The following is a 115,343-nucleotide window of genomic DNA, read 5'->3' as shown; positions in this document are numbered from 1 at the left end:
ATGAGGAAGACCGCCGTACTGACCACACTCGTCCTGGCTTTCACCCTGCTGCTGGCACAGGCCGCCTGCGCCGAGCTCACCAAGCTCGCCGACAACGTCTACTCCTACGTGGGGAGCAACGACGCCTCCCCGGGTCACAGTTTCGCCGCCAATGCCGGCATCGTCATCGGCAAGGAGGGCGTGCTGGTGATCGACACGCTCATCTCCGCCAAGGAAGGACAGCGCTTCCTGGCCGACATCCGCAAGGTCACCGACAAGCCGATCAGGTACGTGGTGAACACCCACACCCACCTCGACCACGCGCTGGGGAACTGCGTCTTCGCGAAGCTGGGCGCGACCGTCATCTCCCATGAGGCCGACCGCACCTACCTCGCCGCCAACGGCGCAGGACTTTTGCAGAGGGCCGCGAATTACGGCCTTAAGCCCGAGGACATGGCGGGGACCGAAATCGCCCTCCCCACCCTCGCCTTCAGCAACGAGATGCTGCTCGATCTGGGGGGCGAGGAGGTGCGCCTGATGCGGGCCGCACCCTCCCACACCGCGGGGAGCCTGGTGGTCTACCTGCCCGCGAAAAAGATCCTCTTTGCCGGCGACATCCTCTTCACCGACTTTCACCCCTTCCTGGCCGACGGCGACTTCACCGGCTGGATCCGGACCATAGACGCGCTGCTGGCCATGGACGTGGACAAGGTCGTTCCCGGTCACGGTCCCCTTTCCGGCAAGAAGGACCTGCGGGATATGAAGGAGTACATCCAGCTCTTCGACAAGAAAGCGACCGAACTGGCGGCGCAGACAAGCGACGCCGACGCCATCAGCGCCGAACTGTTGAAGACCCTCCCCAAGCGCACCATGGCCGAGTGGATGGTGAGCTACAACGTGAAGAGCCGCTACCTCGCCAAGAAGTAGCGACCGAAGGGACTGGCTCCGTTAGGTGCCTGTCCCTCTACGTGCAGAATTGACGCAAAAGGGGCGGCCATAACTGGCCGCCCCTTCTTTTTGCCGGTTAAATCGGCGGGGGTTACGGGGCGAACATATCGGCAAGGATGGCCAGAACCTGATCCTGAGCGTCCTTTGCCAACCGCCCCTGCTTTTCGACCAGTCGGGATTTATCTATGGTTCGGATCTGGTCAAGGACCACTTGGCCATCCTTGCCGCGAAAGGAACACGAAACCCGCGTCGGATAATCCCTCCCCTTAGTTGTCATCGGGGCGACGATCACGGTTCCCAAGTACTTGTTCATTTCGTCAGGGGAGATGATAAGACACGGCCTGGATTTACGAATCTCTCTCCCTACCGTCGGATCCAGGTTGACTAGATAAACCTCGAAGCGCTTGGCTACCATTCCCACTCGTCCTTGTCCCACTCGGTCTGGACACCTTCGTCCACGAGCTTATCATCACCCTGTTCAGCCATAAGCCGGAACTTTTCTGTCCATCCATCCCGCGGACGGGATGCAGATCGTATGACGATCATGCCGTCTTCTACTTCAACATCGACTTCCGTCCCGACACGGCTTTGCTCCAGAAGAACCTTGGGGATGCGGATTCCCTGGGAATTTCCGATACGGATGATATTCGTCCTCATAGCTGCCCTCCACCTTTGTGGCTACATTGTAATTACAACAATTACGTGCGTCAACCATTAATGGAAGACGAGGGGTGGCCGCCCGATTACCTGAACTCCAGCTTGTAGTAGACGTCGACGCCGGATTCGGAGCCGCTCTGGGTCTCGATCTGCATGCGCTTGAAGATGTCGTAGCGCAGCCGGAACAGGTTCTGACCGGTAATCAGGGACCGGCCGTAGCTTAAGTAGAGCTCCGGGGTCAGGTACTTGCCGACCGAGAAGACGGACTCGCCTGCGGTGGGGGTCTTGGCGGAAATGGCGCCGGTCGGGGTGGTGGCGATCTCCTTGTACCCCATGCGGCCGGTGGTCGTGGTGTCGACCTGCTCCAGCCCCAGCGTGCTCAGGCCGAGCCGGTCCTTGATCTGGTCCTGCAGCGACTCGGACTTGCCGAAAGAGAAGAGACCGGCGGCCGCGGTGGCGAGAGCCCCGCCCTGCTCGTTGCTGGTCCCCATGGGATGACCGAGCACCATGTAGGCGAGGATGTCCACCTCGGGCATGGCGGGCTCGGAGTAGAGCTTCACCACCGGCGCGTTCAGGAAGCCCCCCACCGTCACCCCCGCCTTGACGTCCCCCACGGTGCGCAGGGCCAGCACGTCGAGCGTGGGACGGGTCACCGGGTCGTTCACGTAGTAAATCCGCCCGCGCACGATCTCCAGGTTCATGCCGTAGGCGCGGTAGCGCCCCTTGATCACCTTGATCTCCCCGGAGCTCTCGATCTTGTCGATCCCGTTCAGCACCAGGTCCATGCTGCCGCCCAGCTGGGCGTCGATGCCGGACGCCTCCACCCGCACCTTGTCGCCGAGCACCACCTTCACCCTCCCCTCCACGAGCAGCGGGATGGCGGTCTCCTTACCCTTGGGGGGAGCCCCCTCGAAAACCACGTCCTCGCTGGGGGCGACCACGTGCTGCGCCGGTGACCCGGAGATGAGCATCTCGGGGACGCCGATCTCGCCGTTGATGGTGGCCTTTCCGGCGTCACCGGCGATGGTCAGCTGGGGCGAGGTGTACATGGTGAGCTCGGGCAGGTACACGGTCTGGAACCGCTGCCCGCTCAGGGTCCCCTGGTAATCCTGCACCTGCCACCCCTTGAGCCGCATCAGCAGGTTGCCCACCAGTTCGCCGCCGCCGGAGAGTGCCCGGAGCCGTTCGATGCGCATCTGGTCACGTTCCAGGCGCGCCAGGAGCTGTACCCCGGTGAGCGTGATCCCGGCGCTGGGGAGATAGGCGCCGGCATCGGCGATCTCCAGGGTCCCGGTCAGCAGCGGGTCACCCCAGGTCCCGCCGGCCTTGAGGTCGACGCTGAGCGTGCCGCGGGTCTCCTGCACCAGCCCGGGGAAGAAGGTGTTGAGGAAGCCGTGCTCCTGCAGCGTGCCGGACAGGCTCCCCTCGACCGCGCCTGCCGGGTTGGGAGTCACCGGCAGCCGGGCCGGGATGGGGAGGAGGAAATGGCCTTTGGCCTGCCCGTAGTCGGCGAGGGAAAGATCGAGGTTGCCGGTCAGGGTTTCGCCGCGCCAGGCGAAGTTGAGCAGGGCCGAGCGGACGGCGGCGCTGGCCTCGCCGGTACCGCCCTGCCACTGGGCGCTCCCCTGCGAGAAGCCGGCCTCGCCCGCCATCTCCAGCCGCTTGCCGGGGAGGAGCCTCCCCTTGGCGCTGCCGTGCAGTTCCCCCTGGATGTTGACCGTACCCGGGAGCCACGGGCGCAACAGGGCGGGCTTGATGTCGCTCCACTGAACGCTGAAGTCCCCGGTCTCGGGAAGGGCGCTCCCGGCGGGGGAGTCGGAAGCGAGGGCGGCCTGAAGGCTGCCGCCGGTGTCCAGCCAGAGATCGGCGGCGGCGCGGGTCCCGGTGCGGTCGGCGTCGACGCGCAGGGTGAACTGGCTGCCGATCACCTTCTCGCCCTGGGAGCGGTAGGCCCCGGTGGCATCGGCGCTGCCGTGCAGCACCAGCTCGCCCCCCGCCTTGCCGGTGTCGCGCCGCTCGAAGGAGAGCTCGGCGCGGTCGATGGAGGCGTCGAACTCGTCCCCCTTGGCCCGCCACAGTACCCGGCCGCCGGAGAGGGCGGTGTTGCCGGAGAGATCCATGCGCCGCCCCGGCAGCAGCCGCCCCTTCACCTCGCCGGCAAGTCTCCCGTCGAGGGCGAGATCGGGGGAGAGGTAGGGGCGCAAAAGCGCCAGGTCCAGGTCGGACCAGGTGAGGGCGAGGTCGCCGCGCGCGGGGGCGGCGAGGCGGGCGGGCTCCCCGGAACGGAAGGTGAGACGGGCGCTCCCCTCACCCTTTTCCAGCGCGAGATCGACCGCGGCGTCAATCCCCTGCGCCCCTCCCTGCAGGGTGGCCTGGAAACGCTCCAGCCCTACCCGTTTGCCGTCGGCGACCACGGCCCCGCTCGCCTCGGCGCGTGCCGTGACGGTGGCCCGCCCCCCGGGGGCAAGGCGCAGGTCGAAGCTGCCGGAAGAGGCGCCGGAGAGGTCCCCCTTGGGGAGCCAGACGTCGGCGCGGGCCAGGTTGAGCCCGCTCCAGCTGCCGGTAAAGGCGCCCGAGCGGTCGCGCTCCAGGTGCCCGGCCAGTTCCAGCCGCTCGCCGGGGGCGCCGTCGATGATCAGGGGCGTGGTGCTGAAGCGCCCCTGCCCGATGGTGAGCCGCGCCGGTGCGGCGAGTGCGAAGGGCGCCACGCCGTCGGTGCCTGAGAAGCGGGAAAGCTCGCCGCGCCAGACGCCGTCGGCATAGCCGCCCGAGGCGGCGAGATCGACCTCGGCCACACTCGAGGTGAGCTGCGCCGCCAGGGTGTGCCGCCTGGAGGTGCCGCGCAGGGCGAAGGAGGCGGCGTCCACCGCGAGCTGGCCGGCCCGCAGCGCGCTCGCCGTCCCGCGCAGGGACACGGGGAAATCCTTTCCCTCCCCGAGGCTTGCCTGCAGTTCGACCGTGCCGGCGCGGACCCCGCCCACCGCCAGGCCGTGTCCCCTGGCGGCAGCCGCACCGGAAAGCATCCCTTCGCGCCAGCGCAGCCAGCCGTCCGCTGCGACGGCGCCGGCGCTCCCCGGGACCAGCCCGGAGAGGTCGGTCACGTCGGCGGCAAAATCAAAGCGCCGGTCGGGCTCGCCGTGCCCTTGGAACCGGAACCCTTTACCCGCCAGCAGCAGGCGCTTAACCGCCAGCTTGGCGCCGGCAAAACTCCCCTCCACCTCGCCGGTCAGGTCGTGCCCCTTGAGCCTGCTGTCCAGAAGCCGCGCCTGCACGCTGCCGCGTACCGGCCCGCCCTCCTGCTGCCCCACCACCCCGGTGAGGTCAAGGTTCACCACCCCTTGCCAATCAGCGGCCAGCGCTTCCGGGTCCAGCCCCCGCCCGGACAGTTTCCCGCTCACCCGCCAGCCTTTGCTCCAGTCCACGTCCAGCGCGCCGCGCACGCTCCCCTGGAGCCACTTGCCGGAGAGCGGGTCCAGGCGCATGCCGTTCTTGTCGCCGCGGTAACGCGCCGCAAGCCCCATGCTCTCCCACCCGGGCCCCTGGTTGGTGAGATTGAAGGTGCCCAGGTAGCGGGACGGGCTCCCGGAGAAGGTGAGGTCGCCGTTAAGGAGGGCGGGGTGCTTGAGCTCCCGCTCCAGGTCGAGGTGGTCGGCGTGCAGGGCGAGCGCGAAGAGCGGTTCGTCCTTGGTGAGGGTCATGCTGCCGTTGCCGGTGAGGGTCCCCGGACGGTCGGGGCGCAGCAACCGGAAGTGCCGGAAATTGAAGCCGGTCCGGGTGATGCCCAGCTCACTGGTCAGCTCCAGGTGCCGTCTGCCACGGCGGCTGCCGGCAACTGCGATCGGCCCCGCCAGCTGCTCGGGATCCCGTCCCGGCTCGAGGCGCGCCTGCACCGAGACCGCGTCCAGGTCCGCGACCGGCTGCGACGGGGCGAGGCGCAGGTCAAGGCGCAGCGAGGGACGCACCAGCCCGGCGGTCAGTTCGACCGAGGCGGTCCCCCGGGCCTCGGCGAGGCTCCCCCCCGAGACGGTGAGCACGCCGTCACGCAGGGTGAGCCCCGCCGCCAGCTCGCTCAGCAGGAAGGGCTCCCCCTGGAAGTGGCGGTAGCTCATCCCCTTCAGGCTGAAGTGCTCCACCCGCGCCTCCAGGCGGCGCAGCCTTTCGCTCACCTGCGGCCAGCGCAGTTCCGGGGTCTTGGCGACCAGCGGGGTATCGTCCTGGATGCGCAGCGCGGTGAGGGAGAGGTCGTGCACCAGGAGCTTGCCGTGCAACAGACGCACGGGCTCCCAGGAAAGATCCAGGCGCTCGAGCTGCAGCACCACCTTGGGGCGGTCGAGGCGCACGCCCGTCAGCCGCAGCCGGTCCCAGAGCCGCCCCTCGACCTGGCGCACCGAAACCTTGGCGCCGGATAGCCCCACCAGGGTGGTGACGGCGAATCGGGCGCCCGAACTGGTATCCAGCAGCCAGAACAGCCCGGCGGCCGGGACGACCACCAGCCCCAGCAGGGGGAGCCCTATGTAGAGCGCAAGCCGCTTCAAAATTCAAACCCCACGGTGAAATGGATGCGGATCGGCGGCGAGTTGGGCGCGAGCGGATGGGCCAGGTACAGGTTCAGCCCCCCCACGGGGGTGTAGTAGTGGGCGCCGACCCCCACCCCCTGCTTCAGGTCCACGTTGCCGAACTCGTTGAAGGCGTTGCCGATGTCGTCGAAGATGGAGACACCCCAGTTCTTGAACAGGGCCCGCTCCAGCTCCAGGCTCCCCACCAGCAGGTGTTTCCCCCCCACCACCCTGCCGGCCGCGTCCCTGGGGCCGAGGCTCTGGTAGGCGTAGCCGCGCACGCTCTGGTCGCCGCCGGCGAAGAAGCGGATCGAGGGGGGAAGCTCCGCCAGCGGATCGGTCAGGATGCTGTACCCCGTGTTGGCGCGGGCGTGGAAGGTCAGGCGCCCGGGGATGGGGATCAGCACGCTGGCGTTGCCGATGCCCTGGACCAGGCCGGTATCCGAACCGAAGTACTGGTGGGCGCCGCGCAGGTCGAGCGAAACGCGGTAGCCGCTGGTCGGGCGGACCAGGTCGTTGAAGCGGTCCTTGGAAAAGCGGAAACCCGGCAGCACCAGCCGGGACTGCGAGCTCACGTTGGCCACCTTGTAGTTTTCCTGCTGGATCTTCAGGTAGGGGGTGGCGACCTCGCCGCGCCCCAGGCCGAAGTTGCGGTCGAATTCCACGGCGGCCAGCCGGCTTTGATAGGTGGAAACGGTTTCGCGCTGCAGGTTGAGCTGGATCGAGGTCGAGCTCCGGAGGTCGCTGGCGCTGGGCATGGTGTAGCGTCCGGCAAAGCCCTGCAGGCGCTCCGCCATGTACAGGCTCAGGTCGAGATCGTTCCCCTCGTGGGCGAGGTTCAGGTCGCGGTAGTGCACCGAAAACCGGCCGCCGGTATCGGTACCGTAGCCGACGCCCGGCCGCAGCGTGCGGCGGGGCACGGCGGTGAGCCGCACCAGGACCGGCACCTTGTGCTCCTTGGCCTCCTCGCGCTGCGGCGTCACCACCACCTGCCGGAAGCGCTCCGAGTTGGCGAAGTTGAGCTGGGTCTCCCCGAGCTTGGCGTAGGAGAACGGGTCCCCCTCCTTGAAGGCGATGAACCGTTTCAGGTAGACCTCCGGGTAGTCGGAACCGCCCTCGATGTGGGTGCCGTCGAAGTAATAGCGCCCCCCGGTATCGAGGGTGAGGTGGATGCGGGCAGTAGCGAGATCGGGGGAGATGCGGATCTCGTGGCGGGGAAAGCCGGCGTCCAGGTAGCCCAGGGTCTGGGCCTGCGACTGCAGCGCGCTCTTGGCCCGCTCGTAGTCGGGCTGCAACAGCACCTGCCCCTGGGCAAGCGGGAAGGAGGCGGCCAGGCGCCGCAGTTGCTTTAACTGCGCCCCTTCCCCTTCGAGCTTCAGGTCGACCTCGACCACGCGCACCGGTTCCCCGGGATCGACCGCCACCTCCACGAGGGTCTTGCCCCCCGTCCCTTCCCGCACCGTCGCGGTGGCCTTGGCCCGGTAGAAGCCGTAGGGCTGCAGGGCCACCCGCGCCTTTTCCGGCGCCTGCCGTGCGAAGCGCTCCAGCCAGAGCCGGTCCACCTTGCCGTCGCGCACCAGACCGTGCGGCAATTCGAGCGCCCGGCGCACGTTGTCCTGCGCGTCCCCCTCGACGCCGGCGACCACGACCTCCACCGGGTCCGCGGCAAGGGCCGGCGCGGCAACACAGAAGAGCCAGGTAAGACTCAGGGCGAGACGCAGGTATGTAGCAACGATTCGGGACATGCGGCTCCAGGTTCGATGCATCGTTGCTCCGCCCCCAGTCATGGCGGCAGAAGGCAACTGAACATGGGAAGGATCTAACCATGCCAGGATGGAAACCCATGAAGTTTACCATGCCGATACGCGATGTTGTGCTTTTGCAGACAATATCCGGCAGGCAGAGCCCGATGGTGAGTCAAAACCATGACAGCCGGTGTTTTGCCTGTGAGCGTCCCGCCGGCGCCGGAGCTGGATAAGCACCACCACTGTTGAACTTACACAGTCACACACCTCCCGGCACGCTTTTCTGCTAGGGCGAAACCGTTGCCGTTTCCGGTCTCCCCATCCTCCTTGTCACAAGCGCGCACGGCTATCACAGTCTGTCGCCTCGCAACTCTGTTATAATGTCAGCAGCAGTCAAATATGCCGTTCACGAGGTAGGTCATGCCGCACAACGACCCGCACGAGGAGGAGGCCCCCCGCATCCGGCAGATGATCATCGAGGACCTGCCGGAGGTGTTCCACATCGGGGAGGAGGTCTTCACCGCGGAGTACTCGCAAAGCCTCTACCGCACCTGGGACGAGTACGAGATCACCACGCTGTTCAACTCCGACAACGAACTGTGCATCGTGGCCGAGCACGAGGAGCGCATCCTCGGCTTCGCCCTGGGGACCACGGTGAAGAAGCATCACTCGCCCTGGAAGTACGGCTACCTGGTCTGGCTCGGGGTGCGCCGCGAGTTGCAGAAGATGCAGGTCGGCGCCAGGCTCTTCAAGGAACTGAAAAGGCGCTTCAAGGAACAGGGGGTACGCATGATCATCATCGACACCTCGGCCGACAACGAGCCGGCCATCCGGTTCTTCAAGAAGCACGGTTTCGACAACGTGCAGGAGCATCTCTACATGACGCTCAACCTCTCCAAGCGGCACAAGAAAAAGGCGGTGAAAAAGCCATGAGCGGCCGACTGGAAGAGGTCATGGCCGCCATCGATCCGGCGCGGCTCAAGGGGATACTCACCGACCTGATCGACATCTATTCCCCCTCCGGGAAGGAGGAGGACATCCAGCTCTACCTGGAGGACCTCCTCTCCCGCGCCGGCTTTTCGGTCGAGCGCCAGGAGGTCGAGGAGGAGCGCTACAACCTGCGCGTCACCATGGGTGAGGACGAACCGAAGCTGTACCTGGTGGGGCACGTGGACACCGTCCCCGCCTGGGACCTGGAGGAATTCGGGGCGCGGGAGGATGGGGAGATGGTCCGGGGGCTGGGGAGCGCGGACATGAAGGGGGGGTGCGCCGCCATGGTGGAGACCTGGCTCGCCCTGGCCCAGGCGCTCAAACCGGCGCGGCGCCCGAGCGTCGGCCTCCTTTTGGTGGTGGGCGAGGAGGAGAACGGGGACGGCAGCGCCGCCTTCCTGCAGGACAACCGGGCGCCCTGGGCCGTGATCGGCGAGCCCACCGGGCTCTCCGCCTGCTTCGCGCACTACGGCTACCTGGAGGCGGGCTTCGTCACCCGCGGGGTGCGCAGCCACTCTTCCCTGCCGGAGCTTGGGCACAACGCGGTGGAGTCCATGCTGCGCGTGCTTTTGCACCTGGGCAAGGACACCCTGTTCAAGCGGGGAGAGTCCGAAATCGTCTACTCGATCAGGGAGATGCGTTCCTCCCAGAAGGGGTTCGTGGTGCCGGACCGCTGCGAGGCGTGGATCGACCTGCACCTCCCCCCCGAGCGCGACCCGACGTCCGTGGAGCAGGCCATCCGCCGCATCACCGCCGGGGCGGAGCAGTTCGTACCGGGGCTCGACCTCTCGCTGGCCTTCGACTTCGCCTCCCCCGGGTACAACCTGGGCACCGACAACCAGCTGGCCCGCATCCTGGAGCATATCTACCAGAGCCTCGGGCTCACCCTGAAGTTCGAGGCCTTCCGCTCCCATTCCGACGGCAACCTCTTCCACGCGGCGGGGTGCCGGCCGCTCATCCTGGGCCCGGGCGCGCTGGAGATCTCCCACACCCCGGAGGAGCAGGTCAGCTTCCCGGAAGTGCTGGCGGCGGCGAGGATCTACGCGGCGCTGTGCCTGGGGATGGACCAGTACGCCGGGCTCACCCTGGAGCGCAGGGGGGCGCTGAACTGCTTCGACCGGCAGGCGAGCTGGGTGGGGTGCTGACCGGGAAGGGGCCTACATGGCGAAGCTGTTGCTCATCCCCTTGTGGCAGCGCTTGCAGTCGTTCATGGGGAAGGCGACCAGCATGTGGCAGGCGCCGCAGAAGTTGCCGTAGATGTTGGTGTCCATGGTGAAGGCGGTGGTCGACTTCACCTTGATGTTGAAGATGTCGGGGTGGCAGCTGGAGCAGTCCAGCTCGGCGAAATGTTCCTGGTGGGAGAAGCTCACGTCGCTTCTGGGCGAGGCGGTCCCCAGCTTGAGCGGCTGCTTGAGCTTCTCGGGGAAGGGAATGGTGATTTCGGCGCCGATCGAGTTGGTGGGGCGGATGCTCCCGTCGCGGTAGGCGGCGGCCCAGTCGATGCCGTTGCCGAAACTTGACATGGGCAGCCCCTCGGCGAACTCCTCGAAGCGCTTGTCGAGCTCCTTGGTGTTCTCCATGTGACAGCGGTGGCACTGCTTGTCCGCCGTCTGCACGCCGAAGGCGACGGTGCCGTTGTGGCAGACGCCGCAAAATTTCCCCTTGGTGTACTGGGCGCGCGTGATACCGGTGTCGCCGCGCTTCATCCCGAAGTTGAGCTCCAGGTGACAGACCCGGCAGGTGTAGTTCTTGCGGTGCACCCAGTGCGGGAAGACCACCGGCTCCATGCCGGCCTGCTTGGTGCGCATGCGCATGGTGACGTTGCCGAACCTGGCGAAGGGGCCGTTGGGGGGGATGGTCTTCAGCACCTTGGCGAGCTCGCTGCGGTCCATGGCGTCCCCGCCGGAACTCATGGCGAGCACCAGCAGAACCACCGGCACAACACGCAACAGCATTCTCACAGCCTTCCGCACCACCCCCGATTCCATCCTGGCACTCCCCTCTTCCCGGGCAGGTCTACTTGGCCTGGTTGCTCTGCTTGTACTCCAGCATGTACGCGTACAGGTTCCGGCACAGCGAAAGCCGCTTCAGGTACACCTTGCGCACCGACTCTTCCTGGGTCTCGATCACTTTCTGCAGCGCGTCGCACTTGGCCAGGAGGTCGCGCAGTTCCTGCACCGACATGGTCATGGCCTGGTTGCTCTTGGAGCAGGTTTCGTCGAAGGTCGCCTGCCAGGACTCCTCGGCCCACAGCGGCTGGGCCAGGGCCAGCGCCAGCAGCGCGGCAGCGATCACGCCTTTCATCTTTGGCAAAGTCATGGCTCTCCCCTAGACCGGCTTGGAATGGCAGCGCTTGCAGTCGCTCTGCGGGAAGGCGACCTTGTCGTGGCAGACGCCGCAGTACTTGCCGTCGAACAGGTCGATCATGGAGTACTTGGTGGCCCCCTTCTTGATCCCCACGAAGATGTCGGGGTGGCAGACCTCGCAACCGTTCCAGACGGTGTGCTTGGCGTGGGAGAAGATGATGTCCGGCATGCCCTCCACCTTCCCCTTCAGGGCGAAGTCCTTTTGCACCTTCATCGAGCTCTTCTTGAAGGAGACCCCCTCCAGCGAGTCGATCAGCTTGAGCTGGCCGGTTTCCTCGGCCTTCTCCCAGTTGATGCCGTTACCGAAGGTTTCGCGCGGCATCTTCTCCTGGAAACGGTAGAAGGCCTCTTCCTTGGCCGGGTCCTTCTCCAGGGCGTGGCACTTCACGCAGCGCTTGTACTCCTCCCTGTTGTAACTGGTGGCGCAGGAGTCGAAGATCTTGACCTTGTTGATGGTGGAGGTGCCGTTGTGGCAGACGCCGCAGAAGAAGCGCTTGCTGTTGTCGGCGGCGCGGACCTGGGTGGAGTTGGCGGTCATGCCGAAGCCGATGTCGACGTGGCACAGGCGGCAGGTGTAGTTCTTGCGGTGCACCCAGTGGTCGAAGACGACCGGCGGCATGCCGGCCTGCTGGGAGAAGTTGTTGATGGTCACGCTCCCGAAGTCCTGCGGCAGCGGTTTCTTCTTCTTGGTCCCGGCCCCGAAGAGCACGCCGGCGCCGCACAACAGGATCAGACAAGCCAGAAAAAGTCTTTTCATAGCACTCCCTCCCGGTCATCCCTGACAGCTGGGAAGACATGATTATCATCGGCAAATGTGAACAATCTATTTCAAAAGCACCAATAAGACAAGGGTTATTTTTACTGTATGCTCACGAGAACACGCCAATGGAAAGGCGCCGGACTATGCGGCAGTGTGATCCATCTCACCGAAAAGCCGCATGGGGCTTGCCTTCACGGAAACCTGTGGGGTAAGCTCTGCCATCATCTCAACCAGAAGGCGGTTCATCGTGATTCGAGTTGCACCCTCCGTTGTCGCACTAACCCTGATGCTGTTCCTGTTGTTCCCCGGCCTGTGCCGCGCCGAGATCGTCAAGACCGGTGCGGAGGTCCTGAGCGAGCAGGGATTCCTGCCGCTGCAGGGAAAACGCTTCGCCCTGATCACCAACCAGTCCGCCATGGTGGGGGGTACCCACCTCCTGGCGCTGATGGAGCAGAAGGGGGTCAAGCCCGCGCTGATCTTCTCTCCCGAGCACGGCCTCAAGGGGAACGCCGAGGACGGCGTCAAGCTGGCCGACGACGACGCGGCGCCCATTCCGGTCAAGAGCCTCTACGGCGCAGGGAAGAAGCCGCGCCCGGACGACCTGAAGGGGATCGACCTGATGGTGTTCGACATCCAGGACGCGGGGGCGCGCTTTTACACCTACATCTCCACCATGGGGCTGGCCATGCAGGCCGCGGCCGAGGCCGGCATCCCGTTTATGGTGCTGGACCGCCCCAACCCGCTGGGGGGGGAGTACGTCGCCGGGTTCGTGAGGGAGAAGATCCCGGGGAGCTTCACCTCGCTCTACCCGATCCCGCTGGCGCACGGCATGACGGTAGGGGAACTGGCCGGGATGATCAAGGGCGAGGGGATGCTCCCGGACCTGGGCAGGCTGGAGTTGCGCGTGGTGCGCATGCAGGGGTGGCAGCGGGACATGCGCTGGCAGGACACCGGGCTGACCTGGGTGGCGACCAGCCCCAACCTGGCCGCCATCGAATCGGTGCTGCTCTACCCCGGCACCGGGCTCCTCGAGGGTACCGGCGCCTCCGAAGGGCGCGGCAGCACGAGGCCCTTCCAGATCGCAGGGTGGCCCGGGATCGACGCCACAGCCCTCGCCCTGCGCCTGAACGGGGAGCAGCTCCCGGGACTGCGTTTCGACCCGCTGCAGTTCACGCCCATTCGGCTCCCCGGTATCTCCAGCGCGCCCAAGTACCGTGACCGCGCGGTGGCGGGGGTGAGCATCGAGATCACCGACTACCGCAAGGTCGAGCCGGTGCAGACCGGGGTGGCGCTCATGGCCGCGCTGCAGGCGGCGCTGCCGGAGAAGAGCCGCCCCCAGTTCTTCCGCGGCGGCATCGACGACATGGCGGGCTCGCCCGAACTGCGCAAGGGACTGCAGGCCGGTGAGACCGCGGCCGCCATCGAGGCGCGCTGGACACCCGGGGTGAAGCGCTTCCTGGAGCAGCGCAAGCCGTACCTGCTCTACTAAGCCCAAGGGACTGGCTCCGTCAGGTGCCTGTCCCTTTAGCGGGACGCTCTTTTGGACCCAGCCATCTTCTCCAGCCTAAGGGGACAGGCACCTCGCGGAGCCAGTCCCCTCCCCTTTGATCTCGTTCCCAAGGTCCGCCTTGGGAACGCAAAGCCTTTCAGAAGCTCCAGCTTCTCGGATACATAGCTGGAGCTTTGCGCCATATGGGGTTCCCAAGCTGGAGCTTGGAAACCAGGAAACTCCCCTTATTCAGCAACTTTTCAGAATTATGATTAAAAAAGAGGGGTACCCTCGCAGGTACCCCCGGTGCAACTCTCATCGGTATCGGCCGCCAGAAAGCACCGATCACATGGCAGAAGGGAACAGCGTTGCCTGTGGCGCCGTTCTGGCACAGGTCCGGCCCTAGCCCGGCCTGCGCACTTCTGTGCCCCGGCATCCCCTCCATGTCAACGCTGTCACCTATATCGCCACGGTTGCGCGCGACTTGAGTCTTTTTATGCACAGACAGTGAAACTGCGCTGAAAGCTGTCTGGCTGCAGAAATTCCTCAATCTGTCGACGAAAGTGCCGATAGGAATGGCGACGGAAAGAACAAGGCAACGGCGCCTTAGCATGAGGAAACGCACATGATTCAGAAAAACAGATTATCCTTCCAAACCAAGATCCTGCTATTGGTCCTGGTGAGCTGCTGCGTACTGGGAGCCCCCACCGGTCTGACAGTGATGAAGCAGTTCTATGACCTCACCACCAGGTTCAACGAGTCCTACCGCGAATCCCTGTACGCCAACTCGGACCTGCTCGCCAAGGCCGAGGTACAGACCGCGGTCAGCCTGCTGCAGGAGATCAGCGACCGGCAGCAAAAGGGCGAGATGACCTTGGAGGAGGCGAAGAAGCAGGGGGCGAACCTGCTCCGCGGACTCAAGTTCGGCAAGGATGGCTACTTCTGGGCCGACACCTCCGACGGCACCAACGTGGTGTTGCTGGGGAAACCCGCCGAGGGCAAGAACCGCATGAACCTCCAGGACGCCAAGGGTAAATACCTGATCCAGGAGATCATCAAGAACGGGAAGCAGGCGGGGGGCGGCTTCACCGACTACCACTTCCCGCGCCCCGGGAGCGACGTGGCCGTTGCCAAACGCGGCTACTCCCTCTACTTCCCCCCCTTCGACTGGATCATCGGCACCGGCTCCTACGTGGATGACCTGGACCTCCAGGTGCAGAAGGCGGCCGACGCCAACAAGCAGCTGATCCTCAAGGACGTGTACCTGGTGGTAGCGCTTACCGTGGTGATCCTGGCGGTCATCTGCGTTGCCGCCATCCTGGTGGTGCGCAGACTGATCGCGCATATCGGCACCGAGCCGGAGGAGCTGGAGGAGATCGCCCAGCAGGTGGCCGCGGGCGACCTGACCGTGCGGCTGGAGGCCGGCAGGACCGGCATCTACGAGGCGATGCGGCGCATGGTCGAAGGGCTGCGCGAGGTGATGGAGAAGGTGAACCGCAGCGCCCTGGACGTCTCCGCCGCCGCCGCGGAGCTCAACGCCAACGCCCGCTGCATGGCGGACGACGCGGGCGCGGTGGTGAGCCAGGCCGAGACGGTGGCCGTTGCCAGCGAAGAGATGTCCTGCACCAGCAACGACATCTCCCGCAACTGCCACCTGGCCGCGGGCAGCTCCGGCCAAGCCAGCAACTCGGCGCAAAGCGGCGCCGCCATCGTCAGGGAAACGGTTCAGGGGATGAACAGAATCGCCGACCACGTGCGCAGTTCCGCCGGTGTTGTCGAGCAGTTGGGGACCCGCAGCGACCAGATCGGGGAGATCGTGGCCACCATCGAGGACATCGCGGACCAGACCAACCTGTTGGCGTTGAACGCGGCCATCGAGGCGGCGCGTGCCGGCGAGCAGGGGCGCGGTTTCGCCGTCGTTGCCGACGAGGTCCGTGCCTTGGCCGAGCGCACCACCAAGGCCACCCGCGAGATCGGCACCATGATCAAGAACATCCAGCAGGAGACCAAGCTGGCCGTGCGCGCCATGGAAGAGGGTGTCGAGGAAGTGACCCGCGGCACCGGCGAGGCGGCCCGCTCCGGGGAGGCATTGGAAGACATCCTGGCCCAGATCAACGAGGTGACCAGCCAGATCAACCAGATCGTCACCGCGGCCGAGGAGCAGACCGCCACCACCCAGGAGATCACCAACAACATCCACCAGATTTCCGGCACCGTGCAGCAAAGCGCCAGTGGCGCCCGGGAGATTTCCGCAGCCTCCGACCGGCTCTCCATGCTCTCCGGCGAGATGCAGGAGATGGTGCAGCGCTTCAGGCTGTAACTGAAAAAAGGGGACTGGCTCCGCCAGGTGCCTGTCCCCTTTGCGCCTCTCACCTCCCCTCCCATCACAGACTGGTCCGACTGGTCAGCATCCTCACCACCTATTTGGCATTCCAAGTAACTCGTGTATCATATCCGCTATGCCAAATGCCAACAGCCACACAGAGTCCCCCCTCGACATCGCAGAGAACGTGCCGCTGGCGCCGTTTACCTCTTTCCGCATCGGCGGCCCGGCCCGCTTCCTCATCGGCGCCCACACCCAGCGCGAACTCCAGCAAGCCCTGCGCTTCGCCCGGGAGATGCACCTCCCCTTCTGCATCCTGGGCGGGGGGAGCAACCTGCTGATCAGCGACGACGGCTTTCCGGGCGTCGCCATCCGGCTGCTGATGAACCGGGTCACCCGCTCCGGCGGCATGGTCCAGGTGCAGGCGGGTTACGACCTGACCGCCCTGGTGCACCGCACGGTGGCATGGGGCCTTTCCGGCCTGGAGTCGCTGGCGGGCATCCCGGGCACCGTGGGAGGCGCGGTCCGGGGCAACGCCGGCGCCTACGGGGGCGCCATCGGCGACGTCCTGGCGACGGTCTCCGCGCTCGACGCCGCGACGCTGAAGGTGGTGACGCTGCGCCGCGACCAGTGCGCCTTCGGCTACCGGGACAGCCGCTTCAAGCGGGACCCCGGCCTGATCGTGGTAGGCGCGCTGCTGGCGCTCGCCCCGGGGGACCCGGAGGAGGTCTCCGCCAAGGTGACGCAGACGCTGGCGAAGCGGGAAGCGAAACAGCTCTCCTGCGACCAGAGCGCCGGCTCCTTCTTCATGAACCCGGTGGTGGACGACGCGGCACTGATCAGGAAGTTCGAGGACGAACAGGGGGTGCGCTGCCGGGAATGCCGCATCCCCGCCGGCTGGCTCATCGACCAGGCCGGGCTGCGCAACCTGAAGGTCGGGGGAGCGGCGGTGAGCCACAGACATGCCAACTACCTGGTCAACACGGGATCGGCCACCGCAACGGAAATGGTGCAACTGGCGAGGCTGGTGCGGAAAGAAGTGCAGGTTAAGCTGGGGGTGGTGCTCAAGGAGGAGGTGAGCCCCCTCGGTGTGGTCATTTAGAGCGGCGCGGCGACCCGCCTGAAATCCGTCAAAGCCTGCTCCAGCGCCCCGAACAGTTCCGTCAGGCCGGAACGCTCCGGTTCCAGTTGCGCCGACTGCTCCATCCTGAAGGCCACGGCGCGCATCACCTCGGCCCCGATGCTGGCGGCCGCTCCCTTGATGCTATGGGCCTGCAGGCGCACCTCCGCATAATCCTCCGCCTCGACCGCCTGCCGCAAAAGCTTCATCAGCCTGTCGGTGCTTTCCAGGTATTTCTCCACGAACATCTCCACGAACTCTTCATCTCCCACCCGCTGCACCAGCCCGTCCCGGTCGAACACGGGAAGGTCCCCCTCCGGCGCATCCCCCTGCACTGGCGCTCCGTGCGGCGACGACTGCTCCTGTTCCGGCTCCGCCTCTTCAGCACCCTGCCCGGCGGCGGCAGCGGGTTGGGACGGGTTGCCGCTGTCGGGGCAGCTCTTGGCCCGCTCCGGGATCCAGCGCAACAGCACCTCGGCCAGTTGCCGACAGTCGAAGGGTTTGCTCAGGTAGTCGTCCATGCCGGCGGCGAGACAGAGCTCGCGGTCGCCGGTGAGCGCATTGGCGGTGAGGGCCACTATCGGCAGGCGTCCCCTCCCTTCGCTCTCCTCCCGGTCCCGGATGGCGCGGGTGGCTGCGAAACCGTCCATGTGCGGCATCTGGCAATCCATGAAGACCAGGTGATACCTCCCCTCTGCCGAGGCGGCGACCGCCAGCTCTCCGTTGGCCACGATTTCCACGTCGCAGGACAGTTGCCCCAGCATGTGCCGCACCACGTCCTGGTTGACCGGGTTGTCCTCCGCCACCAGCACCAGTGCGTCGAAGCAGGGCTTTGCTCCCCCCTCCTGCGGGGCCGACTGCTGCGCCAGGCATTCCGGTACTTCCGTGAGCACTTGCAGCCTGACGCTGAACCAGAAGGTGGAGCCGACGCCGTACTCGCTGGCAAGGCCCAGCTCCCCTTCCATCAACTGGGCCAGTTGCCGTGAGATGGCCAGGCCGAGGCCGGTGCCGCCGAACGTCCTCGTGGTCGAGTAGTCGGCCTGGGAGAAGCTCTCGAAGATGTGCGCCTGCGCCTCGGGGCGGATGCCGATCCCGGTGTCCGCCACCTCGACCTTCAACCACCCTTCCCCCTGCTCCGCCAGCGGTAGCGCGGTCAGACGCACCTCGCCGCGGCTGGTGAACTTGACCGCGTTGCCCAAAAGGTTCACCAGGACCTGGCGCAGGCGAACCGGGTCCCCCACCACGTAGCGCGGCAGGTCCGGGTCGAGGTGCAACGAGATATCGACCCCCTTGCGTTGCGCCACCGCGGCAAACATCTCCAGCACCCCGCCCAGGATGTCGTGCAGGTCGAAGGGCGCCGGCTCGAGCTCCATGCGCCCCGCCTCGATCTTGGAGAAGTCCAGGATGTCGTTGATGATGGACAACAGGGACTCGCCGGAATTCCAGACCGCCTCGGCGAAGCGGCGCTGCTCGCCGGCCAGCCCGCTTTCCAGGAGCACCCTGGTCATCCCCAGCACGCCGTTCATCGGGGTCCGGATCTCGTGGCTCATGTTGGCCAGGAACTGGGACTTGGCAAGGCTCGCGGCCTCGGCCGCCTCCTTGGAGAGCAGCAGCTCGGCCACGGTCTGGTTCAGCTCGCGGTTGGCGGCAGACAGCTGCGCCGTGCGGCGCTGCACCTCCCCCTCGAGCTCCTGTCGCTGCGCCTCCAGCTGCTGGTCGCGCCGCTGGATCTGGACCAGCATCTCGTTGAACCCCTCGATCAGCGTCCCCAGTTCGTCGTTGCCCTGCTTTTCCGCGCGCATGAAGTAGTTCTTCTCCGCCGACACCGCCTTGATCACCTGCGCCAGGTGGGTGATGGGAGCCGAGATGAGCCGCTGCAGCCGTGTCGCGAGGAAGTACACCAGGAGCAGGGCGCTCAGCATCACCCCGGTCACCAGGAGGAAGAAGCGCGCCAGCCGGTCGGTGAACTCGCGGGGGTCGGACTGCAATACCACGGTGCCGATCTGCTGGCTGTCCAGCAGGATGCGGTGCACGCCGTAGATGTCTTCGCCTACGGCCAGTGGGGAGCGGGAACGCTGCAAGGCCTCGCGGAAGCGGAACGGGTCGATGCTGACCCGGTCCCCCGCGACGACGGCAAAGGGAAGCGGATGAGCAGGACTCCCCGGCGCCAGGTAGCGGACCAGGACCGTGTCGTCCTGCATCACGATGAGGGCGGTGCGAATGTAGGGCTTGGCGCGCAGGGCGGCCAGGGTTTCCCCGGCGGCCTGACGGTCGTTGAAGGCCACCGCGGCGGAACTGTTGTTGCCGATGATCTCCGCGAGCGCCGTGAGCTCGGTCTGCATTTCGCTACGGAAGCGGTTCGCCTCGTTCACCACGAACGCCGCCGAGACCAGCGCCAGCACCACCGCGTTGGTGAAAAGCAGCATTGCTATCAGTTTTCGTCGAATGGAGAGGTCGCGCAGCCGGTTGATCATCGAGTTTCCCGTGGTGCCGGGGGCGCAGCGTGGCAGTGCTGCATCCCGGGAGCTAGCTAATCCTTAGCTCATTAGTCGGCATCAGCAGCGGATTCTTTAGCGGCAAATGCCCGCCACCAAAAGCCCCCTTCCCTCGCGGGCGGGGGAGAGCTGGAAGGAGTTGGACAACGCTGCGGCAGCACGGGTTCAGTTGGGGGCGACCTGCTTGAGCCACTCGACCTGGCGCGGGGACAGTCCCTGGTCGAACATGACGCCGATGCCCGGGATGCTGCGGCACCCGCCCCAGGGAATGCTCCAGCAGACGCCGGCCTCGATGGCCGGTTCGCCGGTGAGCTCCGGGAAGCTGAGCCAGACGCGGTCGGCCTTGGCGAAGGGGTGGGTGGTATGCACGAAGGCGCCGCCCTGGGAGATGTTGACGGTGAAGGTCTTGACCGTGACGGCGCCGGGGAGGCCGTCGCGGGCGGACAGCAGCAGGCTCAGGTAGCTGTCCTTCCTGGCGAAGCGCCTGAGGCAACGGGCGGAGAAGGTGCCGCAGCGGTCCTGGACGAAGCGGGCGAGTGCGGCGTCGGTGTCGGCCGCGGCGGGGGAGTTTTCCTGCGGGCCCAGGGTGATGCTCTGCAGCCTGGCGTCCCACTTGATGCGTAACGTCGGGTAGAAGTTGATGCAATCGTAGGCGATGCTCTTTTCTTCCTTGGAGCAGCGCACCAGGGTCAGGATGTCGACCAGCAGCCCGTTGTAGGCCGACTGCACGGTCATGCGCAGCACCTCGTTGAAGTCGCCGGCGGTGTGGTAGCTGACCCCGATCCGGTCCAGGATCTGCTCGTAGGCCGACCTCGCCTCCGGCTCGCGCACCACCATCAGTATCCTGGTATCTTCCATGACGTCAGCCCGCCCTCTTTACCAGGCCGGTGCCCGGGAAGGAGCCCCGGACACCGGCGTTCACGTCTGCCTGTGGTCCTCTCTAGTGCTCGGTCTGGGGCACGCCCTGGTGATAGGACGTCATGGCACGGTCTTTGGCTACCACGTGCCCGACTACCGCGATCCCGGCCACGATGACTGCAATGCAGCAATACCTCGTCCTCCTGGTGATTTTCATGAAAGCGCCTCCCGTTAGATTAAATTTGACCAATAATGGATATCATAGGGGGAGAGGTTGTCAACGGACGGCACCAGTGCCAGCGCGGCGGGACGGGGGGACAGCGGTCGGGAAGGAGGCAAAAAAAAAGCCCCGGATTGCTCCGGGACTTCTCATTACAGCGTTGGGGAAACCTTTTTAGACGCGGGAGACGTTGGCCGCCTGCAGCCCTTTGGGGCCCTTTACTACTTCGAAGGTGACGCTATCGCCTTCAGCCAGGGATTTGAACCCGTCGCCGGTGATGGCGGAGAAGTGAACGAACACGTCGTCGCCATTCTCCTGCTCGATGAAACCAAACCCCTTGCTGTCGTTGAACCACTTTACAGTACCGTTAACCATTTACTTTTACCTTCTCCATGCTTTCTGCTTGTTTTATTGTCCGGTTCATTCCGGACCTTGGCCACATTAGCAGCTTGGCTGTGACAATGCAAGCTATTTAAATTTTCGGCTTTTGACCGTGCCCCCTCTGTTACGGGGTCAGCTTCACCACGAAATCGGCGCCGTCGATGGTCAGCGTGGTAACGGCGCCTGCATCAACGATATCGGACCTGTTGCGGATAAAGATCCTCCGGTTATTCAGGAACGGAATCGTTTGGGTGACGGTGGCGAAGTTGGTCGGAATTACGTCGTTATCACTGATCCCGTACTGGGCCAAGCCGGAGTTGACGGAGTCCTTGATGCTGATCACGTGCGTGCCGATGGCCCCGTCGACACTGGTGATGGTCGCCATGGCCTGACGGAACGGCGCCGGCTGCAGCACGGTCAAAGAAAAGCTCGGAGTATCGACGAAACGCGTGGTGCTGATGAAGTCGGCGCTCTGGTCCCCGATGGTCAGCGTACTCTTGGTCGAGGTCCCCAGGGTGGCCGCAGCCTTGTGGGTCACCGTGACCTTGTCTCCGTTTTTCACCGTCCCTGCGCTACTGGTCGGGGTGCTGCCATTGATGGTGTACTTGCTATCGGTTGTGCCGCTGATGCTGATGGGACTGCTGGCCGCGGTCAGACCGGCGACCGTGATTTCCGCGGAGGTAACGTCCGCACCCTTGTCAGTGCCGGTGACGGCCGCAAAGGAGAAGGGGTCCGGAGAGGTCGGCTGTCTCACGTACTGCGGGAACCAGTCGACCTCGCCGCAGCCGGCGACGGCAAGCAGCAGCAACAAGGGGAGCATCCGCAAAAGGGATCGGAAGAAAGAAAGCTTCATGACATGCCTCGCTCGGTAGTTTATGGCAAAGCCCGGATACTACTCAAAGAAAGACGCGTTGACAAGAGGATTAACGGAGCTTGCGGGAGCTCTCCCAGTTCAGCGAGGAGAGAACCTCGCGCAACGCCGAGAGCTTGTATGGTTTCTGGACGAAGCCCGAGATTCCTTTGCCCAGGAACTTGCGGGAGACCTCGTGCTCGCTGAACCCGCTGGACATGACCACCCTGACCCGCGGGTCCATGCGCCGCAGTTCCGCCAGGCACTGTTCCCCGTCCATCTGCGGCATGGTCAGGTCGAGCAGCACCAGGTCGATGTCGTTGCGGCGGCGAAAGATCTCCATCCCCTCCCGCCCGTCGGCGGCCGTCACCACGTCAAAGCCCAGTTCGCCCAGCATGTCCCTGCCGAGGGCCCGGATGGTGTCCTCGTCGTCGATCAACAGGACGGTCCCGCTGCCGCGCCAGCTTTCCCCGGGTGCGCCCTCCGCGTGCAGGAACTGCACCGGCGCGTCCCCTGCGGGAAGCACCACCGTGAAGGTGCTCCCCCGCCCCGGCTCGCTCTCGATGCGGATCGCGCCCAGGTGGCCGCGCACGATGCCCAGTACCGCCGCCATCCCCAGCCCCCTCCCGGTGAACTTGGTGGTGAAGAAGGGCTCGAAGATCTTGGCCATGGTGTCGCGGTCCATGCCGCAACCGGTGTCGGACACCTTGACGTAGGCGTAGAGCCCGGGTTGGAGCGCGTCGGAGAGCCACCCGCCGCCGGGGTGGGGCGCGGTGCACTCCACGCTGCCGGTCGAGATGGTGATGGTCCCGCTCTCATCGCCGATCGCCTCGGAGGCGTTGATGACCAGGTTCATCAGCACCTGACGGATTTGGGTGGCATCGGCGGTTACCGCCGGCAGGGGGCGACCCAGGTCGTAGACCAGTTGCGCCTTCTTGGAAATGGAGACGCTCAGCATGTGCCCCATCTCCTCCACCAGGCGGTTCAGGTCCAGTTCCTCGGTGATGAAATGCCCTTTGCCGGAGTAGGCGAGCATCTGGTGCGCCAGGTCGGAGGCCCGCGCCGCCGCCATCTCGATGCGGCGCAGGTTCTCGGTCACGGGGGAGTCGGGGGTGAGCCGCATCAGGGCAAGGTCGGTGTTGCCGACGATGACGGTGAGTATGTTGTTGAAGTCGTGAGCGATGCCGCCGGCCAGCACCCCCAGGCTCTCCAGCTTCTGGGCGTGCAGCATCTGCTTCTCCAGCTTCAGCCGCTCCTCTTCGGCCCTCTTGCGCTCGGTGATGTCGTGGGCGGACCAGATCACCCGCCCGCCGGGCATGGGGGTGACGTTGCCGGTGAACCAGACGTCGTCCCCCTCTATGTTGAGGGCGTAGTCGACGGTGACGGTCCTCCCGGCGGCGAGCGCCTTCTGGATGGTGTCGATGAAGAAGTCCGCCTGTTCCTTGGGGAAAACGTCGGGAATCTTCTTGCCGACCAACTCCTCGGGGGGGAGGTACAGCCTCTTGGTGCTGGTCGGTGCGATCTCCAGGTAGCGCCCCTCGGCGTCCAGCACCAGGATCACCTCGGTGAGCGAGGCGAAGATGGAGCGCAGCTTCAGCTCCGAGGCCTGCAGCGCCTCCTCGGCGTGCCTGCGCTCGACCACCTCGGTCTTGAGCCTGTCATTGATATCGCAAAGCTCGCGGGTCCTGTCCTCCACCATGCGGCGCAGCACGATGGGCTGGTGCGTAAGCCAGTAGGCGGTCAGCGCGGCCAGGGTGCTCAGCACCAGCACCAGTCCCCCTTCCCCAAGGAGCACCCGCCACTGGTACCATCCCCCCACCGGTTCCACCGAGAGGGTCCATTCGCCGTTGGGGAGCACGATCTTCTGGCTCACCGGCCGGGACAGGTCACCGCCGTGTTTCCAGAACATGTCGCGGGTCCCGGTATCGGGCTTGATCCTGGAGATGCGGTAGTTGAATTCGCCGCCCAGCGCTCTTTGCAGTTGCACCGTGTCGAAGAAGCTCTCCAGCCTGATCATGGCCGCGGTGAAGCCCCAGAAGCGCTTTTGACCTTCGGCCCCCTTCACGTACACCGGGAGTCGCCCCATGAGCGCCAGCCCCCCCTGGATCAGTTCGAAGGGCCCCGCCAGGGTGAGGGAACCGTGGCGCAACGCCTCCAGGGCCTCCTTGTTGGCGTTGGCCTTGTCCAGAAGGTTCAGCCCGATGGCCTTCTCATTGCCCTGCAGGGGATAGATCTCGGCGATGACGCCGCCGGGGACCAGCTGCAGGGCGGAGAGGCCCGGATAGAGCTCGAGCATCTCCCGGGCCAGTTCCTGGAAGTTGTCGATCCTGCCGTTGCCCTGCCGGATCACGGCCGCCAGGGCGTAGGTCGAGGAAATGGAGCGGTTCAGTTGTTCCTGGATGTCGTGGGCGGCCTTGACGGTGAGGCCGGTGACCTGCTGGCGCCGGGCGTCCTGGCGCTTGGTCTCATACAAGAGGATGACGGAGCCGGACAGGAACAGGCCCAGCAAAAAGGCGAGGAGTGTGACGCTCCAGACCCGGACGTTATCCGGGCGGGAGGAATGGGGCGTGGGGGGTGATGCAATCGGCGCATGGCTCATGTGCGCATCGTTCATGGCGACTCGCTGCAACGGGTACGGAACTGCGAAAGAAGCGGCAACTTCCTGAATAACCGAAAACAGCGCAGGAGTGCAAGCCTTTTCAGAGCCGGCCGTTTCAGCCCATGCGGTTTAGCAGGCGCAACAGTCCGTCGAGGATGGTCACCGGGTGGGGCGGGCACCCCGGGATGTAGAGATCGACCGGCAGCAGGCCGTCCACCCCGTCGTGAGCCGCGGGTGAACCGATGAAGGGGCCGCCGTTGATGGCGCAGGCGCCGCAGGCAACCACCAGCTTGGGGGCCGGAATGGCCTGGTAGGTCTGCAAAAGCGCCTCGCGCATGTTCTCGGTGACCGGGCCGGTGACCCAGAGGGCGTCGGCATGGCGCGGGCTGGCCACGAACTGCAGCCCGAAGCGCCCCATGTCCCAGCCGATGGTGGAGAGGACGTTGCTGTCCGCCTCGCAGGCGTTGCAGCCGCCGGCGACCACGGAGCGGAACTTGAGCGAGCGGCCGAACAGGGCCAGCATCTTTTGGTCCAGCGCCTGCGCCAGTCTGCGCTCCTCCCCTTCCCGCACTACCAGGTCCTCGCGCCGGTTCACCGCCAGGCGGGCGTCGTTGCCGTAGGTGATGGCCCCTTTCGGGCAGGCCTCGGCGCACTCCGCGCAGAACAGGCACTTGCCGAGGTCGACCGAGAGCCCCTGGCCGCACGCCACCGCCCCCACCGGACAGGCGTCGGCGCAGAGACGGCAATCGGGGGGGCAGAGCGAGCGTTTCAGCTCCGGGTAGCCGCGGAAGCGCTCCGGCAGCGGCAGCGGCTCTTTCGGGTACGCCATGGTGCGGTGCCCCTGCTTGATGCGGGCGAGGATGGCCTTGATCATGATGCGACTCCTGTTTTCAAATGACGAACACCAGCCGGTCCATCCCCCTCTCCCCTGGTCCGTCCCTTTCACTCCCTGGTCCATCCCCCTCTCCCCCTGGGAGAGGGTCGGGGTGAGGGCTTTGCCATAGGGCGGACGGGCGGCACTCCGCAGCAACACCCTCACCCGCCCTTCGGGCACCCTCTCCCGGAGGGAGAGGGAATGGGTGTTGCCCCTTCCGAGACGCCCGTAGAGGCTAGAGGTCGAACCCGCAGTAGGAAAGGTTGAAGCTCTTGTTGCACAGCGGGAAGTCGGAAATTTGCCCTCCGCGCAGCGCCAGGGCGAGACCGGTCCAGTTGTGGAAGGAGGGATCGGTCACCTTGTAGCGCTGGAAGTTGCCCCGCTGGTCGGTAAGCGCCACGTGGCAGATCTCGCCGCGCCACCCTTCGGTGAGCGCCACCGCCAGCTGGTCCCCCGCCACCTCGCGCACCGGGTTGGCCACGTTGACGCCGGGCAACTGGGAGAGCTGCTCCTCGATGAAGTCGAGTGACTTCTCGATCTCCAGCCAGCGCACCAGGGTCCTCGCGTAGACGTCGCCGCTCTTGGCGGTCTCCACCGGGATCTGGCTCATGCTGTAGATGCCGAAGGGGTGGTCGCGCCGGATGTCCCGGTTGAGGCCGCTGGCACGCGCCGCCGGCCCCACCAGCCCCAGTTCGATGGCGGTCTGCTCGCTCACCACGCCGGTCCCCTCCAGCCTCGCCATTACCGAGGGGGTATCCCAAAGGAGATCGACCGCGTTATGCACCTCATCTCGGGCCACCTTGATCCGGTCGGCAAGCCGGCGCGCCTCCGCGCCATCGAGGTCGAAGCGGACGCCCCCCGGCAGTACCAGGTCGCGGCCGAAACGGCTGCCGCAGATCCCCGCGGTCATGTTGAGGAAGTCGCCGCGTATCCTGCCGCAAAACGACGCGGTGGGGAGGTAGCCCACGTCCCCGGCGATGGCGCCCAGGTCGCCGGTGTGGTTGGCCAGCCGCTCCAGTTCCAGGGCGATGCCGCGCACCGCCTGGGCCCGGGCCGGCACCCGCGTCTCGGAAAGCGCCTCGACGATCATGGCGTAGGCGGTGCCGTGGCCGATAGTCGTGTCCCCCGCCACGGTCTCCATCAGCTTGCGCATCCGCTCGCCCGGGCGCCCCTGCATCATGCGCTCGACGCCGCGGTGCTGGTAGCCGAGCGAGATCTCGAGGTGCATCACCTCCTCGCCGAAGCACTGGAAGCGGAAATGTCCCGGCTCGATGATGCCGGCGTGCACCGGCCCCACCGCCACCTCGTGCACCTCCTCCCCCTCCACCCGGTAGAAGTCCATGACGCCGACGGTGGGGGGGGACGCGGGGGTTTCCCCGGGGAGGGAGCCGAGCGCCGGGGCGAAGCGGACCGGCTTGGGCCAGGGGTGCCCCTCCAGGTTCAGGTAGAACTGCTCGGCGATCTCGCGCTCGAAGAGGTGCAGTTGGGGCGCCTCGGAGACCAGCGAGTAGAAGCTCTTGCCGGTGACCTGCGTGCTCATGACGCCTATGGAGGCGTGGCTCTTGAAGGAAAGGAGGCAGTACAGGCAGATGCCGTCCTCCTCCTGCATGCCGAAGTAGGATACCACCCGCCAGCCGCCGGCAAGGGCGGAGAGGAGCGCCTGGGCGAAGCGCTCGGGCGCGTGGCGCGGAATCTCGCGGCGCGGCAGCACGCCGCCGTTCTGGGTGAAGACCAGGGCCGGGCTCATGCCTCACCTCCCAAAAGCCGCGCCGCCTCGTGCAGGAGGTCCTGCAAAGGCGTCGGGATCCACACCCCCAGCACCAGCACGAGCCCCATCAGCGCCAGGGGGGGCAAGACGGTGGGCGCGGCATCCCGGTAGCGGGTCCGCTCCAGGTCCGGCGGTACCTCGCCCAGGACCACCGGAAGCACGGTGGAGGCCATGCCGATGAAGATGAGCGCCAGGAAGAGGAGGAACAGAGCGCCGGTCCAGTGGTTCCCCTGCCCGAAGGCGGAGGAGACGATCAGGAACTCGCTGACGAAGGGGGCGAAGGGGGGCGACCCGGTGATGGCCAGGAAAGCGGCCAGGAAGAGCGCCGCCGACCAGGGGGTGCGCCGCAGGGCGCCGCGCACGAACTGGGTGCTCTTGGAATTGAAGGCGCGGTGGATGTTGCCGCAGGAGAGAAAGAGCACCCCCTTGGTGAGGGAGTTGTTGATCATGTGCAAAAGGCCCGCGAAGAGCGCCCCCTTGCCCAGCCCGAGCGCCACGGCGATGATGCCGACGTGCTCGACGCTGGAATAGGCGAGCATCCTCTTGAAGTCGCTCTGGCGCGCCATGAAGACGGCGGCGAAGGCCATGGAGACCAGTCCCATGGCGAGGAGCACCTGCTGGAAGAGCGCCCCTTCGCTCGAGGCCGCCGCCACCTGGTACACCCGCAGCAGCGCCAGGAGGGCGCAGTTGACCAGCCCGCCGGCAAGGAGCGCCCCCACCAGCCCCGGGGCCTCGCCGTAGGCGTCGGGCTTCCAGGTGTGCAGGGGGGCAAGCCCCATCTTGGAGCCGAAGCCGACCAGCAGGAAGATGAAGGCGGCATGGCGCCACCCCGGATGGAGTGCGGCGGCGTCGCGGATCAGGGAGGGGAGCAAGAGGCTCACCTCCTGCTTGGCCACGATGGTGGAGTAAGCCAGGAAGAAGAGCCCCAAAAGGGCAATGGCGATACCGACCGAGCAGATCAGCAGGTACTTCCAGGTGGCCTCGATGGAGCGGGCGTTGTGGTTGAAGTAGATGAGCGGCGCCATGGTCAGCGTGGTGGCCTCCAGCGCGATCCACAAAAGCCCCAGGTGCTGCGAGATCACCACCAGGGAGGTCGCGGCGAGGCAGACCAGCAGCGAGGCGCACAGCACCCGGTTCGGGCGCTTCAGGCGGTAGCTCAGGTAGCCGACCGCGTACAGCGAGCAGACGGTGAAGAGCACGCTGTTGGCCATGAGCACGAGCTTGCCCAGGGGATCGAGCCAGATCCATCCCGCCGGGGAGGGGGGCGGCGTGTTGACCAGGAGCGCGGCGCTCACCCCGAGCTGCGCCAGGGAGAAGACGGGGAGCACCCAGACGCGCCGGCGGTTGTCCGGGACGAGCCAGGAAAGCGCGGCGCCAAGAAGCGGAAGCAGGACCAGGGCCCACATCATGTCGCTATTCCTCCCTCAGCGCGGAGAGTCTCGAGGTGTCGATGCTCGAGAACTCGCGGCTGATGTGGTTGATGACGATCCCCATGACGAAGATGCCGACCAGGAGGTCGAGGAGCGCCCCCGCCTCCACCATGACCGGCATGGCGTCGGCCAGGAGCAGGCCGAACAGGAAGATGCCGTTCTCCATGAGCAGGTAGCCCAGCACCTGCGAGATCGCCTTGCGCCTCCCCATGAGCACCAGGAAGCCGCTCATGAGGGTCGCGGCGGCAGCCGGCACGATCAGGAGCCCCTCGTGCTCGGGCGCGAGCGGGAGCTTGGCGGCGAAGATGAAGGCGAGCGAGGTGAAGAGCGCCCCCAGCACCAGCGAGGGGATGTAGCCGATGAAAGGCGAGAATTCACGCTCGATCTCCGCCTTCTTGATGGCCCGGATGATCAGGGCCGGGATCAGCGCCCCCTTCACCAGGATGATGCTCACCACGATGAAGCTGACGTGCCAGGAGAAGGGATGCACCAGCGCCGGCAGCGTCCCGAGCAGCACCCCCTGCACCGCGACGCAGCGCACCGAGAAGGCGAGCCGGCTGGTGCCCAGGACGGCGAAGTTGATCAAGAGACAGAGAACCAGCAGCTGGTCGGCCAGCGAATTCATAGGGTCACCTCACAACCAGGACCAGGGAGAATGCGGTCAGGATCAACGCCGCCACCAGCAACTGCGGCACGCGGATCAGCCTCAGGCGCGCCATCACCGACTCCACCACCCCGATGGCCACGGCCAGGAGCAGCATGCCGGCCGCGAAGACCACCCAGTCAACGTAGGCGTTGCCCGAGGCGAAGGGGAGCGCGATGTTCACGAAGAGCGCGCCCAGGAGGTAGAGCTTCAGCGCGGCGCCGTAGAGGACGCAGCAGAAGTAGGGACCGCTGTGGTCCAGCACCATCACCTCGTGGATCATGGTGAGCTCCAGGTGGGTGTTGGGGTCGTCGAAGGGGATGCGGCAGTTCTCCGCCAAAAGCACCACGAACAGTCCGGCCAGCAGCAGGATGAGCGAGGCGCCGGTCCCCATCCAGACCGGGAGCGTCACGTGCTGCAGCATGGGGGTGAGGCTCATGGTCCCGGAGAGCCTGGTCAGGGTGATCAGGGCGAAGAAGAGCGTCGGCTCGGCCAGGCAGGAGAAGCTCACCTCGCGGGCCGCCCCCATCCCCTCGAAGCTGGAGGCGGTATCCAGCGCCGCCGTGGTGGTGAAGAAGCGCCCCAGGGCGAAGAGGTAGGCGAACAGGATCATGTCCCCCTCGAAGGAGATCGGGGCGGGGTGTTTCCCCAGCGGCACCAGGAGCGCGGCGAACAGGGTGGCGGCGAGGGTCACCACCGGCCCGGCGCTGAAGATCCAGGTGGTGCTGTCGGAGAGGACGATCCCTTTCTTCATGAGCCGCCCCATGTCGTAGTAGGGCTGCAGGAAGGGAGCGCCCACCCGCCCGGCGAAGGCCGCCTTGGTCTTGCCGATCACCCCCAGCAACAGCGGCGGCATGGCCAGCACCAGCACCACGTGGAAGATTGTGTCGATCATGTCCGACTCCTGTGCTCAAATCCCGGGTAGATCATGTCCAACCTGTAGGGGCGAATAATCATTCGCCCTGTCCTTTCCCGGCATCGTTCTCGCTGCCCTCTGTCCCAATCTCCCTCTCCCCCCGGGAGAGGGTCGGGGTGAGGGCGCTGCTATCGGCGAGGTCTTCCCTCCTGGCGTCTCCCTCACCCGCCTTCGCGGACCGAAGCGCTACGGCGCGCAGGCCCGGCCTTCGGCCACCCTCTCCCGGAGGGCGAGGGGGAACCGCGTCTAATGCACCCACAACAGCAATAGCATCAGCGTCACGAAGATATAGAGAATATAGATCTGCACCTCACCGTGCTGCAGGCGCCTGACGAAGGCGCAGACGGTCCCGGCGACGCTCAGGACCGGCAGCACCACCCGGTGCAGCAGGGTCTCCTCGGGATGGTAGCTCAACCGCACCGCCGCCGGGGTAAGGCCGGCCACCTGCCCCACGCTGATGCGGGTCCGGATCAAGGGGCCCGAAAGCGAGGAGAAGAAGGCGCCGAACGAGCTGCCGGTGTACTGGATGCGCGGCGACGGGCAAAGATAACCGCAGCCCCAAGTGGGGGCGGATGCAGCGCCGCCGCTGGTCTTGGCGCGCAGGAACAGGAACAGGATGGCCGCCATGCAGATGACGCTCCCACCCGCCACGGCGAACCAGACCGGCGCGATGGGGAGGACGGCCGCGGGGGCCAGGTCAGGGGCGAGCCCGCGGATGGCGGGTTGCACCAGGGCCAGGAAGAGCTGGGGGAAAAGCCCGCCGGTGAGGGCGAGGCAGGCCAGGAGGGCGATGGGGGCCAGCATGGTCCCGGCCGCCTCGTGGGCGCCGGCAGCCTCGGCGGTGCGCGGCTCCCCCAGAAAGGCGATGCCGTAGAGCTTCACGAAGGAGATCACCGCGACGCCCCCCACCAGGGCCAGCACCGGGGCGCCCAGGGCGACGAAGGGCTGGCCCGCGCGGGCCTCGCCGAAGAAGCCGAGGTAGAGGAGCATCTCGCTGGCGAAGCCGTTGAAGGGGGGGAGGCCGCAGATGGCGACCGCGCCGCACAGGGTGAAGAAGGCGGTGAACGGAAGCCGGCGCGCCAGCCCGCCCATGCGGTCCAGGTCGCGGGTGCCGGCGGCGTGCATGACGCTCCCGGCGCAGAAGAAGAGCAGCGGCTTGAAGACGACGTGGTTCAGCACGTGGAAGAGCGCTCCGGCCAGCCCCAGGAAGGCGAGGCGGTCGTTGCCGCTCCCCTGCCCCAGCAGGAACATGCCGATACCGGCGCAGATGATGCCCAGGTTCTCGATGCTGCTGTAGGCCAAGAGACGCTTGATGTCCTTTTGCGCGGAGGCGACGCAGATCCCCAACACCGCCGAGGCGAGCCCCGCGCCGGTGAGCACGCCGCCCCACCAGAGCGGGCGCTCCGGGAAGAACGAGATCACGCGCAGGATGCCGTAGACCCCGATCTTCAGCATGACGCCGGAGAGGAGCGCGGAGACGTGGCTCGGGGCGTTGGCGTGAGCAGACGGGAGCCACAGGTGCAGCGGCATGAGTCCGGCCTTGGAGCCGAAGCCGGCCAGGGCGAGCCAGAACAGCGTCGCCGCAAGGCCCGCGCCGACGGCAAGCGAGCCGGCCGCGGGGAAGCCGAAGCCGCCGGTGATCATGAACAGCGAGGCGAACAGGACCAGCAGCGCCGCCCCTCCCAGGTGGCTCGCCACCAGATAGACCGTCCCGGCGCCGCGCACCTCACCCTCGCGGTGCTCCGCAACCAACAGGAAATAGCCCGACAGCGCCATCGTTTCCCACGCCATCATGAACAGGGCGCCGTTGCGCGAAACCACCACCAGCGCCATGGCGCAGGCGAGCAAACCGTAGAAAAAGGTGACGCTTCTTTGGGAGCTGTGCGAGGCGGCGGGCCAGTAACCGAGGGCGTAAAGGGAGCCAGCGGGGAACACCAAAAAGATGGGGATCAGGAAGAATAGAGAGAGAGGGTCGAGGGCGACTTGGCAGGGGCCGAAGGGGAGGTTCCAGTTCAGGAGGAAGCTTGCTTCTCCTCCCCCGAGCAGCAGGTAGAGAAGAGACGGTAGCGCGAGGAGAGAGCTTGCGAGCGCGGCCACCGAGGCCAGCCGTTGTCCGAGCGTGCCGTCTCGCAACACGAGACCGGGAAGCCCGGAACAGCCGGCTAGAGCTATAGCGCAAAGGACCAGGGAAGCCGGGTCCCGCATCATGTCAAAAAACAACATAACCCACCCTTTCGAACCAGGAACGGATCGTCATCTGCCCATCGAGTTTCAACCTCCAGCGCAACCGGGGATGCCGGCGGTGCGGAAGGGGAGCAAGGCTGCCACAGCTGCCGCTTTTCCCTTCAACTGTAGCGACTACGTGTCGATACTGTTTACGGGGGGCGACAGGGAACCAACCATACTCCCTGAAAATAGATTTGTCAAAAAAAGATTTTTAATGTCACTAGCGGGGCGGATAAAACAACAATACCGCCTAGGCACCTTGTTTTCAAGCGGGGTGCCGTTATCATTAAACTCGTGCTCCTTTTTGTTTCGAACATCGTTATAGGAAATCCTGATTAGCTACAATCTTCCGCTAATGCCCTCTCCCTCTGGGAGAGGGTGCCCGAAGGGCGGGTGAGGGAGATGCCACGAAGCGGGATCATTGCCTATTGCAGCGCCCTCACCCCAGCCCTCTCCCGGGGGGAGAGGGAGATGGGCATCGTGGCGGAAGGTCATAGCTAGTCAGGTAGGAAATGGGACAGTTGCCGCAGTTTTCCCGGCGCTGTCGAAAATCGTTACTGCAGGTCGAAAGGAGGGAGGCTGTGAAGAGTCATGTTTGGCGGCCGCTATTGGTGGTGCTGGTGGTGATCGCCCTGGTGCTGGTGGCGCGCAAGGTCCTGGTCCCCGCCGATTTCGGGATCGGCGCCAGGGGGTACATGTACGGCTGGCACCGCGCCGGCAACGAGCAGCAGTGGAAGGATATGCCGGTGAAGTACAAGACGGCGGCGCACTGCAAGGATTGCCACCCCGACAAGTACGAGGAGATGAAGGAATCGCCGCACCGCAACATCAACTGCGAGAACTGCCACGGCCCCGCCCTGGATCACCCCAAGGATCCGCACTCCCTGACCGTCGATCGCAGCCGCGAACTCTGCGCCCGCTGCCACACCCGCCTCCCCTACCCCAACAGCGGCCGAGGCATCATGAAGGGGATCGACCCCAAAACCCACAACGCCGGCCTGGACTGCGTTACCTGCCACTGGCCGCACGATCCCAGGAAGGAGGGGCACAAGAGATGATTTCGAGACGATCCTTCTGCAAGAAATCCCTGCTCATCGCGGGTGGGCTTGCGATCCCGCTCTCCTGCCTGGAGCTTTTCGATCCCAAGCGGTTGCTGGCCGAGAAGGACCAGAAGGGGCCGCGCTGGGTCTTCCTGGTCGATACCCGCAAATGCGTGGGGTGCGGCTTCTGCGTCAAGGGGTGCAAGGTGGAGAACGAGGTCCCCTACGACGCCAACGTCACCCGCACCTGGGTGGAGCGCTACGTGGTGACCACGGACGGCAAGACCCACATCGACTCCCCCAAGGGAGCGCGCGACGGCTTCCCCAACAAGGGGATCGACATCGGGCACGGCAAACTCGAAGAGATCAAGGACGAGGACATCGACAAGGCCTTCTTCGTTCCCAAGCTCTGCAACCAGTGCGACAACCCGCCCTGCGTCCAGGTCTGTCCGGTGGGGGCCACCTACCAGACGGCGGACGGCGTGGTGCTGGTGGACCGGAAGTGGTGCATCGGCTGCGGCTACTGCATCATGGGGTGCCCCTACGGGGTGCGCTTCTTCCATCCCGTGTTCCACGTCGCCGAGAAGTGCAACTTCTGCTACCACCGCATCACCAAGGGGATGCAGACCGCCTGCGTCGACAGTTGCGCCTTCGGTGCGCGCCGGGTGGGTAACCTGAGGGACCCCGACGACCCGGTGACCAGGATCATCATGACCGAGCGCGTCAACGTGCTCAAGGAAGAGTACGGCACCAAGCCGCAGGTCTTCTACCTCGGCCTTTCCAAGGAGGTGAAATAGCCATGGTGCACGGAGAAGCCTGGACCATAAAGGAGTTTTTCACCTACCCCAACGAGTACATCTACTGGACCATCCAGATCGTCATGTACCCGTTCATGACCGGCCTCGTGGCCGGCGCCTTCGTACTCTCCTCGCTGTACCACGTCTTCGGGGTGAAGCAGTTGAAGGAGATCGCGCGTTTCTCGCTGGTGTTTTCCTTCGCGCTGCTGCCGGTCGCCATGCTGCCGCTAATGATGCACCTGCAGCAGCCGCTGCGCGGCATCGAGGTGATGCTGACGCCGCATTTCACCTCCGCCATCGCGGCCTTCGGCATCGTGTTCAGCACCTACGGCATGATCGTCGCTTCCGAGCTCTGGTTCGTGTTCCGCAAGCACTTCGTGGAGACCGCGCTCGCGCTGAAGAGCATCGAGGGACGGAACGCCCTGCAGCAGGGACAGTACCTCCTGTTCAGCGTGCTGACGCTGGGGGCCTGGGACATCTCGCACGAGGCGCTCGAGGCCGACGAGCGGGCGGTCAAGAAGCTTGCCGCCGCCGGCATCCCGGTCGCCTGCTTCCTGCACGGTTACGCGGGTTTCATCTTCGGTTCGGTCAAGGCCAACGCCCTGTGGATGACCCCGCTCATGCCGGTCATCTTCATCTGTTCCGCGGTCGTTTCCGGCATCGCCCTGTGCATCCTGACCTACATCCTCACCATGGAGATACGGAAGCAACTGTCGCGTCGGCGCAGGCTCGCCCACCCCGAGCTCCCCTCCATGGAGGAGTTGAAGAGCGCCGAGGCCCACGTGGTGGCCATGACCTCGCGCTACCTGCTCATGTTCATGGTGGCGGCCATCACGCTGGAGCTTTTGGACCTGATATTCAGGGGTTATACGGCGGTGAAGTCGTGGGACATCCTGAGGAGCGTCATCTACGAGCGGGACTTCGTGAACATCTTCGTGGTGCAGTACGGGTTGGGGAACCTGGTCCCCTTCGTGCTGTTCCTGATCCCCGGGCTGACCATCCGGAGGGCCATGGTGGGGACCGTGCTGGTGCTATTGGGCGTGTTCATGATGCGCTGGAACGTCGTCATCGGCGGGCAGGCCTTCTCCTCGTCCTTCTCCGGGTTCATGCACTACGTGCTGCCGCTGTGGCCGGACAACATGGAAACGCTGAAGGAAGGCCTCGTCGGCGCCCTCATCGTCGCCGGGGTCCCCTTCTGCCTCTTTTACCTGCTGAACAAGGTGATGCCGGTGTTCAAGGAGACGCATTAGAAAGGCGAAGGACGTTCTACGTTCTACGTTGCCCCCCTCGCCCTCCGGGCATGTCCACCGTAGCCTTGGCGCAGGTGGAAGAGGGGCTGGGGGTGAGGGGAACAGGCGCTACGAAAAACAAAGGCGGGCGAATGATCATTCGCCCCTACAGGTCCCCGGCCTTGCACGACGGCGACATCTGTAGGGGCGAATAACTATTCGCCCGCCTTTCTTTGCATCACGCTACTGCCCGCTGGTAATGGCCAGCAGCAGCACCAGCGTCACGAAGGTGTAGAAGATGTAGATGTTCAGCTTGCCGTGCTGCAGGCGCCGCACCGGCTGGGCCTTCTCGAACAGGTACTCCAGAAACGGGAGATAGCCTTTCTCCAGCACCGTCTCGGGAAGGTGACTCTCGTGACTGGCGCGCCCCGGGAAAAGCCCCCTCACCTCTTCCCGGTGCCGCTCGGGACGGAGCAGCAGCGCGAACCACCCGACCAGGATGGCCCCGAACGAAGAGGCGGTGTACTGCATGCGCGGCGTGGGCCTCAGGTAGCCGCAGCCCCAGGTCGGCGCGACCGGCACCGGCAGACGGGTGGCTCCCCTGGCGAAGAAGACCCAGAGCAGCGCCAACAGCAGTATCAATCCCGCCCCAATGATCGAGATCCAGCCGAAGGGGACCAGGCTCGCGATCCCCTGCTGCAGCTCGGGCGTAGCGCCGTACCCGCGCAGGGCGCCGTTCAGGACCGGGACCAGCCCCCCCGGCGCCAGTCCGATCAGGGCGCAGCACGCGGCCAGTACCCCCATCGGGACCAGCATCCCGGCACCCGCCTCATGCCCGGCTTCGTGTTCCGCAGCGCGCGGCGCCCCCAGGAAGACCACCCCGTACACCTTCACGAAGCAGGCGACGGCAAGCCCCCCCACCAGCGCCAGCACCGGCGCCGCCAGCGCGGGGAGCGACGGCCCCAGGCCGACGGCCGCCTCGATGGAGTTGAAGGCACCCAGGTAAATCATCAGTTCGCTGACGAAGCCGTTCAAGGGGGGAAGGCCGCAGATGGCGACGGCACCTACCAGGAAAAACAGCGCCGTCCTGGGCAACCGGCGCGCCACGCCGCCGAGCAGGTCGATTTCCCTGGTGCCGGTGGCATGGATGACGGAACCGGCGGAAAGAAAGAGCAGCGCCTTGAACAGGGCGTGGTTGACGACGTGCAAGAGCGCCCCCGCCACCCCGAGCGCGACCAGCGCCTCCCACCCCTGGTTGGCGCCGATGAGCGCCATGCCGATACCCATGAGGATGATGCCGATGTTCTCGATGCTGTGGTAGGCCAGAAGCCGCTTCAGGTCGTGCTGCCCGATGGCGTAGGCGACCCCGAGCACGGCGGAGATGCATCCCAGCACCAGCACCAGGGCGCCCCACCAAAGCGGCGGGTCGGCAAAGGCGCAGAAGACGCGCATCATCCCGTAGATCCCGGTCTTCAGCACCACGCCGGAGAGAATCGCGGAGACGTGGCTGGGGGCGTTGGCGTGCGCCGAGGGGAGCCAGATGTGCAGCGGCATGACGCCGGCCTTCATCCCGAAGCCGAACAGGGCGGTCAGGAAAATGGCCGTGGCCATGGGGCCCGCGGCAGAGAGGGAGCCGGGGGCGGGGAAAAGGTAGGCGCCGGTGGCGGCGTTGAGAAGCGAGAAGGTGGCAAAGAGCGCCAGGGCGCCCAGGTGGGCCGTGATCAGGTAGAGCACCCCCGCCTCGCGCACCTCGTGCTTTTCGTCCTCGGTGGTGAGGGCGAAGTAGGCGGCCAGGGCCATCACCTCCCACCCCATCAAAAAGAGCATGGTGCTCCTGGCCACCAGCACCACGGTGAGGGCCGCGGACAAGAGGCCGAGGAAGAAGGCGAGCTTGCCGCCGTGTTCCGGGTGCCGCGCCACCGGCCAGTAGCCGGCGCCGTAGACGGCGCAGCAGCCGGTGACGATGAAGATGGGGAGCAGGAAGAGCGCGGAGAGCGCGTCGACGCCCATCTCCAGTCCGCCGAACGGCAGCCCGGCGGGAAGGAGCCAGGTACCGGTGACGGGAAAGAAGACGGCGCCGAGGGCGCCGGCACAGCCGGCCACGGATGCCGTGACCATGAGGGCGACACCGGCGCGTTGGGCAAGGCTCGAGCCCCGGGAGAGCAGCAGCGGCAGCCCGGACGCAGCCTGGCAGCAAACGGCGAGCAACAACAGTCCAAGAGAAGTCGCAGGCTCGCCGGAGAAGGTCATAAATCAGCTCCTCTTGCCGCGCTCGCAGCGCCGGGCGGCATCCATGATGGCCGCGGGGTCACAGGCATTGTTGAGGATGCCCCGGAATCCACTGTCGTGCAGGGCATAGGCGAGCCGGGACAGGAGGTGCAGGTGCACCTTGACGGTGGGGCTGGTGATCAGGAACAGGATGCGCACCGGGATGCCGTCCAGGGCCCCGAAGTCGATGGGGTGGTCCAGGAAGCACAGTGAGACCGCAGGCTTCGGCTTGGTCTGCAGCAGGATGGGATTGCGGACGTGGGGGATGGCGATACCGTCGCCGACGGCGGTGGTGCCCAGCGCCTCGCGGGCCAGGAGCACCTGGAGCAGGAACTCCGGGTCCACCTGCGGCGGAAGTTGCAGCAGGTTGACCACGTTGCGCAGCACGGAGAGCTTGTCGTCTCCGGGCACTCCGCAGTGGATCCCGCCGGCTTCCAGCGCCTGGGCCAGGGAGGGAAGGTCCAGGTCCGCCTGCACCGCCTCGAAGAGTTCGGGGGGCACCTTGATGCCATGCTCCGTAGCCCATTCCAGGAGGTCGACCCGGTTGATCTGGTAGGTGCCGTGCACCAGGGTGGCGGGGAGCTTTTCCTTCTTGATCCACTTGAGGACCGTGCTCTCGTCCTGGTGCAGCAGCGCGGCCACTTCTGAAGCCTTCATCAACATCGACTGTTACCCCCATGGCTGAACAGGGAAAGGTATAGCACCGTTAAGATGAAGATGCAACGCCGTTAATGTGCAAAAAGCGAATGGTACCGACCGCTTGGGGGACTAGGGGGCGGCAGAAGGGACTGGCTCCGTTAGGTGCCTGGCCCTCTAGCGGAACGCTTATTTCAGCTCAGCCAGCTTCTCCCAGTACCAAGGGGACAGGCACCTGGCGGAGCCAGTCCCCTTGACATACCCTGCAGGTCCCAGTGAAGATAAAAAAAGCCCCCGGATTGCTCCGGGGGCTTTTCGTTGCCGCTTTACTTCTTGGCGTGCTTCTCGCCGCCGGGGACGTCCTGCCCGCCTGCCGCATGGCAGTCGCTGCAGTTCGCCTTGTAAAGCTCGTCGCCGATGTCGACCGGGTGGACGAACTGTTTCACCGGCGCGCTGCCGGCCGGGATGTTCTCCTGCTTCTGGCCAAGGACGGTGTGGCACATGTTGCAGTCCTTGGAGATCACCTTGCCGGACGCGGTCTTATGCTTGCCGTCGTGGCAGCGGAAGCATCCCGGGCTGTAGAAGTGCCCGATGTGGTTGGGATAGGTGTTCCAGGTGATCTTCATCGCCGGGAAGAAGTTCCTGTTGTAGATGTCCTGCACCACGGTCACGGCGTGGGCGAGTTCCTTCGCCTTGTCCTTGGCAACCTGCGGGTAGTTCTTGTTGTAGTACTCGGGGAGTTCCTTGGCGATGGTCGCCTTGGCCTCTTCCTTGTTCTTGTACGGCCTGGTCAGCATCTCCACGGCGGTCTTTTTCAGGTACGGCAGCCCCTGGTCGATCCGCCTGGCAGCGAAGGCCTCGTCCATCTCCACACCCGGGGAACGGTAGACGTGCGCCGGACGGTTGTGGCAGTCGAGGCAGTCCATGACCCTCTTCTGAGCCTTGGCCACGTCTTCCTTGGAGAGCGGCTTCTCGGTATCCATGTACTCGGTGACGGTGCCGTCCTTCTCCTTAACCGCAATGTACGGGATGTTGGAGCGCTGTCTGTCCAGGGCGATGTACGAGACCTCCTGGCCGATGTGCCAGTGGATGCCCCTGTGGTGCTCGCTCTTCGGGGTCCCGCCGATGTTGATCAGCATGTTGATCTCGCGCGGGGTGTTCTCCTCGTTGGGAGCGTAGTGGTAGAACACCTTCTGGCGCCCGGCGTAAAACTTCTCGGGCCAGTGGCAGTGCTCACAGGTATCACGCGCCGGGCGGAGGTTGTCGATCGGGGTTTCGATGGTTTCCGGGTAGGTGTGGAACGCCACCGCGTAGAGCTGCCTCATGCCGGAGATCTTTGCCTTGACGTACCAGGCGGCGCCGGGGCCGACGTGGCACTCGACGCATTTCACCTTGGCGTGCGGAGAGTTGGCCCAGGCGACGTGCTCGGGCTCCATGACCACGTGGCAGAGCTCACCGCAGAAGGTGGTCGACTCGGTGAACTCGTAACCTTTCAGGGAAGCAACGGAGACGACCAGCACGAAGCCGATGCTGGCAATAACGAAGAAGAGGAACAGATGGCGCTTGTGCGCGTCGTTGAAGTCCACCCGCGGGAACGGGGGGATGTCCTCGTCGGGATGCCTGCGCCTCTTTTCCCGTACGATGTAAGCGCCCAGCGGGACCAGGATGAGGCCCACGATGAGCATGCCCGGGAAGAGGAAGTAGGTCATCAGGCCGAGGTAGGGCTTCTCGACGCCGGTGATCCCCTCGTAGGAGAGGAAGCCGATGATCAGGCCCGTCGCGGTGACGGCCAGGATCATGCCGACCAGACTGATCAGGTTCCAGGCGTAGCCGGCATACTTTCTTAATGCCATAGAGTCGTCTCCTTGCGTGTTTACGTATGGTTCCAGAAAAATAGTGCAGAACCTTACTATCCGACATGACGTATGTCAAAAAAAACTATGTTAATGTATACGTTATTTTTTAAAACATCAATATACTGAAAACCCGCAGAAATTACGCGAGAAAAGAAGACACCGCTGACACTTGTGTCAAAAAAATAGAAAACGATGTTATAGTATCAAACATTCTTATGCTATGCAAGCAATTCCTCATGAGGAGGGCTGGGGCCGGTGCCACCGCGTTACGAATCGTAGCCGAACTCTTTCAACATGCGGCTGTTGTCGCTCCACTCGCCGCTCACCCGCACGAACAGTTCCAGGAACACCTTGGTGTCCAGCAGCCGCTCGATCTCCTGGCGCGCCTGCGAGCCGATCTTCTTGAGCATTTCTCCCTTGCGGCCGATGATGATCCCTTTCTGCGAGTCGCGCTCGACGTTGATGGTCGCCTGGATCGCCACCACCCCGGTTTCGCGCTCCTTGAAGCTGTCCACCACCACCGCCGTCGAGTAGGGGACCTCGTCGCGGGTCAGGCGGAAGATCTTCTCGCGGATGATCTCGGCCACGATGAAGCGCTCCGGCACGTCGGTCAGGATGTCGTCCGGGAAGTAGCAGGGGCCTTCGGGCAGCAGTCCGTGCACCAGTTGCACCAGCTGCTCGACGCCGTCGCCGGAAGCGGCCGACACCGGGATGATCTCCTTGAAGGGGTAGGTTTCTCCGTAGGCCGCCATCCGCCCCAGCAGATCCCCCTTGGGGATGAGGTCGATCTTGTTCAGCACCAGGATGACAGGCGCCTCGACGCCGGAGAGGACCTCCTTGATCATGCCCGCCTCTTTCTCGGGATCGAACGCGCCGTCGACGAGGAACAGGATCAGGTCCACCCCCTGCACCGAGGAGAGCGCCTCCTCGACCATGAACTTGTTCAGGCGGGTCTTGGCGCGGTGAATTCCGGGGGTGTCCAGGAAGACGATCTGCCCGTCGGGCACGTTGTGGATCCCCTTGATCTGGTTGCGGGTGGTCTGCGGCTTGTCCGAGGTGATCATCAGCTTCTCACCCAGGATGCGGTTCAACAGCGTGGATTTACCGACGTTCGGCCGTCCGACTATGGAGACGAAACCGGAACGGAATATCTTTTCAGACATCTTGTTAATGCCCTCCTGGCTCTTGTTGCGGTAATGGAAGCGTTACAACATACGGGAATTGATACGGCAAGGAAAGCGTTCTTTGCATCCGCACCGGTGTAAGGCGCACCGACACAGTATACCTCGAACCGGCGTTGTGCCTAGTGGCGGGGATGCGACTCGAACAGGCGGGCGTGCCGGCTGGGCCCGTCCCACTGCAGGGAGATCACTCCGGGGGGGAGCGCGGCGTCCTCGCGGACGGTTGCCGTCACGCCGTAGCGCGCCGCCAGCCGCTGCAGGTTCACCCTTCTCTGCCCCACCAGGTCGGAAAGGCGCCCCGCCGGAGCACCGAAGGTGACCACGCTTCCGGGCGGGACACCGGTGAGCAGCGCGCACATGCGGTCGAAGCAGAGCTCGGACTCGACCAGCTGCCCGAAGGCGGGGTGGTAGGGACCGGCCAGCACGACCCCGGGGGAGTCGAGCTCGGAGGTGGGCTGCAGACCGAAGCGGATCACCGGGATGCCGGCCTGCCCGGCAGCCGCCAGCATCTCCTTGCACAGGGCCACCGCCTCGCCAAGGGAAAGGGGGCGGTAGCTTCCGTCGCGGTAGCGCCGCGCCAGTTCGGTCCCGTCGATGACCAGGGTGGGGTAGATGCGCAGAAAGGCGGGGGCCAGGTCGAGGGCCCGGTGCAGCGAATCCAGCGCGCGCTGCGGTGTGTCGCCGGGGAGTCCCGGCATGAGCTGGATGCCGACTTCGATGCCGGCCTCCTTGAGGGTCGCCACCGACCGCTCCACCTCGTCAGCCCCATGGCCGCGCCCGGAGAGTTCGAGCACTTCCGCGTGCAGCGACTGCACGCCCAGTTCCACGGTGGCCACGCCGTGCTGTTTCAGAAAACGCGCCGTCTCCGGATCGACCGCATCGGGGCGGGTGGAGAGCCGCACCGACTGCAGGACGCCGGCGCGCAGAAGCGGTTGCAGGGGGAGGAGCAGCCCCTCCTGGTCCCGTCGCGGCATGGCGGTGAAGCTGCCGCCGTAAAAAGCGACTTCCAGCTGCCGCGCCGGAGCCCCCAGGCGGTACTCCTCGATGCGACGCAGCAGTTGGGCCGCAGTGGGGAGGCTTCCTGCCGCCCCCGCGACCCGGACCTGGTTGCAGAACACGCAGCGGTGCGGGCACCCCTGGTGGGAAATGAAAAAGGGGACCAGCAGCGGCCTCACTGCTCCCCCTTGAGCAGCACGGTAGCGGCGCGGGCGGCGTCCTGTTCGGCTTCCTTCTTGGTCCTGCCCACCCCCTCCCCCATCAGTTCATCGCCCAGGTACACCTCGACGGTGAAGCGGCGGTCGTGGTCGGGACCGGTGGCGTCTTTGAGCTGGTAGCGCGGCAGCTCCCGGCGCAGGGTCCTGGCCCGCTCCTGCAGGTCGGTCTTGGCGTCCCGCCCGCACAGCAGTTCCTGGGATTCGAGCAGGGGCTCGAACAGCTCGTGCACCACGCGCCTCGCCGCTTCGATGCCGCCGTCGAGGTAGAGTGCGGCGAGCAGGGCCTCGAAGGCATCGGCCAGAAGCGACCGTTTCTGCCGCCCTCCCCCTTTCTCCTCGCCGCGCCCAAGGCGCAGGGAGGCCCCCAGTTCCAGTTCCGCCGCGATGCGCGCCAGACTCACCTCGTCCACCAGCGCCGCCCGCATCTTGGTCAGCTCCCCCTCGCGGCTCTCCGGGAAGCGCTTGAGCAAAAGGTCGGAGAGCAGAAAATCGAGCACGGCGTCGCCGAAGAACTCCAGGCGCTGGTTGTCCTTCCCCCCCGCCTCGTTGACGTAGGTGCGATGGGTCAGCGCCTCTTGCAGCAACTCGGCATTGCCGAAACGGTACCTGATGCGCGCCTCGATGCCCGCCAGGGTATCGTCCTGCTTTTCGTTCATGATGAATACCCGTACCTGTCCTTAATTTGAGCCAAATATAGACAAAGGGTGCCGGCATGGCAATAGGGTTCTCCGCGGCAGCGGCCAGACACCTTAAGCAAGCTGCTCCGGCGGCGTCCCGTAAACCGCCGCCAGTGGCGGCCAGCCCTTGCGCGACAGGGCTTCGCGGGGGCATTTAAATCTTGCATAATAATCACCCCTCCCCTATAATTCAGTGATTTTATAGAGGATCATGAGACCGGAGACATGGGCTTTTTCATTACATTTGAAGGCGTTGAAGGGTGCGGTAAAACGACCCAGTTGAGGCTCCTCAAGGAGCGCCTGGAAGCCGACGGAGAGAAGGTGGTCGCCACCCGCGAGCCGGGGGGATGCCCCATCGCGGACCAGATGCGCGCCATCCTGCTCGACGCCGGCAACAGCGCCATCACGCCGCTTGCCGAACTGCTGCTCTACGCGGCGGCACGCGCCCAGCATGTTCAGGAGGTGATCGTCCCGGCGCTTGAGCGGGGCGAAACGGTGCTCTGCGACCGGTTCACCGACGCCACCGTTGCCTACCAGGGGCACGGCCGCGAGCTCGACCTGGACGTGATCGGCCAGCTGAACGCGCTGGCCACCGGCGGGGTGCAGCCGGACCTCACCGTGCTCATCGACTGCCCGGTCCAGGTCGGCCTGTCCCGGGCCCTGTCCCGCATCGAGGCGACCAGCGGCGCCCGCGAGGAGCGTTTCGAGCTGGAATCGGTACGTTTCCACGAGCGGGTGCGCGAGGGGTACCTGGCGCTGGCCCGGGCCTATCCCGAGCGCTTCGTGGTGGTGGACGGCTCCGGCGACGTGGCCCGCACCGAGGTGCTGGTGACCGCCGCCCTGAGCGGCCGGCTGCAGGGTGGCCGCTAGATGCCCTTTTCCGACGTCATCGGACAGGATCGCGCCATTGCCGTCCTGAAGCGCTCCATCGCGCTGGAGCGGGTGGCGCATGCCTACCTCTTCTCCGGCATCGAGGGGTGCGGCAAGAAAAAGACCGCCCTGGCCATGGTGCAGGCTGTTTTCTGCGGCAAGGAAGAGGCCTGCGGCGTCTGCTCCTCATGCAGAAAGATCGCCAGCGGACAGCACCCGGACCTGCATATCCTGGAACCCGACGGTGCCTTCATCAAGATCGATCAGGTCCGGGAACTGCAGAAGGAGCTTGCTTACCGCCCCTTCGAGGCGCCCAAGAAAGCGTGCATCATCGACGGCGCGGAGAAACTGAACCTCGCCTCAGGGAACGCCCTGCTGAAGACCCTGGAGGAGCCGCCGGGCAACGCGCTGATGATCCTGATCACCTCCGAGCGCTCCGCGGTGCTGCAGACCATCCTCTCCCGCTGCCAGACGCTGGAGTTCCAGCCGCTGCCGGCGGAAACGATCGAGGAGCGGCTGGTGCGGGACCAGTTCCCGGCCGAGGCGGCACGGGTGGCGGCCACCCTTTCCGGCGGGAGCCTGAGCCGGGCCTTCGAGATCGCCGGGGACGGCGTCCTGGAAGGACGGGTGACTTTCCTGGAGCGGGTGCTGACGCTGAACCTGAAGAACATCAACACCCTGTTCTCAGCGGCGGAGGAGCTCGCCGCGGACAAGGAAGGTCTCCCGGGGTTCCTGGAGCTGCTCCTTTCCTTTCTCCGGGATGTGCTCATCTACCGCTCCACGCCGGACGCCCTGGCCAACGCGGACCTGGCGCACCTGGTGGCCCGGGAGGCGGAGCGCTGCCCGGAGACGGTGACCATGGAACTGATCGAGCAACTGGTGGCGCTACGCCGCCTGCTCGTTCGCAACGTGAACGCGAGGATGGCCCTGGAGGTCTTCTTCATGCGCCTGGCGGCGCGGTAGCTCGCTTCGCGAGCAGATTAAGGCTAAGACTGAGATTTAGATTTAGATTAAGGTCTGACCTGCCAGAGATCGAAGCATTCGCAGGGATGATACGGCAACCACAGGAAGAACGAGATTGAACGCTTAATCTTAGTCTTAATCTCAATCTCGTTTTACCCTGTTTCTTGGAGGCATTTTTGGCAAAGATCGTAAGGATTCAATTCACCACCGCGGGCAAGCTCTACGACTTCACCGCCGGCAAGGCCAACGTCAAGGCCGGTGACCGGGTCATCGTGGAGACCGAGCGGGGTAAAAGCATAGGGCAGGTCGTAGCAGGCCCCATCGAAGTGGACGACGCGCTGGTCCCGGAGGGGACCAAGCCGGTGCAGCGTCTGGCGGAGCTCGCCGACCTGGCGACGCTGGCCGCCAACACCGCGAAGGAGAAGGAGGCGCACAAGTTCTGCCTGGCCCGGATCAAGGAACGGGGCATGGACATGAAGCTGGTCAAGGTCGAGTACCTGTTCGACGGCTCCAAGGCCATCTTCTACTTCACCGCCGACGGTCGCGTCGACTTCCGCGAGCTGGTCAAGGACCTGGCCCACGCCTTCCACACCCGCATCGAGATGCGCCAGATCGGCGTCAGGGACGAGTCCAAGATGGTGGGCGGCATCGGCATCTGCGGCCGCGAGCTCTGCTGCTCCTCGTACCTGCGCGAGTTCGAGCCGGTCTCGGTGAAGATGGCCAAGGAACAGAACCTCGCCCTCAACCCGAGCAAGATCTCGGGGCAGTGCGGCAGGCTGCTCTGCTGCCTCTCCTACGAGTTCGACACCTACTGCTCGCTGAGAAAGGGGCTCCCCAAGTGCGGCAAGCGGGTGCAGTGCGGCTGCCACGACGGCGAGGTGGTCAAGGTGAACGTACTGGAACAGACGGTGACGCTGAAGACGGCGGACGACTCGCTGGTGACGCTCAAGGGGGAGGACATCGCACCCGAGAACATCAGCGACCGCATCAAGAAGCCGCCGCAGGGCAAAGGTGAACAGCAGGGGGGCGACAAGGGCAAGTCCCAGGGCCCCGGCAAGCAGCGCCGCAACAGGCCCGTCGACGTCAAGGAGAGAAAAAAGGAGAAACCACAATGAAACCGGCTTTTTACGTCACCACCCCCATCTACTACGTAAATGACGTCCCGCACATAGGGCACGCGTACACGACCCTGGCCGCGGACGTGCTGGCCCGCTACAAGCGGCTCAAGGGGTTCGACGTCTTCTTCCTGACCGGCACCGACGAGCACGGCCAGAAGGTCGAGAAGGCCGCCACCGCCGCCGGCGAGACCCCGCTGGAGCTGGCGGACCGCGTCATGAAGCGCTTCCAGTCGCTCTGGGAGAAGCTGGAGATTTCCCACACCGACTTCATCCGCACGACGCAAGAGCGCCACAAGAAGGGGGTTTCCGTCCTCTTCGAGCGGGTCATGGAGAAAGGGGACATCTATCTGGGCGAGTACGAGGACTGGTACTGCACCCCGTGCGAGACCTTCTGGACCGAGACCCAGCTGATCGACTACAAGTGCCCGGACTGCAACCGTCCCACCGAGAAGCTCAAGGAGGAGTCCTACTTCTTCAGGATGAGCAAGTACCAGGACCAGTTGCTGGCGCACATCGAGGCCAACCCGGATTTCATCCAGCCCAAGAGCCGCAGGAACGAGATCATCTCCTTCGTGAAAGAGGGCTTGCGTGACCTCTCCGTGTCCCGCACCACCTTCCAGTGGGGCATCCCGGTCCCGGGCAACGACAAGCACGTGGTCTACGTCTGGTTCGACGCGCTCACCAACTACATCACCGCGCTCGGCTACCCCGAAGAAGGCGGCGACTTCGGCAAGTACTGGCCCTGCGACGTGCACCTGATCGGCAAGGACATCCTGAGGTTCCACACCGTGTACTGGCCCACCTTCCTGATGGCGGCCGGCCTCCCCATCCCGAAGAAGGTGTTCGCCCACGGCTGGTGGACCGTAGAGGGGCAGAAGATGAGCAAGAGCCTGCAGAACGTGGTCGAGCCGAACATGCTGGTCGACAAGTACGGCGTGGACGCGGTGCGCTACTTCCTCTTGCGCGAGGTCCCCTTCGGGCTGGACGGCGACTTCTCGCACCAGGCGCTCATCCACCGCATCAACTCCGACCTGGCCAACGACTTGGGGAACCTTCTGAACCGCTCCACCGCCATGCTGGGCAAGTACTTCGGCGGCGTGCTGCAGGCGCCGGGCGAGGAGACCGAACTGGACAAGACGTACCGGGAAAAGACGGTGGCCATGATCGGGCAGGTGGACAACTTCATCGAGGACATGGCCTTCAGCCGCGCGCTGCAGGCGATCTGGGAAGTCATTTCCGCCGGCAACAAGTACATCGACGAGACCGCCCCGTGGACCCTGGCCAAGGATCCCGAGCAGCGCGAGCGTCTCTCCACCGTCATGTACTACATGCTGGAGAGCCAGAGGGTGGTCTACACGCTGCTCTCCGCCTTCATGCCCAAGACCGCGCAGAAGGGTCTGTGCTGCCTGGGTTGGCCGGAAGAAGCCAGCGCCGAAGGGCTCGCCTGGGGCGGCCTGAAGCCGGGCACGACCATCGCCAAAGCCGAGGCGCTCTTCCCGAGGATCGAGGAAAAGGCGGAGTAAAACCGCGAAGAAAAGCAAGGCTTCAAACGTTTAACAGGGATAAAAGGGATAAAGGGGATAAAACCAAAGAACAGTTTGGTTTATCCCTTTGATCCCTTTTATCCCTGTTTGTTTATGCCTTTAGTTGTTCCCTGGAATGGGCCGCAGCTCGCCGGGCGCGAACATGAAGAAGAAACGCAGGATGCAGTACTTGTAGAACTCCGAGAAGAGCAGCTTGAAGCTCCCGGAATGGTTCCACCACTCCTCTTTGAGGTTACTGGAGTCGACCGGGTGCGGGTAGATGGCCACGTCCTTGGGGAGCGCGTTGCGGAACAGGATGGTGGAGCGCTTCATGTGGTAGCGCGAGGTGATCAGCTTGATGGACCCCACCTTGTGCTTCATGATCAGGTCGCGCGCGTAGATGGCGTTCTCCAGGGTGTTGCGGGAATTCTGCTCCAGGTAGACGTTCCCCGCCCCTTCCCCCTGGTACAGCTCGCGCTTCTTCACGGAAGGATCGACGCCGATCAGGAACAGCTTCTTCCCCTGCCCGGCCCGGTACAGCCGCACCCCTTCCTCCACCCGGCCGCGACCGCCGGTCAACACCACGATGGCGTCACTCTTCACCTCGCGCGGCGTCAGGGAGAAGGTCTTGTAGACGAAGTCCACGAAAAGAACACTCAGTACGATCAGTATCAGCAACAACAGGGAGAACAGCCCCTTCAATAAAGCCATGATTTAGCACCTGAAAAAACAAGAACACCGCCACTTTTTGCTTGCAACCGTGACGACTTTCTGCTATTAATTGCGACTTCAGTAATCACCGGAGGGTACAAAGAAATGTCCAGAATATGCGAGATTTGCGGTAAAGGCCCTAGCTTCGGGAACAACGTTAGCCACGCCAACAACAAGACCAGCAAAATTTGGCGCCCGAACCTGCAGAAGATCAAGGCCGTGAAAAACGGTACCGTCAGGAGCATCAAGGTCTGCACCCGCTGCATCCGCTCCGGTCACGTCACCAAGGCTCTCTAAGAAGATCTTCCGCACAGTCCCTAAAGCCGCGGCGCAGTCATCGCCCGCGGCTTTAGTTTTGTCTGCCCCTTCCCCTAACGGCAAAGAGCGGTGACCTCTATCTCCACCAGGACGCCGCGCGGCAGCCCTTTCACCTCGACGGTGCTGCGGGCCGGCGGGTTCTCCTGGAAGTAGCCGCCGTAGATGCCGTTCACCGTAGCGAAATCCCCCATGTTGGCCAGGTAGATGGTGGTCTTGACCACGTCCTGGAAGCCCAGGCCGGCTGCCGCCAAAAGCGCGCCGATATTCTTCATGACCTGCTCGGTTTCCGCCACGATGCCCCCCTGCACCACTTCGCCGGTGGCCGGGTCGAGCGCGATGGCGCCGGAGAGGAAGAGAAAGCCCCCGGCCTTGACGCCCTGGGAATAGGGGCCGATCGCCTTGGGTGCGTTGTCGGTGCTGATGATTTCCTTCATGCCTTCCTCCTTCTATTTTTTTTCCAACTAGCTCTTCAGACGTTCCACCTTGATGACGCCCTTCACCTTCATGATGGCGGCGAACACCTTTTTCAGGTGGTCGAGGTCGGTGACGTCCACCTCGAAGAGGTTTTCACCCCGCTTGTCCAGCGTGCTCTGGATGGAGGCGCTGGAGATGTTGGCCTCGCAGTTGGTGATGGCGGTGGCGATGTTGGCCAGGATCCCCTTCTCGTCGTTGCACACGACGCGGATCTTGACCGGCAGGGCGCTCTTTTTCCCCTTGTTCCAGGCCACCTCGATGCGCCGCTCCGGCTCCAGGGCCATGGCGAAGGGGCAGTCGGCGGTGTGCACGGTGACGCCGCGCCCGCGGGTGATGAAGCCGGTGATCTCGTCGCCGGGAAGGGGATTGCAGCACTTACCGAAGCGCACCAGCACGTCCTCCACGCCGTTGATCTCGATGGCGGAGGAGGATTTCCCCTTGAGCGCACCGATCACCTTGCCGATGCGGGTTTCCTTCTGGTCCTTGGCCGCCTCGATCTTGTCGGCGGGGACCAGCTTGCCCACCACCTGGTTCGCGGAGAGCTTGCCGTACCCGACCGACGCCATCAGGTCGTCCTCGGTCTGGAAGCCGAACTCCTGGGCCACCTTCTTCAGCTCGCCCGTTTTCTGCAGCTTGCTGAAATTAAGCGAGTAGCGGCGGAAGTCCTTCTCGCAGATCTCGCGGCCGAGGGTGATGCTGCGCAGGCGCTCCTCGGTCTTCACCCAGGCCCGGATCTTGTTGCGCGCCCGCGAGCTCTTGACGATCTTCAGCCAGTCCTTGCTCGGGGTGTGGTGCGGCGAGGTGATCACCTCGACGATGTCGCCCGTCTTCAGCTCGTACTTAAGCGGCACCAGCTTGCCGTTCACTTTGGCGCCGACGCAGCGGTGGCCGACGTCGGTGTGCACCGAGTAGGCGAAGTCGATGGGCGTGGACCCTTTCGGGAACCCCTTCACGTCCCCCTTCGGGGTGAAGATGAAGACGTCCTCCGGGAAGAGCTCGACCTTGACCGTGTCCATGAACTCCTTGGAGTCGTCCAGCTCCTGCTGCCACTCCAGAAGCTGCCGGATCCAGGTGAAGCGCCGGACCTCCTTCTCGTCGTACCCCTTCCCTTCCTTATACTTCCAGTGTGCCGCGATGCCGCTCTCGGCGACCCGGTGCATCTCGGCGGTCCGGATCTGCACCTCCATCCTTTCGCCGTAGGGACCGATCACCGTGGTGTGCAGCGACTGGTACATGTTCCCCTTGGGCATGGCGATGTAGTCCTTGAAGCGCCCGGGGATCGGTTTCCAAGTGGAATGGATGATCCCCAGCACCTCGTAGCACTCGCGGATGTCGTCCACGGAGATGCGGATCGCGATCAGGTCGTAGATCTCGTCGATGTCGACGTTGCGGCTCTGCATCTTCTTGTAGATGGAGTAGAGGTGCTTGGAGCGGCCGGAGACGTCACCCTTGATGCCGTGCTCCTCGAGCTGCTTCTTGATGATGTCCTTGACCGTGGCGACGTAGGACTCGCGCTCCTGCTTCTTCTTGGCCACCTTGCCGGCCAGGTCGTAGTAGAGCTGCGGCTCCAGGTAGCGGAAGGAGAGGTCCTCGAGTTCCCCCTTGACCCAGGAGATACCGAGCCGGTTGGCGATGGGGGCGTAGATGTCCAGCGTCTCCTTGGCGATGGTGCGCTGCTTGGGCTCGGGCTGGTACTGCAGGGTGCGCATGTTGTGCAGGCGGTCGGCGAGCTTCACCAGGATAACCCGGATGTCGTTGGCCATGGCAAGCAGCATCTTGCGGAAGTTCTCGGCCTGGCTCTCTTCCTTGGTCTTGAAGTGGATCTTGCCGATCTTGGTGACCCCGTCCACCAGGCGCGCCACCTCGGCGCCAAAGAGCGATTCCAGCTCCTCGTGCGTGGTCAGGGTGTCCTCGACGGTGTCGTGCAGCAGGCCGGTCACCACGGCGGGGAGGTCCAGCTTCAGGTCGGCCAGGATCCCCGCCACCTCCATCGGGTGGATCAGGTAGGGCTCCCCCGAGAGCCGGGTCTGTCCCTGGTGCACCTTGGCGCAGAAGACGTAGGCCTTGCGCACAAGGTCCAGATCCGCACCCGGGTTGTAGGAGGAGACCTTGTCGAGTATGTCGTTGAGTCGTATCATCGCGTCCGTTTCTTGCGGAAAAAGAAGGGGCTAACAGCACCGGGGCAGATACCCCGTCAGCCGATAGCCCCAGCCGGTTTGAAAAAAAGGGAGACCGTTCATGCGTCTCCCTTTCGTCTGTTAACGACCTTTCTTGCCGATCTCGCAGCCGATCTTGCCGGCGGCGATTTCCCTGAGGGAGACGACCACGTTCTTGTTCGCTGCCCTGTTGTCGATGAGCGGCTTCGCGCCCTTGAACAGCTGCTTCACCCTCTTGGAGGCGAGCATGACCAGGAGGAAGCGGTTGTCCACCTTCTCGAGGCAATCTTCTACGGTAACCCTTGCCATAAGTGAATCCCCTTTGTGATGTTAAACGTCTAAATCGTGAAGACCCTGGAAAGGCCGTGCAAAAGGCGGGTGGTGCGGCACTGCTCGGCGATCAGCACGCTTTTCAGCTGGTCCAGGGCCTCGGAAAACTTGTCGTTGACGATGATGTAATCGTACCAGCGCGCTTCCTTGATCTCGCCGGAGGCGTTATGGATGCGGCGCTCGATGACTTCCTGCGAGTCGGAGGAGCGGTTGTCCAGGCGGCGCCTGAGCTCCTCGATGCTGGGCGGGAGTACGAAGATGTAGACCCCTCCTTCGAAACGCCCTTTCAGCTGCCGCGCACCCTGGCAGTCGATGTCAAGGATAAGGTCGATGCCCTCGGTGCGGGATTCCTTGAGGGTGGCGAGCGACGTGCCGTAGAAGTTGCCGTGCACCTCGGCCCACTCTGCGAATTCCCCGGCCTCGACCATCCGGTCGAACTCGTCCTTACCCACAAAAAAATAATCACGCCCGTGCACCTCTCCGTTCCGGGGAGGGCGCGTCGTGTAGCTGACAGAATGCCGCAAGTTCGGAAAGATGTCAATTATTTCCTTACACAGCGAGGTCTTGCCCGCCCCCGAAGGGGCCGAAATCACGTACAATACACCTTCTCGTTTCATAGTTCACCCGTTGCCGTTGTCGGGATCCGCTACAAAAAGAGGCAGGCGGAACCCAAAACTGTAAAGTTCACCTACTCTATGTTCTGCACCTGCTCGCGGATCTTCTCCAGCTCGGCCTTCAACTCCACCACCAGCGCGGCCATCTGGGCATCGTTCCCCTTGGAGCCGATGGTGTTCACCTCGCGGTTGATCTCCTGGAGCAGGAAGTCGAGCTTTCTCCCCACCGGCTCGCTCTTGGCCAGCGTCTCGTCGAACTGGCGCAGGTGGCTCTCCAGGCGCACCAGCTCCTCGGTGACGTCGCACTTGTCGGCCATGACCGCGATCTCCTGGACCAGGCGCTCCTCGGGAAGGGACGCATCGCCCAGCAACTGCGCGATGCGCTCCTTCAGGCGCTGGCCGTACTCGGCCACCACCTGCGGGGCGCGTGCGGCGACCTGGGCGATCAGCTGGGTCAGGGTCTCGCGGCGTCTCTGGAAGTCGGCGTAGAGCGACTCCCCCTCGAAAAGGCGCATCTCGTCCACCCGGCGCAGGGCGTCCTCCAGCGCGGAGGTGAGTTCCTGCGGCATCTCCTCGAGGGTCGCCTCGGCCTCGGCCGCCACGGTGACCACGTCACGCTGCGCGGCCACCAGCGCGAGGTCCACCTCGCCGTGCAGCCCCAGCGCCTCGCCGATGCTCTGGAAGGCCTTCAGGTAACCGCGGGCCAGCGGCAGGTTGGCGGTCGGCACGCCGAGCGCCACCGCGTTCTCCACCTGGATGAAGACGTCGATCTTGCCGCGCACGAGCCGCTCGCCCACCCGCTTCTTGATCTCGTTCTCGAACTGCAGCAGCACGCGCGGGAGCTTGACGGTCACCTCGCCGTAGCGGTGGTTCACGCAGCGCACCTCGACGACGAAGCGCCCCCCCTCGTGGGCGGCCTCGCCCTTGCCATAGCCGGTCATGCTTTTTATCATGCCTTCTCCTTGTCCCCGCTCTTTGCGGCTAGCGGGATTGCCAAAGCTTCTGTTCCCAGCGCCACGCGTCGGCGACGATGGTGTGCAGGTCGTTGTAGGACGGGGTCCAGCCAAGAACGGTGCAGATCTTGTCCGCCACTGCGATCAGGCTGTCCGGGTCGCCGGGACGCCGGGGCGCCTCGTTGACCTTGAAGTCGACGCCGCTTACGTCCTTCACCACCTTGATCACCTCGCGCACGCTGCTCCCCTTGCCGTACCCCACGTTGATGACGTCGGAGGCGCCGCCGCGCTCCAGGTAGCTCAGGGCCGCCAGGTGCGCCGAGGCCAGGTCCTCGATGTGGATGTAGTCGCGGATGCCGGTGCCGTCGGGGGTGTCGTAGTCGGTGCCGAAGATGGAGACGCCGTCGCGGGCGCCCAGCGCCGCCTGGCACGCCACCTTGATCAGGTGGGTCGCCTCCGGCGTCCGTTGCCCCATGCGCGCCTGCGGGTCGGCGCCGGCCACGTTGAAGTAGCGCAGCGCCACGTAGGAGAAGCCGTGGGCGAAGGCCGCGTCCCTGAGCATCCACTCGCTCATCAGCTTCGAGGTGCCGTAGGGGTTGATGGGGGCGGTGCGACTCTCCTCGGAGGCGGCTCCTCCCTCAGGGATGCCGTAGACCGCGGCGGTGCTGGAGAAGATGAAGCGCTCGACACCGTGCTCCACGCAGGCCTGCAAAAGGTTCAGCGTGTTGCGGGTGTTGTTGCTGTAGTACTTGAGCGGCAGGGTCACCGACTCCGGGGCGATGATGGCCGCGGCGAAATGGAGCACCGACTTGGCCCCGGTCTCCTTGAGGACCGCGCGGATGTTGTCCTGGTCCGCCAGGTCGCCCACCACCAGCCGCTCCCCGTGCACCAGGGCGTCGGCCGAACCGGTGGAGAGGTTGTCGTAAACCACCACCTCGTGTCCCGCCTCGGAGAGCTGCCTGACCACGTGGCTTCCAATGTAACCGGCGCCGCCGGTAACGAGTATGACGCTCATAACAGTTACCTCCATGACATGAGATAATGAAAGAGGGTCTAGCCATTGGACTAAACCCTCGGTACGCGGCAACGGGACGGGACGGATTCTGCCAGGCTCCCCCCGCCCCAGGCCCAAGCGCAGCGCCGATCCTTGTGCGAGCGATCGCGTAAGTTATAGCACCTACCCAGACACAGCGCAACGCCTAAATCGCCGGTTTGCCTGAGCCATCACGACAACGCACTACTGGCATTGCGACTTGCACTCCCGTAATTGTCCCACTTTTCTGACCGTGCTGTGCCAGAAGTCTTTCTGCTAAATGAACCTTCTCCGGGGAAACTTCAGCTAGTTCCCCTCTCCCCCCGGGAGAGGGTGCCCGAAGGGCGGGTGAGGGGCCTGCCGGCTGCCGACCTTTTGCCCGTGGCAACGCCCTCACCATGGCCCTCTCCCGGGGGGAGAGGGGATGTGGACGTTTGTGGCGGAAGATGGGCCCTGATCAGGAAAAGAACGGGGGGGGGCGGCCGATATAGCGCGCGGCCTCAGCGCTCGGGGCGTAGCCCGGGTTCCTCCAGCCGGTGCACCTTCATCAGGTTGGTGGTGCCCGGGCTCGACAGCGGGCTCCCCATGGTGATCACCACGAGGTCCCCCTTCTTGAGCCACCCCATGGCCAAGACCGCGGCCTCGACAGAGATGATCTGGGACTCGGTGTCACCCTCGATGTCTACCCTGAGCGCGTGCACCCCGGCGTAGAGCGCCAAGCTGCGGCGCACCATCGGCGACGGCGTCACCGCGATGATGGGCTGGGCCGGGCGGTACTTGGAGACCAGCGCCGCGGTGCTGCCGGTCTGGGTGAAGGCGAGGATGGCCGAGGCCTTGACGCTCTCCGCCGCGCGGCAGGCCGCCATGCCGATCACCTCGGAGATGTTGGGGAGGCTGCTCTGGCCGTTGGGGGTCTTGCAGCACTGGGCCATCAGTTGCGGGTCGGTCTCGATGTCGCGGGCCACCTGCACCATCATGGAGACCGCCTCGACCGGATACTTGCCGGAAGCGGTCTCGGCGGAGAGCATGATGGCGTCGGTGCCGTCGAGGATGGCGTTGGCCACGTCCGAGGTCTCGGCGCGGGTCGGGCGCGGGTTGTTCACCATGCTCTCCAGCATCTGGGTCGCGGTGATGACCGGCTTGCCGGCGTCGTTGCAGCTTCTGATGATGCGTTTCTGGATCAGGGGGACCTTCTCCGGGTTCAGTTCCACACCGAGATCGCCGCGCGCCACCATGATGCCGTCCGAGACCCGCAGGATGGCGGCGAAATTCAGTACCGCCTCGGGCTTCTCGATCTTGGCGATGATACGCAAGGGCGATCCGGCCCGGTCGATGATCTCCTTCAACTCGGTCACATCGGAGGCTTCGCGCACGAAGGAAAGGGCCACGTAGTCCAGTTGCTGCTCCATGCAGAACTGCAGGTCCTCCTTGTCCTTCTCGGTGAGCGCGGGTGCGGAGACCTTGGCGCCGGGAAGGTTGATCCCCTTTCTGTCCTTCAGGAGTCCGCCGGTGACCACCTGGCAGCGCACATCGTCACCCTCCACGCCGAGCACCTTCAGTTCCATCAGGCCGTCGTCGAGGAGGATGCGATCCTCGGGCTTCACGTCGCGCGGCAGCCCCTGGTAGATGGTCGGGATCAGGTTGTCCTGCCCCAGCACCTCCCGCGTGGTCACGACCACCTCGCTGCCGGCCTCCAACTGCATGGACCCGCCGGCCATGAGGCCGGTGCGGATCTTGGGTCCCTGCAGGTCCCCGAGGATGGCCACGGCATGCTCGTGCTCCTGGGAAAGCTTGCGGATGTGGCCGATGACGGCGGCCTTGGAGGCGTAATCGCCGTGGGAGAAGTTGAGGCGGAAGACGTCGACGCCGGCGTGGATCAGGGTGTCGAGCATCTGCTCGGAATCGGAAGCGGGGCCGACGGTGGCTACGATCTTGGTGCGACGGAACATGGGTTCTCCTGGGTCGAGCCGGGCGCCGCGAGGGGACGGTGCAGAGTAACCGTCTCCGCCGCAAGCTGCCGGCTCGTGAAAGGGGGATGTGCTGCTTGAGGAACGACCCTAAATAATTACCCGAAATCGGGGCGGGGCGCAATGCGTATCGGCAGGTTTTTGCTGGGGGTTTTCCGCTCAGCCTTTTTGCAGCTCGCGCCAGCGGAAGCAGTCGACGGTATGGTCGTTCACCATGCCCACCGCCTGCATCATGGCGTAACAGATGGTGCTCCCCACGAAACGGAAGCCGCGCCGCTTGAGGTCGCGGCTCAGCCGGTCCGAGATCTCCGTCCTGGCGGGAACCTCGGCGAGGCTGCGCCAGGCGTTCTGGATGGGGACGCCGTCCACGAAGCGCCAGAGGTAGGCGGCGAAGGAGCCGAACTCCTGCTGCACGGCGAGAAAGGCGCGCGCGTTGTCGATGGTCGACCCGATCTTCAGGCGGTTGCGCACGATGGCGGGGTCGGCCATGAGCCGGGCCTGGTCGGCTTCCGAGAAGCGGGCCACGAGCTCCGGGTCGAAGGATGCGAAGGCGCGGCGGTATCCGTCGCGCTTTCTCAGGATGGTGATCCAGGAAAGCCCCGCCTGCGCCCCCTCCAGGGTGAGGAACTCGAAGAGGAGGCGGTCGTCGTGCACCGGCACTCCCCATTCGAGGTCATGGTAGGCACAGTAAAGGGGATCGCTCCCGGCCCAGCCGCAGCGGTTGGGGCTAGTCGCGGCCGTGACGGTCACGGTCCTCCCTCTCTTCCCTGCGCTGCTCGTGTTCGTGGCGTTTGTGCTCCTTTCTCTGCTCCTTCTCGTAGCGCTTCTCTTCCTTTCTCTGTTCCTTCTCGAAGCGCTTCTCTTCCTTTCTCTGCTCCTTGGCGTAGCGCTTCTCGTCCTTTTGCTGCTCGTGGCGCGCCTTCCAGTAGCCGCGGTCGCTTCTGTGCCTGCCGTGATAGTGGTCCCGGTCGCGCTGGTAGACGGCGTACTCGCGGGCGCGGTACTCGCGGATGCGCTCGATGCGGTAACGGCGCAGCGGCGAGGGGAGCTCACGGTAGCCGACCGGCACCCAGCGGCCGCGGTTGTCGGGAGAGCGGTACCAGCGCCCGTCCCGGAAGACGAAGTAGACGTTGTTGAGGTAGAAAAGGTCATAGGGCACCCCGACCGCCACGTAGAACCCCAGCGGCTGCGGGTAGATGAACTGGACCTCCTCCTCGGGCTCGTCGTAGTAGGGATCCGGCTGGTACACCGGCGCCGGGGCGGGCGCCACCACGACCGGACGGGGGGCGGGGGCCGGGGCCACCACCACGGGGCGCGGCTCGTTGCCCAGGTGGATGTTGACGTCGACCCCGACGTTCCCCGCCTGGGCCTGGGACAGCAGGAGCGGCAGGGCCACGGCCTGCAACACCAGTGCGCGTGTTATCTGTTGCATCGTTTTCATGGGTGTTCCTCCTTGGATGAAAAAGGGCCCCCTCCCGCCTTCGCGGGACGTAGCGCTTCGGCGCGCAGGCCCGTCAAGGGAGGGGGAGAGCTGGAAGTGTGGAGATGCTGTCAGCCTGCGACACTCAACGGTTTTGATGCATCGTCCGGCGCCGCAAAACGTTTGACGTAGCCGGTAAAGTCTTCCCCGGGCATGGGGGGGGCGAAGTAGAACCCCTGCGCCTCGTCGCAGCAGCGCTCCACCAGGAAGTCGAGCTGGGCGTCGCTCTCCACCCCCTCGGCGATCACCTTGAGTTTGAGGCTGTGGGCCATGGAGATGATGGCCTCGGCGATGGCGGCGTCGTCGCTGTCGGTGACCAGTTCGGCGATGAAGGAGCGATCGATCTTGATGGCGTCGATGGGGAAGTGTTTCAGGTAGTTGAGCGAGGAATAGCCGGTGCCGAAATCGTCGATGCTCAGCCGCACCCCCATGTTCTTGAGCGCCTGCAGCGCGTGGATGTTCTTCTCGGCGCGCTCCATGATGACGCTCTCGGTGAACTCCAGTTCCAGGGAACTGGGGCGGACCCCGGTCTCCTCGATGACGCAGGCCACCGTCTCCAGGAAATCGGGCTGCCGGAACTGCCGCCCGGAGATGTTGACGGCTACCTTCAGCCCCGGGAAGAAGGCGTCCCACTGCACCGCGTGCAGGCAGGCCTCCCTCAGCACCAGGTCCCCCAGGTCGAAGATGAAGCCGCAGGACTCGGCGATGGGGATGAACTCGTCGGGCCCGACCAGGCCGAACTCGGCGCTGTGCCAGCGCAAGAGCGCCTCCGCGCCGGTCAGCCGCAGGCTCTTCAGGTCCCACTGGGGCTGGAAGTAGAGGTAGAACTCCCCCCGCGCCAGCCCCTGGCGCATCCCGTTCTCCAGCGCCACGCGGCGCATGTTGACCTGGTTCATCTCCTGGGAGAAGAACTGGTAACCCGCCTTCCCCCCGCTCTTGGCCTGGTACAGTGCCGCGTCGGCGCTACGCAACAGGCTCTCCACGTCACGGCCGTCCTCCGGGAACAGGGCGATGCCGATACTGGTGCTGCCGTAGATCTCCTCGCCGTCGATGAGGAAGGGCTCGGCGAACAGGGCCTGCAGTCTGGCGGCGGTTGCCGCCACCCCCTCTTCCCCGCGGACCGGGTTGATGACGATGACGAACTCGTCCCCGCCAAGCCGCGCCAGGGTGTTCGATTCGCACAGGCAACCGGCCAGGCGGGTCGCCACTTGCTGCAGGAACTTGTCCCCCACCTCGTGCCCGCGGGAGCTGTTCAGGTCCTTGAAGTTGTCCAGGTCGAGAAAGAGCAGGGCCAACTCGCGCCGCTCGCGCTGGGCGAGGGCGAGGGCCTGGTGCAGACGGTCCATGAGCAGCGCCCGGTTGGGGAGCTTGGTGACGCTGTCGTAGTAGGCGAGGGTTTCCAACTGCTGCTCGCACAGCTTTTTCTGGGTCATGTCCTCGCAGGCGGTCAGCATGCCCAGGTAGTCGCCGCCGGCGTTTCTGATCGGGAGTGAGGTGAGCTGGACCGGGAAGATCTTGCCGTCCTTGCGCGCGTTCAGCCCCTCGCGTTTCCACAGTCCCGCGGTCCGCTGGTTGATGCGCCGCCCGGGACCGTTCCCCTCGGGCGCCAGGACGCGGGCCGGCCTGCCGACCAGCTCGCCGCAGGCGTAGCCGTGCATCTCCGCCTCGGCCTGGTTCACGTAGACGATTTTGCCGTCCCTGTCGCTGATGGTGATCCCCGCGGCGATGGGAAGCAGGTCGATGGCTTCCTTCAGCATCGCCAGGCGCTCCTCGTCCTGCTGCAGCTGGTTGAGCAACTGCAGCGGTCCGGAACCCAACTGCAAACAGCGTGGTGGATCGTTAGCCGCATCGTGCATGGGGGTCTCTCCTGCCGCCGCCGTGACGGGCGAGGCATTACGGTCTGGCTTGACAAAAAGGCGATGGGAAGGGAGCAGGCGTGGCCGGTCCCGCCGGCACGCCGGCAGGGCTCAAGCTTGGGGAAGTATCATTAGAAGCGGGCATAAAAAAACGGGTTGCCGGTATCTTAGCTGAGGTCTGCTAGATATTTCGGCAACCCGGCTGTCTCAGGGAGACCCTTGGGCTTTCCGTCCCATCCTCGCGGATGGTTTAGTATTATCGTCTATCTTTTTCCGGTGCTGTCCGTTCTGCGCGCTTCGGGCCAGGCAGAGCGCCCCTTCCCGATTGTCTCCGGCAGCCGTTCGCTGCCCTTGTCACCGCGTAGAAGGTTTAACCAGATGGGAAGGGAAATGTCAAATGAAATCAACCTCAGGTTGGGCGGCCAGGACAGGCGCCGCCCCTGCCGGGGTCAGGAAGCCTGGTTGGTTGCCCCTTTATGCTGCCGCACCGGAACGGTGACCGTCACCTCGGTCCCTTTGCCCACGGTGGAGCGCACGTCGATGTCCCCGCCGTGACGCTTGACGATGCCGTAGCAGACGGTAAGGCCCAGCCCGGGTCCCTTCCCCGCCGGCTTGGTGGTGAAGAAGGGATCGAAGATCTTGGCCAGGTTCTGGAGCGGGATGCCGCAGCCGTTGTCCCGGATCACCACCGAGACCTGCAGCGGCTCCCCGTACTTCTTCACCAGGCCGGTGCTGATGTCGATCCTGCCGCCGTTGGGGAGGGCGCTTTTCGCGTTTTGCAGCAGGTTCACGTAGACCTCCAGCAACTTGACGAAGTCCCCCTCGATGCGGGGCACCTCCGGGTCCAGTTGCAGCTTTACCTTGACCTTCTGCTCCTCGAAGGGGCCGGACATGATCTCCAGGGTGTCCCTGAGCACCTCGTTGATGTCCATGTCGCTGAAATTGCAACGCGCCTGGGTGGTGAAGCGGACCAGGTCCTCGACGATCTTCTGGCAGCGCACCGCGGCGCTCTCGATACTCTCCAGGACGTCGATCCCCTCCATCAGCTCGGGGTCGATGGGGTGGGCCAGCGCGGAGCTGCGCAGCATCTGGATGGCACCCAGGATCCCCGCCAGCGGGTTGTTGAGCTCGTGGGCCGCGCCCGCAATGACCTCGCCCAGGGTCGCCATCTTCTCGGACTGGATCAGCTTGGCCTGGGCCTCCTTCAGGTGCCGGGTCTTCTCCTCCACCATCTTCTCGAGGCGGCTGTTCAGCTCCCGGCGCTGTTCCTCCACCTGCTTTCTCTCGGTGATGTCCCGGATGATGACCTGGATGGCGTCCTGCCCCTGAAAGACTATGCCGGTGGACACCGCCTCCACGTCGATGACGGCGCCGTCTTTCCGCACGATCTTTTGTTCACGCAGCGGCGACGGCTCTCCCGTGTCCTGAATGCGCTGGATGCGCTCGAGCACCATGGCGTGGTAGTCGGGATGGACGAACGAAAAGATAGACTGCCCCACCACTTCCTCGGGGCGCTCCACGCCGAGCAACTGGCAGGCCTGCTTGTTGGCGCAGAGGTAGCGGCCGCCGCTTTGCACCAGGATCGCTTCGGGCGCGTTCTCGAACAGCTTGCGGTAACGGTCCTCGCTCTGCGTCAGTTCGGCTTCCATCTGCTTGCGTTCGGTGATGTCGCGGAAGACCCCCCTGGTGCTGATCTGCCCGTCGCTGGTGTTGCAGTTTATGCTCCCCTCGAGGATGATGCTGCGCCCGTCCTTGGCGAGGAACTCCACCTCGACCCGGGGGATCCTGGCGCCGCTCTTCAACTGGTCGAACATGGTGGCGCAGTGGCTCTGGCAGCAGGGCTTGATCACGTCGAAGATGTTCATCGAGGCGAGGTCCTGGTCGGAGTAGCCCAAGGTCCTCTTCCAGGCGTTGTTCACGTAGATGAAGTTCCCCTTGGCATCCACGCTCTGGATCAGGTCGTTGGCGTTTTCCAGGATGTCGCGGTAGCGCTCCTCGCTGTGCCGCAGTTCCTCCTCGGCGCGTTTCCTGTCGCTGATGTCCAAAAAGCTCTCGATCAGGTGGTCGCGCCCGTACAGCTTCACCCGCGCCACCGTTTTCACGATGGTGATGGAGTCGCCGCCGGGCCTAAGCAGCTGCCGTTCCGCGTTGTCGATGCGCTGTCCGTGGTCGGTGATGGGGCAGTGCCCGCTCTGCTCGGGACAGATGAAGCAGTGACAGACCGAGCCGACCACCGCTTCCTTGCCGTCGCCGATCATCTCCAACGCCTTGGGGTTGGCGTCGACGATGGTGTGGGTCTCGGCGTCGATGATGACGATGCCGACCTGGACGGTATCGAAGACGGCGCTCAGCCTCTTGCGGCTCTCCTCGAGTTCACCGGCGACGTGGCTGAAATCGAAGCAGGCGCGGGAGAGTTCCGTCGGCGCATTTTGAGGTTCGAATATGTTGGGCATGGTGACTCCTGGAAACGTTTTCTTCTCGGGACCGGCCGCTGGGGTCACTGGTTCGCTGCCAGTTCCCTCAGCATCTTCTTGGCCTCCCGGTTCCCCTGGGCGGCCGCCCGGCGGAACCAGACCTCCGCCTTCTCCTGGTCGGGGGCCGGCACGGCGAGCCCCTGCAGGTACATCATGCCCAGGTCGTACTGCGCGCTGTCATAGCCGGCATCGGCCGCATGCTGCAGCAGTTCGAAGGCCCTTTTGAAATCCTGGGGCACCACCTCGCCCCTGATATAGATGAAGGCAAGGTTCCACTCCCCCGGCGCATACCCCTGCTGCGCCGACTTCTGGTACCACTTGACCCCCTCCTGCTTGTCCAGCGGGACCCCGACCCCGGAAGAGTACATCACCCCGAGTTTCATCTGGGCTTCGGGGTTGCCCTGCTCCGCCAGTTTTTTTATCTCCTTCAGATCGGTACCGTCGTACCCGTACCCCCGCCCGACGCCGACGGCGACCACCATGGAGACCCATAACAACAGCTGCCGCAATTTCATGACAACTTCCTTTCATGTTAAATTCGTTTTTCCTTATGCATATTACTTGCCAGATGGTGCAATGCTGGTGGCAGCGCGCCACGGAGCGGGGGGGGACGGCGGGACCGGAGGGGAGCGGGCGTCAGCGCGCCTGAGGCTCGGCACGCATCCTGCTAGCTTCATTTGCCCTGATGGCGCATTGGCCGGTGGGAAAAAGGGAAACAAACCGCCTCCCCCCCTTGAAGCCGCACCGGCAGCGCGCTAAGACGCCGGAAGTTGGTCATTTGCCCCATGCACTCCCGGCCAGCCCCCCCGATGCCGGAAAGGCACAGGTCGGGGGCTGGGTCGCGTCCTGAGTGGGCAAAGTGTTGGAAAAGCCCCATTGGCCTGCGTCAAATCACGCAAGCGGGAGAAAAAAGTGACGAGGCCCCGCAAAATGCGCGGATTCTGCCGCGGCAGCCCAACCGGTGGGGGAAATGCCTCAAAACTGGGTGAAATAACCCAGCAAAAGTGGGTGAGGGGCCCCGGGGTGTGCTGCAGTGATAATAGCCCGGGCTGCCGTGGCCGGGCGATATATTCCAAAAAAACAATACACAAATTATTAAATACATGATAAAGTTCAGCCGCCTGCTGACCGGCACGGGGAGCCTCCCCGGGTCTTGGCCGACACCGGTCTCAGCCTACCGAGAAAGTGCGGACTCTCCCGCAGCAGGTCCAGGAAGGAACGTTCACCATGAGTAAAAACAGGATCTTGGTCGTCGACGACGAAAAGCTGATCTCCTGGTCCCTCGCCGCCAGTCTTAAAAAGGACGGTTACGAGGTGGACACGGCGGCGTCCGGTGCAGAGGCCATGCAGAAATTCGAGAGCTTCAAGCCGGACCTGGTCATGCTGGACATCTGCCTTCCCGACACCAGCGGCCTGGAACTCTTGAAGCGCTTCAAGGCCGCCAACGACGACCTGTACGTCATCATGATCACCGCTTACGCCAACGCGGACTCCGCGGTGCAGGCGCTGCAGGACGGCGCGGAGGACTACTTCGGCAAACCGTTCAACCTGGAGGCGGTCAAGCACGTGGTGGAGCGGGCCTTCGAGAAGCGACGGCTCAAGAAGGAGGTCGACTACTTCAGAAACGAGCTGCGCAGGAAGTCGGACCACGAGAAGATGGTGGGCAACAGCCACAAGATGATCGAGGTCTTCAAGATGATCAAGATCTGCGCCGATGCCGACGCCAAGACGGTTCTGATCACCGGCGAGAGCGGAACCGGGAAAGAGCTGGTCGCCAAGGCCATCCACTACCACAGCGCCCGGGCCGACGCCCCCTTCATCGAGGTCAACTGCGCCTCGATCCCTGAGAACCTGCTGGAAAACGAGCTCTTCGGCCACGAAAAAGGGGCCTACACCGACGCTTCCCGGCGCCAGAAGGGGGTCTTCGAGCTGGCAGAGGGGGGGTCGGTGTTCCTGGACGAGATCGGGGACATGCCCTACCAGATGCAGGCCAAGATCCTCAAGGCGACCGAGACCAAGCGCTTCAGGAGGCTTGGCGGGCAGGAAGACGTGGAAGCCAACGTGCGCATCATCACCGCTACCCACCAGGACCTTCCCAAGATGGTCAAGGAAGGGAAGTTCCGCGGCGACCTCTTTTTCCGGCTCAACGTGATGAACATCTGCCTGCCCAGGCTCAGGGACCGCAAGGAGGACATCGAGTCGCTGGTGCAGTACTTCATCGAGACCCTGAACGAGGAGTACGGCAGAACCGTGACCCATGCGGCGCCGGAGACCCTGGAATACCTGACCAGGTACGACTGGCCCGGCAACGTTCGCGAGCTGCGCAATTGCGTGGAACGCCTCATGATGCTGGAACAGGGCAAGGTACTGACCCCGGAATTCCTGAGCCCGGAGATCAAGCAGAGCAAGGTGACGCCGCTCGACCCCGAGGCCTCGGGCGTGATCAGCACCGACTTCGCCGGCGAGCACATCGTGCTCCCTTCCACCGGCATCTCGCTGGAAGAACTGGAAAAGATGCTGATCCAGCTGGCGTTGAAGAAATCCGGGGGGAACCAGTCCAAGGCCGCCAAGTTCCTGAAGACGAGCCGGGATACCCTGCGCTACCGGATGAAGAAGTTCGGCCTTTCCGACTCGGGGAAGGAAGGGGAGCCCGACGGGTGCGAGGCGCCGGTAAGCGGCAGCAGCGCACCCCTGGCTTCCGCCGACAGCCTTAGGTGGGCCTGAGAGCCTGGAACATTTCCCCGGAATTCCCGGTTGAACAAAATAAAACGGCCCGGAGGGAACTTCCCCCCGGGCCGTGCTGCGTCTGCAGACCTGCGCTTACACCTTCTCGATCTTCGCCTTGTGGCGCAGTTCGGTCAGGAAAGCGGCCACGGCCTTGCGCGTCTGCTCCATCTTCAGGTACTGCACGATCTGGAACTTGACGTCCTCGAAGCGGTCGGTGGAGGGAGCGATGCGCTCCTGCAGCTTGATGATGTGGTAACCGAACTCCGTCTCCACCACCTTGCTGATCTGGCCCGGCTTGAGGGCGAAGGCCGCCTGCTCGAAGGGAGGGGTCATCTGCCCCTTGCCGAAGATGCCCAACTCTCCCCCCTTGACGCGGCTGGGACAGGTCGACTCCGCCTTGGCCACCGCGGCGAAGTCCTCTCCCTTTTGCACCCTTTTCAGCAGCGCTTCCGCCTTGGCACGGGCCTTGTTCTTCTCCTCGGCGCTCCCCTTCTGGTCCACGCTCACCAGGATGTGGCTCGCCTGCAGGCGCTCCCCCTTCTGGAACAGCTTGGCCTTGTTGTCGTCGTAGAACTTCCTGGCCTCCTGGTCCGAGCAGGTGGCCTTGGCCGAGAACTGCTTGTCCACGAAGTAGTTGACCACGATCTCCTTGCGCATCGACTCCCGCACCTCTGCCTCGGTCATTCCGGTAGCCTTCAGCGCTTTTTCATACTCCTCCTTGCTGGGGAAAGCGGCGCGGTTTTTCTGGTACTGCTGGTCGACCATCTGGTCCAGGTTCTTTATCTCCAGCTTCTTCCCCTCCTGGTACAGGAGTTCCGCCGATGTCAGCTGCTCGAGGGCGGCGTCGGCTGCCTTCTTCATCTGCTCCGGCGGCAGGGTCTGGCTGACCCGGTTTTGCGCCAGCAGGGTCTTCACGGCGCGGTCCAGTTCCGGCTTGGTGATGGTGGTTCCGTTCACTTTGACGACGGGGGCGCCGGTCGGCCCCTTCTCCGAGCACCCCGGGAGCGCGCACAGGGTCAGGGCGGCCACCGCGGCCGGGATCCAATTCTTCAACGCAGACATGGAAATCTCCTTTTATGAAATGTGATGCAATGCATGAATGGGCAGCGTTGTCACAGCAAGAGCCATACCCGCAGGCGACGAAACCGAAGACCCGACGTGTCACCCGCTACCGCAGTGGGGCCTGGTGCAGGTAATTAGTGAGAGTTGCATGCGTTTCACTGCTATGGTGACTGCGGCGACGGTGCTGGGCCAGGTGGACCTTCACCCAAGGCGAAAAGCAAGTGGGGCATTTGCCCCACCCACCTTCGAAATGCGGTGCGACTGCTCCTGGTCGCACCCCTGGGGACGTGTGGCGCAAGAAAAAGGCCGCACCTTTCGGTGCGGCCCTGAGCTTCACTGCTGCCAAATAATTAATATCCGCCGCCGCCGGTCCCGCCGCCAGTGCCCGAACCGCCGGTACCGCCACCAGTGCCGCCGCCGGTACCGCCCATGCCACCGGTGCCGCTAGGGCCTCCCAGGGCCGGGGTGCCGTAGTTAGGCTGGGTGCCGGTGACACCGGTGCCCGTGCTTTTCCTGGTGTGCTTCCTGGTCTTCCTGCTGCTTTTCTTTCTTTTCTTCTTGGTCTTGGTCTTGGGCTTGGCCGTTTCCGCACTCCCCTGGTCGCTCTGGGCGCCGGTCGGCATGCCGGTCCCCTGCCCCCCCGAGGAACCCGAACCGGTTCCGGTCGTGTCTGCCGCCCAGACCATTCCAGCGAAAGATACGGCAACTAGCGCGGTTACGATGGTGGTCAATACTCTTTTCATGACGAGCCTCCCGAGTTTGATAAACAACCGACACACTATAGCACATCATTAATTTTTACCAATTTCAGATGGATTTTTTTCCACTGTCGCTATACCCGGTTTTTTTCGCCTCCATCGCTTGACAGATTAATTCGTTATAGTTATAAACGTCTAATCTAAAATTCGCACAAAGGAGAGCGGTACGTTGAAAAAGATGAAACCTTTTGACCTGGCCCACGAGCAATACCAACTACTGATGGCAAAGTTCCAGACCACGAAGGACCTGCGGGAAAAGAACATCCTGTTCAGAAGACTCACCAACCTCCTCGCAGTAATGGAATTCCTCATCTCCATCCACAAGCCTCACTGACGGCGTTAGATCCAGGGGGCGTAGCCTGCGCTCCCTGGCATCGAAGTATGCGCGCGCGTTTACTGCCTTGCCTGAATACCAGCAGTGATATCCTTCATTGAGTTCATGCTATAATGCTGTCAGTCCTGGTGAAGGCTATGAGTACACCCGCCGAACGCACTTCTTCCCCGCAACTCCGCCCGGCACGCCTGTGGTTTGCCGCTTCGCACCTCCTTGCCATGTTGCAGCAGGAATTCTTCGCCCACTGGCGCGCCACACTGCGCGGGTTCGACCTGGACGAGGTGCACGACCTGCGCGTCGCCTCGCGCCGCCTGCGCGAGGGGCTGGCGCTCTTTGCCCCCCTGTTGCCGGAGAAAAAGGTGGCGAGGCTGTCACGCAGGGTGAAAAGGCTCACCATCCTGCTGGGAGAATTGCGCAACGTCGACGAGGCGTTGGTGTTTTTCTCCGGCCTCACTGAAGCGGAACCCGGTGCTGCCCCGGCTGCGACCGATGATCTGCTGCGCACACTGTCCAAGGAGCGGGAAGCAACCCAAAAAGCAGTGACCCGGTCGCTGGCCCGCTTCGGAGCGGGGAAACTCGAAGTGGAATTGGCGGGATTGGCGGAACAGCTAAACCCCTTCAAGCCGCATGAGGTCGATCCCTTCATGGGAATAGGCCCCTATGCTGCAGGGGCGCTGGAGGAGCGGGTCAAGCTGGTCGAGGAACTCTTCCCGGCCGCGCTACACGAAGAGGACGCGGTGGCGCAGCACCGGCTCCGCATCGCCTTCAAGAAACTGCGCTACCGGCTGGAGATCCTGGCCCCGCTGCTGGAGGGGACCGGCTCCGCCGGGTGCCTGTCCCCTTCCGACCAGCTGCGTCGGGTCCTCAAGCGCTATCAGGACCTGCTGGGCAAACTGCATGATTTGGACGTTTTCGCGGAGATGGTGCAGGAACGCGTGGCGCCGGGAACGGGACGGGAGGAGTTGCTGCAGGTACTGGCACAGCGCCGCACAGAGCTCTACGCCAGTTTTGAGCAAGCGCGCCACGAGCAGCCTATCGCGCCCCTGGCGAGCCAGGTCAGCGTGGAGCTTCGCCTTCCCAACCGGTGAGGCCGAGTAGAAATGCAGCAGTAGCCTGGCAGACGCGGAGTGCAAAGGAGAGGTTGAGGGTGTCGACGGTGTCGCTGGGGTGGTGATAGTGGGGGTTGCGGAAGTTGGTGGTGTCGGTGAGCATGATGGCGGGGTAGCCGGCATCCCAGAAGGGTGCATGGTCGGACCTGCGGGTATCGGGGAGGAGCTCGCCGTTGCCCGGCACCACCAGGGGGACCACCGGGAGGGCGATCTGGAAGCTCTCGACGGCCAGCGCAAAGCGCGTCACCAGCCCCTGCGACACCTCGTTCCCGATCACGGCCAGAAAGTCCCCGTGCGGGGGTACCTGCAGCGGCACCCCTGCGGGAGCGCCTTGCGGCACGGAAGTGCCGGCGAAGGCCACCGATTCCAGGACCACCACGGCTTCGATCTCCCACCCCTGTGCCGCTGCCAATGCGGCTAGCGCACTGCTTCCCCTGAGACCGGCCCCGCTCTCCTCCAGGCCCGGGTTCTCCTCCAGGTTCACCCCGACGAACTGCAGCGTCAGTTCCGGCCGCCACTCCTTGAAAATGGTGGCCAGCTCCAGGAGCAGCGCGACACCGCTTGCGTTGTCGTCCGCCCCCGGTGAACCGGCCACGGTGTCGAAATGTGCCAGCACCAGGACCCGTTTTTCCGGCCGGCGCGTCCCCAGCCTGGTGGCGACCACGTTGTGGTAGTGCTCCCCGCCATCCGCAAATCCGTGCAGGTCCACGGCGTAGCCCAAGGCGCGCAGGGTGTCTTCCAGGTAGGTGCAGGCACGCTGCAGCGCGGCGGGAGCCGCCACCGGATGTCGGACCCCCTCCAGGAACTTCAGGTGCTGCTCGATGCGGTCCCTGGAGACCGCAGGGAGTGCCCCACCCTTCCCCGCTGCGGAGACGGATTTCACTTAAGTGCCTCGAGTTCCCGCTCCAGCTGCTGCACCCGCGCCTCGTCCTCGCGCACTTCCGCCAGCTTCTTGGCATAGGCGACACGTGCGGCCCCGGCCGTAGAAAAGACGCGGTTCTTGCTGACGTAAGGATTGTTCGCGTCGGTGGTCTTCCCCTCGGCGAGCTCTTTCTGGAACTTCTTGGCCTCTTCCACGGACGGCGTCCGCCCCTTGAGCACCATCCACCGGTGATGCAGCCGCTGCAGCTCCTGTTTCTTCCCCTGCAGTCCCCCCCGGAGTTGGGCCAGTTCGGCGCCAAGCCGCTCCCGCTGCACGCTCTTTTGGTCTACGGGAACTATCGCGCCCCCCTTCACTGTCGACGCTGTCGGGGACGCCTCCTGCTTCGGCGCGTTTGCCGCGGGCTTCGCAGCAGGCGTGCCATCCACCTCCTTGGCACGCTTCAGGTACTTGTCCGGGATCCGGTCCGAATCGTCGGTGAAGTGAACGGTGCCGGCGTCGTCGCGCCACTGGTAGGTGCCGCCCAAAACAAGTGCGGGTGCGGCAAGGAGAAAAACCGTGGCAACCATCGTCGTGCGTCGCATGTGCCCTCCGGAATGGCAAGATCTGCAGTTCAAGGCTGAAGATAATATGCATGTGGCGGCATTTGTCAATTTTCTTTTGCCGCGCCTCATCTTCTCATAAACCCGGTGCCTCCCCTTCCGACTACGGGGCGCAGGCGCCCGGGCACGAGAAAGGGCCGGGGAAGTATCCCCGGCCCTTATTGGTTGTCTCGTCCTGCAGTTGTGAAGCATTGCCCATAATCCCCCCTCCCGCCTTCGCGGGACGAAGCGCTTCGGCGCGCAGGCCCGTCAAGGGAGGGGGGGGGGACGTCACTTGCCGCTACTGCTTCCCTTCCTCGCCGAAGCTGAGCGCGGCGAGCTTGGTGTAATAGTCGAAGCGGTCCGCGGCCCAGGCGCTCGCCTTCTGCATCAACTGCTCGGCCGCCTCCGGGTTCATCTTCCTGAGCACCTTGTAGCGGTTCTCGCCCCCTGCGTACTCCTCGAAGGTGGTGGTGGGCGCCTTGCTGTCCAGCTGCAGCGGGTTTTTGCCCTGTGCCGCCAGGGCCGGATTGTAGCGGTACAGCGGCCAGTAGCCGGAGGAGACCGCCTTTTTCTGCTCGTCCACCCCGCGGGTCATGTCGATGCCGTGCGCGATGCAGTGCGCATAGGCGATGATCAGGGACGGGCCGTCGTGGGCCTCGGCCTCGATGAAGGCCTTGACCACCTGCCCCGGGTTGGCCAGGGAAACGGCCGCCACGTAGACGTGGCCGTAGGCCATCGCCATCATGCCCAGGTCCTTCTTGGCCATGGACTTGCCGCCGGCGGCGAACTGCGCCACCGCGCCGATCGGGGTCGACTTGGATGCCTGGCCGCCGGTATTGGAATAGACCTCGGTGTCGAGCACCAGGATGTTGACGTTCTTGCCCGAGGCGATGACGTGGTCCAGGCCGCCGTAGCCGATGTCGTAGGCCCAGCCGTCGCCACCGACGCACCAGACCGACTTCTGCACCAGGTAGTCTGCGATGGGAAGAAGCTGGGCCGCGGCCTCCTCGTCGCACCCGGCAAGCGCCTCCTTCAGCTTTTCCACCCGGAGGCGCTGGGCTTCGATGGCGGCCTGCCCCGACTGGTCTGCATCCAGGATCTCCCGCATCAGCGGCGCGATGGCGGTGCAGCTGCTGCAACCGCAGCCGACGAGCTGCTCCAGGAGTTCCCGCGCGGCCTGGTTGAACTTGTCCACCGCGAGCCGCATGCCGTAGCCGAACTCGGCGTTGTCCTCGAAGAGCGAGTTGGACCAGGCCGGGCCGCGCCCGTCGGCACGCTTCGCCCACGGCGTGGTGGGGAGGTTGCCGCCGTAGATCGAGGTGCAGCCGGTGGCGTTGGCGATGAGGGCCCGGTCGCCGAAGAGCTGCGAGAGAAGCTTCAGGTACGGCGTCTCGCCGCAGCCGGCGCAGGCGCCGGAGTACTCGAACAGGGGGCGCACCAGCTGGCTGCCGCGCAGGGTATCCAGTTTCACCAGCGCCGGGTCGAGGTCGGGAAGCCCCAGGAAGAAGTGGTAGTTGGCTGCCTCGGCGGCGCGCAGCGGCGGCTGGAACTGCATGTCCAGCGCCTTGTGGGCCGGGTTCTCCTTGTCCTTGGCCGGGCAGTTGTGGGCGCAGGCGCCGCAGCCGGTGCAGTCCTCGGGGGCGACCTGGAAGGTCACCTTGTGCTCCTTCAACTCCGCGATCTTGGAGTCGGCGCACTTGAAGCCAGCCGGTGCGCCGGCCAGTGCCTCGGCCGGGTAGGCCTTGACGCGGATGGCGGCGTGCGGGCAGACAAAGGAGCAGATGGCGCACTGGATGCAGAGCTTCTCGTCCCAGACCGGGATCTCCACCGCGATGTTGCGCTTCTCGTACTGCGAGGTCGCGGTCGGGAAGGTGCCGTCGATAGGCATGGCCGAGACCGGGAGGTCGTCACCGAAGCCGGCGATGATGCGGCCGGTGACCTCCTGCACGAAGTGCGGCGCGCCCGCCCCGACCGGCGGAGGCATGGTGATGCCGCTTGACGGGGCTGCGGGGACGGCCACCTCGTGGATGTTCAACAGCGCCTGGTCCACGGCGGCGTTGTTCATGGCCACCACCTTCTCGCCCGCCTTGCCGTAGCTCTTCTTGATGGCCCCCTTGATCTCGGCGATGGCGCTCTCGAGCGGGATGATGCCGGAGATCTTGAAGAAGGCGGTCTGCATGATCACGTTGATGCGGGCGCCCAGGCCCAGTTCCTCGGCGAGCTTGATGGCGTTGATGGTGTAGACCTTGAGCTTCTTGTCGATGATCTGCTTCTGCACCTCCACCGGCATCTTGTCCCAGACCTCGGCGTGGTCGAACGGGGAGCATAAGAGGAAGGTGGCGCCGGGTTTCGCCTTGCCCAGCATGTCGTACTTCTCCAGGAAGGTGAAGTTGTGGCAGGCGACGAAGTCGGCGTTGTCGATCAGGTACGGCGCGTTGATGGGCTGTTTGCCGAAGCGCAGGTGCGAGGTGGTGATGGTCCCCGCCTTCTTGGAGTCGTAGACGAAGTAGGCCTGGGCGTAGTTGTCGGTCGCCTCGCCGATGATCTTGATGGAGTTCTTGTTGGCCCCCACGGTGCCGTCCGAGCCCAAGCCGAAGAACATGGCCTCGTAGGTCCCTTCCATCGCGGTCCTGAAGGAGCTGTCGTAAGCGAGGCTCGCGCCGGTCACGTCGTCGTTGATGCCGACCACGAAGTTGCTCTTGGGCTGGTTCTCCTTCAGGTTGTCGAACACCGCCTTGGCCATGGCCGGGGTGAATTCCTTGGAGCCCAGGCCGTAGCGGCCGCCGACGATGACCGGGTAGCCGACGAAATTGCTCATGCCGGCCGCCATCCCCTCGCCGATGGCGGTGCGCACGTCCAGGTAGAGCGGCTCGCCCAGGGCGCCCGGCTCCTTGGTGCGGTCCAGCACCGCGATGCGGCGCACGGTGGCCGGGAGCGCCTTGATGAAGGCCTCCAGCGGGAAGGGACGGTACAGGTGGATTTTCACGACACCCACCTTCTCCCCCTGCGCGTTCAGGGTCGCCACGGTCTCCTGCACCGTGTCGGCGCCCGAACCCATGATGACGACAACCCGCTCGGCGTCCGGTGCGCCGGCGTACTCGACCACGCTGTACCTGCGCCCGGTGAGAGCGGCGAACTTCTCCATCTCCTGCTCCACGATGCCGATGGTGGCCGGGTAGAAGCGGTTCACCGTCTCGCGCCCCTGGAAGTAGACGTCCGGGTTCTGTGCGCTGCCGCGCAAGACCGGCCGGTCCGGGGTGAGGCAGCGGGCGCGGTGCGCGTTGACCAGCTCGTTGTCGATCATGGCGCGCATGTCGTCGCGGGAGAGCGCCTCCACCTTCTGCACCTCGTGGGAGGTGCGGAAGCCGTCGAAGAAGTGCAGGAACGGGATGCGGGAGCGCAGCGTGGCCGCCTGGGCGATCAGGGCGAAGTCCATCACCTCCTGCACGTTGTTGGAACAGAGCATGGCCCAGCCGGTGGCGCGGCAGGACATGACGTCGGAATGGTCGCCGAAGATGGACAGCGCCTGGGTGGCGATGGCCCGGGCCGAGACGTGGAACACCGTGGAGGTCAACTCGCCGGCGATCTTGTACATGTTGGGGATCATCAGCAAAAGCCCCTGGCTCGCCGTGAAGGTGGTGGTGAGCGCCCCCGCCTGCAGCGCGCCGTGCACCGCACCGGCCGCGCCCCCCTCGGACTGCAGTTCGGAGACCAGCGGCACCGTGCCCCAGATGTTCTTCTCCCCCGCCGCGCTCTTCGCGTCGGAGATCTCCCCCATCACCGAGGAAGGGGTGATCGGGTAAATGGCGATCACCTCGTTGGTGGCGTGGGCCACGTGGGCAGCCGCGGTGTTGCCGTCTATGGTTACCATTTTTCTGCTCATGCTCTCGCTCCTCTTTACTTGAATCGGTGAATGCTGTTGCGGCGGCCTGCCTACGACGCGCTCTGCCAGGGGACCACGTCCTGCAGGGCCTCCCGCATCAGGTCGGACACCTTCATGTTGACCTCTTTGGATATCTTCTCGATGGTCTCGCGCTCCTCGCGGCTGACCCGCACCGAGAGTACGTGATAGCGTGCATTGTCTTTCTTTTTCATCGGGACCTCCGCCGCCACACCCCGTGGCTCCTTATCTTGTTATTTCGGCTGGTAGACCTTGAGCAGCGCCTGGGCCATCTCGGCCGGGGTCGCCGCCACGCTGATGCCGCACTCCTTCAGCACCGCCACCTTCTCTGTCGCGGTCCCCTTGCCGCCGGAGATGATGGCGCCGGCATGCCCCATCCTCTTGCCCGGGGGAGCGGTGACACCGGCGATGTAGGCCGCCACCGGCTTGGTCATGTTCTCCTTGACGAAGCGTGCCGCCTCCTCCTCGGCGCTGCCGCCGATCTCGCCGATCATGATCACCGCCTCGGTGTCCGGGTCCTCCTCGAACAGGCGCAGGCAGTCGATGTGGCTGGTGCCGTTGACCGGGTCGCCGCCGATGCCGACGCAGGTCGACTGGCCGAGGCCGATGCAGGTCAGCTGCCAGACCGCCTCGTAGGTGAGCGTGCCGGAGCGGGAAACGACGCCGATCTTCCCGGGCTTGTGGATGTAGCCGGGCATGATGCCGATCTTGCACTCGCCGGGGGTGATCACGCCGGGGCAGTTGGGACCGACCAGCCGGGTCTTCTTCCCCACCAGGTACTGCTTCACCTTGACCATGTCCAGCACCGGGATCCCCTCGGTGATGCAGCAGACCAGTTCCACCCCCGCGTCCACCGCCTCCATGATGGAGTCGGCGGCAAACGGCGGCGGTACGTAGATGACGCTCGCGGTGGCGCCGGTCGCCTGCACCGCCTCGGCGACGGTGTCCCAGACCGGGAAGCCGTCGATCACCGTCCCCCCCTTGCCGGGGGTCACCCCGCCCACCATCTGCGTGCCGTACTCGCGGGCGCCCTGCGCGTGGAACAGACCGGTCGCGCCGGTGATCCCCTGCGTGATGACCTTGGTCTCCTTGCCGATCAATATGCTCATGGCGTCCCCCCTAGGCGGCAGCCGCGACGGCGGCCACTATTTTCTGCGCCCCGTCGGCCATGCCGTCGGCAGCTACGATGTTGAGGCCGCTTTCGGCCAGAAGCTTCTTGCCCAGTTCCACGTTGGTCCCCTCCAGGCGCACCACCAGCGGCACCTGGATGCCGACCTGGCGCGCCGCCTCGATGACGCCGGTGGCGATCACGTCGCACTTCATGATGCCGCCGAAGATGTTGACCAGGATCCCCTTCACGTTCTTGTCGGAGAGGATGATCTTGAAGGCCTCGGTGACGCGCTCGATGGTGGCCCCGCCGCCGACGTCCAGGAAGTTGGCCGGGTCGCCGCCGTAGTGCTTGATGATGTCCATGGTGGCCATGGCAAGCCCGGCGCCGTTCACCAGGCAGCCGATGTTGCCGTTGAGCGAAATGTAGGAGAGGTCGTGCTGGCTGGCCTCGATCTCGTTGGGATCCTCCTCGTCGAAGTCGCGCATGTCGCCGATCTGCAGGTGCCGGAACAGGGCGTTGTCGTCGAAGCCGAACTTGGCGTCAAGGGCGATCAGCTCGCCCTCGGCGGTAACCACCAGCGGGTTGATCTCGAGCAGGGAGCAGTCGCAGGCAATGAAGGTGGCGTAGAGATTGGTAAGCACCTTGACCGCCTTGTTGGTCAGCTTTCCCTTGAGTCCCAGGCTGAAGGCGATCTTGCGGCACTGGAACGGGGTGAGCCCCACCAGGGGATCGACCGCCTCGGTGATGATCTTCTCGGGGGTGTTGGCCGCCACTTCCTCGATGTCCATGCCCCCTTCGGTGGAGGCCATCACGGTGACGCGGGAGGTGCCGCGGTCCACCAGGAGGCTCACGTAGAGTTCGTTGGCGATGTTGCAGCCGTTCTCCACCAGCACCCGGTGCACGACTTTGCCTTCCGGCCCGGTCTGGTGCGTCCTCAGGGTCATGCCCAGCATGTCGCGTGCGATCATCTGCACCTCGCTGGAACTGCGGGCCAGCTTGACGCCGCCCCCCTTGCCGCGCCCGCCGGCGTGGATCTGGGCCTTCACCACCCAGGGCCCCTCGCCCAGGCGCTTGGCCCATTCCCTGGCGCTGGCGCCGTTGTAGCAGACGTGGCCGTCCGGGACCGGCACGCCGAATTTTCTCAGGATCGCTTTGGCCTGGTACTCGTGGACGTTCATTTTCCCTCCTTAAAGCCTTTGTTTTAGTAAGCCCGCCAGGTGCACAACATTAACCGTTTCTTGTTTTATTTTGGCTGTTTTTCGGGGGTCAACGTCGCACAACACTCATATACTCCCATGATAGAAATATGGCAAACACTTTTATAATTTTTTGGCAAAAAAATTGGTAAGACCAGGTAAGGCGCTTAAAAATGAGTGAAATAATCGCCGGCGGCAGCCTGGTAGATGATCGAACGAATGTTTGAAATATCGGTATTTAAAGGAGATTGAGAAGAGATGCACGGAGGGGCCTGGAGCAGGGTCGCTGCAGTAGAACGTGATCGGCAACGTTATTTGGTTACATTGTAATACAGCCATATCTGGAAGTGCAGAGGCAAAAAAACGACGAAAGTCGAAAATAAAACACGCTGTAGACGAACCGCTCCTCCGGTACAAAAAAATCCCCCGTTCCACCTCGACAGAGGGGAACGGGGGACCCGTTCAGGCCAAGCGGCAGCTACGGGTTTTGGGCGTCGACTACGGCGATGGCAGCCATGTTGACGATGTCGTTCACGTCGTCGCCGCGCTGCAGCACGTGCACCGGCTTGTTCATCCCCATCAGGATGGGACCGATGGACTCGGCACCCCCCAGGCGGCGCAACAGCTTGTAGCAGATGTTGCCCGAGTTGAGGTCCGGGAAGATGAGCACGTTGGCCGGGGTCTTCAGCTTGGAGAAGGTGAAGCCGTCCAAAAGCTCAGGGACCACGGCGGTGTCCGCCTGCATCTCGCCCTCGACGACCAGGTGCGGGGCTCGCTCCTTGACCAGCTCCACCGCACGCCTCACCTTGCTGGCCTGCGGGTGCTCCACCGAGCCGAAGTTGGAGAAGGAGAGCATGGCGATCCTGGGTTCCACGTCGAGCATGGCCACCTTCTCGGCGGCGAGGATGGCGGTCTCGGCCAACTCTTCCGCGGTCGGGTCGATGGTCACCGTGGTGTCGGCGAGGAAGTAGACCCCCTTCTTGAAGACCATCATGTACAGGCCGTGCACGCTGGAAAGCCCCGCCTGCTTGCCGAGCACCTCCAGCGCCGGGCGGATCGTTTCCGGGTAGTGGGTGTCGATGCCCCCCAGAAGCGCGTCCGCGTGCCCCTTGTGCACCATCATGGTCCCGAAGTGGGTCCTGGACTTGCGGCGCATGATGCGGCTGCTCTCGGAGCTGGTGATCCCCTTTCTCTGGCGCAACCGGTACAGCTCTTCGGCGTACTCCTCGGTGTGCTCGCTCTCGGTCGGGTCGACGATGGGGACGTCGAGGTCGAGGTTCAGGTCGTCCATCTTCTGCTGGATCTTCTTGCGGTCCCCCACCAGGATGGGCTGGGCGATACCCTCTTCCACCAGGGTCTGGGCCGCGCGCAGGATCTTCTCGTTGTCACCTTCCGGGAAGACCACCTTCTTGGGGTCGCTCTTCGCCTTGTTGATGATGCTGCGCATGATCTCCTTGGAGCGCCCCTGCGAGCATTCCAGCTGTTCGATGTACTTGGCCATGTCCTCGATGGGCTGGCGCGCCACCCCGGTGTCCATGGCCGCCTGGGCGATGGCCGGCGCCACGTGCAGGAGGACGCGCGGATCGAAGGGCTTCGGGATGATGTAGTTGGGGCCGAAGGTGAACTTCTCGTTGCCGTAGGCCTTGGAGACCGAATCGGGCACCTCCTCGCGGGCGAGCTTCGCCAGCGCATGCACCGCGGCGAGTTTCATCTCCTCGTTTATGGCGGTAGCGCGCACATCCAGCGCACCGCGGAAGATGAAGGGGAAGCCGAGCACGTTGTTGACCTGGTTGGGGTAGTCGGAACGGCCGGTGGCCATGATGACGTCCCCGCGCACCGCGTGCGCCTCCTCCGGGGTGATTTCGGGGTCGGGGTTGGCCATGGCGAAGATGATCGGGTTAGGCGCCATGGAGCGCACCATCTCGGGGGTGAAGGCCCCCTTGACCGAAAGGCCGAAGAGGATGTCGGCGCCGTTGGCCGCCTCTTCCAAGGTGCGCAACGGGGTGTCGGCGGCGAAGAGTTCCTTGTACTTGTTCATCCCTTCGGTGCGCCCCTTGTAGATGACCCCCTTGGTGTCGCACATGATCATGTTGTTGGGCTTGACGCCGAGGGCTATGGCGAGTTTGGCGCAGGAGTTGGCCGAGGCACCGGCTCCGTTCACCACGATGCGAATGTCCTCGATCTTCTTACCGGTAAGCTGCAGCGCGTTCAAAAGGGCGGCCGAGCAGATGATGGCGGTGCCGTGCTGGTCGTCGTGGAAGACCGGGATGTTCATGGTCTTTTTCAGCTCTTCCTCGATGTAGAAGCACTCCGGCGCCTTGATGTCCTCCAGGTTGATGCCGCCGAAGGTCGGTTCCAGCAGCTGGCACGCCTTGATGATCTCGTCCGGGTTCTCGGTGTTCAACTCGATGTCGAAAACATCGATGTCGGCGAAACGCTTGAAGAGGACACCCTTCCCTTCCATGACCGGCTTGCCGGCCAGCGCGCCCAGGTTGCCCAGGCCCAGCACCGCGGTGCCGTTGGACACGACGGCGACCAGGTTCCCCTTGGCGGTGTACTTGTAGGCGTCGTCGGGGTTTTGCTGGATGGCGAGGCAAGGTTCGGCGACCCCCGGAGAGTAGGCAAGCGACAGGTCTGCCGCGGTCTGGCACGGTTTGGTGGCGATGACTTCGATCTTCCCTTTTCTACCGTTGCAGTGGTAGTCGAGTGCTCCCAGTTTCTTGCTCATCTATGCAATCCTCCTCTTTACAGCCAATTTTTGGTTCAAAAAAAGAGGGCAGCAGCAACGATGTGCTAGCCCTCTCTCGGAAAGCCCCTTGCGGGGCGGAAATATGGATACAGCGATGTTTTATCGCTGAGAAAGCGCCCCTCCCCCTCAGGGGGGCGGGGACGTTTCAGCAACTTTCTCAGAAGCGATCATCTTGCGCAATGCCCTCTCCCTCCGGGAGAGGGTGCCCGAAGGGCGGGTGAGGGAGGTGCCACGAAGCGGAATTATTGCCTATTGCAGCGCCCTCACCCCAGCCCTCTCCCGGAGGGAGAGGGGGATGGGCATCTTGGCGTAAAATCATCGCTACTCAGATAAACGTGTGCCTTACGCCTCCTCCGGCTCCGGCTCCAGCAGCCCCATCTCGGGCTCCTCGTCCTCGATCTCCTGGTTGTTGAGCACGCGGTGCATGCGCTCCATGTCGAGCTCGTTCTCCCAGCGCGAGACCACCACGGTGGCGACGCCGTTGCCGACCAGGTTGGTGAGGGCGCGCGCCTCGGACATGAAGCGGTCGATGCCGAGGATCAGGGCCAGGCCCGCCACCGGGATGGTGGGGATGGCGGCGAAGGTCGCGGCCAGCGTCACGAAGCCGCTGCCGGTGACGCCGGCGGCCCCCTTGGAGGTGAGCATCAGCACGCCCAGGATGGTCAGGGTCTGGGTCATGGTGAGCGGGGTGTTGGTGGCCTGCGCCACGAAGATGGCGGCCATGGTCAGGTAGATGGAGGTGCCGTCCAGGTTGAAGGAGTAGCCGGTCGGGATGACCATGCCGACCACGGACTTGGTGCAGCCGAGGTTCTCCAGTTTCGCCATCATGCGCGGCAGGGCGGATTCGGAGGAGGAGGTCCCCAGCACGATCAGGAGCTCTTCCTTGATGTAGGCGATGAACTTGAAGATGTTGAAACCGCAGACCTTGCCGATGGCGCCCAGCACCACGAAGATGAAGAGGAGGCAGGTGAGGTAGAAGCTCCCCATCAGCATGCCCAGCTTGGCGAGGGAACCCAGGCCGAACTTGCCGATGGTGAAGGCCATGGCGCCGAAGGCGCCGATGGGAGCGAACTTCATGATCAGGTTGACCACCCCGAACAGGGCGTGGGAGACGTCATCGATGAACTTGTAGATCGGCTTTCCCTTCTCGCCGAGGGCGGCGAGGGCCAGGCCGAAGAAGATGGCGAAAAAGAGCACCTGGAGGATCTCCCCCTTGGCGAAGGCGTCGACGACGCTGCTGGGGATGATGCTCAGGGCGAAGTCGGCGAAGCTGTGCGACTTGGCCGCGGTGGCGGTGTAGGTGGCGAGCCCCTTGGTGTCCAGCTTGGTGACGTCGGCGTTCATGCCCACACCCGGCTGGATCACGTTGATGACCAGCAGGCCGATGCCCAGGGCCAGGGTGGAGACCACTTCGAAGTAGAGCAGCGCCTTGCCGCCCACGCGGCCGACCTTCTTCATGTCATCCATGCCGGCGATGCCGGTGACCACGGTACAGAAGATAACCGGGGTAATGATCATCTTGATCATCTTGATGAAGCCGTCGCCCAAGGGCTTCATGGCCGCTCCGGTGTCGGGGAGGTAGTAGCCCAGCGCGACACCGATGGATATCGCCAACAGCACCTGGAAGTACAGAACCTGGTAAAACTTCTTCGTTTTCATGGTCTCTCCTTTTGGGTGGCCCCGGTGGGCCGCGATTATAAGATCCAACAAAGGCATAAGCCGATAACACCGTTTGACACTTCATATCAGCAAGACGAATACCAAAGGGTTGTATACGGATACAAGTTACTGTTTACACGATGAAAAATAATGTTTTACGTTTGAGACAAGGCAGCAAAGGTATTAACCAAAGGAAAGACCTTTGTTGTTGCAATGAGGAAAAGGGCTTGGTTTCGGCATGATGGAGGACTTAACCACGGTTAAGCAATTAACCTAGGTTAAGCCCATTGCCGCTCGCAGGAGCGGCATGGGCGGCCGGGATGACCTTTAAGGGAAGTATGAGGCGAAAAAAATGTGGGTGGGGTGGGACGGGGAGAGGGGTTTTCCCCGTCACCGGGACTACTTGCGCGACATCTTGAGACGCTTGTTGAGTGCAGGCGCGGAGATGCCCAAAAGCCGCGCCGCAATGGCCTGGACACCGTTGGCGCGGGTTATCGCCTCCTCCACCAGCAGTTCCGCGGCCTCGACGAAGGTGGGGAGGCGCTCGAAAGTAGCAAACGGGTTTTCATTTTTGGCAGGGACGGGCGCCGCGTCGCGGCTTTGCCCGATCGCCTTCAGGAAACTGTCCATGGAAAGGATGCGTTCCTTGTGCAGGCTGACCGCGTTGTAGACCATGCCGCGCAGTTCGCGCACGTTGCCGGGGAAGCTGTAGGTGGCCAGCACCTGGGCCAGTTCCTTGGGCGGGGTCGGCTTCTTCTTCCCCAGCGACTTGGCCGCCTCGGCCAGGAAGTAGTCCAGCAGCATGGGGATGTCCCCGGGCCTCTCCCTGAGCGGCGGGATGTTGATGCGGTGGGTGCAGAGACGGTAGTAGAGGTCGCGCCGGAAGTCGCCGGCCGCCTCCCGTGCCGCCAGGTCGCGGTGGGTGGCCACCACGATGCGCGCGTTCATCCTCTTGGGACGGTCCCCCCCCAGCGGGAAGTACTCGCCTTCCTGGAGCAGGCGCAAGAGTTTCACCTGCGAAGCGATGCTCAGGTCGCCGATCTCGTCCAGAAACAGCGTACCGTTGCCGGCCTGCTCGATCATGCCGGGGCGGGCCTGGTCCGCGCCGGTGTAGGCACCGCGCACGTGTCCGAAGAGGGTGTCGGCAAACACGGTGTCGTCCAGCCCCGCCACGTTGACGGCGACCAGCGGGCCCGAGCAGCCGCTCAGGGTGTGCACGGCGCGGGCTACCAGTTCCTTGCCCACGCCGCTCTCGCCGGTGATCAACAGCGGCTGGTGGCTCGGGGAGACCGCCTCCACGTAGTTGAACAGGTCGTGCATGCGCGGATCGGCGGTGACGATGTCCACGAAGGCCTCGGGATGCTTCAGCTCGCGCGACAGCATCCGGTCCGACATGGTGCGGAACTCCTGCTGCAGTTCCAGGATGCGCACCGCGCGCAACACGCCCCCCACCAGGCGGTCCTCCTCGTCGGTCTTGACGATGTAGTCGAAGGCGCCCAGCTTCATGCAGCGCACCGCGGTCTCCAGTTGGTTCATGCCGCTCACGATGATGGTCATGATGCCGGGGTGGCTCTCCCCGATCTGCTGCAACAGCGTCTCGCCGCACGGTTGCGGCATGGTGAGGTCCAAAAGCACCAGGCCGATGCCCCCCTGGTCCAGCAGTCCCATCACCTCGCGGCTTTCCTGGCAGGTGACGATGTTGTTGATCCCGGCGCAGCTCTTCAGCGTGAGCGCGAACGACTTGAGCCAGGCGGGCTCGTCGTCGACCAGCAGGATGCCGAAAGCGGGGTAGAGGGTCTTTTTCATGATGCCGAACTCCTGTCGGGGACGGGGAAGGAAAGGGTCACCGTGGTGCCCGCCCCCGGGGTGGACTGAAACTGCAGCGAGCCGCCGTGGTCCTCGACGATTCCCGCGGAAACGGAGAGGCCGAGGCCGGTGCCGCCGCTGTCGCGCTTGGTGGTGAAGAAGGGATCGAGCAGGTGGGGCAGGTGCTCCTGCGCCACCCCCACCCCCTGGTCGGTGACCTGGAGCTGCACCTGCCCCCGGGCCGGGTCGTAGCTGGTGCCCACGAACACCCCGCACTCCCGGTCGGGAAGCGCCTGGCAGGCGTTGAGGACCAGGTTGACGATGACCTGCTCGATGCGCTGGCCGTTACCCAGGATCTGCGGCAGCGCCCCGTGCAGGGCGGCCTGGAAGTGGTTGGTGGAGGAGCGGATGGTCGGGTCGACCAGCCTGAGGGCCGTCCTCGCCACCGCGTCCAGGTCGACCAGCGACTTCTGACCCATGTCCTTGCGGGCGAAGTCCTTGAGGTCGTTGACGATGCGCTTGATGCGCTGGGCGCCGTCCTGCATCTCGTCCAGGATGCGCGGGATCTCGTCGCGCATCTCCGAGTAGGGCACCCCGCCCAGCATGAAGTCGCCGTGCTCGCGGTAGTGTTCCTCCAGGATCTCCTCCGCGTCGTCGTGCACCCGCTTCAGCACCGGGATGTCCAGAAGGAGCAGGCCGTTGGGGTTGTTGATCTCGTGCGCCACGCCGGAGACCAGGGTCCCCAGCGAGGTCATCTTGTCAGCCTGGATCAGCTTGTCCTGGTGGCGTTTCAACTCCTCCAGGGCCTTGTTGCGCTCGGCGACCTCCTGGGCCAGGGCCGTGGTCCGCTCCGCCACCCGCTTGTGCAGGGTCTTGGACCAGAGGGCGATGGCCGCCAGCACGATCAGCAGGGGGACCAGGATCATGGCGCCGTACTTGAGGGCGAGCTCCCTGGTCACCCGGGGGGGATCGTTGACCCCCAGCCAGCGGTTGTAGATCTGGGCGTACTGGCCGGTCTTGATGACGATGGCAAGCCCCTCGTTGAAGCGGGCCAGGAGCTCCTTGTCGCCGCGCTGCACCGCGTAGCAGTACTGCTCGCTCACCACTGCCTTGGCGACCGGGACCAGGTTGGTGAGACGCAGCTCGCGGATCAGGTAGATGCCGGGGAGCTGGGCCACCACCGCGTAATCCCCCTGCCCGGAGGCAAGGAGCCGGAGCGCCTCGGCCGGCGTCGGGGTGAGCACCAGGTCCTTTTCAAACCCCATCTGCTTCAGGCGCTCATGCATGATGCCGGCCTGGAAGACCAGCACCTTCCTGCCGCGCAGCTCTTCCAGGCTCTTGACCGGCTTGGTGTCGCGCCGGGCGAAGATGGCGTGGTGCACGATGGTGTGCGGCGGCGAGAACTCGACCGTGTTCAGGCGCTGGGCCGAATAGGAGAGCCCCTGCAGAATGTCGATGCTGCCGTTTTGCAGCCCGGCGCGCACCTCGGACCAGTTGCCGAAGACGAAGCGGACCTTGAGCCCCATCACCTCGGCGATGGCGCGGGTCAGGTCGACGTTGTAGCCGGCGGGGTTGCCGTCCTTGTCGATGAATTCGTAGGGGGGATAGGCGCGGTCGCCGCCGACCACGACGGTGGTCGGGGTTTCCTGGTGCGTGGGTTCCGGTATGAAATCGGCCGGCGCAGGGAGGCACAGCGGGACCAGCAGCAGGAAAAAGACCAGGAGGATGGTGCCGGAGAAGGCGTGGGTGAGGCGGAGAAAGCTTGTGCCGGAGGATTGCGTTTTGCCTGTCAGGGCGCGGTGGGCCACTGCTTCGTCCTTAAAGCTGGGATACGGGCCTCCCGCCGCCGGTAGGCAGGGGGAAGGCCCATCTCACTATCGCACGCATGAAGCACACAAGTCAATGAAGCTCATGAGAAAGGTGGGCAAAGGGGCAAAGGGGACAGGCACCTTACGGAGCCAGTCCCCTTTACAGGCGCGCCGCCACCAGCTCGGCCAGGTCGCGCGCCGCCATGCTCCCTTCCAACCCGCCGGTCTTGATGCCGTCCTCGAACATGGTCAGGCAGAAGGGGCAGTTGGAGACCAGCATGGGGGCGCGGGTCTCGCCGGCCATCTGCACCCGGGCGGCGCTGATGCGGGTCCCCACCTTCTCCTCGGCGAGGATGCGCCCCCCTCCCCCGCCGCAGCAGAAGCTCTCCATGCGGTTTCTGTCCATCTCGGTGATGGTGCCCCCCAGGCGCTGCAGCATCTCGCGCGGCGGCTCGAAGATGTCGGCGTAGCGGCCGATGTAGCAGGAGTCGTGGTAGGTGCAGTCGAAGCTGTCGCCTGGTTGCAGCTTCAGCCGCCCCTGTTGCACCAGTTCGGCGAGGAAGGTGGTGTAGTGGCGCACCGGGATCTCCAGGCCGAACTCGCGGTAGTCGCGCACCAGGGTGTTGAAACAGTGGGGACAGGTGGTGACGATCTCCTTCACGCCGTACCCCTTGATCCTTTCGATGTTCTCCTGGGCCATGGTCTGGTACAGGTACTCGTTGCCCAGCTTGCGCGGCGGCTCGCCGCAGCACTTCTCCTCCTTGCCGAGGATGCCGATTCTCACGCCCGCCGCGGAGCAGATCTTCGCAAAGGCCTTGGCCACTTCCTTGTTACGTCGGTCGAAGGAGGCATAGCACCCGACAAAATACATGACGTCGTAGGGCTCGCCGCTCTCAAGGGTGACCACGTCCAGCCCCTCGGCCCAGGCGCCGCGCTCGGCCCAGGCCAGCCCGAAGGGGTTGCCGTTCACCTCGTAGTTGCCCATGGCGGTGCGCACCTCGTCGCCGGGGAACTTCCCCTCCATGAGGGCCAGGTTCCGGCGCATCTCGATGATCTTGTTGACGTGCTCGATGTCGACCGGGCAGATCTCCTGGCAGGCGCGGCAGGTGGTGCAGTCCCAGAGCACCTCCTCGGTGACGTAGCGGCACAGGTCCCCCTGCGGCTCGTTGAGCGCCATCTCCCCCACCTGCTGCACCACCCGCATCGGGGAGAGCGGCTTCTCGGTGTACCAGGCGGGGCAGCGGTCCTGGCAGCGTTTGCACAGCGTACAGGCGTCGGCATCGTAGATGTCCTTCCAGGCGAGATCGGTGGCCTTGGCGGCGCCGAACTGCTCGGCGGTCTCATCTTCGAGATTGATGGTCGCGATGGCTCCCTTGGGGCGCAAATCGGTGCAGAGGTAGTTGGCGGGATCGGTGAAGAGATGCCGCAGCTTGGTCCAGGGGATGGCGACGATGAAGGCCATGGCCAGGAAGAAATGTCCCCACCAAAGCGCCTTGTGGGTGACGGAGATGGCGGCGGGGGTCATCCCGGCGAACAGGGGGGTGAGCAGCAGCCCCCCCGGGGAGAGCCGGGCCAGTTCCGGGTTCTGGTGCACCTCGGTGGCGGCCATCCGGAGCGCCTCCACCACGAAACCGGTGATGAGGATGGTGAAGAGGAGCGCGTGGGCCAGGTAGTCGTCCCTTTTGGTCGGAAGCGCTGGGGGGCGGACCAGGAAGCGGCGCACGAAGAGTCCGCCCAGCATGAAGATGGCGATGATGCCGGCCAGGTCGAGGACGAGGGAATAGCCTTTGTAGAAGGTCCCCTTCAGGAAGGTCCATCCCGCCAACGGCGCGGTGAAGTCGGCCTGCAGCATGATGAGCAGGGTGCCGATGAACAGCAGCAGGAAGCCCCAGAAGAAGAAGGCATGCAGCGTCCCCGGCACCTGGACCCGGAGCACCTTGGCCTGGGTCAGTGCGCCGCGCGCCATGAGCTTAAGGCGCAAGGGGAGCCGGTCCAGCCGGTCCAGGGGCTTGCCCTGCCGGTACAGCGGCAGCCGCGACCAAAAGCCCCAGGCGCACCCGCCCAGGGCGAGGAAGGCGAACAGGTACATGACCCAGATCAGGGCATGGTTGACGTTCCAGTAGATCTCGCGTGTCGCTTCCATACGGCACCTCTGCAGTTGCGGAATTGGCAAACTATAGCCGAAGAGGGCGCTTCGGGATAGAGAAAATCTAATAGGCGGGGTTCGGGATGATCGGCCGGAGACGGGCTAGACGTGGTTGCGCAGCATGAGCTCGGCAGGGTGGGGGGCCAGGTAGACCTGCTGCTGCAGGTACTCCTGCCGGTACTTGGCGACGTAATGCTTGAGCAGGGTGAGCGGCACCACCAGCGGCACCAGCCCGTCGTGATACTGCTCGATGAGCTGCAAGAGCTCCTGCTTCTCATAGGGGGTGAGGTTCTTCTTGAAGTAGCCCATGATGTGCATCAGCACGTTGGTCTGTTTCTTCACCGTCGCGTGCAGCTCCAGGGCCTTCATGTAGAGCTCCTGGTAGCGATCCAGCAGCTCGGCAAGAGGAAGCTCCTTGCCCCCGGCCACCAGCGCGCCCAGCTCGCGGTAGAGCTGCGTGCTGTGCGACATGACCAGCAGCTTCTGGCGGGTGTGAAACTGCACCAGCATGCCCAGGTCCGGCCCCTGGGCGAGGAAATCCTTCCAGCGCCGGAAGGCGAACACCCGCTCGATGAAGTTTTCCCGGAGCACCGGGTCGTGGAGCCTCCCCTCTTCCTCCATGGGGAGCTGCGGAAAGCGGCGCGCCACCGCCGCGGCGAAGAGGCCGCTGCCGCTGGCCGGCGGCAGTCCCTCCCGGTACACCTTGACCCGGAACAGACCCGAGGACGGGGATCCCTTCTTGAAGATGAAGCCGCACAGGTCCTCGTGCGCCAACTGCTCCACCTTATTGCGGCAGAACTCGAGCATCTGCCCGGTCTTGTCGACCCGGCTCCGATGGGTCATCAGCCGCGGCTGTGCCGGGTCGCCCTCCAGGCGCATCGCCTCGCGCGGCGTGGTCATGCCGCATTCCACCTCGGGGCAGACCGGCACGAAGCCGAAGAACCGCCCCAGCACCCCGGTGAGGTAGGGGTCGTGCTTGTGGCCGCCGTCGTAGCGTACCTTCTCCCCCAAAAGGCAGGAGCTGACGCCGATCTTTATGGGTGCGCCCGATCCGGACATGAAGAACCTCCCCTGTCCCCCTTTACACCGGGGGCGGGAGACATTGTGGCAGAAAAACAGCCCCTGCGCCAGCGGAAGGGCGTTCAGAACAGCGGCGCCTCCTGGCAGAAGAGACCTTCGCCCATGCAAAGCCGCACCTGTCGGGGAGGCAGCGGCATCCTCAGGTCGTGCCTGGCAACGTGGTTGGTGTTACGGTCCAGCAGAGGCTGCTGCTTGGGATGGCGATTCTCCCTGCGGTCGGGGGACGGTTTGAGCATCAAGAACACGGGGTTGCTCCTTTTTAGACAGTATAGGCAGGCCCACATGTGTATGCAATAATCCAACCAAAGCCATAACACAACGATTTACCGTCATTCACACTGGCAGATGGGTGCAACAAAAGCGACAGCAGGACAAAAAACCGTTGCGTGGCGCCGAGTCTTTGACAGCAGGCACTGTCATAGTCACGCAGCGATGTAGTCATCGCGGTTGCCAGTTGTTTCCTTGGTACATCGGCCCACAATTGAACATTCAACACTTTCTGATATAAACCTAACTGTTGTCTTTCCACCACACGCCGGCAACACCAACAAGCGGAGAGATGCCGATGTTCGACTCGCTGGAGCAATGCCGCGCCCTGTTCGATGAGCTGCCCCTGGGAATGTTCATCCAGGGCCCGGACGGCGCGCCGCTGTACGTCAATGCCGCCGCCCTCGAGATCTTCGGGATGGAGCGCGACCAGTTCCTGCGCCACCACAGCGCGTCCCCCCAATGGCACCTCTGTAGCGCCCAGGGAACTCCTCTGCCGCCCGACCAGCATCCCGCCATGTCCGCCCTCCAGGGCACTCCCGCCCGCGAAGTCAGCCTCGCCATCCACAACCGCCGCAGGGGGCGCCTGGTGCCGGTCAGCATGGACGCCATGCCGCTCAAGTCGAAGGAAGGGACCGCTCCGTCCCGGGTCTGCGTGCTCTTCAGAGAAATCGCCGAGGCGGAAAGGGCCCTGCACGAGAGCGAATCCCGCTACCGCGCCATGGCACAGACCCAGGCCGAGTTCGTGGTCCGCTACCGGCGCGGTGGCACGCTCACCTTCGTCAACGACACCTACTGCCGCTATCTCCAGAAGGAACGGGAGGTACTGCTGGGCCAGAATTTCTACCCATTCCTTTTCCTGCAGGACCGCGAAGCCTTGATCCGCTGCGTCGAGAGCATGACCGGGGAGACCGAGAGCCAGTCGCTGGAGGTACGGGCATGGCTCCCGGACGGACGCCTGGTATGGCAGAAGTGGAACAACACCGTCATCGTGGACGAGGCCGGGCAGGTGGTGGAATTTCAGGCCAGCGGCATGGACATCACGCGCAGCAAGCAGGCCGAGGAAAGCCTCAAGAAGAGCGAAGAGCGCTACCGCTCCCTGTTCGACAACATGTTGAACGGCTTCGCCTACTGCAGGATGATCCTGGATTCCGCCCTCCCCCTCGATTTCGTGTTCCTGGAGGTGAACCAGAGCTTCGAACGGCTCACCGGACTGCGCGCGGCGGGGGGGAAGCGGATGAGCGAAGTGCTGCCGGGGCTGTGGGATTCGGACCCCGAGCTGCTTGCCGCCTTCCGGCGCGTTGCCCTGTGCGGGAAACCGGAGCAGATGGAGTGTTACGTCAACGCCATCAGCGAGTGGCTCTCGGTATCGGTCTACAGCCCGGAGCCGGGGTGCTTCGTCATCGTCTTCGACGTGATCACCAAGAGAAAGCGCACCGAGGAATGCCTCGCCTTCCTGGCCCAGTCCCACACCTCGGCAACGCCCGACGAGCAGTTCTTCCACCGCCTGGCCCGCTACCTGGCCGGCACCCTGGACATGGATTTCATCTGCATCGATCAGCTTGAGGAAGGAAACCTCTGGGCCAGCACGCTGGCCGTCTACTACAACGGCAACTTCGAGGAGAACGTCCGCTACACCCTCAAGGACACCCCCTGCGGCGAGGTGGTGGGGCACAACATCTGCTGCTACCGCGAGGGGGTGCGCCAGCTGTTCCCCAACGACCAGGTGCTGCAGGACCTGAAGGCCGAGAGCTACCTGGGCGTGGTGCTGTGGGGCTCCACCGGGGTCCCCATTGGGCTGATCGCGACCATCGGCCGCAAGTCTTTGTCGAACCGGGACCTGGCGGAAGAGATCCTGCAGATGGTGAGCGGCCGGGCCGCCGCGGAGCTGGAGCGCCGCATCCACGAGGAGGAGCGCCTGAGGCTGGAGCAGCAGCTCTTGCATGCCCAGAAGCTGGAGAGCCTCGGGATCCTCGCCGGCGGCATCGCCCACGACTTCAACAACATCCTGACCGGGATCCTCGGCAACTCCAGCCTGGGGCTGATGCGCATCGATCCCGCCTCGCCTGCGGTGGAGAACCTGCAGAACATCGAGAAGGGGGCCATCAGGGCGGCCGACCTGGCCCGGCAGATGCTCGCCTACTCCGGCAAGGGGATGTTCGTGGTCGAGCCCGTCAGCCTGAACGGCCTGCTGACCGAGATGGTCCACCTGCTGGAGGTCTCCATCTCCAAGAATTCGCAGCTGGTGCTGGAACTGGCCCAGGAGCTGCCGCCGGTGCAGGCGGATTCCACCCAGTTGCGCCAGATCGTGATGAACCTGGTGATCAACGCTTCCGAGGCCATCGGCGACCGGGGGGGGACCATCACCGTCCGCAGCGGCCTGCGCCACTTCAACGAGCAGTACCTGAAAGGGGCCTGGTCCGAGAAGGAGATCAAGGAAGGGGAATACCTGTTCCTGCAGGTGGAGGATGACGGCTGCGGCATGGACGAAACCACGCTGTCGCGCATCTTCGACCCCTTCTTCACTACCAAGTTCACCGGCCGTGGCCTGGGGATGTCGGCGGTGTTGGGGATCATCAGGGGCCACCGGGGCGCCATCAAGGTGGAGAGCAAACCCGGCCGCGGGACCACCTTCACCGTCATCCTCCCCGCCAGTGAGCTTCCGGTCCAGGACCAGGCAGGGGAGCCGCAGCCCGCGCCGGAGGAAACGTGGCAGGGAAGCGGGACGGTGCTGTTGGTGGACGACGAGGAATTCATCTGCACCGTCGGGGCTTCCATGCTGGAGCAGTTGGGCTACCAGGTGGTGACGGCGCTGAGCGGCAGCAGGGCGGTGGAACTGTATCGGGACCGGGGAGACGTGCGCTTCGTCATTCTCGACCTGACCATGCCGCACATGGACGGGGAGCAGACCTACCACGAACTGAGGAAGATCGACGCGGAGGTGAAGGTGATCATTTCCAGCGGCTACAGCGAGCAGGAGGTGACCCGGAAACTCTCCGGGACCGGCTACCTCGCCTTCATCCAGAAACCCTACACCATGCAGGCGCTCACCGATGTGATGAAGCGCTGCGACACCCGGCGCCGGGGCCCCAGGAGCTGACGGAGGGGGACAGGGGCAGCAAAGGGTCCCCCCTCCCCCCCGCGGGAGGGGGCTAGGGGGTGGGGGCAATTGCGGGCATTGGTACTGCTGGCACGTTCACCGATAACGCTGCGGCAGAGGGGGACAGGCACCTTGCGGAGCCAGTCCCCTTCTCGCTATGCGAGCCCGAAGCGCTGCTGCACCTCGGCCGGCGCCTCTTCGAACCCCTGGAACTCCATGGTGTAGCTGCCGCGCCCCTTGCTCGCGCTGCGCAGCTCGGTCATGTAGCCGAACATCTCCGCCAGGGGCACGGTCGCCTTGACCAGCTCCAGCTCTCCGCGCCGGTCCAGCCCCTCCACCCGTCCCCGTTTCTGCTGCAGTCCCCCGAGCACCTTGCCCAGGTGCTCCGTCGGCGCCTCCAGCTCCAGCTTCATGATCGGCTCCAGCAGCATGGGAGCCCCCTCGCGCGCCGCCAGCACCACGCCGCGCTGGGCCGCACCGCGCAGGGCGAGCTCCGACGGAGCCGGCGCACCCGGCTCCACCGGGACCTCCAGCACCCGCACCTCCAGGTCGGTCAGGGCGTAACCGGTGAGGCTGCCGCCGCTGCAGGCGTCCAGCAGGCTCTGCTGCACCGCGGCCAGCAGTTCGGCCGTGACCGGCGGGGCCGGGTCCGGCAGCACGGTCCTGACGCCGGCGCCGCGCGGGAGCGGGGTCAGGCGCAGCAACAGTTCGGCAGGCTCCGGGCGCTTGTCGGCCAGGGCCTGGAAGAACTCGCGCCGGGTCACCTCGCGCCTGAGCGTCTCGCGATAGACCACCCGCGGCCGCCCCGTCTTCACCTGCACCCCGTACTCGCGCCGGAGCCGGTCGATGACGATCTCCAGGTGCAACTCCCCCATCCCGGTCAGGATGGTCTGCCCGGTCTCCTTGTCCTCGTGCACGCGGAAGGTCGGATCCTCCCACTGGAAAAACTCGAGCGTCCCCAACAGGTGGGCCCGGTCTTCCACCCCTTTCGCCTCCACGGCCAGTGACACCACCGGCTCGGGCACGCTTACCCCTTCCAGGAGCAGGGGATGGGCCGGGTCGCAGAGGGTATCGCCGGTCAGGGTCGACTGGCAACCGGTCACCGCCACGATGTCCCCCGCCAGCGCCTCGGCGACCTCCTCCCGCCGGTGCGCGTGCATCCGGAACAGGTGCCTGACCCGCTCGTTGCCGCCGCGGCTAGCGTTCAACAGGGCAGCGCCGGTTTTCACCCTGCCGGAGTAGATGCGCAGGTAGGTGAGACGCCTCCCCTCCTCCGCCATCACCTTGAAGGCCAGCGCGCGCAGGGGCTGGTCCGGGTCGCAGGTAAAACGCTCTGCCTCGCCGCTGCCGGGACGCCTCCCCACCATGGCCGGGAGGTCGAGGGGGGACGGCAGGTACAGGCAGACCGCGTCGAGGACCGGCTGCACCCCCTTGTTGCGCAGCGCCGAACCCAGCAGCACCGGAAAGATCTGGCAGGTAAGCGTTCCCTTGCGCAGGGCCCGGTGCAGATCTGCCGCAGCCACCTTGCGCCCCTCCAGGAAGTCCGCCATTACCTGGTCGTCGAAGTCCGCGGCCACCTCCGTCAACTCCAGGCGCGCCTGTTGTAGCGCTTCCCGGTATTCGGCGGGGACCGGCGCCCGCAGCACCGTCCTGCCCAGGTCCTGCTCCGAGAAGGTGAGCAACTCTTCGCCGATCAGGTCGATCACCCCCGAGAAGGCGGCCTCCGTCCCCAGCGGCAGTTGCAGCAGGGCCGCCCGCGCCCCCAGGCGCTGTGCCATGTGCGCCAGCACGTGGCCGTGCTCCGCCCCCATCCGGTCCATCTTGTTAATCAGGCAGACCCTGGGCACCCGGTAGCGATCGGCCTGGCGCCAGACCAGCTCGCTCTGGGGCTGCACCCCCTCGACGGCGCTGAAAATGGCCACCGCTCCGTCCAGGACCCGTACGCTGCGCTCCACCTCGATGGTGAAGTCGATGTGGCCGGGGGTGTCGATCAGGTTGAGCCGGTTGTCGCCCCAGCGGCAGGAGGTCGCGCTGGCGGTGATGGTGATGCCGCGCTCCTGTTCCTGCGGCATCCAGTCCATGACCGCCTGGCCGTCGTGCACCTCGCCCATCTTGTGCGTCTCGCCGCTGTAGAAGAGTATCCGCTCAGTGACCGTAGTCTTACCTGCATCGATATGGGAGATGATGCCTATGTTTCGGATGTGGGAAACGTCAAGGGCAGAAATTGTCGTTCTCCTTTGGGCGGTGGTCGTAGAACAGTGGCCCGAAAATCTCAATGATATCCGACCTCCTGCAGAAGTCAAAAAGGGTATGCCAGGTACTGCCGGCAGCTTTCTGTTGCTTTGTGTGGGTTGCGCATTGACATCCGGCATGCTATGCATTAGTTTTTACTAATTCAAAACACGAGATCTGCCTCAATAACACAATCAAGGAGGAAGCTACCACGATGAAAACGATCAATCTTCTGCTCGCCGCCACACTGTCTGCCGCCGTCGCCCTAGGCACACCGCCCCTGCTGCATGCCACCCAGGACAAGGCCGAAACCACCAAGGCCGACAACACCAGGAAGAACAAGGAAGAGAACAAGGGCGCCACCGCCGAACAGCAGAAGGAGAACAAGACCGACCGGGAGATCACCCGGGAGATCCGGCGCACGGTGGTGAAAGACAAGTCCCTGTCCATCACGGCCCACAACGTGAAGATCATCACCAAGGACGGGCACGTCACCCTGAAAGGGCCGGTCAAGAGCGAAGACGAGAAGAAGACGGTGGAAAAGGCTGCAGTCGCCGTGGTCGGCAAGGCGAAGGTGAGCAACGAACTGGAAGTCGCGCCGCCCAAGGAGAAGAAAGACAAGAAAGAGAAGAAGGAGAATATGGACCAGAAGGAGCAGAAATAACCGCGGCCAAGGCGGATTACGCCGGCTCACGTCAAAGGCCAGACTGCGCTTGCAGCCTGGCCTTTATCGTTGCCGGATGGGCACCGCCTAGCGGTTGCGGCGCTCCTGCTTGCGGGCCAGGAGCAGCTCCCACTGCCGCTGCACCTCCTCAGGCGCGTAGCGCTTGAAAAAGCGGGGGAAAAACCTGGCGATGAGCCTGTCTTCCCAGGTGAAGGTGGCCACCCAGCGTTCCGCGGGATCCGTTTCACGTTCTTCTTTCATGGTCCCCACCCCGAAATTACCAGCGTCCGGTCAGTTGCACCTGGCGCGCGGAAGCCTTCACCCACAGTTTTCCGTTGATGAGCTCACCGGCCACCATGCCGGTCGCCGCCCCCAGACCGTCGGCAAGTAGATCATACCAACCGAAGTGGGTTCCCGTAAACTCGTCCGCCACTTCGATGGCGAAACCGGGAATCATGGCGAGCGCCGTGGCAGCGACCATCCGCTTGGGCCGTTCCAGGTCCGTGGCGTGATACAGGACGGTATCCGAGACGAGGCCAAGGACGGCGCCGCCGCTGAAATGGGAAATCTTGTCCTTGTCGATGGCGTGAGCCGGCAGGGCAAACAGTAATGCAAGGAGAGCGATGGCTGTTTTCATTGCTGTAACCTCCTGTACCGCTGTGCTGCGATCGATTGCACCATGTGCCTACAGGAAAGCCGCTACAGGCCACCATTTTACCGAATTGCCGCGTCCTGACTACCGCCCGTGAAATATTTTGTTGGCAAACGTTAATCGTCTACAAAAAGCGATGCTCTTGCAGCAATGAGGTTTGTTGTATAATATCCGATGTCGAAATGACCAGCGAACACCACCGGGCAGCGAAGGAGCGACTATATGAACAAGCAAGAGATCCTGGACTTTCTCAATTCCAATCCCATATTCCACATGGCGACAGCCGACGGCGACACGCCGCACGTGCGCGGCATGCTGTTATACAGGGCCGATGAGAACGGCATCGTCTTCAATACCGGCAAGATCAAGGATCTTTACCACCAGTTGAGCAAGAACCCGAAGGTCGAGCTCTGTTTCAGCAACGGCATCTTCGAGAACCTGATCCAGGTCAGGATCGCCGGCACCGTGGAAGCGTTGGAAGATCTGGACCTGAAAATGGAGATCGTGGCCAAGCGCGACTTCCTGAAGCCATGGATCGACCGGGTCGGCTACGAGCAGTTGGCCGTGTACGTGCTGAAGAAGGGAACGGCCACCGTGTGGACCATGGCGACCAACACCGACCCCAAGGAGTTCATTCAGCTCTAGCGGTCGGACTCTCACCTGACCATGACGAAAGGCGTCTCCCCGTAAAGGAAGACGCCTTTTTTGTTGTCCCTATTTCCCCCAACTCACACTATTTCGGTCATGCGGTTGACGGTCTTGTCGGTGATCATGTCGCCGACGGCGGCAACGTAGGCCTTGAAATGGGCCGACTCCATGTGCTGCTCGAAAGCGGTCTGGTCCTTCCAGTTCTCGTAGAACACGAAGACGGCCGGGTCGGCATTGTCCTGGTGCAGGCGGTACTCGATGCATCCCTGCTCCTCCCGGGTCGGGGCGAGCATCTTGATGACTTCCGCTTTTACCGCCTCGATGCAGCCACTTTTTGCCGTCAGTTTTGCCACGATGGTTACTTTTGACATGTTGTCCCCTTTGTTCTGGATGTAGATCCCGCGCAGCTTGCGGGGTGGTCACGGCTTGGCGCGCTCGATGATCTCCTCCAACGGCAGGCCCCGGTTGGCCCAGAGGGGGAGTTGGTCGACCGCGTCGAAGAAGGCGATCTCGTCGGCGAACGCCTGTTGCCAGGGGTTGCCGTCGGGGGCGAACGTGCCGCACGGCACGAAGGTCACATAGCCGGGGTACGACTCGTCCACGTAATCCGGATCAGGCTCGCCCGGCAGCGGGGGCGGCGCCAGTTCCCCTTCCTTTATGGTCAGGGGAAAGAGCCAGCAGGCGGTCGGTTTGAAGGTCCACTTGTGCACGCCCAGGTGCACCGCGAGCCCCTGCAAGAGGCACATGTGGTCGCTGGTGGCGAACACGCACCTGGTGTGGTTGAAGTGGGGCGGGAAGGCGTCCGTGGTGAAGGCAAAGGGCCTGGTCGCGGTCTTTACTCCCCGGGTGCCATCGGGCCACGAGCCTGCCACGATATATTCGCCGGGAAGGCCCGCGAAGTGCTCCGGGTAGCGCCCCACCACGGCCCGGATCAGCTCGTCTTCTCCCGGCAGCAGGTAGACGCCGTCATAGCAGCAAAGCCCTTGGCATCCGGCCGGGTCACATCCCTTCACCAGCATCGTCACGTCATTATCCATAGCTGCTCGTGCATCCTACCAATGGTGGAGGGGACTGGCTCCGCCAGGTGCCTGTCCCCTTAGCTTCCAGAAGGTGGCTGAGCGGACAGGAGCGTTCCGCCAGAGGGACAGGCACCTAACGGAGCCAGTCCCTTCTTCTCTTTAAAGAAAAAAGGGCTATGCGGTCAGCATAGCCCTTCTTGTTGGTTTACCGTGGTGCCCGGAGCCGGGGTCGAACCGGCACGGCTGTGAGGCCGACGGATTTTAAGTCCGTTGCGTCTACCAATTCCGCCATCCGGGCCGATCCGGTCGGTTGCTGCTGCTAGATGTTGTTCACGCGCTCCCGCAGGTCTTTACCGGTCTTGAAGAACGGGGTCTTCTTGCTCGGGATGCTGACGATTTCACCGCTCTTCGGGTTCCTCGCCTCGCGCGGTTCGCGGTCACGGATGGTGAAGCTGCCAAAGCCGCGGATCTCGACCTTGTCGCCGTTGGTGAGAGCCTCGCTCATGGCGTCGAACACCATGGAGACTACCGCCTCGGAATCTTTGCGGGTCAGAGCACCGCGTACTTCAACCAGTTTGTCGATCAGTTCGCTCTTAGTCATTTAAACACCTCAATATGAACTCTATAAGATTACTCAGTCGGCGAAGTGACTGGTTTATTCTTCAGTGCTCTTCTTCAGCTTCTCCTTGAGGAGGTCGCCGAAGCTGGAGGTTGCCTCGCCCTGGCTACCCATGTAGGAAGCCATCTCGGCTTTCTCCATTGCGGTCTGCAGCGCCTTGATGGAGAGGGCAATCTTCTTGTCGACCATGTCCACGTTCAGGACCACCGCCTCGAGCTCGTCGCCCACGTTGGCGAAGTCCTTCGGGGAAGCGACCTTCTCGTAGGAAATCTCGGAGACGTGGATCAGACCTTCGATCCCTTCCTCGATCTCGACGAAGATGCCGAAGTCGGTCACGGAGGTCACCTTGCCGTTGACCTTGGAGCCGGGCTTGTACTTCCTGGGGATCTCTTCCCACGGATCCGGAACCAGCTGCTTGATGCCCAGGGAGAGACGCTCGTTCTCGACGTCGATGTTGAGAACAACGGCCTGCACGGTCTGGCCCTTGCTGAACAGCTCGCCCGGGTGCTTCACGCGGCGGGTCCAGGAGATGTCGGAGACGTGGACCAGGCCGTCGATGCCGTCCTCGATGCCGATGAAGACGCCGAAGTCGGTGATGTTCTTGATCTGTCCTTCGATCTTGGTGCCGACCGGATAACGCTCGCCGATCACGGTCCAGGGGTTGACCTCGGTCTGCTTGAGGCCCAGGGAGATCCTGCGGTTGCCCGGATCCACGCCCAGGATCACCGCCTCGACTTCCTCACCAACCTTGAGGATTTCGGACGGGTGACGCACGCGACGGGTCCAGGACATCTCGGAGACATGCACCAGGCCTTCGATGCCGTCCTCGAGGGAGATGAATGCGCCGTAATCGGTGAGGCTGACCACCTTGCCGCTCACGCGCTCGCCTTCCTGGTAACGGTCGGCAACGTTGAGCCACGGATCGGGCACGGTCTGCTTGAGGCCCAGGGAGATCTTCCCTTTCTCGCGGTCGTACTTGAGCACCATGACCTTCAGGGTGTCGCCCACCTTGACCATTTCGGACGGGTGGCCGAGGCGGCCCCAGGACATGTCGGTGACGTGCAGCAGGCCGTCCACGCCGCCCAGGTCGACGAACGCGCCGTACTCGGCGATGTTCTTCACCACGCCGTTGACGACGTCGCCTTCCTTCAGGGTGGACAGGGTCTCGGTCCTTGCCTTGTCACGCTCTTCCTCGAGCAGCACGCGGCGGGACAGCACCAGGTTGCCACGCTTTCTGTTCAGCTTGAGGATGCGGAACTGGTAGGTCTGGCCGACGAAGCGGTCCATGTTGCCGCCGGGGCGCAGGTCGACCTGCGAAGCCGGGAGGAACGCTTCCACGCCGACGTCGACGGTCATGCCGCCCTTCACCTTGCCGGTGATCTTGCCTTCGATGACGCCGCCTTCGCCGGCTGCGGCGATGGCTTCCCAGGCGACCTGGGAATCGGCCTTCTTCTTGGAAAGGACCATGTGGCCGCGGATGTTCTCACCGCGCTCGAAGTAGACGTTGACTTCGTCACCGACCTTGACGGTCAGTTCGCCGTTCTCGTCGATGAACTCGGCGATGCGGATGGCGCCTTCGGACTTGTAGCCGACGTCAACCAGCACCACGTCCTGCTCGATCTGAACCACGACCGCCTTGACGACTTCGCCGCTCTGCGGCTGCCTCAGACTGTCCTGGAAAAGGTCAGCAAACTCGCCACCCATTTCTGCCTGGTCCAGCTCCTCGTCATTATCGTGTAACCGCCTAATCGGCATATCTTTTTTCTTGAACGTACGTTTTTCTTCACCCATTGAAACCGTTACCCCCTCGTGTAATCTCCATATAAAATCGAGCTAATTTAGCACATCGGACAAAAATATCAACCTATTTTATCCTTGTCGATGGCCGAAATTCTTTCCGTCACTTCGTCGATCAACCACTTCGGCGTCGATGCCCCAGCCGTCACCCCGACCCGCTGCACCCCTTCGAACCAGGCCGGGTCGATCTGGCCGGCGGTCTCGATGTGGTGCGTGCGCGGCAAAAGCTCGCGGCAGATCTGGGCCAGTCGCTTGGTGTTGGCGCTGTTGAAGCCGCCGATGACGATCATGCAGTCGACCTCGCCGGCCAGCTTCTTGGTTTCTTCCTGACGCACCGCGGTGGCGTCGCAGATGGTGTTGTAGACCCGGGTCTCGCCGCCGCGGGCCAGGCAGGCCGCCACCACCTCGTTCAGGTGTTCGAAGGACTGCGTGGTCTGCGCCACCACCCCCATCTTGGCCATGCGCGGCAGCCTCTCGACGTCCTTGCCGGAGCTGACCACGTAGACCCGGCCGGTGGCGTAGGAAACGATCCCCTGCACCTCGGGATGGACCGCGTCCCCGACCACGACCACGTCGTACCCTTCCTTGGAGAGCGTGGCCACGTGCTCCTGGGCCTTCTTGACGAACGGGCAGGTGGCGTCGACGATCTCGAGATTGGCGCGCACGGCGGCTTCCAGTTCCTCGGCGGCGACGCCGTGGGAGCGGATGATCACGGTACTGCCGTTTTTGATCTCGGCCACGTCCTCGACCGATTTCACCCCCATCTCCTCGAGGCGCTGCACCACCTGCGGCGAATGGATGATCGGCCCCAGGGTGTAGGTGTCGCCGCCCTTGTCGGCGGCGTCGAAGGCGAGATGGGTGGCCCTTTTCACCCCGAAGCAAAAGCCCGCGTGTTTGGCCAGTATCACTTCCATGGTTACCTCTTGTCGTCCTGCGCCAGGCGCTCACGTACGGCGTTTTCCATGACGGTCAGCACTTCCTCGATGGAGAGGCTGGTGGAGTCGATGGGGAGCGCATCGTCGGCCTGCTTGAGCGGCGCGTGCTCGCGCCCCTCGTCCTGCTGGTCGCGCTGGATCACCTTGGCGATGGTCTCCTCGAGCGTCGCCTTGTCGCCGCGCGCGGCCAGTTCCAGGTAGCGGCGGCGGCCGCGTTCCTCGGCGCTGGCGGAGAGGAAGAACTTCACCTCGGCGTCCGGGAAGACCACGGTGCCGATGTCGCGTCCCTCCAGGATGACGCCCCCCTTGGCCCCCATGGCGCGCTGCATGGTCAGAAGCGCCTCGCGCACCGGCTTGCGGGCCGAGATGGCGGAGGTCAACAGGCCGATCTCCTCGGTGCGAATCTCGGTGGAGACGTCCTCGCCGTTGGCAAGCACGCGGCAGTTCTCGCCGTCCCTGACGAAGGTGACTTCCAGCCCGCGGCACAGTTCGGCAAGCCGGGCGTCGTCATCGGTGGCGATGCCGGCGCGCTTGGACATGAGGGCGACGGCGCGGAACATGGCGCCGGTGTCGATATGAATGTAACCGAGGCGCTGGGCCAGAAGCTTGGTGAGGCTGCTCTTGCCCGCCCCGGAGGGTCCGTCTATGGCTACGATTACGCCGTTTTCTCTAACTGCACTCAACGCTGTACTACCCCCTCGAGAAGTTCACGGAAGCCGGGGAACGAGGTGGCGATGCAGTCGACGTCGGAGATGGTGGTTTCTCCCTGTGCGACCAGCCCTGCCACCATCATGGACATGGCGATCCTGTGATCGCCGAAGCTGTCGGCGGCGCACGCCTTGAGGGCGGATACGCCGGTAATTTCCATGCCGTCCGGCGTCTCCACCACGGTGACCCCGGCTCGTCTTAAATTGTCCGCCATGGCGGTGATGCGGTCGGTTTCCTTGACCCGCAGTTCCTCAGCGCCGCTCACCACGGTGGTCCCTTCGGCGAGGGCCGCCGCGACGCAGATGGCAGGAAACTCGTCGATGGCGCGCGGCACCACCTCGCCGGAGATCGCCATGGCCTTCAACGGCGCGTAGCGCACCCGGATGTCGGCCACCGGCTCGCCGGTCTCGTCGCGTTCGTGCAGAAGTTCGAGGTCCGCCCCCATCCCCATCAGGATGTCGATGATGCCGGTGCGGGTCGGGTTGATTCCGACTCCCTTGATGACCAGTTCCGCTCCCGGAACGATCGATCCCGCGACCATGAAGAAGGCGGCCGAGGAGATGTCGCCGGGGACAACGATGTCGCGTCCGGTCAGTTCGGCGCCGCCGCGGACCTTGACCCCGCCCGGGAAGGTTTCCACGTGAGCGCCGAAGGCGCGCAGCATCCGCTCCGAGTGATCGCGGGAGAGATGCGGCTCGCGCACCACGGTCTCACCTTCGGCGTAAAGTCCCGCCAGCATGATGGCCGACTTCACCTGGGCGCTCGAGACCGGGGAGTCGTACTCGATCCCCTTGAGCTTGGAGCCCTGGATGGCGAGCGGCGCCTTTTCCCCGCCGGCGCGGCCGCCGATGTGGGCGCCCATCTTGGAGAGCGGGCCCACCACGCGTTTCATGGGGCGGGCGCGCAGGTACTTGTCGCCGGAGAGGACCGAGAAGAAGCTCTGGCCCGCCAGAAGCCCGGTGAGAAGCCTCATCGAGGTGCCGGAGTTGCCGCAGTCCAGCACGTCGGTCGGCTCCTCGAGGCCGTGCAGCCCCTTGCCCACGATGGTCACCGTCTCGCCGTCGTCGTCGATCTGCACACCCATGGCGCGGAACGCCTCCAGGGTGGCCAGCGCGTCCTCGCCGCGCAGGAAGCCCGAGACCTTGGTCACGCCGTTGGCGATGGAGCCGAACATGATGGAGCGGTGCGATATCGACTTGTCGCCCGGGACGCGGATCTCGCCGCGCACGCTCTTGGCGGGTTGAACGGTGTAGCTTTGCATGAAGCACCTCGCTGCCGCTTTCAATTTTTTCTGCCGAACCTGGTCGGACTGGTCGGACTGGTCGGACTGGTCGGACTGGTCAGACTAGTCGGACCGGATTCGCCGCCTGCGGACCGCTGTTAGAGAATCGCGTCCCGCTTCTGCTTGGAGTTCAGGAAAAAGGCCTGCAGGCCGTCGGCATCGCCCTGGTCCACCAGGGTGCGCAGTTTCTCCAGGTACATGGAGAAAAAGTCCATCATCTCCAGGATCGCCTCGCGGTTGGTAAGCGCGATGTCGCGCCACATGACCGGGTCGGACGATGCAATCCGGGTGAAGTCCCTGAAGCCTCCCGCGGAAAAGGAGAGCAGATCGCCGCCGAAACGGTCGTAGCCGTCCACGGCGTTCACCAGCGAGTAGGCCACCATGTGCGGCAGGTGCGAAATGGCGGCGACCACCAGGTCGTGCTGCACGGGGTCCATGAGCGGTACGGTGGAACCGGCCACCTTCCAGAGCTCGACCACCTTCTCCAGCGCCACTCGATCGGTGTTGGCGGTGGGGGTGACGATGCAGCGCCTGCCCACGTAAAGTGTGGAAAAGGAGGCCTCGACGCCCGAGTGTTCGGTTCCGGCGATGGGATGCCCGCCAACAAAAAAGGTCCCTTCCGGCATGAGCGGCTCGCACGCCGTCACCACGGTTTCCTTGACGGAACCGCCGTCGGTGACGATGCAGCCGGGAGCGAGGTAGGGCGCGATTTCGGCGACCACCTTGGGTATGGTGCAGACCGGGGTCGCCACGAAGACCAGATCGGCTCCGGCCACCGCTTCCCTGGCATCGGTGCTGTAACTGTCCAGAACGCCCAGTTCGACGCCGCGCTTCAGGTTGGCTTCGCCGCGGCCGACGCCAACCACCTCGTTGACAGACCCTTTCTCGCGCAGCACGCGGGCCAGGGATCCGCCGATCAGCCCGACGCCGATCACGACCATCTTCTTGAACTGGACCATGCTAGTTCCCCCTCACTGACGTGCCCGGGGGTACGAGCCCAGCACCTTCACGAACTGGCAGCAGGTGCCAAGTTCCTGCACCGCCTCGCCGACGGTGGGATCGGAGATGTGCCCGGAGAGGTCGAGATAGAAGATGTATTCCCACGCCTTCTTCTTGAGCGGGCGGGACTCGATCTTGGAGAGGTTGATGCCGCGCTTGGCGAACGGCTCCAGCATCCGGTGCAGGATGCCCGGCTGGTCGCGCACCGAGAACATGAGCGAGGTCTTGTCGTCGCCACTGGCCTCGGCCATCTTCCGGCCGATGACCAGGAACCTGGTGAAGTTGTTCACCTGGTCCTCGATGCGGGCCTTGACGATCTTAAGGTTGTAGATGGAAGAGGCGTACTCGCTGGCGATCGCCGCCGCGGTGTAGTCCTCGGCCACGATCTGGGCGGCGAGCGTCGTGGAGGCGACGTCGACCAGGGGCACGTTGGGAAGGTTCTCGGCGAGCCACTTGCGGCACTGGGCCAGGGGCTGCGGGTGCGAGTAGACCTTCTTGATATCTTCGAAGCGCCCGGTCCTGGAAAGCAGGAAGTGGGACACCTCCAAAAGGACCTCGGCGTTGATCTTCAGCTCGCTCTCCATGAACATGTCGAGCGTGTGCGAGATCATCCCTTCGGTGGTGTTCTCCACCGGGACCACGCCGTAGTACGCCTCGCCCTTCTCCACCGCCTCGAACACCGCGGGGATGGAGCGCTCCGGCGACAGCGACGCCGAGAGGCCGAAGTGCTGCATGGCCGCCAGGTGGCTGAAGGTGGCGTTGGGTCCCAGGAAGGCGACTTTCAACGGCTTTTCCAGCGCCAGCGACGCGGAAATGATCTCGCGGAAGACGCCGCGCACCGCCTCGGCCGGGAAGGGGCCGGGGTTCGCCGCGGTGAGACGGTCATAGATCTCTCTCTCGCGGCTGGGCACGTGGAAGTCGCTGCGGTTTTCGGTCTTCACCGCGCCGACCTGCATCACGAGCTTGGCCCGCTCGTTGAGAAGTTCCAGGATGCGATCGTCCACCGCATCTATTTCCTGACGGAGTTTTGCCAGAGTCTGCTTTTCTTTCAAAGCTTTCGGTCACCTTTCAGGAGGGATAGTGGCTTTTTGCGGAGCAGATACTTATAAGGCACCCGTCGCAAATATGCAACTTTTTTTCTCTTTCTCAGGTCACCTCGGGGTGCGCCTCGGGGTTCATCGGGTTCATGCGGACCGCGAGCGAGAACAGGTAGGGGTAGTCCTTCTGCAGGTGCGCCATGTAGGAGAGCCACTCCATGAGGAGGTAGGTGTGCGCCCGTTTTATGTCGCCGCTTAAGTGATCCATGTCGCTGGCCGGGAGCCCGGTGAGGGAGCGGCGCGCCTGGAGTTCCTCGATCAGGTGGAACACCGCCCAGAGGAGATCGGTGAACGAGTCGTGCTCCAAAAGGTTCGGGTTCTCCATGAGCGACAGCATCACCCCCTTCCTCTCGGAGAGAAAGGTCCTCAGGGCGACCAGGTCGCCGGAGCGGGAATCGGGACGGATTTCATGGTCCTTCAGAAACGCCCTGGCAGCCTGGTAATCCTCCTCGTGCCAGCGCACCGTGACCCTGAGCTTCCTGGAGAGTTCCTCGCCGTCCGGGTAGAAGTCGTGCAGGTCACGAAGCAGCGGGGAGCCGACCTCGCTGAAGAAGATGCCGATGACCATGTTGAGCTTCTTGATCATGGCCTCGCGTTCGCGCTCCTTGAGCACGCGTTCGATCATCAGCGTCACGAAGAGCACGTAGACCGGGAGGAAGGCCACGTTGGACATGAAGCCGAAGCCGATTTCCTCGGCACGCGGGAACAGGAGGTAATCGGCCAGGTACAGGATCAACGAAACCAGGAGCAGCAGCCAGACGATGCGGTCCTTGGGCAGACGCAGAAATCTCAACGGGGACCTCCTGAAATCAAAAACACAAAGGCTAAAAGCTCTAACGCAAAGGCGCAAAGCCACTAAGGCGCTGAGAAAAAACTAAGAGCATTGCACAACAGAGGCAAAGCCGCCGGGGGAAAGTTCAAGAGTACGGCTGGAAAGCGGAACACAGGCGGGTTCTTATACTGGGTTTTGCTTTAAAACACAAGATATTGGTTTCTCTTCGCGCCTTTGCGGCTTGGCGCCTTTGCGTTGAGGTTTTAGGCGCCTACCCTATTCGCTTCAGCCCGTCGGCGATGCGGATGGTGGCGCCGCGCCAGGTGGGGAAGATCCCGGAAACCACCCCCACCGACAAGGCGGCCAGCAACTCCAGCAGGATGGTTTCAGTGGAAACGCTGAAGTAGGGAAAGAACTGGGCAAGTTCGACCTCGATCCAGTGCGCGGCCGGGAAGGTGGCCGCGACGCCGACGACACCGCCGGACAGGGAGATCAGCACCGACTCCCCGAAGATGAGCCCTCCCAGGTGCCCCCCCTTGAAACCCAGGGTTTTCAGGGTGGCATACTCACTGATGCGCTCGCGCGCGGTCATGGCCATGGTGTTGGCGGCCACCACCATGATGATGGCGATCACCATGTAGGAGACGATCTGGATGGCGACCATGATCGCCTCGGTCATGGAAACGAAGCTCATGTGGAAAGCCTTCTCCGTCTCGGTCAAGGTCTCCGCCAGCGAGTTCTTGAACAGCGAGTCGATGGCCATGGACACCTCGGGAGCGAGTTCGGGCTTTTTCACCCCCACCACGAAATAGCCCACCTGGTCGGCACGGCGGGGTACGGTCTGGCGCAGGGCTTCGTTGAGGTAGCTCCAGTGAAAAAGGAGGATGCGCTCCTCGGTCGCCTTCTCCTTGCCGTGGTAGATGCCGCGCAGCACGAACTCCCACTGCCCCGGGAAGATGGTCCCTTTCAGGGTGATCAGGTCGCCGACCTTCCAGCCGTAGGTCTTGGCCAGGCGTTCCCCCACGATGCATCCCTTGCGGTCCAGGAAGAAATCGTTCTTCTCCTTGGGTGAGAGCATGAGCTCAGGGTAGAGCTCCAGGTAGCCGCGCGGCTCGATGGCGTAGTTGGCGAAGAAGTTCTTCTGGTCCTTGTAGTAGGCGCCGAACCAGTTGCCGTAGGAGACCGAAGTGACCCCCGGGACGCCGCGGATGCGGTCCAGGTACGAGATGGGAAGGGGAAAGACCAGCGAGATGGAGTTGCGGGTGACCAGGCGCGTGTCCGAGGCGTGCTCGGCGCCGGCGTACCAAAGCCCGACCAGCGTGCGCAAGAGGCCGAAGGCGAGCACCGCCACCGCCACCCCCACGATGGTGAGCACCGAGCGGAGCTTGTGCCGGAAGAGATTCCTGAGGATGTATTTGAGGAAAAACATCAAAACCTCGAAACCAAAACCATTGGCCACGGAGAAAATCTGAGAACTTCTGAGAGAACCAAAATCTTTGGGTTTACCCTCAAAGTCTTTTGCTTCTGTCTTTGCCTTTCTCAGATTTCCTCAGATTTTCTCCGTGGCTAATGGTTTTAAGTGGCCCGCAGGGCCTCGACTATGTTCATCCGCGAGGCGCGCAGGGCGGGGAGCGCGCCGCCGACAAAACCCATCACGGCGGAAAAGAGCAGCGACTTCCACACGATGCTGAAGTTGAGCGTGAAGGAAAAGGCCAACTCGGAGAAGGAGGCCCAGTTCATGGTGGAAATGGTGATGAGCTGCATGAACGAAGCGGCAAAGATCCCCAGGATCCCGCCGCACAGCCCCAGTAACAGCGCCTCGATGATGAAGGAGGCCAGGATGCTCTTTCTCTGGAACCCAAGCGCCCGCAGGGTCCCGATCTCGGTGACGCGGTTGGCGACGGCGGCGTACATGGTGATGGTCGCCCCGATCACGGCGCCGATGGAGAAGATGACGGTGAGCACCAGCCCCAGGATGCGCAAAAACTTGGCCATGGCCTCGGACTGGTCCAGGTAGTACTGGGTCTCCCGCTTGGCCTCGACGGTGAGCCTCGGATCGGCCTCCACGCGCGCCTTGTAGGCGTCGAACGCGCCGGTGTCGCGCAGCCGGAAGATCATCGACGAGTAGACGGGCCTCCGGAAGGCCTGCATCATCTGGTCGCGGTCGCCCCAGATCTCGGAGGAGAAACCGGTGGCCCCGGCATCGAAGACGCCCACCACGCGCCAGTCGCGCATACCGAAGCGCAACGTCTCGCCCAGCCCGCACCCTTTGAAGCGCTGCGCCACGCTCTCGCCGGCGACAACCTCGGCGGAGCCGGGGCGCGGCATGCGCCCCTCCTTGAGCCGCACCGCCGGGCGCAACTTGAGCGAAGCGGCGTCGATGCCGCGGATGATGACGTTGGCGGGCTTGTCCCCCACCCGTTTCTTCAGGTTGATCAGGACCACCAGTTCCTTGGCCAGAAGGGGCCTGCCATCGGCTCCGATGGCAATCTCGGGCTGACTCTCCAGCAGCGAAGCCTGGTCGCGCTCCACGCCGCTTTGCACCTCCGAGTTGGCCGACTTCCTGAGCAGCACCACGTTGTCGGACGAGCCGGTCTCAACCAGCGTCTTTTCCAGCCCCTCGGTCAGCATCAGGGTGGCGGCAAAGACGAAGACCACCAGCCCCATGCCGCTTGCGGTGAGGACGGTGGTGAGGCGTCTGGTCCAGAGGTTGCGGAAACTGTAGGAATAGGGAATGCCCATCTAGGTCACGCTCAGTTCACCCTTCTCCAGGTGCCGGATCAGGTGGGCCTTTTCCGCGGCGCGCGGGTCGTGGGTCACCATGATCACCGTCTTGCCGAACTCCCGCACCAGGCGGTCCATGAGCTGCAGGATCTCCTCGGCGGAGGCGCGGTCCAGGTCACCGGTGGGCTCGTCGGCCACCAGGATCTCGGGATCGGTGACGATGGCGCGGGCGATGGCGACCCGCTGCTGCTGGCCGCCGGAGAGCTGGGAGGGGTAGTGGTCCATACGGTCGGCGAGACCGACCACGTTCAGCACCGCCTCGACGTGCTCGCTCCGCTCGCGCCGGCTGAGGTGGGTCAACAATAGCGGGAGTTCCACGTTCTCGTACGCGGTCAGCACCGGGATCAGGTTGTAGAACTGGAAGATGAAGCCGACGCTGCCGGCGCGCCAGCGGGCCAGGTCGCTTTCGCCCAGGGTGGTGATCTCGACGTCTCCCACCTGGATCGACCCCTGGTCGGCGCTGTCGATGCCGGCGATGAGGTTCAAGAGCGTACTCTTGCCGGAGCCGGAAGGCCCCATGAGGGCGACGAATTCGCCCCGGGCGATATCGAAGTTGATGTCGGTGAGGACGGGGATCACCTGGGTGCCCCGGCGGTAGGCCTTGGAGAGGTTCCTGATCCGGACGATCGGCGCGCTGGCTTCGGGCATGGCTACTTTTCCGCCGTCTTCACGTGGCTGCCGTCGCGCACCTGGTCCAGGGGCTTGGTGACGATGCGCTCGCCGGCGTTGACGCCGGAGCTGACCTGCACCAGGTCGCCGAGCTTTCCGCCCAGCACCACCGGGGTCAGCACCGCCCGGTCCTTGACCACCTTGAAGACGTAGTCCTTGCCGTCGCGGTGCACCACCGCGGCCGGAGGGAGGCCGACGCGCGGAGTCGCCTCACCCTGCCTGAGCTCGCGCTCCAGGAAGGCGACCTTGGCGCTCATCTCCGGGAGAATGCGCCGGTCCTTGTCCAGGAAGCGGACCTTGACCATGACGCTCCCCTTGCTGCGGTCGGCGGTGGGGACGATGGTGTAGAGCGCGCCGCGGAAACGGACGTCGGGAAGGGCGTCGAGGACGATCTCGCACGGCTGTCCCACCTTGACCTTGCCCAGGTTGGACTCAGACACGTCCGCCTCCACCTGCAGCGACCCCATGTCGGCCATGGTGACCACGGCGGCCTTGGCGTTGGCGGCTGCGGCCAGCGGCGAGACGATGTCCCCCACGTCCGCGTTCTTGGTCAAAACGACGCCGTCGAAGGGGGCGCGGATCAGGGTGTAGTCGAGGGAGGCCTCGGCTCCGCGCAGGGCGCTTTGCGCGCCGCCGATGTTGGCCTGGGCTGCCGCCACCGCGGCGGCCGCGCGCTGGTAGCGGGCCTCGGCCGTATCGTAGTCGGCCTGGGCGATGATCCCCTGGCCGATCAACTCCTTGGCCCGGGACAGGGCCCGGGCGGCATCGGTGCGTTCCACCTTGGCCTGCTCCAGGGTGTCGCGCGCCACCGAAAGCGTCGCCGCCGCCTGCCCCTTCTGGGCGGCCACGTCGCGGTTCTCCAGACGGGCCAGCAGCTGCCCCTCGCGCACCACGCTCCCCTCTTCCACGCCGAGCCATTCCAGCCTGCCGGTCGCCTTGGAGGCGACTGCCGCCTTTCTCTGGGCGACCACGTAGCCGCTGGCGTTGAGCGACGAGATGGTCTGCGAGGGATAGACCAGGGAGACGGTAGCGACTTCTACTTCGATGCTGCGCCTGGTCGCCATGGTATAGATCCCCAGCACCAGGGCCAAGAGCACCAGCGCCGCAATGATCCGGGTACGCCGCTTTCTGGGGGCGCCACCGGCGGGGGTGTAGCGTTGCTTGTCGATGGTCAATCTGTTCAGGTCATCTTGTGCCATGCACGGTCACCCCGATTAGCGGATTCATAGAAGCGGAAGCTAACACATTTTCCAATGGGTGGGAAGCGACAATGCGGCTACAGGTCTTCGACCTGCAGATCGATGATCTGTACGTCGGGGCGCTCAGACACCAGCCAGTACTCCAGCTCCTGTAAAAGCTGCCTGGCGCGGGTGGCACTGTTGGCAACGGTGACGAAGCAGAGTTCGGCGTCGGCGGGTTGATCGTTGAGGGCGCTTTCGGAACAGGCAACGTTGAACCTGTTGCGCGCCCGCGCCAGTACGCTCTTCACAATGGCCCTCTTCTCTTTGAGCGTGCGGCTGGGCAGTAAGAGCCTCATCTGCAGCAATGCCACGTGCATGGCGTCCCTCCTTTGACAAAAACAAACCGATTAGTGACCATCTTCCGCCATGATCCCCATCCCCCTCTCCCTCCGGGAGAGGGCTGGGGTGAGGGCGCTGCAATAGGCAATGATCCCGCTTGGTGGCACCTCCCTCACCCGCCCTTCGGGCACCCTCTCCCGGAGGGAGAGGGAACTAGCGGAACATTCTAGCTATCAGGCAAAACAATGCATCGATTCTACCATATCGAGTGAACACGGGAACTGTCATCCGGTATACGGCGGACAAGGTGACACACACCTGTTGCGTGTTGTTTTGGCGCGGCAAATTGAGTACACTGGCGCCCGCTCAACGGAGGTGACATGAAGAACCTGGTGCTGACTCTCTTTACCGTCCTTATCCTCGGCTCACTTGCCGGTTGTGCCGCCACGCTGCCGGCCCAACTCCCAACAGGGTTGCAGGTAAAACCGATTGCCCGCTCCGATGCGGACACCCCTTTCGATGCCGCCCTAAACGGCACCTTCGCCACCGTGGCCAAGGGGAACGTGACGCTCACCGACCGTCAGGGTAAGAGCGTGAAGGTTGTCGACGGCGCCGCCAGCGCGCTCAGCTTCTCTTCCGGCGGCGACAGACTCGCCGTAGCCCTCCCCGCCGAAGACGGCACCTGGCTGCGCATCCTGGATGGCAGCGGCAAGACGCTCGGGGAAACCAAGATCGGGGGTAGGATCACCTCCGTCGCCTGGCGCTCCGAGAAAGAGGTGCTGGCCGGGGTGCTCAACGTCAGGAAATTCAGCTTCGGCTCCCAGATGACCTCGCGTCTGTTCCAGTGGGACGGCAGCGGCGTGCCGGTCGCCACGACCTTGAACGACGTCACGCTCCGTCCGCAGGTGGCGAGCCTCCCGGACCAATTGTTGTACAACCAGCTTTTCATCGCCGTCTCCCCGTACCGCGACGAAATCGCCTATACCACGCTCAAGGACCCGCCCCTTTTCACCCCCTACCTGAAGGTGTTGATCCGCAACCTCGAGACCGGCAGCGGTGCCGAGGTGGGGCAGGTACAGCTCGGGGGAGGAAAGGTAATCTACGCCCCCGATGGCGGGTCGCTGCTGATCGGCGACGCGGAGAACGCCGCGCGCAGGGTGTCGCTGCCTGACGGCAAAGAACTTGAGACTTGGCCCAGCGCCGCCATCAACCCCGCCCTTTCCCCTGCCGGGACCTACCTGCTCCTGGACGGCCACCTGTACCGCAAGGGGAAGGAAATCGCCACCTTCCCCGCCGGCTCCCGTGGGGTCTTCCTCCCCGACGGCTCCGCCATGGCGGTGAGCTACCAGGGGGAACTGTTCCTGGTGTCGGGGCTCGAGGACGGACTCGTCCCGGCGCTTCCCGCCGACCTGGAGCGCGTCCTCAAACTGCGCCGGCTGCGGAGCCAGAAGCTGATCACCGACCAGGAATACCGCAAGGAGCTGGAGCGGAAGGAGCCCGTCCAATGATGAAGTCTTTCATCGCGGCGGTCCTGCTACTATCGACGGCAGTAGCCGCCGGCGCCGCGGCCCCCTGCCTCCCCTGTCACGCAGAGAAGACGCCCGCGGCGGTGGCCCAATGGCAGGGGAGCGCGCACGCAAGGGCCGGAGTCGGCTGCGAGAAGTGCCACGGCAGCGACCATGACAAGATCGTCAGGGGCGAGGCCAAGGTGGGGATGAAGGTATGCGCCCCGTGCCACCAGAAGGCATACCAGGAGCACCGCGCCAGCCGCCACGGCATGGGGCTGCACTCCGGCTGGGGCTGCACCAGGAACCTCACCAACCGCAAACCCGGCGAATGCCGGTTCTGCCACGAAGAGGGAGACGAGGTGCCGCGCTCGGACGTGCAGTGCGCCCGGTTCCTGAAGCAATCCCCCGAGATGGGGGAGATCGGCTGCAACTACTGTCACAGCGTCGAGGACGCCTGCGACTCCTGCCATTCCAAGCACATGACCGACCTGAAGATCGTGCGTGACCCGAACTCATGCGCCAAGTGCCACATGGGGCCGGACCATCCGCAGTGGGAGATGTGGCAGACGTCGCTGCATGGAACGCTCAACGCGACCACCGGCAGCAAGACCGGGCCCGACTGCCAGACCTGCCACATGCCCAAGGGGACCCACAACGTCTCCATCGGCATCACCATGAGTTCCGGCGGCGTCCCCTACCCTGCCGTGAAGGCGCAGCCCGCCCGGGCCGACATGGTCAACATCTGCAGCGCCTGCCACGCCCCCTCCTTCGCCAAGCGGGAGTTGGAGCGCGGCGACCAGGTGCGCAGCCAGAGCCTCGCCATCCTCAAGGAAGCCGAGCAGGTAATATGGGACCTCAACGACCGGGGGCTCCTCGACCCGATGCCGGAAAACCGTCCGCCGCACCCGTTGAGCGGGCAGCGCCTGGTCACCGACAGCCAAATGCTCTACGAGGACACCTCGCACATCGAGCGGCTCTTCTTCAAGATGAAGAAGTACGATTATGCCCGGACCGTGAAAGGGGCCTACCACCAGAACCCGGCCTACACCCACTGGTACGGCAACGCCGAGTTAAAGATGGACCTGGTGGACATCAAGAGCGAGGCGAGCCGCCAGAAGGAGCGGGGTGGTAAAAAGGGGGAGGGCAAGGCGGCCGCCCCCGGCGCCGAGGACGAGTTGAAGGCCCTCAAGAACAAGTTCGAACGAGGCGCGCTGAGCCAAGAGGAGTACGCGAAGGAGAAGGGAAAAGTCCTGGAGAAGATGAGATAAAAAACAAAGGCAAAGACCAAACCATTGGCCACGGAGAAAATCTGAGGACTTCTGAGAGAGGCAAAGTCAAAATCAAAAGATTTTTGGGTTTAACCTCTTAAAGCCTTAAAGGTTTTCTCAGATTTTCTCAGATTTTCTCCGTGGCCAATGGTTTTGCTTTTAGCCTTTTTAACTTGCCCCTCACGGGCAAAAGGTGTATCCATGCTGTCCCGCTCGCGCGGGACAAGAAATGCAAACTGAAGGAGAAACATCGATGGGCATCCTCGCCAACACAGTAAGCGTCTGCCACTTCAAGGTCCAGGGGGATCTCCCGCCGCAGGAAGAACTTCACGCCTGGGTCACCAAGCAGCTGGCAGGCAACAAGTTCAACCCGATCGACCAGGGAACCGAGGAACTCTCGGTCGGCTGGGTGCACCTGGACGATCCCAGAATCGCCGAATTTGACTCCCCCGCGGCCTGCTGCCGCGAGCATTACTTCATGTTCACCCTGCGCCGCGACAAGCGCGCCGTCCCCTCCGCGGTACTGAAGGCACACCTGGAGAAGGCAAAGGAGGAGTTCCTGGCCGAAAACCCGGGCTTCGCCAAGGTCCCCAAACAGAAAAGGGAGGACCTCAAGGAGGCGGTGCACGCCATGCTGCTGTCGCAGACGCTGCCCACCCCGGCCACCTACGACGCGGTCTGGGACACCAAGACCGGCATCCTCACCTTCAGCTCGCTCTCGCCCAAGGTCATCGAGCTCTTCGAGGACATGTTCAAGAAGACCTTCGAGGGGCTCCGCGTCTCCGCGTTCCATCCCTACGCCCGCGCCGAGAGCGTCCTCGACGACGGCAACAAGGTGCTGCTGGCGCAGGCCAACAAGGCCGGCGGCGACAACTACCTGGAGTTGATCAAGGAAAACCAGTGGCTGGGCACGGACTTCATGCTCTGGCTCATGTACCAGACCATGAACGAGTCCTCCGAGTACACCGTGAACCAGCCGGGCGTGCTGCTGGCCAAGGAGCCGTTTGTGGCCTACCTCGACGATCGCGTGGTGCTGCTTGGCTCCGGCGAGAACGGTGCGCAGAAGATCACCGTGGCCGGCCCGCAGGATCACTTCAACGAGGTGAGGAGCGCCCTCTTGAACAAGAAGCAGATCACCGAGGCGACCCTGCACATGGAGGCGGGGGACGACCACTACAAGCTGACGCTGAAGGGGGAGCTGTTCCACTTCGCCTCCTTCAAGTCCCCGGCGGTCCAGCTGGAGAAGGACAGCACGGTGGACGAGGCGATGGAGCGGGAGGCGGTGTTCTTCGAGAGGATGCTGCTGCTTGAGAAAGGGACCCAGCTCTTCGACTCGGTGTTCGCCACCTTCCTGAAGCTGAGGCTGGGCAACCAGTGGGAAGAGCAGGCGACGGCGATCCAGAAATGGCTCAACGTCTGCAGCTACTGCAACGGTCAGCTGGCTTAAGCTTTCCGAACGGAAGCGGCCACTGAAGCAACTAAGAAGGGCGCAGGGATTAATCCCTGCGCCCTTCGTGCGTCTGGTGCTGTGGCCAATGTTCAAGATCTGCGGGACGGCGGCTGGGCGAATGATTATTCGCCCCTACAGTCCCCACATGGACTTACCTGCCAAGAGGTCGGCTACTCCCCTCCGCGCAGGGCTTTGACGATGCGGCCGCCGCCGACCAGCTCGTCTCCCTGGTAAAACACCACCGACTGTCCCGCGGTCACCGACTTCTGCGGCTCGGCAAAGAAGACCTCGCCCAGCCCTTCCCCAAGGATCTTCACCCGGCACTCGATGGGCTGCTGGCGGTAGCGGATCTTGCAGGTCGTCTCCACTGTGTCACCCGCGACGGGCACCACCCAGTTCAGATCACAGGCCACCAAACCGGGAGCGAACAGTCCCCCGACCTCGCCGACCACGACCCTGGCTTCGGCCGCATCGATGGCGACCACGTACAGCGGTTCCGTCCACGCGATCCCCAATCCCCGGCGCTGCCCGATGGTGTAGCGATGGGTGCCGTTGTGGCGCCCGAGCACGGTGCCGTCCACGTGGACGATCTCGCCGCTTCTCCCGTCCAGCGCGCCCCCCTTTTCCAGGAAGGCGACGTAATCGTCACCGGGTACGAAGCAGATCTCCTGGCTGTCGCTTTTCTGGGCCACGGGAATCCCGAAGCCGGCGGCCAGCCTTCTTACCTCGTCCTTGCTGGGCATGTCACCAAGGGGGAAGATCACCCGGGCCAGTTGCCGCTGGGTCAGGGTGTAGAGGAAATAGGACTGGTCCTTGGCGAGGTAGGCGGCTTTCAGGAGGTGCCAGGTACCGCTTTCGTCCCTGCTGGTCCTCACGTAGTGCCCCGTGGCGAGGTAGTCGGCGCCGAGTTCGAGCGCCTTGTCCAACAGCAGCCCGAACTTGACGTACTTGTTGCACCGCACGCACGGGTTGGGGGTCTCCCCGGCCATGTACTGGGCGCGGAAGTCCTCCATGATGAGACGTCCGAACTCTTCCTCCAGGTGCACCTGGTGAAACTCTATGCCGAGGTACTCGGCCACGATCTGGGCGTCCCCCTTGGCCTGCGGGTCCTCGCCCTCCCGCTTGAACAGCTTCATGTTGATGCCGATCACTTCCGCCCCCTGCTCTTTCAGAAGCGCCGCGACCGTAGATGAATCCACGCCGCCGCTCATGGCGACGGCGACCTTCTTGCCTTTATATTCTGCTGACATGTCCGCTCCGTTATGCTGCTGTTTGCCGCCCGACCATAGTTGACCGAATCGCCGCTGCAAGGCAACCTTTTTCTCCTGAACGCGGCCTCATCACCCGCCGGGCACCGGGGCTCAAGTTCCGGCCCCATCAGCCGATTTGTATTGTTATGGCTCGGCTGCGTGGATTAAACTGTCTTCTGGCCTGAGCCCTGTACAAGGAGAATCGTCATGCCCCTGTCGCTCACCATCCGGCGTCTGCTGACCAACCAGCCCATCGACCTTCCGGTCTTCCATCCCATTGCGGTGCACATCCTGCACCTGTTGCAGACTCCCGACTTCACCATGACCCAGGTCACCGATCTCGCCAACGAGGACCAGTCCCTGGCGGGACAGATCCTGAAGATGGCCAACTCCCCTTTGTACATCGGCCGGGTCCGGACCGAGACCATCAAGGAGGCGGTGGTGAGGCTCGGGGGGCAGGAGATCGCCAACCTCGCCATGGCGGCGTCGCAGGCGAGCATCCACACCTCGGAAAACAGGACCATCAACGGCTTCATGCAGTCGCTGTGGCTGCACAGCCACGCCTGCGCCCTGGGGAGCCGGTGGCTGGCGCGCCGCGCCGGATACCCGCAGCACGGCGAACAGGCCTACATGGCCGGGCTGCTGCACGACATCGGCAAACTGTACCTGTTGAAGGCGCTGGAGCGGCTGAACCAGATGGGAGTGGCGCACGCGGCGCTCGAGGAGGACCTGCTGCTGGAGATTTTCGCGGAACTGCACGTCGAGCAGGGGTGCCGGCTCATGGAACACTGGAACATGCCCAAGGTCTACTACAACGTGGTCGCCAATCACCACGATGACAACTTCGACACCCAGGACGTAGTGCTGACGGTGGTGCGGCTGGTGAACACGGCCTGCAGGATGAAGGGGATCGGGCTGCTGCATGACCCGACGATCGATCTCGCCGAGCAGACCGAGGCGGCCCTGTTGCAGCTTTCCGACGAGGAGATGGACGACCTGCTGGACGTATTGGACGACTCGCAGGAGCTTGTGCTGTAGGACAGGTGGCTAACGGCCTGAAAAGACAGCAAGAAAGGGGGACTGGCACCTGACGGAGCCAGTCCCCTTTTAGTTGCTACCTGTTGAGTGCCACGACATCGTGGACAGATTTTGATGCCAGGACATCGTGGACACTCGTTCCCTCAACGTAATTTGTAGTCGAATTCCTCGACCTGGATTCGGTCTTGGAAAACTTTCAGTTTCTGCTCTTTGACATCGATTGT

97 protein-coding genes, 1 tRNA gene and 1 riboswitch are annotated in these 115,343 nt (G+C 64.1%); of the genes, 24 read left to right on the top strand and 74 right to left on the bottom strand.

The features are described 5' to 3' along the window. Entirely contained in the window at positions 1 to 906 is a 906-nt protein-coding gene (locus H7687_RS12530) for an MBL fold metallo-hydrolase (protein ID WP_183347837.1), read from the top strand. Between the two features lie 112 nt (positions 907 to 1,018). Here H7687_RS12530 and H7687_RS12525 read toward each other — a convergent pair whose 3' ends face one another. The 4 genes from H7687_RS12525 to H7687_RS12510 all read right to left on the bottom strand — a co-directional run bounded on the left by H7687_RS12525 (position 1,019) and on the right by H7687_RS12510 (position 7,885). Beyond that, positions 1,019 to 1,342, bottom strand: a complete 324-nt coding sequence (locus H7687_RS12525) for a type II toxin-antitoxin system PemK/MazF family toxin (protein ID WP_183347835.1) — start codon at positions 1,340 to 1,342, stop codon at positions 1,019 to 1,021. After that, on the bottom strand, positions 1,336 to 1,584 hold the full coding sequence (locus H7687_RS12520) for an AbrB/MazE/SpoVT family DNA-binding domain-containing protein (RefSeq protein ID WP_183347833.1): 249 nt from the start codon (positions 1,582 to 1,584) through the stop codon (positions 1,336 to 1,338). The genes H7687_RS12525 and H7687_RS12520 overlap by 7 nt, the downstream gene beginning before the upstream one ends. An 86-nt stretch (positions 1,585 to 1,670) precedes the next feature. Next, positions 1,671 to 6,119, bottom strand: a complete 4,449-nt coding sequence (locus H7687_RS12515) for a translocation/assembly module TamB domain-containing protein (RefSeq protein ID WP_183347831.1) — start codon at positions 6,117 to 6,119, stop codon at positions 1,671 to 1,673. Beyond that, positions 6,116 to 7,885, bottom strand: a complete 1,770-nt coding sequence (locus H7687_RS12510) for an autotransporter assembly complex protein TamA (protein WP_246404842.1) — start codon at positions 7,883 to 7,885, stop codon at positions 6,116 to 6,118. The genes H7687_RS12515 and H7687_RS12510 overlap by 4 nt, the downstream gene beginning before the upstream one ends. 420 nt (positions 7,886 to 8,305) lie before the next feature. Here H7687_RS12510 and H7687_RS12505 point away from each other — a divergent pair, with 420 nt between their 5' ends. After that, the gene (locus tag H7687_RS12505; protein ID WP_183347822.1) at positions 8,306 to 8,818 is read left to right on the top strand and encodes a GNAT family N-acetyltransferase; all 513 of its coding nucleotides are present in this window, start codon (positions 8,306 to 8,308) and stop codon (positions 8,816 to 8,818) included. Continuing rightward, complete coding sequence (locus H7687_RS12500) at positions 8,815 to 10,020, top strand: M20 family metallopeptidase (protein WP_183347820.1); 1,206 nt, start codon at positions 8,815 to 8,817, stop codon at positions 10,018 to 10,020. Before H7687_RS12505 ends, H7687_RS12500 begins: the two co-directional genes overlap by 4 nt. Before the next feature lie 12 nt (positions 10,021 to 10,032). Here the strand turns inward: H7687_RS12500 and H7687_RS12495 are convergent, their stop codons facing one another. The 3 genes from H7687_RS12495 to H7687_RS12485 all read right to left on the bottom strand — a co-directional run bounded on the left by H7687_RS12495 (position 10,033) and on the right by H7687_RS12485 (position 11,998). Continuing rightward, the gene (locus tag H7687_RS12495) at positions 10,033 to 10,830 is read right to left on the bottom strand and encodes a c(7)-type cytochrome triheme domain-containing protein (RefSeq protein WP_246404839.1); all 798 of its coding nucleotides are present in this window, start codon (positions 10,828 to 10,830) and stop codon (positions 10,033 to 10,035) included. Between the two features lie 61 nt (positions 10,831 to 10,891). After that, on the bottom strand, positions 10,892 to 11,194 hold the full coding sequence (locus tag H7687_RS12490) for a hypothetical protein (RefSeq protein WP_183347816.1): 303 nt from the start codon (positions 11,192 to 11,194) through the stop codon (positions 10,892 to 10,894). A gap of 9 nt (positions 11,195 to 11,203) precedes the next feature. Continuing rightward, entirely contained in the window at positions 11,204 to 11,998 is a 795-nt protein-coding gene (locus tag H7687_RS12485; protein WP_183347814.1) for a c(7)-type cytochrome triheme domain-containing protein, read from the bottom strand. A 250-nt stretch (positions 11,999 to 12,248) separates the two neighbouring features. Between H7687_RS12485 and H7687_RS12480 the strand changes: the two genes are divergently transcribed. From H7687_RS12480 to murB, 3 genes are all read left to right on the top strand, one after another. Next, positions 12,249 to 13,490 carry an exo-beta-N-acetylmuramidase NamZ family protein gene (locus H7687_RS12480; protein WP_246404835.1) on the top strand — a complete coding sequence of 414 codons (1,242 nt, stop codon included), beginning with the start codon at positions 12,249 to 12,251 and terminating at the stop codon, positions 13,488 to 13,490. Between the two features lie 625 nt (positions 13,491 to 14,115). Beyond that, the gene (locus H7687_RS12475) at positions 14,116 to 15,810 is read left to right on the top strand and encodes a methyl-accepting chemotaxis protein (protein WP_183347810.1); all 1,695 of its coding nucleotides are present in this window, start codon (positions 14,116 to 14,118) and stop codon (positions 15,808 to 15,810) included. Positions 15,811 to 15,949: 139 nt separating this feature from the next. Then, positions 15,950 to 16,915: a UDP-N-acetylmuramate dehydrogenase gene (gene murB / locus H7687_RS12470; protein ID WP_183347808.1), complete on the top strand. Its 966-nt coding sequence runs from the start codon at positions 15,950 to 15,952 to the stop codon at positions 16,913 to 16,915. Here the strand turns inward: murB and H7687_RS12465 are convergent. From H7687_RS12465 to H7687_RS12415, 12 genes are all read right to left on the bottom strand, one after another. Next, complete coding sequence (locus tag H7687_RS12465) at positions 16,912 to 19,407, bottom strand: ATP-binding protein (protein WP_183347807.1); 2,496 nt, start codon at positions 19,405 to 19,407, stop codon at positions 16,912 to 16,914. The two genes, murB and H7687_RS12465, sit on opposite strands and share 4 nt — an antisense overlap. Before the next feature lie 186 nt (positions 19,408 to 19,593). Beyond that, positions 19,594 to 20,286: a PilZ domain-containing protein gene (locus tag H7687_RS12460; protein ID WP_183347805.1), complete on the bottom strand. Its 693-nt coding sequence runs from the start codon at positions 20,284 to 20,286 to the stop codon at positions 19,594 to 19,596. 82 nt (positions 20,287 to 20,368) lie between these two features. After that, entirely contained in the window at positions 20,369 to 20,503 is a 135-nt protein-coding gene (locus H7687_RS22110) for a hypothetical protein (RefSeq protein ID WP_281376703.1), read from the bottom strand. 177 nt (positions 20,504 to 20,680) lie between these two features. After that, the gene (locus tag H7687_RS12455; RefSeq protein ID WP_183347803.1) at positions 20,681 to 20,881 is read right to left on the bottom strand and encodes a cold-shock protein; all 201 of its coding nucleotides are present in this window, start codon (positions 20,879 to 20,881) and stop codon (positions 20,681 to 20,683) included. Between the two features lie 130 nt (positions 20,882 to 21,011). Beyond that, positions 21,012 to 21,740 (bottom strand): hypothetical protein, encoded by a 729-nt coding sequence (locus tag H7687_RS12450; RefSeq protein ID WP_183347801.1) that lies wholly within the window; start codon positions 21,738 to 21,740, stop codon positions 21,012 to 21,014. A 70-nt stretch (positions 21,741 to 21,810) separates the two neighbouring features. Continuing rightward, positions 21,811 to 24,351, bottom strand: coding sequence for a response regulator (locus tag H7687_RS12445; protein ID WP_183347799.1), 2,541 nt, complete (start codon positions 24,349 to 24,351; stop codon positions 21,811 to 21,813). 100 nt (positions 24,352 to 24,451) lie between these two features. Further along, entirely contained in the window at positions 24,452 to 25,210 is a 759-nt protein-coding gene (locus tag H7687_RS12440) for an NADH-quinone oxidoreductase subunit B family protein (protein ID WP_183347797.1), read from the bottom strand. Positions 25,211 to 25,445: 235 nt separating this feature from the next. Then, the gene (locus tag H7687_RS12435) at positions 25,446 to 26,957 is read right to left on the bottom strand and encodes a hydrogenase large subunit (RefSeq protein WP_183347795.1); all 1,512 of its coding nucleotides are present in this window, start codon (positions 26,955 to 26,957) and stop codon (positions 25,446 to 25,448) included. Continuing rightward, positions 26,954 to 28,387 (bottom strand): proton-conducting transporter transmembrane domain-containing protein, encoded by a 1,434-nt coding sequence (locus tag H7687_RS12430; protein WP_183347793.1) that lies wholly within the window; start codon positions 28,385 to 28,387, stop codon positions 26,954 to 26,956. Before H7687_RS12430 ends, H7687_RS12435 begins: the two co-directional genes overlap by 4 nt. A 4-nt stretch (positions 28,388 to 28,391) precedes the next feature. After that, on the bottom strand, positions 28,392 to 29,033 hold the full coding sequence (locus tag H7687_RS12425; protein ID WP_183347791.1) for a hydrogenase: 642 nt from the start codon (positions 29,031 to 29,033) through the stop codon (positions 28,392 to 28,394). A 4-nt stretch (positions 29,034 to 29,037) separates the two neighbouring features. After that, positions 29,038 to 29,946 (bottom strand): respiratory chain complex I subunit 1 family protein, encoded by a 909-nt coding sequence (locus H7687_RS12420; protein ID WP_183347789.1) that lies wholly within the window; start codon positions 29,944 to 29,946, stop codon positions 29,038 to 29,040. Positions 29,947 to 30,213: 267 nt separating this feature from the next. Further along, a complete protein-coding gene (locus H7687_RS12415; protein WP_246404833.1) occupies positions 30,214 to 32,190 on the bottom strand; it encodes a proton-conducting transporter transmembrane domain-containing protein in 1,977 nt (658 codons plus the stop codon). A gap of 584 nt (positions 32,191 to 32,774) precedes the next feature. On the opposite strand from H7687_RS12415, the gene H7687_RS12410 reads away from it, so the two are divergent. The 3 genes from H7687_RS12410 to nrfD are packed head-to-tail and all read left to right on the top strand — an operon-like array spanning position 32,775 to position 35,280. Continuing rightward, entirely contained in the window at positions 32,775 to 33,251 is a 477-nt protein-coding gene (locus tag H7687_RS12410) for a cytochrome C (RefSeq protein ID WP_183347787.1), read from the top strand. Next, positions 33,248 to 34,030 carry a 4Fe-4S dicluster domain-containing protein gene (locus tag H7687_RS12405; protein WP_183347785.1) on the top strand — a complete coding sequence of 261 codons (783 nt, stop codon included), beginning with the start codon at positions 33,248 to 33,250 and terminating at the stop codon, positions 34,028 to 34,030. The genes H7687_RS12410 and H7687_RS12405 overlap by 4 nt, the downstream gene beginning before the upstream one ends. A 2-nt stretch (positions 34,031 to 34,032) precedes the next feature. Then, entirely contained in the window at positions 34,033 to 35,280 is a 1,248-nt protein-coding gene (gene nrfD, locus H7687_RS12400) for an NrfD/PsrC family molybdoenzyme membrane anchor subunit (RefSeq protein WP_183347783.1), read from the top strand. A 222-nt stretch (positions 35,281 to 35,502) separates the two neighbouring features. Here nrfD and H7687_RS12395 read toward each other — a convergent pair whose 3' ends face one another. The 6 genes from H7687_RS12395 to rnc form a co-directional block, all read right to left on the bottom strand. After that, positions 35,503 to 37,509: a proton-conducting transporter transmembrane domain-containing protein gene (locus H7687_RS12395; protein WP_183347781.1), complete on the bottom strand. Its 2,007-nt coding sequence runs from the start codon at positions 37,507 to 37,509 to the stop codon at positions 35,503 to 35,505. Between the two features lie 3 nt (positions 37,510 to 37,512). Beyond that, positions 37,513 to 38,190, bottom strand: coding sequence for a PTS sugar transporter subunit IIA (locus H7687_RS12390; RefSeq protein WP_183347779.1), 678 nt, complete (start codon positions 38,188 to 38,190; stop codon positions 37,513 to 37,515). 299 nt (positions 38,191 to 38,489) lie between these two features. Beyond that, on the bottom strand, positions 38,490 to 40,016 hold the full coding sequence (locus H7687_RS12385; protein ID WP_183347777.1) for a cytochrome c3 family protein: 1,527 nt from the start codon (positions 40,014 to 40,016) through the stop codon (positions 38,490 to 38,492). Positions 40,017 to 40,285: 269 nt separating this feature from the next. Next, entirely contained in the window at positions 40,286 to 41,182 is an 897-nt protein-coding gene (era, locus tag H7687_RS12380) for a GTPase Era (protein ID WP_183347775.1), read from the bottom strand. A 140-nt stretch (positions 41,183 to 41,322) separates the two neighbouring features. Continuing rightward, complete coding sequence (locus tag H7687_RS12375; protein ID WP_183347773.1) at positions 41,323 to 42,375, bottom strand: elongator complex protein 3; 1,053 nt, start codon at positions 42,373 to 42,375, stop codon at positions 41,323 to 41,325. Next, complete coding sequence (gene rnc / locus H7687_RS12370) at positions 42,372 to 43,070, bottom strand: ribonuclease III (protein ID WP_183347771.1); 699 nt, start codon at positions 43,068 to 43,070, stop codon at positions 42,372 to 42,374. Before rnc ends, H7687_RS12375 begins: the two co-directional genes overlap by 4 nt. A gap of 246 nt (positions 43,071 to 43,316) precedes the next feature. Here rnc and tmk point away from each other — a divergent pair, with 246 nt between their 5' ends. From tmk to metG, 4 genes are all read left to right on the top strand, one after another. Further along, positions 43,317 to 43,961 carry a dTMP kinase gene (gene tmk, locus H7687_RS12365; RefSeq protein ID WP_183347769.1) on the top strand — a complete coding sequence of 215 codons (645 nt, stop codon included), beginning with the start codon at positions 43,317 to 43,319 and terminating at the stop codon, positions 43,959 to 43,961. Continuing rightward, a complete protein-coding gene (gene holB / locus H7687_RS12360; protein ID WP_183347767.1) occupies positions 43,962 to 44,924 on the top strand; it encodes a DNA polymerase III subunit delta' in 963 nt (320 codons plus the stop codon). Between the two features lie 176 nt (positions 44,925 to 45,100). Beyond that, complete coding sequence (locus tag H7687_RS12355; protein WP_183347765.1) at positions 45,101 to 46,039, top strand: PSP1 domain-containing protein; 939 nt, start codon at positions 45,101 to 45,103, stop codon at positions 46,037 to 46,039. Continuing rightward, the gene (gene metG / locus H7687_RS12350) at positions 46,036 to 47,565 is read left to right on the top strand and encodes a methionine--tRNA ligase (RefSeq protein ID WP_183347763.1); all 1,530 of its coding nucleotides are present in this window, start codon (positions 46,036 to 46,038) and stop codon (positions 47,563 to 47,565) included. The genes H7687_RS12355 and metG overlap by 4 nt, the downstream gene beginning before the upstream one ends. Positions 47,566 to 47,685: 120 nt before the next feature. Here metG and H7687_RS12345 read toward each other — a convergent pair whose 3' ends face one another. After that, positions 47,686 to 48,276, bottom strand: a complete 591-nt coding sequence (locus H7687_RS12345) for a YdcF family protein (protein ID WP_183347761.1) — start codon at positions 48,274 to 48,276, stop codon at positions 47,686 to 47,688. Positions 48,277 to 48,381: 105 nt separating this feature from the next. Between H7687_RS12345 and rpmB the strand changes: the two genes are divergently transcribed. Further along, entirely contained in the window at positions 48,382 to 48,573 is a 192-nt protein-coding gene (gene rpmB, locus H7687_RS12340; protein ID WP_012531640.1) for a 50S ribosomal protein L28, read from the top strand. Positions 48,574 to 48,647: 74 nt separating this feature from the next. Here rpmB and H7687_RS12335 read toward each other — a convergent pair whose 3' ends face one another. The 12 genes from H7687_RS12335 to H7687_RS12280 form a co-directional block, all read right to left on the bottom strand. Beyond that, on the bottom strand, positions 48,648 to 49,028 hold the full coding sequence (locus H7687_RS12335) for a RidA family protein (RefSeq protein ID WP_183347759.1): 381 nt from the start codon (positions 49,026 to 49,028) through the stop codon (positions 48,648 to 48,650). Positions 49,029 to 49,055: 27 nt separating this feature from the next. Beyond that, positions 49,056 to 51,206, bottom strand: a complete 2,151-nt coding sequence (locus H7687_RS12330) for a RelA/SpoT family protein (protein WP_183347757.1) — start codon at positions 51,204 to 51,206, stop codon at positions 49,056 to 49,058. 120 nt (positions 51,207 to 51,326) lie between these two features. After that, the gene (rpoZ, locus tag H7687_RS12325) at positions 51,327 to 51,533 is read right to left on the bottom strand and encodes a DNA-directed RNA polymerase subunit omega (protein ID WP_015721519.1); all 207 of its coding nucleotides are present in this window, start codon (positions 51,531 to 51,533) and stop codon (positions 51,327 to 51,329) included. Between the two features lie 29 nt (positions 51,534 to 51,562). Beyond that, complete coding sequence (gmk, locus tag H7687_RS12320; protein WP_183347755.1) at positions 51,563 to 52,171, bottom strand: guanylate kinase; 609 nt, start codon at positions 52,169 to 52,171, stop codon at positions 51,563 to 51,565. 71 nt (positions 52,172 to 52,242) lie between these two features. Then, complete coding sequence (locus H7687_RS12315) at positions 52,243 to 53,121, bottom strand: YicC/YloC family endoribonuclease (RefSeq protein WP_183347753.1); 879 nt, start codon at positions 53,119 to 53,121, stop codon at positions 52,243 to 52,245. Positions 53,122 to 53,149: 28 nt separating this feature from the next. Continuing rightward, complete coding sequence (gene galE / locus H7687_RS12310) at positions 53,150 to 54,136, bottom strand: UDP-glucose 4-epimerase GalE (RefSeq protein ID WP_183347751.1); 987 nt, start codon at positions 54,134 to 54,136, stop codon at positions 53,150 to 53,152. Positions 54,137 to 54,654: 518 nt separating this feature from the next. Continuing rightward, a complete protein-coding gene (pyk, locus tag H7687_RS12305; protein WP_183347749.1) occupies positions 54,655 to 56,103 on the bottom strand; it encodes a pyruvate kinase in 1,449 nt (482 codons plus the stop codon). Positions 56,104 to 56,280: 177 nt separating this feature from the next. Continuing rightward, positions 56,281 to 56,871, bottom strand: a complete 591-nt coding sequence (locus H7687_RS12300; RefSeq protein ID WP_183347747.1) for a DNA-3-methyladenine glycosylase I — start codon at positions 56,869 to 56,871, stop codon at positions 56,281 to 56,283. Continuing rightward, positions 56,849 to 57,562 (bottom strand): hypothetical protein, encoded by a 714-nt coding sequence (locus H7687_RS12295; RefSeq protein ID WP_183347745.1) that lies wholly within the window; start codon positions 57,560 to 57,562, stop codon positions 56,849 to 56,851. Before H7687_RS12295 ends, H7687_RS12300 begins: the two co-directional genes overlap by 23 nt. A gap of 110 nt (positions 57,563 to 57,672) precedes the next feature. Next, entirely contained in the window at positions 57,673 to 59,457 is a 1,785-nt protein-coding gene (locus H7687_RS12290) for a putative bifunctional diguanylate cyclase/phosphodiesterase (RefSeq protein WP_183347743.1), read from the bottom strand. A 189-nt stretch (positions 59,458 to 59,646) separates the two neighbouring features. Continuing rightward, positions 59,647 to 59,722: riboswitch (cyclic di-GMP riboswitch) on the bottom strand. 184 nt (positions 59,723 to 59,906) lie between these two features. Beyond that, positions 59,907 to 61,910: a PAS domain-containing sensor histidine kinase gene (locus H7687_RS12285; RefSeq protein WP_183347741.1), complete on the bottom strand. Its 2,004-nt coding sequence runs from the start codon at positions 61,908 to 61,910 to the stop codon at positions 59,907 to 59,909. Positions 61,911 to 61,954: 44 nt separating this feature from the next. Continuing rightward, positions 61,955 to 62,446: a tetratricopeptide repeat protein gene (locus H7687_RS12280; protein WP_183347739.1), complete on the bottom strand. Its 492-nt coding sequence runs from the start codon at positions 62,444 to 62,446 to the stop codon at positions 61,955 to 61,957. Positions 62,447 to 63,158: 712 nt separating this feature from the next. On the opposite strand from H7687_RS12280, the gene H7687_RS12275 reads away from it, so the two are divergent. Further along, positions 63,159 to 64,655 carry a sigma-54-dependent transcriptional regulator gene (locus H7687_RS12275; protein WP_183347737.1) on the top strand — a complete coding sequence of 499 codons (1,497 nt, stop codon included), beginning with the start codon at positions 63,159 to 63,161 and terminating at the stop codon, positions 64,653 to 64,655. Between the two features lie 96 nt (positions 64,656 to 64,751). Here H7687_RS12275 and H7687_RS12270 read toward each other — a convergent pair whose 3' ends face one another. Then, positions 64,752 to 65,720, bottom strand: a complete 969-nt coding sequence (locus H7687_RS12270; protein ID WP_183347735.1) for a peptidylprolyl isomerase — start codon at positions 65,718 to 65,720, stop codon at positions 64,752 to 64,754. A gap of 350 nt (positions 65,721 to 66,070) precedes the next feature. After that, on the bottom strand, positions 66,071 to 66,463 hold the full coding sequence (locus tag H7687_RS12265; RefSeq protein ID WP_183347733.1) for a hypothetical protein: 393 nt from the start codon (positions 66,461 to 66,463) through the stop codon (positions 66,071 to 66,073). 184 nt (positions 66,464 to 66,647) lie between these two features. On the opposite strand from H7687_RS12265, the gene H7687_RS12260 reads away from it, so the two are divergent. Together H7687_RS12260 and H7687_RS12255 are read left to right on the top strand one after the other, a co-directional pair. Further along, positions 66,648 to 66,812 (top strand): hypothetical protein, encoded by a 165-nt coding sequence (locus H7687_RS12260; RefSeq protein ID WP_183347731.1) that lies wholly within the window; start codon positions 66,648 to 66,650, stop codon positions 66,810 to 66,812. A 137-nt stretch (positions 66,813 to 66,949) separates the two neighbouring features. Continuing rightward, positions 66,950 to 67,900 (top strand): CHAD domain-containing protein, encoded by a 951-nt coding sequence (locus tag H7687_RS12255; RefSeq protein WP_183347729.1) that lies wholly within the window; start codon positions 66,950 to 66,952, stop codon positions 67,898 to 67,900. Here the strand turns inward: H7687_RS12255 and H7687_RS12250 are convergent. From H7687_RS12250 to H7687_RS12190, 13 genes are all read right to left on the bottom strand, one after another. Continuing rightward, positions 67,869 to 68,804, bottom strand: coding sequence for a M28 family peptidase (locus H7687_RS12250; protein WP_183347727.1), 936 nt, complete (start codon positions 68,802 to 68,804; stop codon positions 67,869 to 67,871). The genes H7687_RS12255 and H7687_RS12250 overlap by 32 nt on opposite strands. Then, positions 68,801 to 69,385 carry a DUF4124 domain-containing protein gene (locus H7687_RS12245; protein ID WP_183347725.1) on the bottom strand — a complete coding sequence of 195 codons (585 nt, stop codon included), beginning with the start codon at positions 69,383 to 69,385 and terminating at the stop codon, positions 68,801 to 68,803. The genes H7687_RS12250 and H7687_RS12245 overlap by 4 nt, the downstream gene beginning before the upstream one ends. A 298-nt stretch (positions 69,386 to 69,683) precedes the next feature. After that, complete coding sequence (gene nifJ, locus H7687_RS12240) at positions 69,684 to 73,268, bottom strand: pyruvate:ferredoxin (flavodoxin) oxidoreductase (protein WP_183347724.1); 3,585 nt, start codon at positions 73,266 to 73,268, stop codon at positions 69,684 to 69,686. Positions 73,269 to 73,318: 50 nt separating this feature from the next. After that, positions 73,319 to 73,480, bottom strand: coding sequence for a DUF6290 family protein (locus H7687_RS12235; protein ID WP_183347722.1), 162 nt, complete (start codon positions 73,478 to 73,480; stop codon positions 73,319 to 73,321). Between the two features lie 39 nt (positions 73,481 to 73,519). Beyond that, the gene (sucD, locus tag H7687_RS12230) at positions 73,520 to 74,395 is read right to left on the bottom strand and encodes a succinate--CoA ligase subunit alpha (protein ID WP_183347720.1); all 876 of its coding nucleotides are present in this window, start codon (positions 74,393 to 74,395) and stop codon (positions 73,520 to 73,522) included. Between the two features lie 10 nt (positions 74,396 to 74,405). Beyond that, on the bottom strand, positions 74,406 to 75,575 hold the full coding sequence (gene sucC / locus H7687_RS12225) for an ADP-forming succinate--CoA ligase subunit beta (RefSeq protein ID WP_183347718.1): 1,170 nt from the start codon (positions 75,573 to 75,575) through the stop codon (positions 74,406 to 74,408). 496 nt (positions 75,576 to 76,071) lie between these two features. Beyond that, a complete protein-coding gene (locus tag H7687_RS12220; protein WP_183347716.1) occupies positions 76,072 to 78,321 on the bottom strand; it encodes an NADP-dependent malic enzyme in 2,250 nt (749 codons plus the stop codon). 363 nt (positions 78,322 to 78,684) lie between these two features. Next, entirely contained in the window at positions 78,685 to 80,001 is a 1,317-nt protein-coding gene (locus H7687_RS12215; RefSeq protein WP_183347714.1) for a dicarboxylate/amino acid:cation symporter, read from the bottom strand. 399 nt (positions 80,002 to 80,400) lie between these two features. Continuing rightward, positions 80,401 to 81,807 (bottom strand): sigma-54-dependent transcriptional regulator, encoded by a 1,407-nt coding sequence (locus H7687_RS12210; protein ID WP_183347712.1) that lies wholly within the window; start codon positions 81,805 to 81,807, stop codon positions 80,401 to 80,403. Next, positions 81,804 to 83,615, bottom strand: coding sequence for a transporter substrate-binding domain-containing protein (locus tag H7687_RS12205; RefSeq protein ID WP_246404827.1), 1,812 nt, complete (start codon positions 83,613 to 83,615; stop codon positions 81,804 to 81,806). Before H7687_RS12205 ends, H7687_RS12210 begins: the two co-directional genes overlap by 4 nt. A gap of 160 nt (positions 83,616 to 83,775) precedes the next feature. Then, positions 83,776 to 85,758 carry a heterodisulfide reductase-related iron-sulfur binding cluster gene (locus H7687_RS12200; RefSeq protein WP_183347710.1) on the bottom strand — a complete coding sequence of 661 codons (1,983 nt, stop codon included), beginning with the start codon at positions 85,756 to 85,758 and terminating at the stop codon, positions 83,776 to 83,778. 105 nt (positions 85,759 to 85,863) lie between these two features. After that, a complete protein-coding gene (locus H7687_RS12195; RefSeq protein WP_183347708.1) occupies positions 85,864 to 86,820 on the bottom strand; it encodes a YbgA family protein in 957 nt (318 codons plus the stop codon). Between the two features lie 83 nt (positions 86,821 to 86,903). After that, complete coding sequence (locus H7687_RS12190; RefSeq protein ID WP_183347707.1) at positions 86,904 to 87,086, bottom strand: hypothetical protein; 183 nt, start codon at positions 87,084 to 87,086, stop codon at positions 86,904 to 86,906. Between the two features lie 320 nt (positions 87,087 to 87,406). Here H7687_RS12190 and H7687_RS12185 point away from each other — a divergent pair, with 320 nt between their 5' ends. Then, positions 87,407 to 90,208, top strand: coding sequence for a hybrid sensor histidine kinase/response regulator (locus H7687_RS12185; RefSeq protein ID WP_183347705.1), 2,802 nt, complete (start codon positions 87,407 to 87,409; stop codon positions 90,206 to 90,208). A gap of 155 nt (positions 90,209 to 90,363) precedes the next feature. Here H7687_RS12185 and fusA read toward each other — a convergent pair whose 3' ends face one another. Continuing rightward, the gene (fusA, locus tag H7687_RS12180; protein WP_246404853.1) at positions 90,364 to 92,433 is read right to left on the bottom strand and encodes an elongation factor G; all 2,070 of its coding nucleotides are present in this window, start codon (positions 92,431 to 92,433) and stop codon (positions 90,364 to 90,366) included. Between the two features lie 221 nt (positions 92,434 to 92,654). Here fusA and H7687_RS12175 point away from each other — a divergent pair, with 221 nt between their 5' ends. Further along, a complete protein-coding gene (locus H7687_RS12175; protein WP_183347703.1) occupies positions 92,655 to 93,104 on the top strand; it encodes a BON domain-containing protein in 450 nt (149 codons plus the stop codon). An 87-nt stretch (positions 93,105 to 93,191) separates the two neighbouring features. Here H7687_RS12175 and H7687_RS12170 read toward each other — a convergent pair whose 3' ends face one another. Together H7687_RS12170 and H7687_RS12165 are read right to left on the bottom strand one after the other, a co-directional pair. Then, complete coding sequence (locus tag H7687_RS12170) at positions 93,192 to 93,365, bottom strand: hypothetical protein (RefSeq protein WP_183347701.1); 174 nt, start codon at positions 93,363 to 93,365, stop codon at positions 93,192 to 93,194. A 16-nt stretch (positions 93,366 to 93,381) separates the two neighbouring features. Next, on the bottom strand, positions 93,382 to 93,741 hold the full coding sequence (locus tag H7687_RS12165) for a VanZ family protein (protein WP_183347700.1): 360 nt from the start codon (positions 93,739 to 93,741) through the stop codon (positions 93,382 to 93,384). 237 nt (positions 93,742 to 93,978) lie between these two features. Between H7687_RS12165 and H7687_RS12160 the strand changes: the two genes are divergently transcribed. Next, positions 93,979 to 94,401 (top strand): pyridoxamine 5'-phosphate oxidase family protein, encoded by a 423-nt coding sequence (locus H7687_RS12160; RefSeq protein ID WP_183347699.1) that lies wholly within the window; start codon positions 93,979 to 93,981, stop codon positions 94,399 to 94,401. An 83-nt stretch (positions 94,402 to 94,484) separates the two neighbouring features. Here H7687_RS12160 and H7687_RS12155 read toward each other — a convergent pair whose 3' ends face one another. The 16 genes from H7687_RS12155 to H7687_RS12080 all read right to left on the bottom strand — a co-directional run bounded on the left by H7687_RS12155 (position 94,485) and on the right by H7687_RS12080 (position 108,643). Continuing rightward, on the bottom strand, positions 94,485 to 94,775 hold the full coding sequence (locus H7687_RS12155) for a putative quinol monooxygenase (protein WP_183347698.1): 291 nt from the start codon (positions 94,773 to 94,775) through the stop codon (positions 94,485 to 94,487). A gap of 48 nt (positions 94,776 to 94,823) precedes the next feature. Continuing rightward, a complete protein-coding gene (locus tag H7687_RS12150; protein WP_183347697.1) occupies positions 94,824 to 95,441 on the bottom strand; it encodes a DUF3109 family protein in 618 nt (205 codons plus the stop codon). A gap of 193 nt (positions 95,442 to 95,634) precedes the next feature. Then, positions 95,635 to 95,721, bottom strand: a tRNA-Leu gene (locus H7687_RS12145). 21 nt (positions 95,722 to 95,742) lie between these two features. After that, positions 95,743 to 96,024 carry an integration host factor subunit beta gene (locus tag H7687_RS12140; RefSeq protein ID WP_183347696.1) on the bottom strand — a complete coding sequence of 94 codons (282 nt, stop codon included), beginning with the start codon at positions 96,022 to 96,024 and terminating at the stop codon, positions 95,743 to 95,745. A gap of 54 nt (positions 96,025 to 96,078) precedes the next feature. Next, positions 96,079 to 97,833, bottom strand: coding sequence for a 30S ribosomal protein S1 (locus H7687_RS12135; protein WP_183347695.1), 1,755 nt, complete (start codon positions 97,831 to 97,833; stop codon positions 96,079 to 96,081). A 68-nt stretch (positions 97,834 to 97,901) separates the two neighbouring features. After that, entirely contained in the window at positions 97,902 to 98,753 is an 852-nt protein-coding gene (gene ispH / locus H7687_RS12130; protein ID WP_183347694.1) for a 4-hydroxy-3-methylbut-2-enyl diphosphate reductase, read from the bottom strand. A 2-nt stretch (positions 98,754 to 98,755) separates the two neighbouring features. Next, entirely contained in the window at positions 98,756 to 99,457 is a 702-nt protein-coding gene (gene cmk, locus H7687_RS12125; protein WP_183347686.1) for a (d)CMP kinase, read from the bottom strand. Continuing rightward, positions 99,454 to 100,743 (bottom strand): 3-phosphoshikimate 1-carboxyvinyltransferase, encoded by a 1,290-nt coding sequence (gene aroA, locus H7687_RS12120; RefSeq protein WP_183347684.1) that lies wholly within the window; start codon positions 100,741 to 100,743, stop codon positions 99,454 to 99,456. The genes cmk and aroA overlap by 4 nt, the downstream gene beginning before the upstream one ends. 119 nt (positions 100,744 to 100,862) lie before the next feature. Beyond that, positions 100,863 to 101,723: a prephenate dehydrogenase gene (locus tag H7687_RS12115; RefSeq protein WP_183347682.1), complete on the bottom strand. Its 861-nt coding sequence runs from the start codon at positions 101,721 to 101,723 to the stop codon at positions 100,863 to 100,865. A 12-nt stretch (positions 101,724 to 101,735) separates the two neighbouring features. Continuing rightward, the gene (pheA, locus tag H7687_RS12110) at positions 101,736 to 102,815 is read right to left on the bottom strand and encodes a prephenate dehydratase (RefSeq protein ID WP_183347680.1); all 1,080 of its coding nucleotides are present in this window, start codon (positions 102,813 to 102,815) and stop codon (positions 101,736 to 101,738) included. A 94-nt stretch (positions 102,816 to 102,909) separates the two neighbouring features. Continuing rightward, a complete protein-coding gene (locus H7687_RS12105; RefSeq protein ID WP_183347678.1) occupies positions 102,910 to 103,653 on the bottom strand; it encodes an MJ1433 family protein in 744 nt (247 codons plus the stop codon). A 250-nt stretch (positions 103,654 to 103,903) separates the two neighbouring features. Further along, a complete protein-coding gene (locus H7687_RS12100; RefSeq protein WP_183347676.1) occupies positions 103,904 to 105,061 on the bottom strand; it encodes an ABC transporter permease in 1,158 nt (385 codons plus the stop codon). 146 nt (positions 105,062 to 105,207) lie between these two features. After that, the gene (locus H7687_RS12095) at positions 105,208 to 106,374 is read right to left on the bottom strand and encodes an ABC transporter permease (protein ID WP_183347674.1); all 1,167 of its coding nucleotides are present in this window, start codon (positions 106,372 to 106,374) and stop codon (positions 105,208 to 105,210) included. Beyond that, positions 106,375 to 107,064: an ABC transporter ATP-binding protein gene (locus H7687_RS12090; protein ID WP_183347672.1), complete on the bottom strand. Its 690-nt coding sequence runs from the start codon at positions 107,062 to 107,064 to the stop codon at positions 106,375 to 106,377. A 2-nt stretch (positions 107,065 to 107,066) separates the two neighbouring features. Next, positions 107,067 to 108,284 (bottom strand): efflux RND transporter periplasmic adaptor subunit, encoded by a 1,218-nt coding sequence (locus H7687_RS12085; RefSeq protein WP_183347671.1) that lies wholly within the window; start codon positions 108,282 to 108,284, stop codon positions 107,067 to 107,069. 77 nt (positions 108,285 to 108,361) lie between these two features. After that, on the bottom strand, positions 108,362 to 108,643 hold the full coding sequence (locus H7687_RS12080; RefSeq protein ID WP_183347669.1) for a DUF503 domain-containing protein: 282 nt from the start codon (positions 108,641 to 108,643) through the stop codon (positions 108,362 to 108,364). Between the two features lie 342 nt (positions 108,644 to 108,985). On the opposite strand from H7687_RS12080, the gene H7687_RS12075 reads away from it, so the two are divergent. Both H7687_RS12075 and H7687_RS12070 read left to right on the top strand, forming a co-directional pair. Then, complete coding sequence (locus tag H7687_RS12075) at positions 108,986 to 110,113, top strand: WD40 repeat domain-containing protein (RefSeq protein ID WP_183347667.1); 1,128 nt, start codon at positions 108,986 to 108,988, stop codon at positions 110,111 to 110,113. After that, complete coding sequence (locus H7687_RS12070) at positions 110,110 to 111,381, top strand: multiheme c-type cytochrome (protein WP_246404824.1); 1,272 nt, start codon at positions 110,110 to 110,112, stop codon at positions 111,379 to 111,381. Before H7687_RS12075 ends, H7687_RS12070 begins: the two co-directional genes overlap by 4 nt. 89 nt (positions 111,382 to 111,470) lie before the next feature. Here the strand turns inward: H7687_RS12070 and H7687_RS12065 are convergent, their stop codons facing one another. Next, positions 111,471 to 111,632: a hypothetical protein gene (locus H7687_RS12065; RefSeq protein WP_183347665.1), complete on the bottom strand. Its 162-nt coding sequence runs from the start codon at positions 111,630 to 111,632 to the stop codon at positions 111,471 to 111,473. A 2-nt stretch (positions 111,633 to 111,634) separates the two neighbouring features. Between H7687_RS12065 and rdgC the strand changes: the two genes are divergently transcribed. Continuing rightward, the gene (gene rdgC / locus H7687_RS12060) at positions 111,635 to 112,828 is read left to right on the top strand and encodes a recombination-associated protein RdgC (RefSeq protein WP_183347663.1); all 1,194 of its coding nucleotides are present in this window, start codon (positions 111,635 to 111,637) and stop codon (positions 112,826 to 112,828) included. A gap of 173 nt (positions 112,829 to 113,001) precedes the next feature. Here the strand turns inward: rdgC and mnmA are convergent, their stop codons facing one another. Further along, complete coding sequence (mnmA, locus tag H7687_RS12055; protein ID WP_183347661.1) at positions 113,002 to 114,081, bottom strand: tRNA 2-thiouridine(34) synthase MnmA; 1,080 nt, start codon at positions 114,079 to 114,081, stop codon at positions 113,002 to 113,004. 207 nt (positions 114,082 to 114,288) lie between these two features. Here mnmA and H7687_RS12050 point away from each other — a divergent pair, with 207 nt between their 5' ends. Next, positions 114,289 to 115,119, top strand: coding sequence for an HDOD domain-containing protein (locus H7687_RS12050; protein WP_183347659.1), 831 nt, complete (start codon positions 114,289 to 114,291; stop codon positions 115,117 to 115,119). The last annotated feature ends 224 nt before the right edge of the window (positions 115,120 to 115,343 follow it).

Source organism: Geomonas paludis (assembly GCF_014193585.1).
Classification (GTDB): domain Bacteria; phylum Desulfobacterota; class Desulfuromonadia; order Geobacterales; family Geobacteraceae; genus Geomonas; species Geomonas paludis.
This window is presented reverse-complemented; position numbering and strand designations above follow the sequence as displayed.

Coding starts and splice junctions, on each gene's coding strand:
- H7687_RS12165 (WP_183347700.1), bottom strand. CDS start 93,741: ATGAAAACAGCCATCGCTCTCCTTGCATTACTGTTTGCCCTGCCGGCT.
- H7687_RS12170 (WP_183347701.1), bottom strand. CDS start 93,365: ATGAAAGAAGAACGTGAAACGGATCCCGCGGAACGCTGGGTGGCCACC.
- H7687_RS12085 (WP_183347671.1), bottom strand. CDS start 108,284: ATGGCACAAGATGACCTGAACAGATTGACCATCGACAAGCAACGCTAC.
- H7687_RS12415 (WP_246404833.1), bottom strand. CDS start 32,190: ATGTTGTTTTTTGACATGATGCGGGACCCGGCTTCCCTGGTCCTTTGC.
- H7687_RS12525 (WP_183347835.1), bottom strand. CDS start 1,342: ATGGTAGCCAAGCGCTTCGAGGTTTATCTAGTCAACCTGGATCCGACG.
- H7687_RS12420 (WP_183347789.1), bottom strand. CDS start 29,946: ATGATCGACACAATCTTCCACGTGGTGCTGGTGCTGGCCATGCCGCCG.
- H7687_RS12150 (WP_183347697.1), bottom strand. CDS start 95,441: ATGGATAATGACGTGACGATGCTGGTGAAGGGATGTGACCCGGCCGGA.
- H7687_RS12200 (WP_183347710.1), bottom strand. CDS start 85,758: ATGGAAGCGACACGCGAGATCTACTGGAACGTCAACCATGCCCTGATC.
- H7687_RS12215 (WP_183347714.1), bottom strand. CDS start 80,001: ATGAAAACGAAGAAGTTTTACCAGGTTCTGTACTTCCAGGTGCTGTTG.
- sucD (WP_183347720.1), bottom strand. CDS start 74,395: ATGAGCATATTGATCGGCAAGGAGACCAAGGTCATCACGCAGGGGATC.
- H7687_RS12475 (WP_183347810.1), top strand. CDS start 14,116: ATGATTCAGAAAAACAGATTATCCTTCCAAACCAAGATCCTGCTATTG.
- H7687_RS22110 (WP_281376703.1), bottom strand. CDS start 20,503: ATGAAAATCACCAGGAGGACGAGGTATTGCTGCATTGCAGTCATCGTG.
- H7687_RS12395 (WP_183347781.1), bottom strand. CDS start 37,509: ATGACCTTCTCCGGCGAGCCTGCGACTTCTCTTGGACTGTTGTTGCTC.
- H7687_RS12290 (WP_183347743.1), bottom strand. CDS start 59,457: ATGCACGATGCGGCTAACGATCCACCACGCTGTTTGCAGTTGGGTTCC.
- H7687_RS12425 (WP_183347791.1), bottom strand. CDS start 29,033: ATGAATTCGCTGGCCGACCAGCTGCTGGTTCTCTGTCTCTTGATCAAC.
- rpoZ (WP_015721519.1), bottom strand. CDS start 51,533: ATGGCAAGGGTTACCGTAGAAGATTGCCTCGAGAAGGTGGACAACCGC.
- H7687_RS12245 (WP_183347725.1), bottom strand. CDS start 69,385: ATGCGACGCACGACGATGGTTGCCACGGTTTTTCTCCTTGCCGCACCC.
- H7687_RS12465 (WP_183347807.1), bottom strand. CDS start 19,407: ATGATCAACCGGCTGCGCGACCTCTCCATTCGACGAAAACTGATAGCA.
- H7687_RS12100 (WP_183347676.1), bottom strand. CDS start 105,061: ATGTTTTTCCTCAAATACATCCTCAGGAATCTCTTCCGGCACAAGCTC.
- galE (WP_183347751.1), bottom strand. CDS start 54,136: ATGAGCGTCATACTCGTTACCGGCGGCGCCGGTTACATTGGAAGCCAC.
- H7687_RS12455 (WP_183347803.1), bottom strand. CDS start 20,881: ATGGTTAACGGTACTGTAAAGTGGTTCAACGACAGCAAGGGGTTTGGT.
- H7687_RS12330 (WP_183347757.1), bottom strand. CDS start 51,206: ATGATACGACTCAACGACATACTCGACAAGGTCTCCTCCTACAACCCG.
- H7687_RS12235 (WP_183347722.1), bottom strand. CDS start 73,480: ATGAAAAAGAAAGACAATGCACGCTATCACGTACTCTCGGTGCGGGTC.
- H7687_RS12345 (WP_183347761.1), bottom strand. CDS start 48,276: ATGGCTTTATTGAAGGGGCTGTTCTCCCTGTTGTTGCTGATACTGATC.
- H7687_RS12175 (WP_183347703.1), top strand. CDS start 92,655: ATGAAAACGATCAATCTTCTGCTCGCCGCCACACTGTCTGCCGCCGTC.
- H7687_RS12445 (WP_183347799.1), bottom strand. CDS start 24,351: ATGAACGATGCGCACATGAGCCATGCGCCGATTGCATCACCCCCCACG.
- H7687_RS12490 (WP_183347816.1), bottom strand. CDS start 11,194: ATGACTTTGCCAAAGATGAAAGGCGTGATCGCTGCCGCGCTGCTGGCG.
- H7687_RS12385 (WP_183347777.1), bottom strand. CDS start 40,016: ATGGCATTAAGAAAGTATGCCGGCTACGCCTGGAACCTGATCAGTCTG.
- H7687_RS12195 (WP_183347708.1), bottom strand. CDS start 86,820: ATGTCCGGATCGGGCGCACCCATAAAGATCGGCGTCAGCTCCTGCCTT.
- H7687_RS12285 (WP_183347741.1), bottom strand. CDS start 61,910: ATGCCCAACATATTCGAACCTCAAAATGCGCCGACGGAACTCTCCCGC.
- tmk (WP_183347769.1), top strand. CDS start 43,317: ATGGGCTTTTTCATTACATTTGAAGGCGTTGAAGGGTGCGGTAAAACG.
- H7687_RS12140 (WP_183347696.1), bottom strand. CDS start 96,024: ATGACTAAGAGCGAACTGATCGACAAACTGGTTGAAGTACGCGGTGCT.
- H7687_RS12050 (WP_183347659.1), top strand. CDS start 114,289: ATGCCCCTGTCGCTCACCATCCGGCGTCTGCTGACCAACCAGCCCATC.
- H7687_RS12135 (WP_183347695.1), bottom strand. CDS start 97,833: ATGGGTGAAGAAAAACGTACGTTCAAGAAAAAAGATATGCCGATTAGG.
- H7687_RS12485 (WP_183347814.1), bottom strand. CDS start 11,998: ATGAAAAGACTTTTTCTGGCTTGTCTGATCCTGTTGTGCGGCGCCGGC.
- H7687_RS12160 (WP_183347699.1), top strand. CDS start 93,979: ATGAACAAGCAAGAGATCCTGGACTTTCTCAATTCCAATCCCATATTC.
- H7687_RS12115 (WP_183347682.1), bottom strand. CDS start 101,723: ATGGTCCAGTTCAAGAAGATGGTCGTGATCGGCGTCGGGCTGATCGGC.
- pyk (WP_183347749.1), bottom strand. CDS start 56,103: ATGTTCCGTCGCACCAAGATCGTAGCCACCGTCGGCCCCGCTTCCGAT.
- H7687_RS12210 (WP_183347712.1), bottom strand. CDS start 81,807: ATGAAAAAGACCCTCTACCCCGCTTTCGGCATCCTGCTGGTCGACGAC.
- H7687_RS12500 (WP_183347820.1), top strand. CDS start 8,815: ATGAGCGGCCGACTGGAAGAGGTCATGGCCGCCATCGATCCGGCGCGG.
- H7687_RS12520 (WP_183347833.1), bottom strand. CDS start 1,584: ATGAGGACGAATATCATCCGTATCGGAAATTCCCAGGGAATCCGCATC.
- H7687_RS12270 (WP_183347735.1), bottom strand. CDS start 65,720: ATGTCTGCGTTGAAGAATTGGATCCCGGCCGCGGTGGCCGCCCTGACC.
- nrfD (WP_183347783.1), top strand. CDS start 34,033: ATGGTGCACGGAGAAGCCTGGACCATAAAGGAGTTTTTCACCTACCCC.
- H7687_RS12390 (WP_183347779.1), bottom strand. CDS start 38,190: ATGTTGATGAAGGCTTCAGAAGTGGCCGCGCTGCTGCACCAGGACGAG.
- rpmB (WP_012531640.1), top strand. CDS start 48,382: ATGTCCAGAATATGCGAGATTTGCGGTAAAGGCCCTAGCTTCGGGAAC.
- ispH (WP_183347694.1), bottom strand. CDS start 98,753: ATGGAAGTGATACTGGCCAAACACGCGGGCTTTTGCTTCGGGGTGAAA.
- H7687_RS12070 (WP_246404824.1), top strand. CDS start 110,110: ATGATGAAGTCTTTCATCGCGGCGGTCCTGCTACTATCGACGGCAGTA.
- H7687_RS12440 (WP_183347797.1), bottom strand. CDS start 25,210: ATGATCAAGGCCATCCTCGCCCGCATCAAGCAGGGGCACCGCACCATG.
- H7687_RS12510 (WP_246404842.1), bottom strand. CDS start 7,885: ATGTCCCGAATCGTTGCTACATACCTGCGTCTCGCCCTGAGTCTTACC.
- H7687_RS12450 (WP_183347801.1), bottom strand. CDS start 21,740: ATGAAGCTTTCTTTCTTCCGATCCCTTTTGCGGATGCTCCCCTTGTTG.
- H7687_RS12435 (WP_183347795.1), bottom strand. CDS start 26,957: ATGAGCCCGGCCCTGGTCTTCACCCAGAACGGCGGCGTGCTGCCGCGC.
- H7687_RS12255 (WP_183347729.1), top strand. CDS start 66,950: ATGAGTACACCCGCCGAACGCACTTCTTCCCCGCAACTCCGCCCGGCA.
- H7687_RS12275 (WP_183347737.1), top strand. CDS start 63,159: ATGAGTAAAAACAGGATCTTGGTCGTCGACGACGAAAAGCTGATCTCC.
- gmk (WP_183347755.1), bottom strand. CDS start 52,171: ATGAAACGAGAAGGTGTATTGTACGTGATTTCGGCCCCTTCGGGGGCG.
- H7687_RS12075 (WP_183347667.1), top strand. CDS start 108,986: ATGAAGAACCTGGTGCTGACTCTCTTTACCGTCCTTATCCTCGGCTCA.
- H7687_RS12505 (WP_183347822.1), top strand. CDS start 8,306: ATGCCGCACAACGACCCGCACGAGGAGGAGGCCCCCCGCATCCGGCAG.
- H7687_RS12265 (WP_183347733.1), bottom strand. CDS start 66,463: ATGAAAAGAGTATTGACCACCATCGTAACCGCGCTAGTTGCCGTATCT.
- H7687_RS12220 (WP_183347716.1), bottom strand. CDS start 78,321: ATGAGCAAGAAACTGGGAGCACTCGACTACCACTGCAACGGTAGAAAA.
- sucC (WP_183347718.1), bottom strand. CDS start 75,575: ATGAACGTCCACGAGTACCAGGCCAAAGCGATCCTGAGAAAATTCGGC.
- H7687_RS12155 (WP_183347698.1), bottom strand. CDS start 94,775: ATGTCAAAAGTAACCATCGTGGCAAAACTGACGGCAAAAAGTGGCTGC.
- rdgC (WP_183347663.1), top strand. CDS start 111,635: ATGGGCATCCTCGCCAACACAGTAAGCGTCTGCCACTTCAAGGTCCAG.
- rnc (WP_183347771.1), bottom strand. CDS start 43,070: ATGAACGAAAAGCAGGACGATACCCTGGCGGGCATCGAGGCGCGCATC.
- H7687_RS12280 (WP_183347739.1), bottom strand. CDS start 62,446: ATGAAATTGCGGCAGCTGTTGTTATGGGTCTCCATGGTGGTCGCCGTC.
- H7687_RS12095 (WP_183347674.1), bottom strand. CDS start 106,374: ATGGGCATTCCCTATTCCTACAGTTTCCGCAACCTCTGGACCAGACGC.
- H7687_RS12430 (WP_183347793.1), bottom strand. CDS start 28,387: ATGATGTGGGCCCTGGTCCTGCTTCCGCTTCTTGGCGCCGCGCTTTCC.
- H7687_RS12185 (WP_183347705.1), top strand. CDS start 87,407: ATGTTCGACTCGCTGGAGCAATGCCGCGCCCTGTTCGATGAGCTGCCC.
- H7687_RS12530 (WP_183347837.1), top strand. CDS start 1: ATGAGGAAGACCGCCGTACTGACCACACTCGTCCTGGCTTTCACCCTG.
- holB (WP_183347767.1), top strand. CDS start 43,962: ATGCCCTTTTCCGACGTCATCGGACAGGATCGCGCCATTGCCGTCCTG.
- H7687_RS12080 (WP_183347669.1), bottom strand. CDS start 108,643: ATGCACGTGGCATTGCTGCAGATGAGGCTCTTACTGCCCAGCCGCACG.
- mnmA (WP_183347661.1), bottom strand. CDS start 114,081: ATGTCAGCAGAATATAAAGGCAAGAAGGTCGCCGTCGCCATGAGCGGC.
- H7687_RS12090 (WP_183347672.1), bottom strand. CDS start 107,064: ATGCCCGAAGCCAGCGCGCCGATCGTCCGGATCAGGAACCTCTCCAAG.
- nifJ (WP_183347724.1), bottom strand. CDS start 73,268: ATGAGCAGAAAAATGGTAACCATAGACGGCAACACCGCGGCTGCCCAC.
- H7687_RS12315 (WP_183347753.1), bottom strand. CDS start 53,121: ATGATAAAAAGCATGACCGGCTATGGCAAGGGCGAGGCCGCCCACGAG.
- H7687_RS12405 (WP_183347785.1), top strand. CDS start 33,248: ATGATTTCGAGACGATCCTTCTGCAAGAAATCCCTGCTCATCGCGGGT.
- aroA (WP_183347684.1), bottom strand. CDS start 100,743: ATGCAAAGCTACACCGTTCAACCCGCCAAGAGCGTGCGCGGCGAGATC.
- H7687_RS12295 (WP_183347745.1), bottom strand. CDS start 57,562: ATGAAAACGATGCAACAGATAACACGCGCACTGGTGTTGCAGGCCGTG.
- metG (WP_183347763.1), top strand. CDS start 46,036: ATGAAACCGGCTTTTTACGTCACCACCCCCATCTACTACGTAAATGAC.
- H7687_RS12065 (WP_183347665.1), bottom strand. CDS start 111,632: ATGTTTCTCCTTCAGTTTGCATTTCTTGTCCCGCGCGAGCGGGACAGC.
- H7687_RS12335 (WP_183347759.1), bottom strand. CDS start 49,028: ATGAAGGAAATCATCAGCACCGACAACGCACCCAAGGCGATCGGCCCC.
- murB (WP_183347808.1), top strand. CDS start 15,950: ATGCCAAATGCCAACAGCCACACAGAGTCCCCCCTCGACATCGCAGAG.
- H7687_RS12495 (WP_246404839.1), bottom strand. CDS start 10,830: ATGCTGTTGCGTGTTGTGCCGGTGGTTCTGCTGGTGCTCGCCATGAGT.
- era (WP_183347775.1), bottom strand. CDS start 41,182: ATGTCTGAAAAGATATTCCGTTCCGGTTTCGTCTCCATAGTCGGACGG.
- H7687_RS12460 (WP_183347805.1), bottom strand. CDS start 20,286: ATGGAAGATACCAGGATACTGATGGTGGTGCGCGAGCCGGAGGCGAGG.